Here is a 110672-nt window from a genome sequence, read left to right on the forward strand (position 1 = left end):
CTTTTTGTGCATCAGTGGCCGGGTGCTTGAGCTTGGCCTGCAGCAGGGCGACGGTTTCGTCGCGCAGGCGGTCGGAGGCGAGGACGTGCCAGGCGTAGTCGACTTCGTAGCGTTCGACCGCGTCCTTGAGGCTTTCGCCGTCCAGGCGGGACTCTTGCGCGAAGCCGTTCAGCGGGCGGGTGCTGAGGCTCTTGGCGACGAGCGCCAGCAGTTCGTCGTGCATGGGGGTGTTTCCAGCGGCCATGGGTGGGTCCTTGATAGATCGATCAACCCACGGAAATTGGAACTGTCGAAGGCCCATGGGCGGACCTGCGAACACCGGCAGCAAGCCGGGACTGCACCACCTGAGGCGCAGCCAGACAGCAATGCCGCAAGAGCGAAGGCCACAAAACAAAACCCCTGATTCCGAGGGAGATCAGGGGTCTGCAATCTGGGCTGCCGGGTGGATCGAGCCACCTCACGCGGATTTCAAAGCAGTCTGGTGCGATTGTAGGTGCTGAGCCCTGCGGGCACGTCTGGAGGTAGCTGCAAATCCCTGGCGGGGCGTGAAGGGCTGCAAGGAAGCGGGCCGCGACCGCTACATCAGCGATGACGAGTTCCAGGCCGTGTGGGAGAAGGCCGACCAGACCACGCGCGACGCGATGGACCTGGCGCTGTTGACAGGCCAACGGCCGGCCGAAATCGTGAGATGACCGAGCACTATGTCCGGGCCCGGGTCGGGGAGCGCGTTCAACCGCTTCGCTGATACATGAATGCCGATTTGAGCGCCTATTTGTCGAACTGCTGAAGCCACCGCTCAGGGGTTTGCAGTTCACTGTGCTTCAGCAAGTGCTCGATCTCTGCCTGCCAGCTCTCGATCCAATCCAGCGCTGCCCTCTGGATGTCGTCGGCCACTCGCGGCTCGCTTCTGAGGAGGTTTCGAAGGTCAGGCAACAACGAGGCGCGCGGGCCTCGGTAGAGCGCCTCTACGCGCAGGCGTCCGGACTCACCGAGATCCCGCGCTTGCTGCCTCAGGGTCTCGGCGGCCTGGGTGTCCCCGGCCGCTTGAAATGATCTTGCCTGCTCGTCCATTGCCATGACTACTTGGTGCATGCCTTGGCGCCATGGATTGACCGCCTCACTTGCCCAGTCCCACAACACCATGTCAACCCACGGCTTGAGGCACCCTTTGATGGTGAGGTTGTCAACCTCAAGCGCGCCCAGCTTCTCGCGCGCTTGCATGGCGAACTTGTACTCTTCGCCAAAGGTTGGAGCGCTGTCCCAGCGCCCGGCCAACGCCGACTGCTTGATAAGGTTCGCGAACGCCATGACTGAAAGTTCCCGAAGCTGGTCGACCAACTCACCTGCTTCGCTCAACTGCCGCTTTATCTCGCGTGTCTTCGCTTCAAATCCCAACCCCTTCAAGGTCTCGAACCGGTCGATCGTTCCGGCGAGCAGCAGGACTAATCCGGCACCCAGCAGCGCGGAGACTTCGGTAATGGGCTGCGCGGTGTAGGCGGTCCAAACACCACGACTGAGGATCAGGGCACCAACCAGCACGAGGCAGAAGCTCACGAATCGCGTTACGCTGAACAGGCTGGAGCTCGACGAATCGTCGCGCGATTCGGATTCCATATAAGACCTCCTGGACCTCAAGTTGGTGTCTGTCTTTGGCAATGCTTCGCCAGCAGCCGGCGCAGGCGGTGCCAAGCTACAGCGGCCATCGGGAGAGCTGCCCCGCCCCGTAGGCTACGTCGTGAAATCCATGAGTTCCGCCACAGCCTGATCTGGAACCCAACTCGGTGGGTCTAATGCCCAAGACGCTAGCACCTTTGCCTCTCTGAAAATTTCTACCGGAATATCTGCAGAGGCAAAGCCTGCATCACGCAGGCAAATCACGACTTTGAGGCTCGCAAAAATTGCCCAAGTGGCAGCGGGTCGTTCGACGGACTCGGCCGCATGCGCAACTCGATTGCGGGTGGAATTGAACCAGTTCAGTGCCGACGTGGCACCCGACCACAAAGACTGAATATCGGTTCCTGCAACCACCTTCAGTAATGGCCCTAGGTAGATCGCGAGTCGGTTTTCCTTGATCCCCCGCATCAGGGCAGCACGGTCCGACTTGCTTTCCAGCCCCTTCTTCTCCAGAAGGGCCGACACCGTTTGATTGACGAAGTCGTCTAGCAGGGCGAACGCTACGAGGAAGGCTTCAGTGTAGAAGCCATGCTCAACAAGCTCAAAACATCGGACATAGCGGCGCGCGAGTGGGATGGTGCTCGTGCCTACGTGTGGCAGGGCGAGGCTAGTCGTCTCCTGAGCAGCCTCGGCAGGTTGCCACAACGACATGTTGAGTTCGGCTACCTGGCCGCCATCCACCGTTGAGTAAAAGTAGAGCGTGTCGCCTATTCCGATAGTACGGACACCGCGGCCATCAGCGTGACCTATACACACCAGCTTAAATGCCAGGAGCAATTCAGAGATCGCGCCTAGAGCCTCGTATACAACCAAGTGCCGCTCGAATCCACTGCTCTGCAGTGCGGCGACGCACCGCCCGTCGTCATCCCACTCAACGACAAATTGAGTGCTCCGTCCGCTAGGCAGCGGGAACACCAGCGGCGCGGTTTGTGGGGCACCACGAAGGATGAACTGCTCCGGATACGAGACGGAAACTCGCTTGCTCCCGATCTGGTATGCCCGGGGGGCAATTGGCCCGCGGACGGCGATGCCAACGACAAAAGCAACTCGCGCCATTCGTCTCCCTAAAAAGCCGCCGCGCTTTGTAGATGATCAATCCGATTGTAGAAAAGCCCCGGATAGCAAGCTATGCGGGGCTTTCATTTAAGTGCTTGTCGCACTTGATAATTCTTGGTGGCCTGGGGCGGAATACTCAGCCGCACATCTTCGCCTCCCAGCTAGGGCCAACACCAGCGGCGTTCCGGGACGAGGGCGGAATGCTCGGGATCGGTTGGACCGATCCCTCGGCCTGCGCGCAGAGCGCTCCGGCCCGTGGCCGCAGGCCACGTCCAAGGCAGTCCACTGGACTGCCTTGAGCGAACCACGTGGTGTTCTCATCCGCCCCAGGTGGCCAAATGAAAAACGGCTCCTTGGAGGAGCCGTTTTGCATTTGGTGGCCTGGGGCGGAATCGAACCACCGACACGCGGATTTTCAATCCGCTGCTCTACCAACTGAGCTACCAGGCCTCTGTTCTGATCGCCAAAACGACCGATGGCCGCTCAGCGAAGTCCGCGACTATAGCACAGGGTTTTGGCCTCAGCCCGTGCCGCCGCGCTTGTTGCGGCTGAGGTCGACGCCCAGCTGCTTGAGCTTGCGGTAGAGGTGGGTGCGCTCCAGGCCGGTCTTCTCGGCGACGCGGGTCATGGAGCCGTTTTCCTTGGCGAGGTGGAACTCGAAGTAGCTCTTCTCGAAGGCATCACGCGCCTCGCGCAGCGGACGGTCGAGCTCGAAGCTCTGCTCGGAGGCCAGCGAGTTGCCCGGCATGTGGCTGTTGCCGCCGATGCTGGCGGGCGCCGTCTGCAGCGGGCTCATCTCGGCGCGGGCATAGCTGGGCATGCCGGGGCTGGCGGGCGCAGGGCGCGGCGGGGCCGTCTTGACCAGGGCCTGCTCCACGGCGCGCAGCAGCTTCTGCAGCGTGATGGGCTTTTCGAGGAAGGCGATGGCGCCGAACTTGGTCGCCTCCACCGCCGTGTCGATGGTGCCGTGGCCGCTCATCATGATGACGGGCATGGTGAGCAGGCCGGCGCTGCCCCATTCCTTGAGCAGCGTCACGCCGTCGACGTCGGGCATCCAGATGTCGAGAAGCACGAGGTCGGGGCGCATGCGCTCACGCACCGCGCGCGCCTGGGTGGCGTTCTCGGCAAGCTCAATGGTGTGTCCCTCGTCACTGAGGATTTCGGACAGCAGTGCACGAATGCCCAGCTCGTCGTCGACAACAAGTATCGTGGCCATGAATCCTTAGCTCTTGGCGCCTTGCACACCGGGCTCGGTGGCGGCGACCAGATTCGAAAATGATAGCGAAACTTGAGCCCCGATCACGACAGCCTCCAGACTGCCATCAGGGGGAGAACCCGCATCGGAAGCGGGATGCAGGTTGCGCAAGGAGATGCGGGCACCGTGTTCGTCGGCTATTTTCTTGACGACGGCCAGTCCCAGACCGGTGCCCTTGGCCTTGGTGGTCACATAGGGTTCGAAGGCGCGCTTGAGCACTTTCTCGGCAAAGCCGGGGCCGTTGTCGATGATGTGCAGGCGCACCGAGCGCGGTATGCCGGCCTCCGTCAGCGACAGCGAGGAGCGTACGGTGACATGGCCATCGGCGCGCTCGTGCACGGCATCCAGCGCGTTCTGCACGAGGTTGTGGATGACCTGGCGCAGCTGGCTGGCGTCGCCTCGGATGGCGGGCAGCTGCGGCGCAAGCTCGGCACTCAGCCGTCCCTTGTCCTGGGGCTCGGCATAGAGGCTGAGCACCTCGTGGATGAGGGCATTGAGGTCCAGGGGCTTGAGCTGGGCTGACGGCAGGCGGGCGTAGTCGCGGAACTCGTTGACGAGTTGCTTCATGGCCTGGACCTGGTTGACGATGGTGGCGACGGAGCGCACCAGCATGGCCTGGTCGGCACCTTCGAGCTTGGCCTCGAGCTTGTGCTGCATGCGCTCGGCCGACAGCTGGATGGGCGTCAGCGGGTTCTTGATCTCGTGAGCCAGACGGCGCGCGACCTCGCTCCAGGCAGCGGAGCGCTGGGCCGACACGACCTCGGAGATGTCGTCGAAGACGACCAGGCGGGCGCTATGCGGCAGCGGCGCGCCGCGCACCAGCAGGCTGAGCGGGTCCTGCTTGGGGTCGAGCTGCAGCTCGAAGGACTCCTGCCAGAGCTCGCGGTCCATGTCGCGCTCGGCGGGGTCGGGGCCCAGATGCTGCTCGAAGCGCTGCACCAGGGCCGCGGCGAATTCGGCCAGGCCCGGCACCTCGGCCAGCGAGCGGCCGACATAGGCCGACAGCGGCAGGCGCAGGATGCGGGTCGCGCCGGGATTGACGGTCTCGATGTTGCCCTGGGCGTCGAAGACGAGGACGCCGGCGGTCAGGTTGTCGAGGATGGTCTGCAGGTGGGTGCGGGCGGCGTCCAGCTCGGCCACGGTGCGCGAGACCTGGGCGCGCGCGTCGGCGAGCTGGCCGGTCATGTCGGCAAAGGAGCGCGTCAGGCCGCCGAGTTCGTCGCGCGAGGCCAGCACGGGGCGCACCGAGAGGTCGCCCTGGGCCACCTGGCGCACGCCGTCGGCCAGCATCAGCAGCGGCCGCGCCAGCTGGTTGCCCAGGGCGACGGCCAGCAGCAGCGCCGCGAATACGGCCAGGATGAGGACCAGCGTCAGCGTGCCCAGATACATGCTGCGCAGGCCACCGCGCTCCAGCGAGCGCTGCTGGTATTCGCTGTTGGCCGTCTGAACGGCCAGCGCATTGGTCAGCATGCTGGGCGGGATACGCTGCACCACCATCAGATAGCGCTCGCCCAGGCCCAGGCGCAGTTCGGTGTTGGGCAGCAGGGCCAGGGCGCGGATCTGGGCGCCGCCCTGCAGGGCCGCGGCCTCGTCCTCCAGACCTTCGAGCTGGCTGGCGACGGCGCCGCCGCGGGCCTGGCGCAGCATGGCGCCGCTGGGGCGATCGGGGGTCAGCTGGCGGGTGTCGCCACCGCTCTCCAGCAGGATCTGGCCATTGCCGCCCACCAGGGCGACGGTGCGGGCGCCGAGCTTGTCGCGCACGCGCTCCAGGCCGATCAGCTGGGGGGTGCTGCTCTCGGACAGCTGCTCGGCGGCGTCGCGCGTCTTGACGCCGAGGTCGGCCACCATGGCGTCCAGGGTGCCGCGGCCGAGGTTGAGGCCGGCCTCCAGCGCGCTGGCCAGCTTCACATCGAACCAGGTCTCGATGCTGCGGTTCACGAATTGGTAGGAGACCGCGTAGATCATGACGCCCGGCACCACGCCGACCAGCGCGAAGATGCCGGCCAGCTTCAGCAGCAACCGGCTGCCGAAGCGCCCGCGCCGCACCCGCACGACCAGACGCACGGCGGCGGTCAGGATGACCAGCGTCAGCACGGCGGCCACGCCGACATTGACCCAGTACAGCCAGTGGTAGTGGCGCTCGAAGAAGCGGCGGTCGGAGGTGGTGCCGACGATGAGCACGAAGGCCAGCACGCCGGCCACGCCGGTGAGGGTCACCAGGGTGATGACCCAGCCCCATCGAGCGACTTTGGTCATTTCAGGCTGAAATCGGGCGCGAAATTGCGCTTCTGCTCGATGCTGAGGGCAAAGCCCGACTGCAGGCCGATCTGCATGGGTCGCGGCAGCTGGGTGACATCGAGCTTGTAGCTGAACTCGAGGTAGTAGCTGCCGCTGTCCTCGATGTCCTTGGCATCGGCGATATGCCAGGCGCTTTGGCCGCGCAGCACCGTCATCGCCTCTTCCAGGGTCCCGAAGCTCTGGTGCAGGCCGCCGTTGGAGACGCGGTATTGCCGGGTCAGCGGCTGCCAGGCCAGGCGCCAGGTGCGCTCGGCGCGGGCGACGCGGGCGTCGCGCCAGTACCAGCGGTTGCGCAGCACGGTGGCCTCGACGACGAAATACAGGGGCACGCCCTTGTGCAGCGCGTCCTCGGCGGTGTGTCCGAGCTCGAAATGAGTCGTGAAGCTGAGATCCAGGCCGTCGTCGGCGCGGCGCGTGGCCAGCTGAGCGAGCTCTATGCCTTCGGCCCGCACCGGCCCGGGGAGCAGGGCGAGCAGCGCGGCGAACAGGGCAGCGATGGCGATCCGGGCGAACAAATCAGGAGGGCTTGGTCAGCAGGGCGTAAAAGAAGCCGTCCAGGGACGGCCCGGCGTTTCCTTGCGGACCATTGTCAGCCAGGGGCAGCAGGTGACCCGTGAACCCGGGCACGGCGTGGGAGTTCGCGTCAGCCTGGCGTTGCGAAAACGCGTCGAGCTGGGCCTGACCTTCGGCACGGAAGACGGAACAGGTGGCATAGACCAGCCGCCCGCCCGGCGCCAGCAGCGGCCACAGCGCGTCCAGCAGCTCGGCCTGGATGCGGGCCAGGGCGGTGATGTCGTCGGGCCGGCGCAGCCAGCGCACGTCGGGGTGGCGGCGCACGATGCCGGAGGCGCTGCAGGGGGCGTCGAGCAGGATGGCGTCGAAGGGCAATCCGTCCCACCAGGTGGCGGTCTGGCGGGCGTCGGCGGCCTTCAGCGTCGCCGTCTGGCCCAGGCGGTTGAGGTTGTCCTGGACACGGGTCAGGCGGTTGGCGTCGCTGTCCAGGGCGGTCAAACGCAGATCGGGCTGGAGTTCCAGCAGATGGGCAGTCTTGCCGCCGGGCGCCGAGCAGGCGTCCAGCACCCGGGCGCCGGGCTTCAGGCCGGCCCCAAGGGTCAGGGGCGCAGCAAGCTGGGCGGCGGCGTCCTGCACCGAGACCAGGCCCTCGGCAAAGCCTGGCAGGGCCGACACCGGCACAGGCTTGTCCAGCACCACGGCCTGGGGTGTGGGCGCACCCAGGGCCCGCGCAGCGATGCCGGCGGCGGCCAGGCGCTCGACATACTCGGCGGCGCTGGCGCGCTGGGCGTGCACGCGCAGCGTCATCGGCGGCGGGCGGTTGTTGGCGGCCAGGATGGCCTGCCATTGCTGCGGCCAGTCCTGGCGCAGCTTCTCAATCCACCAAGGCGGGTGGTTGAAGGCCCCCTGGGGGTCGCGCTCGGCGGCCGCGACGATGACGGCGCGCTCGCGCAGGAAGCGCCGCAGCACGGCATTGATGAAGCCGATGCTGGCCGGCGCGCGGTTCTTGGCGGCGGTGACGGCCTGGTCGACCAGGGTGTGGTCAGCGTACATGGGCGATGCCTGGGGCTCGGGATCGGGCCAGAGCAGGGCCAGGGCGACCAGGAGCAGGGAATCGACGCGCGGTGGCGGCGCCTTGGGGGCGAGCTGCTGGCGGGCGGCTTCGGCGGCGCCCAGGCGGCGCAGGGCCGCGAAGGCCAGGGCCTGGGTGCCGGGGCGCAGATCGGCCGGCGTCCTGGCCAGCAGATCGGTCAGCGACTTGCCCTCGCGCACGCCCTGGACGGCGTCGGCGGCCTGGGATAGCAGCCGGTGCAGGGGGGCGCTCAGACCGGCCGGTTGGGGGCTTTGGGACATGCCTTCAGTGTAGGAGGGGGCTTTGGTCAGACAATCCGCGCCCATGAATGCACCCGCCTCCGACGCCCCGGTTTCCGAACGCATCCGCTACCGCCTCGTGTCGGCCGGCTGCCGCCACCATGCCAACGACAACATCGCCGCCTATATCGAGCCCGGCGAGCTGGATGCGCTGCAATCCGAGGTGCAGGCCCGCATGCAGGAGGTGCTGAAGAGCCTGGTCATCGACACCGAGAGTGATCACAACACCCAGGAGACGGCCAAGCGCGTCGCCAAGATGTTTGTCCGCGAAGTCTTTGCCGGCCGTTACGCCCAGGCACCTTCGGTCACCGAATTTCCCAATGTCAGCCGCCTCAACGAGCTGATGATCGTCGGCCCGATCACGGTGCGCAGCGCCTGCTCCCACCACCTCTGCCCCATCATCGGCAGGGTCTGGATCGGCATCATGCCCAACGAGCATTCCAATCTGATCGGCCTGTCCAAGTACGTGCGCCTGACCGACTGGATCATGAGCCGCCCGCAGATCCAGGAAGAGGCCGTCACCATGCTGGCCGACGAGTTGCAGGCCCGCGTCATGCCCGACGGCCTGGCCGTCGTCATGGAGGCCGACCATTTCTGCATGCATTGGCGCGGCGTCAAGGACATCGAGGCGGCCATGACCAACAGCGTCATGCGCGGCGCCTTCCTGACCGACCCCAATCTGCGCCGCGAGTTCCTGTCGCTGATGCCGAAGAAGAACTCCGGCTAAGGCAGCAGCCCCGCCACATCGTCCCAGGCTTCGGGCGCGATGCGCCCGGCATGGCGGGCGACGATGGCACCCTTGGCGTCGATGACCAGGGTCAGCGGCACGGCCGCAGGCGCCGCCAGCGGCGCCGCGAACTTCAGGTCGCCCGCCCACAGGGCCGGCATGGCCGGGCCGTTCTTCTCGATCTGCTTCAAGGTCTGCAGATAGGCCAGGGCCGCCGCGCGTTCGCGGTCGGTGCTGACCAGCACCAGCTCGAAAGGCTTGCCCCGCCAACCCGCCGCATTGGCACGTAGCTCGGGCATCTTCTGGATGCAGGGCGCGCAGTCAGTGTTCCAGAAGAACAGCATGACGACCTTGCCGCGCAGGGCCTCCAGGCTGAAGGGCTGGCCGTCCAGCGTGTTGCCGCTCAGCTTGGCGGGCTGGGCGGCGGCGGTGAGGCTGGCCAGGGACAGCAGGAGGGCGGTGAGCAGGCGCATGCGGCGCAGTCGCGCCGTCGGGCTCAAGCCTTACAGCGAACGAGCTTCGCCGAAGCCGTAGAGGTTGGCCAGCACCCGTGTCGGGAACTGGTGCAGAGCCTCGTTGTACTGGGCCACGGCCTGATTGAAGACCTGGCGGGCAAAGGCGCGCTGGCGCTCGATGAGCTTCAACTCGCTGACCAGGCCGTCGATCTCGGTCTCGCTGCGCAGCTCGGCCTGATGATCCAGCAGCGACAGCAGCCGCGTCAGCGCCGCCGCATGCAGGGCATTGGCCACCGCGAGGCCGCCCACCGGGTCGGGCGACCAGGGCTTGGCGCGCGAGGCCGAAGCGGCGGCCTGGGATTCCGCCTGGGCCGTGGCGAGCGCGTCGAAGGTGGCCTGCTCGCTGGGCAGGCGCGGTGCAACGGCGGCCAGCAGCTTGTCGCAGACCTCGCTGCGGTCCTTCAGATGGGCATCGAGCTGCACGAAGGCCTCGCCGATGAGATTGCGCAGCGACATCAGCCGGTTGTAGGCCCCCACGCCCCAGAAGAACAGCAGCGCCGCCCCGGCGACGCCACCCCAGCCCCAGAACGTCATGCTGCGGCCCTGTACTGGGCGAAGCCCCGCGCGCGCAGCTCGCAGGCCGGACAGTGGCCGCAGCCATGGCCCCAGTCGTGCAGCTCGCCGCGCTCGCCGAGATAGCAGGTGTGGGTCTCCTCGACGATGAGCTTGACCAGGGCCGCGCCGCCCAGGCTCTCGGCCAGGCGCCAGGTGGCGGCCTTGTCGATGAACATCAGCGGCGTGTCCAGCGTCATCGGCGCGTCCAGGCCCAGGCTGAGGGCCACCTGGAGCGCCTTCATGGTGTTGTCGCGGCAGTCGGGGTAGCCGGAGAAATCGGTCTCGCACATGCCGCCCACCAGCACCGACGCGCCGCGGCGATAGGCCAGGGTCGCGGCAAAGGTCAGGAAGAGCAGGTTGCGGCCCGGGACGAAGGTATTGGGCAGGCCATTGGCCTGCAGCTCGATAGCGCGCTCGCTGGTCAGGGCCGTGTCGCTGATCTGGCCGAGCAGGGACAGGTCCAGCAGATGGTCGGCGCCGAGCTTGCCGGCCCAGGCCGGGAACTGGGCCGCAATCTCGGCGCGCACGGTGTTGCGGCAGTCCAGCTCGATGCGGTGGCGCTGGCCATAGTCGAAGGCCAGGGTCTCGACCTCGGCAAAGCGGTCCAGGGCCCAGGCCAGGCAGGTGGTGGAGTCCTGGCCGCCGGAGAAGAGGACGAGGGCTTTGCGGGAGTCGGTCATGGGAGGGATGCTAACGAAGCGGGGTTCGGGTTGGGCCGGGCGCTCTAGGGAGGCGCGTCTTGGTCGGCTTGCCCCTCACTGCATCAGGTCCGGTACCGCATCTTGTATTCGTCCGCCGACTCGCTCTCGACGACAAACCCCAGCCTTTCATACAGCGAGAGCGCCGGATTGGCCTTCAGCACGCTCAGCTTGAGCGCAGCCCCGGCAGCAAGCGCTTCGGCGATGACCTGCTTCAGCACGCTGGCTCCCAAGCCCTGGCCTTGAAGCCGCGACAGCAGCTGGAATTGAATGATCTCCCAGTCGCTCCCATCCCGGGAGAGCTTGAGCAGCCCCACGGCATGGCCATCCTGCAGCAGCACTTCGGCACAGTCGTAGCGATGCCTCAGCCGAGCCAGATGATCGGCCTCGCTCATGCTCAGGCCTGCTGCCATCAGATGCGCCTCCATTGTTTCCCGACGCAGACGCATGAGGAAGGGGACGTCGGAGTCCGTGGCGCGGCGGCGTGAGAGGCAAGCGACGAGTTTGTCGAAGTCGCGCTGATCGCCCATCATCCTCACTCTGCCGAGGAACCGCTTTTGACGAGCGGTCCGATTGCAGCACCGCACTCGACGACGCCGCTGGACAGCACGTCGGCGCGCAAGCCGCCGCGGTGCACAAAGCGCTTCACGACCGCCGCGGCGGTGATGGCGGGCGAGGCCAGCGCGTTGCCCATGCCCAGGCAGGGCTCGCACAGCTCCACGCCGCGCAACCTGACCGCGCCGATGGAGAACTCGACGCCGACGAGTTCGTTGAGCCTCACGCCACGCGTCAGCAGATTGCGATGCGTGATGGAGACGTCGTCGCCGTGCCCCTTTTCGCGCAGAAAGGCCTCGATCTCCTCAATCTCGATCAGGGTCAGGTTCTGGCCGGGCTCGTCATGCCGGCCGAAGTAGCGGTCGCCTTCGATGCCGGAGCCGGCGACGACGCGGACGGACTGCTGCTCCAGCTGCGGACCGCCCGACGTGGGCGAGGTGAAGATGCGTTCGACAGTCATGGCTGGCGCTCCCGTCCAGGCTCGTGGCCGCGATGCTAATCGCGCCTCGCGTTCAGCGCGCCCCATCCACCGGTTCATAGCCGGATTCGCCACCGAATTGCGGGATCGAGGCCAGGTGCTGCTGATGCCAGCCGGGCTTGTGGTGGATGAAGTAGTCGCGCTTGGGAGGCGGCACGACCGCATCGGGAAAGGCGCCTGCGGGGATACCGACGATGTCCGCCAGACGCACGTCTTCGGTGAACACGTGGCTGGCACAGCGCCTGCAGGACCAGCGCGTCAGGTTCTGCGTCGGCTTGAAGCCCGCGACAACGCCCGGGTCCGGCAGCTGGCATTGACTGCGCGGCAGCGACACCCAGGTCGTGAACGCGGCGCCGCTCAGGGCTCGGCACTGTCCGCAATGGCAGTTGATCGGCGCCGACAGCGCCGCGGCGACTGGAATCCGCACCGCGCCGCAGAAGCAGGCGGCCACCGGTCCGCTCATCGGGCTCAGCCCCTCACCTCACCCTGCCCCAACACCACCCACTTCATCGACGTCAGCCCCTCCAGCCCCACCGGGCCCCGCGCATGGAACTTGTCCGTCGAGATGCCGATCTCGGCGCCCAGGCCGTACTCGAAACCGTCGGCAAAGCGCGTGCTGGCGTTGACCATGACGCTGGCTGAATCGACCTCGCGCAGGAAGCGCATCGCGTTCGGGTGATTGGTCGTCAGGATGGCATCGGTGTGGTGCGAGCCATAGCGGTTGATGTGAACGATGGCCTCGTCCAGCGAATCGACGACCTTGATGCTGATGATGGGCGCCAGGTATTCGGTGGACCAGTCCTCTTCCGTCGCCGGCACGGCCGCCGGCAGCAGCGCGCAGGTGCGGCCGCAGCCGCGCATCTCGACGCCCTTGGCGTGGAAGATCTCGGCGATGAGCGGCAGGAAGGCCCTGGCCTGGGCGGCATGCACCAGCAGCGACTCGGTAGCGTTGCAGGGGCTGTACTTTTGCGTCTTGGCGTTGTCGACGACCCTGAGCGCCTGCTCCAGGTCGACCTCGGCGTCGACATAGCTGTGGCAGTTGCCGTCCAGATGCTTGATGACGGGCACCTTGGCCTCGGCGCTGATGCGCTCGATCAGCCCTTTGCCGCCGCGCGGGATGATGACGTCCACCCATTGCGGCGAGCTGATCAGCAGGCCCACGGCGGCGCGGTCGGTCGTGTTGACGAGCTGCACGGCGGTGCGCGGCAGGCCGGCTTCCTCCAACGACGCCGCGACGATCTCGGCCAGGGCCAGGTTGGAATGGATGGCCTCCGAGCCGCCACGCAGGATGCAGGCATTGCCGCTCTTGATGGCCAGGGACGCGGCCTCGATGGTCACGTTGGGGCGGCTCTCGTAGATCATGCCGAACACGCCCAGCGGCACGCGCATCTGGCCGACGCTGATGCCGCTGGGGCGGCGCTTGACGCCGGTGATCTCGCCGACCGGGTCGGGCATGGCGGCGATCTGCTCGCAGCCTTCAGCCACGGTAGCCAGGGTCTTGGCGTCGAGCTTGAGCCGGTCGCGCAGCGGGCCGCTGAGCTCGGCGGCGCCGGCCAGATCGCGGGCATTGGCCTCGGCCAGGGCTGGGCCGGCCTCGCGCAGGCGGCGGGCCAGGGCCAGCAGCGCAATGTTCTTGGCGGCCGTCGAGGCGGCTGCCATAGCGGTGGCGGCGGCGCGGGCGGCGCGGCCGAGGTCGTCCATATAGGCGGGCAGGCTCATGCCGCCATTTTCGTCGAGGCCTCCCGACCTAGAGCTTCGTAAGGTCGGGCCCGCCCTCCGTGCCGAACCAAGCCTTGCTCAACGCCTGGCGAGCGCTCTTCTCGGCCGCCGCGTCGCCGCGCTTCTTGTAGACCTCGGCCAGGGCCGCCAGGGCCCAGCCGTTGTTGCGCACGCGGGCCAGCGAGTCGCGCAGGGCCTTCTCGGCCTCGTCGAGCCGCCCCTGGCGCAGGCGCACCGCCCCCAGGGACTGGCGCACCGGGTAGTACCAGTAGGCCGGCTCGGTATAGGCCAGGCCCTCCTCGATGGCGACGGCCTGCTCGAACGCGGCGGCCGCACCGGCCAAGTCGCCCTGGGCGTCGGCCAGGCGGGCCGTGGCGACGAGGTGGGCCGTCTGCGCGATGGCCTTGGCCGGGATGCCCCAGGCGTCAAATGCGCTGAAGTCGGCCGCCTCCAGCGTCGTCAACGCTGCGATCTCCTGCTTGGCGGCAGCCGCGTCGTGGCGCGCTGCCTGGGCCACGGCCCTGGCGTAGTGGTACATGACGCGCACCAGCACGAGGTCGTCGGACGGCGCAGCCAGCTTCAGGATGACATCGGGCGAGCTGAACTGAGCATGCGTCGTGTAGGGCGCCGCCTTGACGGGCTGCATGATGGGGAAGGCCTTGACGACGTCGACGGGCATGGACGCGTCGAGCTTGCCCGCCGCCTCGATGGCCGTCGAGGCCGCGCCGCCCATCTGGGCCGACACCATCAGGAAGTGGATGTTGTGCGGGTAGTAGGCCGAGCGGTACAGCGGGTCCGACGGCGAGGTCTTGAAATAGGCCTCGTCGACGGCGATGGCCTGGCGGTTGGCCTCCAGCGATTCGCGATACAGCCCGACGCGGTAGTAGATATGGGCCGGCATGTGCACGATGTGGCCGGCACCGGGCATCAGCGCGGCCAGTCGGCGCGCGGGAGCCAGGGCCCGGTCGGGCGTCGTCGAGGCCTCGACGGCGTGGATATAGAGGTGGATGGCGCCGGCATGGTTGGGGTTGCGCTTGAGCACGGCCTCCAGCAGGGCCAGGATGTCGGCCGTGCGGCCCTTGGGCTTGGCGCCGGCGGCCTCCCAGTAGTCCCAGGGCTGGGTGTCCATGGCCGCCTCGGCGGCCAGTACCTGCATCAGGTCCTCGCCGGGGAACTGTTTGGCCACCGCCTTCATCGCATCGGCATAGGCGGCGTCCAGCGGGGCACGGTCGGTGGGCGGCTCGGCGGCGTAGCGCTTTTGCAGGGCCTCGATGAGGAGGCGCTCGCGCGGCGGCAGCTTGTCCTTCAGCGCCACGGCGCGCTGCAGGGCGGCCCAGGCCGGCGCGTTCGCTTCGGCCTGCATGGGCACGTTGATATTGGGGCCGAGGATGAGCGCCTCGCCCCAGAAGCACAGGCCGCAGCCGGGGTCGAGCTTCTGCGCGGCCTGGAAGGCGCGCTGGGCCTCGGCATGGTTGAAGGCAAAGGACAGGCGCAGGCCCTGGTCGAAATAGGCCTGCAGCTTGGGCGAGGCCTTGGCGAGCTTGAAGCTCATGCGGCCCAGATCCTTGTAGACCGGCACGTCGCCCGGCGCCGCCTTCATGGGCGCGGGCTGGAAGGGTGCCGTCTCGGTCTTGGGCTGGACGGCGGCCGAGGCCAGCAGGGCCTGCAGCAGCACGGGCTGGCCGGCGACGGTCGGCGCGCAGACGCCGCCGACGCTGTCCAGCAGCGGATCGAAAGCAGCCGCGCGATCGGCGCTGCCTCCCAAAGCCACGAGGCCGATGGCGGCCAGGGCTTGCAGCAGTCGGGTGGCGGAGAAGGAGCGAGCACGCATTCGACCTCCAGGCCCGGCGGGGGCCAAGCGGGCATGCTCGCACCGGCAGTGCCCGACTGCAATCAGGGCGCATCGGTTTGCGGGCCGAGCGCCGGGCCTGCCATGGGCCAGAGGCCCAAGGCCTGTCGTAGGCACAAGCAGTCCGCAGGGACTGCTTGTGTCCGACTCCAGTTCACCTAGCCGGCCTGCTCTGGCGATGTGCTCGCGTACAGCGATGCGAGGACAGGCGAGGGGCTTTGCTCTAGGGCTGAGGTTTGCCTTCAGCGTCGCGCACCTCGGCCTTGCGGCCGATGGCCTGCAGCTGGGGCAGGACCTTGGCCTTGTCGCCCACGGCCACGACGATGAGCTGGGCCGGGTCGAGGTGGTCGCGCGCGGCCTTCTGCGCCGCGGCGGCCGTGACGGCTGCGAGCTTCCCGGGCTCCTCGGCGATGGCGCTGAGCGGCCGGCCCACGGCCCAGTTGGCCGCGTAGGCGCCGACGACGGCCTGGTTGGTGTCGAAGGAGCCCGGCAGGGACAGCAGCCGGGCATTGCGCACCCGCGTCAGCTCGGCCGCACCCATGGGCTTGCTGCGCATGGCCTGGATCTCCTTCCACATATCACTCAGGGCCGCACCCGTCACGTCGGTGCGCACGCTGCCGCGGATGCCGAACTGGCCGCGCTCGCGACCCATGGCATAGCCCGAGAAGATGCCGTAGGTATAGCCCTTGACCTCGCGCAGCTGGTTGTTGATGCGCGAGGTGAACAGGCCGCCGAGGGCCGCATTCATGACCTCGACGGCCGCCCAGTCGGGCGCGGAGGCCAAGGGGCCCGGTGCGACGACGGCCAGTGCCGTCTGCGGTGCGCCCGGCTTGTCGACGACGACGGTGCGCGCGGCAATCGGCCTGGGCGAGGGCAGGGGCGCCGCAGGCGCGGCCTCGCCCGTGGGCTTCCAGGCGCCGAACAGCGGCTCGATCAGCGCGCGCAGCTCGGCCTCGGTCAGGTCGCCGGCGACGACCAGGGCCGCACGCTCGGGGCGGTAATGGCCCTGCCAGAAGCCGCGCAGCGTCGCCGCGTCGACGGCCTTGATGCTGGCCTCGGTCCCCAGGGCATTGGCGGCCAGCGGATGGGCATCGCCATAGACGACGCGGTTGCCGACGACATTGGCCAGCAGCGACGCTTCCTCGCGCGCCTGGGCCAGGGCGGCCAGGCGCTGGGCCTTCTGGCGCTCGATCTCCGCGCCTTCAAAGGCCGGGTTGAGGGCCACGTCGGCCAGCAGGGCCAGGCCTTCCTTGGCGCTGGCCTTGAGGCCGGAGAACTCGATGCGGGCCTCTTCGCTGCCGGCCTGGGCGTTCAGCGTCGCGCCCAGGCCCGCGAGGCTTTCGGCGATCTGCTGGGCGCTGCGCGTCTTCGTGCCCTCGGGCAGCATGGCCGCCACGAAGCCGGCGAGGCCCGGCTTGTCGGCCGGGTTGGCGCCCTGGCCGGCACGCACCGTGAGGCTGGCGCTGACCAGAGGCAGGCCGGGCTTGGCCGAGTGGATGACGGTCAGGCCATTGGCGAGGGTGAAGCTCTGCGCGGCCGGCAGCGTCAGCGGCTTGGCCTTGGCGGCCGCGGGCGGCTTGCTGCGCCAGGCCTCCAGCGCGTTCAGCGCTTCGCGCTCACCCTTGGCGGCCTTGGTCGGCATGGGCGGCGTGGCCACCTCGGGTGGCAGCACCTGCTCGCCCGGCAGGGCCTGCACGACGACGCGGCTGTCCTTCTTCAGCCACCGGGCCACGGTGGCGCTGACGGCGGCCGGCGTCGTGCCGGCATAGCGCGCCAGGTCCTTGCCCACATAGCCGGGGTCGCCGGCCATCTGGTTGTAGTGGTTGATCAGGTCGGCCAGCGACGTGACCTTCTCCATGCGCTGCAGCAGCTGGGTCTGGATGGTGGCGCGGGCCTGGTTCAGCTCGGCCTCGCTGGGCGGCGTCGCCGCGAGCTTGGCGATCTCGGCGTCGACCAGCTTCTCGATCTCGTCCAGCGATGCGCCCGGGCGGGCAATGAGCTCGATGTTGAAGATCGAGCTCAGCGACTGCGAGTCCTGCGAGACCTGCACGCTTTGGGCGAGCTGCCTGTCGCGCACCAGCAGGCCATAGAGGCGGCTGGCCTTGCCGCCACCGAGCACATGGGCGGCGACGTCGAGCTCGGCGTCCCCCGCCGCGAACATCGGCGGCGTATGCCAGGCCAGGTTGAGGCGGCTCAGCTCGATGCGGTCGGTGACGACGAGGCGACGCTCCTGGGTGATCTCGGGCGTGGCGACCTTGACCTCGGGCAGCTTGGCGCCGGGCTTCAACGAGCCGAAGTATTTCTGCACCAGGGCCTTGGCCTGCCGGGGATCGAAGTCGCCGGCCAGCACCAGGGTCGCGTTGTTGGGCCGGTAATAGGTGCGGGCGAAGTCCTTCACGTCCTTGAGCTGGATGCTCTGGATGTCGGCATGCGAGCCGATGACGGCGGCGCGATAGGGGTGGCCCTCGGGGTACAGGGCCTGGTAGAGCGCCTCCTCGACGATGCCATAGGGCCGGTTCTCGAAGCTCTGGCGGCGTTCGTTGCGCACCACGTCCTGCTGGTTGGCCAGGGCCACGGAATCGACCTCGTCGATCATCCAGCCCAGCATGTCGGACTTCAGCCACAGGCCCTTCTCAAGCTGGTTGGAGGGCAGCGTGAAGAAGTAGTTGGTGCGGTCGAAATTGGTCGAGCCATTGCTGTCGGTGCCGCCGGCGGCGTCGACGAATTTGTCGAACTCGCCGCGCGGCACATGCCGGCTGCCGGCAAACATCAGGTGCTCGAACAGATGGGCAAAGCCGGTCTGGCCCCGGGCTTCGTTGCGCGGGCCGGCATGCACCCACAGGTTGAAGGCCACCAGCGGCAGGCGGTGGTCCTCGACGAGGATGACCTCGAAGCCATTGGCCAGCGTGAACTTCTCCTGCCTGACGGCGAGCTGGCCGGCCTCGGTGCTGACGGCCCCCTGGGCAGACTCGGACCAGGCCGGCAAAGCGGCGGACAGGGCACCGGCCAGGGCCATCAGGGCAACGAGGCGGCGGGGAGAGGGAGCATTCATTCGGGTTGGTCCTCGAAGAGCAGGCAGATGGAAATTGGGCGGCGCGATCAACCGGCGGCAGAAGTGCCGGGAGTCACCATGAGGCTTACCAGGGCGACAACCATGCCAGCAGAGCCAGCCACAGCGGCGCCGTGGCGACGTAAAGAACGGTGGAGATGACGGTGGCCGCGGTGACCTCGGCCTCCAGCGCGCGGTAGCGCTGTGCAAAGATCAGCGCGTTGGAGCCGGTCGGCAGGGCCGCGATCATGACGATGACGGCCAGCGGCATGCCGTTCAGGCCCAGGCCCCAGTGCGCGATACCGAGCACGACGGCCGGCATCAGCAGCAGCTTGGCCACCAGCAGACCGGCCAGGCCATGCCAGGTGCGCGGCCAGCCGTAATAGGCCAGCGACATGCCGATCAGCGTCAGGCACAGCGGCACGACGGCCGTGCCCAGGCTCTGCAGGGCCTCGTCGGCGACGGCCGGCAGGGTCAGGCCGGTGGCGTTCCAGGCCAGGCCGGCCAGCACCGGCAGCACGACGGGATGGATGACGGTGTTGCGCACCGTCTGCAGCAGCGTGCCGGCCAGGTTGCCGCTGCTGCGCTCGCGCGCGAGGTCGAGCTCGACGATGGCCGTCAGCAGCGTGAGTATCGACAGGGCATGCAGGCTCACCACCGCGATGTGGATGGCCAGGCCCTTCTCGCCGAACACGCCGGCTGCCACGGGCAGGCCCACCTGCAGCGTATTGCCAAAGCCCGCCGTGATGGCCCTGACGCTGGGCGCCACGACGCCCTCGCCCGGCTTGCTCCGCCAGCGATACAGCGCATACATCAGCGCGATCAGCGCCAGCACCGGCACGAAGAAGGCGAACAGGAAAGCCCAGGGCAGGGCCGCCGTGTCCAGCCGCGCCGTGGTGCGGAACAGCAGGGCCGGCACGAAGATGTAGAAGGCCGCGTTGGCCAGCACGCGGGCGGGGTCGGTGTCACTGCCCGCCGGGCCACCGCCCAGCCAGCGCATGCGGCCGACGGTCCAGCCGATGGCCACGGCGACCCATATCGCCAACAGCTTGGCCGCGATTGCCCAGGTCATTCAAGCCCCTCGCTTGGTCTCGCCACGCTGAACGCGGGCGCGCCCAAGCGGTCCCCCGAGGGGACGGCGATGCTTGTCGGATTGACCGACAAGCACATCGCCAAAGCGGGCCGGCTCGGGAGCGGCCCAGCGCTCGGCCCGAAAGGCATCAAAGACATCACGCCAACGGGAGCCTGAGCTCAAAAACAAAGGAACTGCCCTGCCCCGCCGTGCTCTGCACCAGGATCTGGCTGCCCATCAGGCGCACCAGCTGCTGGCTGATGGACAGGCCCAGGCCCGTGCCGCCGAGATGACGCGAGGCGTCGGAGACCTGCTCGAAGGCCTGGAAGAGGCGCGCCTGCTGGGCCGGTGTCATGCCGATGCCGCTGTCGGTCACCTCGAAGCGCAGCCGCGTGTGCAGGGCGTCGAGTTCAACGACGCGGGTGGCGAGCTGCACATTGCCGCTGTCGGTGAACTTGACGGCGTTGGACAACAGATTGAGCAGCACCTGGCGCAGGCGCTGGCCGTCGGCGACGACCGTGGCCGGCAGGCGGGCATCGACATCCACCGCGAAGCTCAGGCCCTTCTGCTCGGCGCGCAGGCGCACGCTGTCGCAGGCCATGTCGACGAGAGCACGCAGGTCCACCGGCGCAGACTTCAGCGAGACCTTGCCGGCCTCGATGCTGGCCATGTCCAGCACGTCGTTGATGAGCTCCAGCAGATGCAGGCCGGAGTCGCGCATCAGCTGCAGCTTGGCCTGCTGATTGGCAGGGATGGCCGCGTCCATCTGCATCAGCTGCGTGAAGCCGAGGATGGCGTTCAGCGGCGTGCGGAACTCATGGCTCATGGTGGCCAGGAAGCGGCCCTTGGCCTGGTTGGCGGACTCGGCGCGCAGCTTGGCCTCGCTGAGCTCGGCGGTGCGCTCGTTGACGAGTTCCTCGAGATGGTCGCGGTGGCGGGTCAGCTCGGCCTCGGCCTGGCGGCGCAGCGAGATGTCGCTGACCATGCCCTCGATGCGGCGCTGGCCGCCCTCGCCTTCGACCCAGTGCGCATTCAGCTCCACCCACAGCGGCCGGCCGCCGCAAGCGCGCAGCTGCAGCTGGCATTGCTGGATCTTGCCCTGCTCGTTCATGACGGCGGCCACGCGTCGCAGCTCGTCGCGCTCGATGCCGGTCAGGTCGCGCAGCAGCCGCCCCACCGGGCTTTGCGAGCCCAGGCCCAGCATCTGCGTGAAGGCGCGGTTCATGCTGAGCACGCGGCCATCGGCATCGGCCTGGAAGACGCCTTCGGTGGCGTTCTCGAACAGGCTGCGGTAGCGGGCCTCGCTGACGCGCAGGCCTTCGGAGCTGAGCTGAACCTGGTCGGCGGCGCTGCGCAGCTTCAGGCTCATGGCGTTGAAGCGCATGGTCAGCTCGCCGATCTCGTCGCCGCGCTCGACCGTCTCCTGGGCCCCGAGGTCGCCCTTGGCGACGCGCTGGGCCAGGCCGCCCAGGCGGGCGACAGGCCGACGCACCAGCCAGTGCACCAGCAGGGAGCTGGCGATGACGATGCCGACGACGACGACGGCCAGCAGCTCGACGACGAAGAGGCGGGTGCGCTGGATCTGCTCGTCGATGAGATCACGGGTGAAGACGAGGACGGCCGAGGCGACCTGGGTGCCGGCCGTGTCGGCGGCGGGCTGGTAGGTGATGTTGAACTCGCGCCTGAGCTGTCCGGTGGACGACCCGCTGGCGGACGTGTCCCGGCTGCGCCTGGCTTGGCCGCCGCGCAGGCCCAGGCCCTTGAGCTCGATGGCATGCACCTCAGGGTCGGCCATGACGGCATCGAGCAGGTTCTCGATAGCGACATGGTCGAGGTTCCAGATCGGGCCGGCGAAGCCTCTTTCGATGAGGCCGGCCATGCGTGCCTCGCGCTGGCGCAGCCCGGCCATCAGCTCGGCCTCCTCGTGCGTCGTCCAGTACCAGCCGACGGCCAGCACCAGCAGGCTCGCGACCAGGGCGATGCCCGCCGTCAGGCGCGTCTGTATTCCGAGGTTGATCGGCGTCAACGCCATCCCCCGCTCTCCCGATCCGGCCCGTTCAGGCCCATGGCAGCGAGCATAAGCCGTCGGCCGGGCCGGCCGCCGCCCTGCGCGATGCCGTCAAGCAACGCGCAAGCCGGGGCTCAGGCTTTGGCCGCAGCCTTCTTCGCCGGCGTTTTCTTGGCCGCAGGCGCCTTGGCCGCACGCGGCTCGAACTCGAAGACGACCTTGCCTTCCTTCTTGTCATAGGCCAGGAAGGCCTTGAACTTGCGGCGGGTCTTGTTGGAGACGAAGTTCTCCAGCAGGTCGGTCTTGCCGTCGGCCAGCAGCTTGTGCACCTGGGCCGGTTCGATGGGCTGGGTCAGGATGACCTTGCCGGTCTTGAAGTCGCAGGTCACGTGGGCGCCGACCGAGTGCTCGCAGACGTAGTTGGCGCCATGCTCATAGACATGGCCCTTGCACTTCGGGCAGGCCCCCAACGAGTTCTGGCCCGAGAAGTCCACCGGCTCACCGTCGTTCTCGGCCTTCTTGGCGTCCTCGCCGAAGTCGAACTCCAGCTTCCAGTTCTGGATCTCGTCGTCATAGACCAGGGCCAGCTCGGCCGTGAAGGGCCAGCCCGCCTTGGAGCGGAAGCCCTCCAGCGGGCCGATCTTCTTGTCGCGCAGGAAGGCCTCGACCTCGTGCAGCTCGAAGCTGCGCCCGCCCGGGATCTTGCCGATGGAGAAGCCGCAGGCGTCGCTGCCGTCGCCGCTCTTGCCGGTGCAGGTGAAGCGGCGGTAGTTCTCCTTGACGATGCCGCCGCATTTGGGACAGGGCGTCTTCAGCGTCGCGTAATCGCCGGGGATGGTGTCGCGGTCATAGCCCTTGGCCTTGGCGACCATCTTCTCGGTCATGGCGGCGATCTCGGCCATGAACTGCTCGCGCTTGAGGCGCCCCTTCTCCATCTCGGAGAGCTTGAACTCCCAGTCACCGGTCAGCTCGGGTCGCGTCAGGTCCTCGACATCCAGGCCGCGCAGCAGCGTCATCAGCTGGAAGGCCTTGGCCGTCGGGATCAGCTCGCGGCCTTCGCGCAGCATGTATTTCTCGCTGATCAGGCCTTCGATGGTGGCCGCCCGCGTCGCTGGCGTGCCCAGGCCCTTCTCGGCCATGGCCTCGCGCAACTCGTCGTCGTCAATGAGCTTGCCGGCACCTTCCATGGCGGACAGCAGCGTCGCCTCGGTGTAGCGCGCCGGCGGCTTGGTCTGCAGGGCTTTCACGTCGACGCTCTCGGTGCGCACGACCTCATCGGGCTGAACGGGCACCAGGTTGGCATCCTCGTCGTCGACATCCTTGCCGTAGACGGCCAGCCAGCCCGGCTTGACCAGCACCTTGCCGTTGGTCTGGAAATGGTGCTTGTTGTCGATTTTCGAGATGCGCGTCGTGACCAGGAACTCGGCCGGCGGGAAGAACACCGCCAGGAAGCGCTTGACGACCATGTCGTAGAGCTTGGCCTCGACCTCGGTCAAGGCCTTGGGCGCCTGCAGCGTCGGGATGATGGCGAAGTGGTCCGACACCTTGGCGTTGTCGAAGACCTTCTTGGTCGGCTTGATATAGCCTTCCTTCAAGGACGTCGCCGCATGCTGCGACAGCGCGGCCAGCGGGCCGGGCAGATCCTCGGTCGCCAGCATCTTGGCCGTGTCCTTGGCCACGGCCAGGTAGTCCTCGGGCAGGAAGCGCGAGTCCGTCCGCGGGTAGGTCAGCACCTTGTGCTTCTCGTACAGGGCCTGGGCGATGGACAGCGTCGTCTTGGCCGAGAAGCCGAAGCGCGAGTTGGCCTCGCGCTGCAGCGTCGTCAGGTCATACAGCGCGCCACAGCTGGTCGTGCTGGGCTTGCTTTCCTCGGTGACGACGGCCGGCTTGCCGAGCACGGCCTTGGCGATCTCGTCGGCCTCGGCCTGGGTCCAGAGGCGGTCGGCGCGGCGCTCCAGGTCGTCGTTCTTCTTCCAGGTGGGGTCGAACCACTTGCCTTCGTACTGGCCGGCCTGGGCGTCGAAGTTGGCGCGCAGCTCCCAGTAGTCGCGGGCGACGTGCTTGCGGATCTTCTCCTCGCGCTCGACGACGATGGAGAGCGTGGGCGTCTGCACGCGGCCGACGGTGGTCAGGAAGAAACCGCCGTCGCGCGAATTGAAGGCCGTCATGGCCCGCGTGCCATTGATGCCCACCAGCCAGTCGGCCTCGGAGCGGCAGCGCGCGGCGTCGGCCAGGGGCAGCATCTGCGCGTCGCTGCGCAGCTTCTCGAAGCCCTCGCGGATGGCGGCCGGCGTCATGGACTGCAGCCACAGGCGCTGGATGGGCTTGTTCAGCTTGCCCTTGGCCGGCTGGGCGTATTGCTCGATGAGACGGAAGATCAGCTCGCCCTCGCGGCCCGCGTCGCAGGCGTTGATCAGGGCCGTCACGTCCTTGCGGCGGATCAGCTTGGCCAGGGCGTTGAGCCGGCCCTTGTTCTTGTCGATGGGGTTGAGGTCGAAATGCGGCGGGATGACGGGCAGGTGGGCGAAGCTCCACTTGCCGCGCTTGACGTCGTATTCCTCGGGCGCCGCGATCTCCACCAGGTGGCCCACCGCCGAGCTGACGACGTACTGCTCGTTCTCGAAATGGTCGTCGTGCTTGTCGAACTTGCCAGCCACGGGCGTCAGCGCGCGGACGATGTCCTGCGCGACGGAGGGCTTCTCGGCAATGATCAGAGTCTTGCTCATCGGTCTTTCTCTAGCACCTATGCACATGGCGGGGGCTCCAAATCCCCTGCCTACAATCCGGGCCTCGCGCGCACGCCTACGCACGCGCGCACCCATGAAATCACCGTACCACAGCGCCGATGACGCCTAAAACCCCCCGTCGCAAGATCGAAGTCCGTGATTCCGGCGTGCATGGCCGGGGCGTCTACGCGGTGGCTCCCATCGAGGCGGGCGCCAAGATCATCGAGTACACCGGCGAGCGCATCACCTGGGAGCAGGCCGTCGAGCGCCACCCGCACGACCCGGCCCAGCCCAACCACACCTTCTATTTCCACCTTGATGGCGGCCTCGTCATCGACGCCCTGTACGGCGGCAACAACGCGCGCTGGATCAACCACGCCTGCGAGCCCAACTGCGAGGCCGACGAGGTCGACGGCCGCGTCTTCATCAAGGCCCTGCGCGACCTGGAGCCCGGCGAAGAGCTGTTCTACGACTACGGCCTGGTGCTGGAAGACCGCCACACGGCCAAGGTCAAGAAACAGTTCGCCTGCTGGTGCGGCGCCGCCACCTGCCGCGGCACCATGCTGGCGCCCAAGACCCGACGTTCAGGTCGCTGACACCATGGAGCGGCGCCACCTCGCCGAATGCGGCTCGACCAATACCGAAGCGCTGGCCCACCTGCGCGACGGCGGCGGGCCGCTGATCCTCTGGGCCGACCGCCAGACCGCCGGCCGCGGCCGCCTGGGTCGGGCCTGGCAGAGCGATGACTCGTCGCTGACCTTCTCCATCGCCCGCACTTTCCCTGTGGAGCTGGATCTGTCGGGCCTGTCCCTGGCCGTCGGCTGCACGGTGGCCGATGTGCTGGATCCGGCCGGCGAGCGCATCCGCCTGAAGTGGCCCAACGACCTCTTCCTGGACGACGCCAAGCTGGGTGGCATCCTCATCGAGACCGTGCCTTTGGTCGGTGAGCGGCGCGGCGTGGTCATCGGCATCGGGCTGAATCTGCAGCCTCTGCCTGCCGACGCCGACCGGGCCGCCTTCGCCAGCGGCCACGCCGCCCTGCAGACACTGGACCCTGACGCCACGGCCGCGGCGACACTGGACCGCCTGGCACCGGCCCTGCGAGCCCTGCTGGCCGATTTTGCTTCCCTGGGCTTTGCGCCCTGGCAGGCCGCCTTTGCGCGGCGCGACCTGACGGCCGGCCAGCGCGTGCGGGTCGGCGAGCAAGTCGGCACGGCGCGTGGCGTCAGCCTGCGGGGCGAACTGCTGTTGGAGACCGCCGCCGGCATCGCGCCCTGCAGCGGTGGTGAACTGAGCCTGAGACTGGAGACCCGCCTGTGATGCGCATCGTCGTCGTCGTGCTGCTGGCGGTGAACGCCCTCTTCTTCATCTGGTCGCGCGGCTGGCTGGACGCCGTGACCGGCCTGCCCGCCCAGGGCGGCCGCGAGCCCCAACGCGTGGCCGCCCAGCAGCATCCCGAACGCATCCAGCCCCTGGCCGCCAGCGCGGCCATGGCGGCCGCCCAGCGCAGCTGCCTGGAGCTGGGCCCGCTGGAAGGCGATGCCGCCCTCGCCGCCGCGCAGGCCGCGCTGAAGACGGCCGGCGCCGAGGCCCAGGTGCGCAGCAGCGAACAGGCCGGCGTGTGGGTGGTGGCCACCATCAAGCTCGCCGACCCCGAATTCCGCGCCCGCAAGGAAGCGACCTACACGGGCCTGCATCTGAAATTCGAACCGCTGGAAGGCCTGCCGGCCGAGCAGCCGGCCTTTGTGCTCAGCAAGCATGCCAGCCAGGCCGAAGCGGCGGCCCAGGCCGAGAACTTCGACAAGCGCGGCCTCAAGGGCCTGCGCGTGCTGGCGCTGAAAGCTCCGCTGACGCGCCACACCCTGGTCATCAACCAGGCCGACGGCCTGCTGGCGGCCAAGCTCAAGGCCTCCAAGGACGCTGCCCTGGCGGCCGGCTTCAAGGCCTGCAGCGCAGCGCCCGCCGCCTCAGCGGTCAACAGCTGAGCGGCGCAGCGCCAGCGCTGCCAGCAGCAGCCCGGCCAGCCAGATCGCGCTGGCCGCGCCGCCGCCACCACCACCCGACGAACCGCCCGACGAAGGCGCCGCCGCGACGCTGATGGTTGCCGACTGGCTGTAGACGGCCCCGGCGTTGTCGGTCACGTCGGCGCGCACCGTGAAATTGCCGGCCGCCGTGGGTGTGATCGTCGCCGTGGCCGTGCTGGCGCCGGAGGCAAAGGCGGTCACGATGCCGCCGCCGTCCACCAGCACCCAGGCCGTCGACGCGACCGTGCGACCGCTCGGCAGGCCGGCCGCGGCCGTCAGCGTCAGTGTCTGGCCGGCGGTCAGGCCACTGGCGGGGTTCTGGGAGATGGTGACGACGCCGGCGCCGTTCAGGGCCACCGTCGCGGCGATGGCCGCGGCGGCGTCCACCATGCCGGCGCCGCAGGTGCTGGTCGTGCAATAGCACTCGTCCTGCGCGGTGGAGCTCGGTGCCTTGCACTGCGGCGGATTGCCGTCAGCCGCACTGCCCCCACCCGTCGTCGGGAAGGCCCGCGCCGTGCTCTTGAGGATCTGCGTCGCCTCGGCCGCGGTCAGGTTGGGCCGCACCGAAGCCATCAGGCCGACGATGCCGCTGACGATGGGGGCCGAGAAGCTGGTGCCCACCGAGGCCGCGCTGCCCGTGAAGGAGCCGTCGTTGGCCACCGGCGTCGTCGTGCCGGCATTGGTCGTGCTGACCATGGGATAGAGGCAGGCCTGGCCGACACCGGTGTTGATGCAATTGCCCCCGGGCGCGGCGACGGTCACCTCGGGGCCCAGGCTGGAGAAGCCGACCTTGGTGCCGACATGGCGCAGAGCCGCCACGGTGATGACGCCGGCGCAGTTGCCCGGCGTGCCGACGGCCTGGCCTTCGGAATTGCCGGCCGCCACGACGATGGTGGTGCCGGCGGCGTTGACCTGGGTGACGGTGTCACGGTAGAGCGAAGTGCAGCTGCCGCTGCCGCCCAGGCTCATGTTGATCACCTTGGCCTTGTTGGCGTTGGCGGGCAAGCCGGGCACTGCGATACCGGCCGCCCATTTCATGCCGGCCATGATGTCGCTGTCATAGCCGCCGCACTTCCCCAGTACGCGCACCGGCATGATCTTCAGGCCCCAGCCGACGCCGGCCATGCCCTGGCCGTTGTTGCTCAGCGCGGCAATCAGGCCGGACACGCGGGTGCCATGCCAGGAGCTGTTGCCCACGTCGCTGCTGTCGCAGCCACTGCCCAGGGCACCGCTGGTGATGTCGGCCTGGCTGACCCAGTCGCCGGGGTCTGAAGGGTCGGAGTCGGCACCGCCGCCGTCGTTGGCGATGGCAATCGACGTCGCCTGCTGGCTGGTGCCGGCGCTGCCGAAGCCGATCATGTCGTAGCCGGCAACGAATTGGCCCGCCAGGTCGGGATGGTCCATGCGCACGCCGGTGTCCAGCACCGCGACTATTGTTGTGGACGTGCCGGTCGTGGTGTCCCAGGCGGCCGGCGCGTTGATGCTGGAGACCACCTGGCCCGGCGTGGCGCTGGGCTTTTTCAAGTACCACTGGTCGATGGTGCGGGCCTGGATGCCGCCTACCGTCGTTTCGGGGTTCACGTCGGCACCGCCGAACAGCGGGTCGTTGGGCAGCCTGGCGATCTTGCGGCGCTGGTCCACGGCCACCAGCTCGACCTCGCCGTCCGCCGCCAGCCGCTTGGCCAACTGGGCGCTCGTCATGCCCCGGGCAACCATCACGTGGGTACGCTCGTCCAGGCTGATGCCGGCCGCCAGCCGGTTCCCCGTGCGCATGCCCAGGGCGGTGGCACGCGTCTGGGCGATCTCGCGCGCCTCGCCCCGGGTGGCACGCAGCGCCATCGCCTTGGCCCGCACGCTGTCGGCCTGGGGCTTGAAGCGCACGATGACGCGGGCTTCAGTCTCCGCCGTCTGGGCCAGGGCGGGGAAGGCCATTGCGGCCAGGGTGGCAATCAGCAGCGGACGCAGGGACTTCATGACGGCGGGCTCAAACAGGCGGGCGGCCAGTTTATGTGTCCGTCATGGAGGAAATCGCAAACAAATGTGGGGCGCAAGAAATGAGAAAGGCCCGCTCGCGGCGGGCCTTCTGGCGGTATTCGGGCCGAGCGCTGGGCCGCTCCCGAGCCGGCCCGTCTGGCGATGTGCTTGCCGGTCAATCCGGCAAGCATCGCCGTCCCCTCGGGGGACCGGCCAGGCTGACCGCGTTCAGCGCGGCAGACTGGACGAGGGGTCAACCAGCCACAACACGGACCATTTCCAGGACCTTGTTGGAATAGCCCCACTCGTTGTCATACCAGGACACCAGCTTGACGAAGGTGCCGTCCAGCGCGATGCCGGCATCGGCGTCGAAGATGGAGGTGCGGGCGTCGCCGCGGAAGTCGGTCGCGACGACCTTGTCTTCCGTATAGCCCAGCACGCCCTTCAGCGCACCCTGGCTCTGGGCCTTGAACTCGGCGCAGATGTCGGCATAGCTGGCTTCGTTGTTCAGCTCGACGGTCAGGTCGACGACGGACACATCGCTGGTGGGCACGCGGAAGGCCATGCCGGTCAGCTTCTTGTTCAGCTCGGGGATGACCTTGCCGACGGCCTTGGCGGCGCCGGTGCTGCTGGGGATGATGTTCTCCAGGATGCCGCGGCCGCCGCGCCAGTCCTTGTTGCTCGGGCCGTCGACGGTCTTCTGCGTGGCGGTGGCGGCGTGCACGGTCGTCATCAGGCCGCGCTTGATGCCCCACTTGTCGTTCAGCACCTTGGCCAGCGGGGCCAGGCAGTTGGTCGTGCAGGAGGCGTTGGAGATGATGGCTTCGCCGGCGTACTTGGTGTGGTTGACACCGAAGACGAACATCGGGGTTTCATCCTTGGACGGTGCCGAGAAGATGACCTTCTTGGCGCCCGCGGCCAGGTGCTTCTCGCCGCCGGCCTTGTCCAGGAAGATGCCGGTGGCTTCAACGACGATGTCGGCGCCGACGGCGGCCCATTGCAGCTCGGACGGGTCCTTGACGGCGGTCAGGCGGATCTTCTTGCCATTGACGACCAGGGTGTTGCCGTCCACGGAGACTTCACCGTCGAACTTGCCGTGCACGCTGTCGTACTTGAGCATGTAGGCCAGGTAGTCGGGCTCGAGCAGGTCGTTGATCGCGACGACCTCGATGTCCTTGAAGTTCGCGACGGCGGCGCGGAACACCATGCGTCCGATGCGGCCGAAGCCGTTGATGCCGATCTTGATGGTCATGGGAAAGTCTCCAGTGGAAAAGAAATGGGTTCGCGCGGGTCGCCGATTCTCGGCGATCTGTCAACAAGGGTGGTTTCAGGGCGATTTCAGCCGTGTGGGCAAGGAAGCCGCTGCGCCTGCCTGATAAGCATGCCGCGGCACCACATCGTGGTCGTTGCAGCAGATCAATGAATCGCCACACCGGTCGCCCGGGCGCCATTTTGGCCCGGCAGGCCGCGCCGGGCCGTCTGCGCGTTCAGCTCAAACCCTTCTCGTTCAACTGGGCCAGCACCGCGGCGAGTTCGCGCTCCACGGCCTGCAGCAGTGGTTCCAGGGCCGCCGCTTCGGCATCTGGACTGCAGGCTTGTTCCAGCGCAGCGGCGGCGCGCTGCAGGGCCGGCATCCCCAGGCTGCCCGCGACGCTCTTCAGGTCGTGCGCGCAGCGCAAGGCGGCCTTGCCATCGTCCCGCTCAAGCGCGGCGCGGAAGCGGGCGACGACGTCACTCTCGCGCTGGCGGAACAGCAGCAGCAGGCGCCGATACAGCGCCTCGTCGCCCATCAGCGCGGCCACGCCGGCGCGCATGTCCAGGGCCACGGGCGGCGCCTGCGGCCTGGGAGCGGGCTGCGCCGGACGCACCCAGCGCGCCAGCGTGGCGAACAGGTCATCGACGCGGATAGGCTTGGCCACGTGGTCGCTCATGCCGGCTTCCAGCGCCTTCTGGCGATCGCCGGCCATGGCGTCGGCCGTCATCGCGATCACCGGCAGGTCCTGCAGTTCAGGGCGGCGGCGCAGCGCGCGCGTCGCTTCGTAGCCGTCCATGACGGGCATCTGGCAATCCATCAGCACGGCGTCGAAGCGCTCGCGTGCGAGGGTGTTCAGCGCCTCCTGACCATCGCCGGCGATGTTGACGACGATGCCGGCGCGGTTCAGCAGATCACGCGCGAGCTCCTGGTTGATGGGGTTGTCCTCGACCAACAGGACACGTGCACCGGCCAGCCCCGCCTGGCGCGCCTGCAGCAGTTCCTGGCGCTGCTCGTTGCGGCTGAGCCCGGCTCGCGGACGACCCAGCACATTGGCGCAAGCGTCCAGCAGGCCCGAGGGCGTGACCGGCTTGGCCAGCAGCCCTGCCACCGCCAGCCCGCGGGCGGTGAGCTGGCGCTCGGCCTCGTCGCGGCTGAAGGCGGTCACCATCAGCACCGTCGGCGGGGCGTGCCGGTCGGCCGCCTGCGCCAGCCGTTCCAGGCAGCCGATGCCGTCCAGGCCCGGCATGTGCCAGTCGAGCAGCAGCAGCCTGAACGGCCGGTCCTCGGCGTCGGCCCGCGCCACGGCCTGCAGCGCCGCAGCGCCGTCGGCCGCCGTCTCGACCTGCAGGCCGAAGGCCGCGGCCAGCGTGCGCAGCAGCTCGCGCGCCGCCGGGTGATCGTCGACGACGAGCACGCGCATGCCCTGCAGTTCGGCATCCTGCGGCTCCGGCGCGGCCTCGGGCTGCAGGCCCAGCGGCAGGCTGAAGTGGAAGCAGCTGCCGCGGCCGGGCTCGCTGTCGACCCCGATCTCGCCGCCCATGCGCTCCACCAGGTGGCGGCAGATCGCCAGCCCGAGCCCGGTGCCGCCATAGCGCCGGCTGGTCGACGCGTCGGCCTGCGTGAAGGGCTGGAACAGCCGCGCGCACGCGTCGGGCGCGAGGCCGATGCCGGTGTCGCGCACCTCGAAGCGCAGCGTGACGCGCTCGCCTTCGCGCGCCGTCTCGGCCACCGCCACCGTGACCTCGCCCCGCTCGGTGAACTTGACCGCGTTGTTGCTCAGGTTCAGCAGGATCTGGCCCAGCCGCGAAGGGTCGCCGACAAGCGCGGTCGGCAGCCCGGGCGGCAGCGCAAACAGCAGCTCCAGGCCCTTCTCCTCGGCGCGCATGCCCACCAGCGTGGCGAGCTGGTCGAGCACGTCACCAAGCCGGAACGGGATCTCCTCGATCTCCAGCCGGCCGGCTTCGATCTTCGAGAAGTCGAGGATGTCGTTGATGATGCCGAGCAGCGACTCGGCCGCGCGGTGCACCTTGTCGACGTAGTTGCGCTGGCGCGCATCCAAGCCGGTCTGCAGCGCCAGGTAGGACATGCCGAGGATGGCATTCATCGGCGTGCGGATCTCATGGCTCATGTTGGCCAGGAACTCGCTCTTGGCACGGGTGGAGGCTTCGGCGGCGTGCTGGGCATGGGCCAGCTCTTCGGTGCGCTCGCGCACGCGCTGCTCCAGCCCTTCCTCCACCTCGCGCGCGACGCGGGCCCGCTCGTTGAGCCGCGCCTGAAGCGCGATCTCGAAATGGCGGTGCAATTGGCGCACCCGCAGGCGGTAGGCGATCCAGAGCGCCGCCAGCAGCAGGATGGCGAACCCGGCACGGAAGTACCAGGTCGCATACCACGGCGGCGGCACGTGGATCTTCAGCGGCACCGCGCTCCCGCTCCAGTCGCCACGGGTGCCGCGCGCCTGGACGAGGAAGGTGTAGTCGCCCGGCGGCAGCATCGTGTACGTCGCGCTGCGCCGCGTGCCGTCCGTGTCGTTCCACTTCGTCTCGAAACCCTCGAGCCGGTAGCGGTAGCGCGTGTGCGCCGGATCCACGTAGTTCAGGGCGGCGAAGTCGAAGGACACGATGTTGCGCGGCTCCAGCTCCAGCGAGGATGCGGCCCAGATCGGCTGCTTCAGCGGCCCGTTGCCCGGCAGCACCGGCTCGCCGAACAGGCGGAAGTCAGTCAGCAGCACCGGCAGCGCGGGCTTGCGGTCGACGACCTGGCCGGGGAAGAACGCCACCAGCCCCTTCTGCGAGCCGAAGAACAACTCGCCGCGCGAGCTCCTGGCGGCCACCACGGGCACGGTGAACCGGTCGGTCAACAGGCCGTCGGAGGCGCGGTAGTTCGTGAAGGCCTCGGTGCGCGGATCGAACCGTGACAGCCCGTTCGGCGTGCTGACCCACAGCTGCCCGTCGTCATCCTCCAGGATGCCCACCACGCTGTCCGCGAGGAGGCCGGCGCCCGAGCCGTACGAGGTGAACGTTCCATCGCGCGGGTCGAACTTGACCAGCCCGCGGAAGGTCGCGACCCACAACGTTCCGGCACGGTCGACGTGGACGGCGTTGACGCGGTGATGGCCGGGCGGCTGCGCGGCGCGGAGTTCCTGGTCGAAGACCTTGAAGCTGCCCGTGCGTGGATCAAAACGCTGCAGGCCATGCGACGAGGTCGCCAGCCACAGCATGCCGCTGGCGTCCTCCGAGATGGAGCGGTACTGGACGAGGGTTCCGGGTTGCGGACTGAAGGTCGAGAACTTGTCCGTCGCCGGCTCCCAGCGGCTCAGACCGAAGTCCGTGGCGACCCACAAGGTGTCGCCCCGGTCGACCCACAAGGCCGCGATACGGTCGTGGTTCAGCGAGCGCGGGTCCGACGCGGCGTGGGTGTACGTCGTGTACTGCCCCGACTGCCTGTCCAGGCGGACCAGGCCGTTGCCGAAGGTGCCAAACCAGAGATGGCCTGCGCGGTCCGCCGCGATCGCCCTGACGCCCCGGGCGAAGACCGGCAGCTCGATCTGCGTCACCCGGTCGTTCGTGCGGTCGACGCGGTTCAGGCCTCGGTCGGTGCCGATCCACAGCGTCTGGTCATCTTCGGCGTAGGCCGCCGTCACCGAGCCCTTGCCAAGGCTGTGCGGGTCCGCCTGCTGGTGGCGGTAGGACCGGAAACGCGGACGCTCGGTGTCGAAGCGGTAGACGGCCCCCGAGCGCGTCGTCGACCAGAAGCTGCCGTCACGATCCCGGAACACGCCGGCCACGAGGTCGCCGCGCAAGCCATCGGGGTCGTCCGGGTCACCCTGGTATCCGATCGCCTGCGTGCGGTCCGGCGCCAGCTTCACGAGCCCGAGCTTGTTGGTGCCCAGCCAGAGTGCCCGGTCGTCGCCCTCCTGGATGGACACGACGCCGGAGGACGCGTCCGGCCGCAGCCCGCCCCCCCTGAACGCATAGACCGTGACCTCGCCGCTGGCCACGTCGACCGAGGCGAGGTCCCCGCCGGAGGACAGGCCGAACCACAGCGTTCCGCGGCTGTCGAGAAAGGGCTTGGACGGGAATCCGGTGGCAACGAACTTGCGCCCGGAGCGGGTTTCAAGCTTGATATGGCGCGTGACCTTGCCCGAGCGCCGGTCCAGCACGTGCAGGCCCTCGGTGCTCGTGACCCAGAGCGTGCCGTCGCGCAGCGCCAGCGTCGCGATGACACGCGTCTCGCCGAGACCGGGTGTGTGGCGCGGCCTGTGGCAAGTCGTCTTCGACGTGACCGGGTCCAGGGCCGTCACGCCGTCGTCCGTCGCCAGCCAGACCACGCCGTCCTCATCCTCGCTGATGTCGTGGGTGATCGCGACGGTCCCGCAGGCCTCGTTGGGTGAGCGGTATTGCGTGAAGCTGCCGGTCGCGGGGTCATAGCGACTGAGCGAATCGTCGGCGCCGATCCACAGCCGGCCCGCACGATCCTTGATGAACGACTGGCCGATGATGTAGCCGACGCCGTTCGCCCGCGGGCCCTCGGGGACCTTCATGAAATCGTAGCCGTCGTAGCGCCGCAATCCGTCCGCGGCGCTCAGCCACAGGAAGCCGAACTCGTCCTGCACCACCCGCTGGGCTGCAACGGAAGCGGGCGGCGACGGCAGAGGGTAGAAGGGAATCGGCGGGCCGGCGACAAGCGCCACCTCGACGACGCTGATGTCTTGCGCCTGGGCGGGCCCGCCGCTGGCGATCGAGGCAAGAGCGGCGAACGATGCGACGAAGCTATGGAGCCAACTCGTCATACGCCGGCTGCCTCCGCGCCAGGGCGCGGCCGCCTGGACGCGCGCGCAAGAAGTCTTCAGTCGCCATCATCTGCCCTCCGGACCTCCCAGAAATCAGGACTGATTGGACTTCTTCGCGGGAGTTTTGCCCATCGGCATTCACCCCGCACCGCCGGCTCGTGCCGGTGCCGGGCATTTGGAGGGCGGCCAACGCGTTCGGCACCTCGCGCCGCTGGCTCTCCAGCACCCCACCGCGCCCTGGGCGCGACTGCGCTGGCAGGCCCGCGGCGCCGCCGCAGGCCTTGATGTGCACCGTCAGGCCGTCGCCGCGCGCGGGCCGGGCGCGACGGCTTGCATCACTTCTTCTTCAGCACCGCCTTGACCGTGGCGGCGACGTTTTCCGGCGTGAAGCCGAAGTGCTTGAACAGCACGCCGGCCGGGGCCGATTCGCCGAAGCTGTCGATGCCGACGACGGCGTCCACGCCGTACTTCCACCAGAAGTCGCTGACGCCCATCTCGACGGCCACGCGCGGCAGGCCCTTGGGCAGCACGCTCTTCTTGTAGTCCTTGTCCTGGCGGTCGAAGACATTGGTCGACGGCATGGAGACGACGCGCACCTTGATGCCCTCCTCGGCCAGCAGGGCCTTGGCGGCCATGGCCAGCTGCACTTCCGAGCCGGTGGCGATGATGACGGCCTTGGCCTTGCCCTTGGCCGGCTCGGCCAGCACATAGGCACCCTTGGCGATCTCGTCCACATTCGTCTTGGGCGAGTAGGCCAGGTTCTGGCGGGAGAGCGCCAGCAGGCTGGGGCGCTGGGCATTGCCCAGGGCCATGGTCCAGGCGACCACCGTCTCGGTCGTGTCGGCCGGGCGCCAGACGTCCAGGCCAGGGATCAGGCGCAGCGAAGCGACATGCTCGATGGACTGGTGGGTCGGGCCGTCTTCACCGAGGCCGATGGAGTCGTGGGTCATCACGTGGATGACGCGGGTCTTCATCAGCGCGGCCATGCGGATGGCGTTGCGGCTGTAGTCGCTGAAGGTCAGGAAGGTGCCACCATAGGGGATGAAGCCGCCGTGCAGGGCGATGCCGTTCATGATGGCGGCCATGCCGAACTCGCGCACGCCGTAGTTGATGTGGCGGCCGTTGTTGGGCGTGCCGTCGGCGGCGATGCGCAGGGCCGGCGTGCTGGACGTGTTGGTCAGGTTGGAGCCGGTCAGGTCGGCGCTGCCGCCCAGCATCTCGGGCAGCTTCAGCGTGAAGGCTTCCAGGGCCAGCTGGCTGGCCTTGCGGCTGGCGACGGTCTGGGCCTCGGCATGGGCCTTGACGACGGCATCGACGGCGATCTGGGCAAAGTCGGCGGGCAGCACGCCGGCCATGCGGCGCTGGAATTCGGCGGCCAGCTCGGGGTGGGCTTCGGCATAGGCGTCGAAGCGCACGTCCCATTCGGCCTCGGCGCGGTCGCCGGCCGACTTGGCATCCCACGCCGTGTAGACCTCGGGCGGCACGACGAAGGGCTCGTGGGTCCAGCCGAGAGCCTCGCGGGTCAGCTTGATCTCCTCGGCGCCCAGCGGCTCGCCATGGGCCTTGCTCGTGTTGGCGCGGTTGGGGCTGCCCTTGCCGATGGCCGTCTTGGCGATGATCAGCGTCGGCTTGTCCTTGCTCTTCCTGGCCTTGGCGATGGCCTTGTCGACGGCGTCGATGTCATGGCCGTCCACCGGGCCGACGACATTCCAGCCATAGGCCTCGAAGCGCTTGGCAGTGTCGTCGCCAAACCAGGGGGCGACCTGGCCGTCGATGGAGATGCCGTTGTCGTCGTAGACGGCGATCAGCTTGTTCAGCTTCCACGAAGCAGCCAGGGCGGCCGCTTCGTGCGAGATGCCTTCCATCAGGCAGCCGTCGCCGAGGAAGACATAGGTGTGGTGGTTGACGATCTCATGGCCGTCGCGGTTGAAGTCGCGCGCCATCAGCTTCTCGGCCAGGGCCAGGCCGACGGCGTTGGTCACGCCCTGGCCCAGCGGGCCCGTCGTCGTCTCGATGCCGACGGTGATGCCCACTTCGGGGTGGCCGGGGGTCTTGCTGTGCAGCTGGCGGAAGGCCTTCAGCTCCTCGATGGGCAGCTCATAGCCCGTCAGGTGCAGCAGCGCGTAGATCAGCATGGAGCCGTGGCCGTTGGACAGCACGAAGCGGTCGCGGTCGGCCCAGTGCGGGTTGGCCGGGTTGTGCTTCAGATGACGCGCCCACAGCGCCACGGCGATGTCGGCCATGCCCATCGGGGCGCCGGGGTGGCCGGAGTTGGCCGCCTGCACGGCGTCCATCGCCAGCGCGCGGATCGCATTGGCCATGAGAGTGGGGGAGGCGGTCGTGACGGTCATGGCCGGGGCTTTCTTGGGCTGGAAGGGCAAAGCCCGGGATTTTACGGGGGTGCTTGGCCGCGGCTTGATCCAACGCAATACCAGTTGTCCTTTCCGGCGCGACGCTTGAGGCATGTCTCCCACGCCCATGCCCCTGGCCGTGCGCGTCATCCGCGCCGAGCACGACGCCCTCGCAGCCATGCTGCGCACGCTGCCGCTGCTGCTGGCTGCCCAGCGCCGGGCCGGCACGCCGCCCGACTTCGGCGCGCTGCGGGCCATGCTGTTCTATGTCGACGAATTTCCGGAACGCTTGCATCACAAAAAGGAAAGCAAGCTGCTCTTTCCCAAGCTGCGCGCGCTGGCGCCCGAGCTGCGCGACACGCTGGACGACCTGGAGGTCGACCATGCCCAGGGCGAACGCGCCATCCGCGAGCTGCAGCACAGCCTGCTGGCCTGGGAGCAGATGGGCGCGGCGCGGCGCGACAAGTTCGAGCAGCAGCTGGGCGTGTACTCGGCGCGTTATCTGCGTCACATGAAGCGCGAAGAGACCGAGATCCTGCCGCTGGCGGCGCGGGTGTTCCGCCCCAACGACTGGGCCGAACTGGACGAGGCCTTCGGCAGCCACCAGGATCCGCTGGCGCCACGCGCGGGCCAGCCGGTGGACGAGGCCTATGCGCCGCTGCGCCAGCGCATCCTGGCCGCCCTGCCGGAGCCCTTCGGCTGGGGGCCGCCCCTGGATCAGGCCGGCGGCTGATCCACGCCGGTGCGGGCGCGCACGATGAAGCGAAAGCCCATGTCGTCGCGGTCGGCGTTGCGGCCGACGCGTTCCACGGCGGCGGAACGGGTTTGCTCGATGCGCGTGCGGAAGGACCCGCCCCGCACGGCATGCCAGGTGCTCTCGATGCCCGGTGGCCCTTCGGGGTCGAGCCACGACTCCGCCGTGCGCTGTCCGTCGTCCAGCAGGTCACGGCACAGCTCGGCCACATTGCCATGCATCTGGAAGAAGCCCCAGGCATTGGGTCCCAGGCCCGCCACCGGCAGAGCCGTCGAGCTGGCGGCGTGCACATGCTGAGGCCCCACCTCGTTGCCAAAAGCCCAGGCCGTGCGGCTGCCGGCGCGGCAGGCGGCTTCCCACTCGGCTTCACTGGGCAGGCGGCATTCGCAGCCTGGCAGCGCCTGCCCCAGCCGGGTGAGGAATCCTTCGATGTCCGCGGCGCTGATGCCGGTCATGGGCAGGTTTCCGTCACCCGTCGCCACCGTCCCCATCACGCGCGACCACAGCGCCACCGAGCAGGCCGTGTTGGCCATCCAGAAGCCGCGACTCAGGCTGATGGTGCGCAGTTCGCCCTCCTCCGGCGGCCCCTTGGGCGAGCCCATGGCCGACTTGCCCGCGGGCACCCAGCGCAGGCGTTGCTCCAGGTCGCCGAGGTGGATGGCGGCGTGCACGCCGTAGCGCTCGTCCGAGCCGAAGCTGAGCCCTGGGCGCCCCTCGCCGCTTTCCAGATGGTGGGTCGCGCAGGCCCAGCCGCGCGGGATATGCCACTCGGCCGCCGAATGGCTGCGCACCGTCTCCAGCCAGACCTCCTGGCCCGCGACGAACGCGGGCGCCAGCAGGCCGACGTTGCCGTCGCCAACGCGCACATCCTGGGCCCAGTCGGGCCGCTTGAGGACGCGCTGCACGGGGGCGCCGAAATCGCGCAGCAGGTCGAAGGCCGCCACCTGCGACAGATGGGGCCGCAGCTCCTGCAGCAGGAACTGGGTCGCATCGGCCGGCGCGCCGCGCTGGACCCAGGCATCCACCTGCTCCATCAAACGGCTGGCGCGCAGCTGGCCCCATAGCGCGTACGAGATGACGCGGCCGCTCATGGCCGCACCCTCGCGCGACAGCGCGACGCGCACCAGTTCCAGCTCGCCCGAGTTCACCGCCTCCACCAGCGCCCGCTCGTTCTCCAGGCGGGCCTCCAGCGGTGCCGTCGTCGGCATGGCCGGCTCGACGGGCTCGATGACGCCGCCCGCCTGGGGCTGGGTAGGCGCCGGCGCCGCGGCGGCCGGCGCGATGACGGGGCCTGCGGCGGCCGGCATCTCGGCCGTCACGGGCGGCACGGCCATTTCAGCAGGCACGGCGACAGCCGGGGTGGCCGCCGCCACGGGTGGCACGGCCGCCGCGGCTTCCGCCGCTGCTTCGACTTCGGTGAACACCATGAGCGCCCCGAGCTGGGCTCCCGTCAGCGCCGCCTTCTCGTGCAATTCACCGACGCGCGCCAGCAGCTCCAGCAGGTCGAAGCCCGAGCGGTTGAGCATGACGGCCTCGCACAGATCGGGCAGTCGCATCAGCACGAGGCGGTATTGCAGCTGGGCCGGCGAATCCACGGCCAGCACCTGCTGCTGCAGGGCCTTGCGCAGGCCGGCCACGTCGCGGAACAGCGCGTCGGTGCGCCAGTCGGCCAGCGTGATGAGCAGCCGCGCGCCATGCAGGCGCAGATAGCGATACAGGGCAGGCGCGAACAGCTGCAGCGCGCAGACGATGGCCAGCCACTCGCGGCGGCGCGGCGTCTTGGCGTCGCCGGCCCCGAGGGACTCGGCCAGGGCCAGCAGCGCGGTCATGCGGTGCAGCTTGCGCGGCACGCCGGGCGTGACGGCAGCCACCAGCGTGGCGAGGTCGTTGGCCTGGGCCGAGGCGTCGGCGAACCAGTCCGGCCACTTGCCGGCCAGGAAGTCGCGCGCCGCGGCACCCGTGGGCCGGGGCAGGCGCACCGGCAGATGCACCAGCTTCTCGAGGTACTCGGCGCCGGTGATGGGCGTCATGCCCTCCTTGCCCTGCAGGGAATAGTCGCGGTAGCGATGCGCGATGCCGCGCTCGACCACTTCCTCGTCCAGGGCCAGCACGAAGGCGCAGCCCTCCACCTCGAGGAACAGCTTGATGGCCTCCAGCACCTCGACGGCCTTGTCGGGCAGGCAGCGGTCGAGGTCGTCGACGAGAAAGACGAGGTTGACCTGGAAGTCCTGGTCCTTGGGCGTCTCGCCGGTCCCGAGCCAGATGCCGAGCCGGCGCAGCCCGTAGTTCAGGCGCGGCCACCAGCCCAGGCCGCCGTATTTCAGGCGCTCGCGATGCAAGGCCAGGGCCTTGGGATTGCGGCCCGTCACGGCCTTCAGATGCTCGAGGAAGTCGTAGTAGAGGCTGTTCAGCTGGTTGACCGGCGTCTGCAGCAGGCGCTCGCGCTTGAGGGCCTCGCGGCGCAGGCGCCAACGCTCCCAGAAGGGCGGCTCGGGCTTGTTCGGGTCCTTCTTCAGCTCCGGCAGCTTGAAGACCACGCCCTGGGTCGCCAGCGCCGTCTGCAGCAACTCGCGGCCGCCATGCTGGTAGACGGTCTGGGCCAGTTCGCCGAGCAGGATGAAGCGGTCCGACAGGCGCTCGGCGCGGCGGATGTCCTCGGGGACGCTGGCCTCCAGCGCCTTGCTCAAGCATTGCTGGGCCACGCGCAGCAGCGGCACCAGCAGATGCTCCTCGCGCTCATAGCGCCAGGCGTTGAAGGGCACGACGACATTGAGGGCGGTCTGGCCATCGCCCGGGGACAGCGAGCCGGCCACCGTCTGCAGCAGCCGGCTCTTGCCCGCGCCCCATTCGCCGAAGACGCCGATGACCAGGGCCGGCTCGGTGCTGCTGCCGGCACCGGGCTGCAGGCTGGCCTCCAGCGCGGCGACGAGGCGCCGCGCCACGGCCGCATGGCCGAAGGACAGCGGCGCGGAAGCGGCGGCGGGCGCTTGCATGGCGGCGATGTTAGGAAGCGCCGCCCGCCGAAGCCAGCCCTAGCTGCGGCCCGAGCGCAGCAGCGTCAGCCGGCCGCTGGCGGCCCAGGCCTCCAGGGGCCGGCGGATGTCCTGGCGCAGCTCGTCCTCGCTGCCGGCCGTGGCCTGCAGCAGGCCGACCCAGGCGTTGCGGCCGGTGTCCTTGGCGTCGTAGAGGGCCGCGTCGGCCAGGTCGATGGCGGCATGCCAGTCCAGCGCGCGCGGCAGCCGGGTGCACAAGGGGAAGGCAGAGAAGCCGACCGAGCAGGTCAGGACCAGGTTCAGGCCGCCGCCCAGCTCGAAGGCCTGGGCCGAGACGGCCTGGCGGGCGCGCTCGGCGAGCTCGGCGGCACGCCGGCGCGGCGTGCCGCGGGCGACGATGAGGAACTCCTCGCCGCCCCAGCGCACCAGGTAGTCGGTGGCACGGAAGACCTGCTCCAGGCGCCCGCGCATCTGCTCCAGCACGGCGTCGCCGGCCATATGCCCATGGGCGTCGTTGATGCGCTTGAAGTGGTCGATGTCGATGAGGAAGAACAGCAGGTCCTGCTCGTTGTCGGGGTCCTGGGCCGCCGGGGGTTCGTAATGGCGCAGCGTCATGGCCACGTCGGCTGGCATCTGGCGGTCCAGGAAGCGGCGGTTGCGCAGGCCGGTCAGCGGGTCGGTCAGACTGGCCTCTTCCAGCTCGATGGACTTGCGGTGCAGCTCGGCGGTGGCAGCTTCCAGCGCCTCGGTGCGCTCGTGCACACGCGCCTCCAGCACGCGGCGGTGGCGCAGCAGCAGCCGGGTGCGCATGCGTACGATCAGGGCCACCAGCAGCACGGCGGCGACGACGGCCCCGGCCATGGCCCAGCGCGTCTGCCACCAGGCGGCGCGCACGTCGATGCCGATCTTCAGTTCGTTGACGCTCCAGGCGCCGTCGCGGTTGCTGCCCTGCACCTGCAGCTGGTAGTAACCCGGCGCGAGATTGGTATAGGCCGCCGTGCGGCCCAGCAGGCCGGCGTCTATCCAGGCGGCGTCCAGGCCCTGCAGACGGTAGCGATAGCGGTTGCGGCTGGGCTGGCTGTAGTCCAGCGAAGCGAAAGCCAGGCTCAGGCCGCGTTCGCCGGGGGCCAGCACGATGTCGGCGCCGCCCACGGGCAGGGGACGCTCCGCGCCGTCGACGCGCAATTCCGAGACGACCAGCGGCGGCTTGTAGGTCCAGGGCGAGAAGCGGTCGGGGTCGATGACGAGCAGGCCGCGGGCGCCACCGAACAGCATGCGGCCGTCGTCCAGCTTGGCGTAGGCGCGGAACCAGCCGGTGCCGAGGTCGGCGCCATCCGCCGCGCCGAGTTCGCGGCGCTCGCCGGTGCGCGGGTCGTACATATTGCGCTGCGACCAGATGCGGCCCTGCTTGTCGAACAGCAGGTTGGCGCCAAAGGCGCCACCGATGTCGGAGGCGCCGACGACTTCGAAGCGCGCCTTCTTGCCGTCGCTGTCGATGAGGCGGTGCAGGCCGGTGCCGGTGTCCACCCACAGGCGCCCGGCCAGGTCGACGGCCATGCCCAGCACGGTCTGGCCGGTCAGGCCCTTGGGCTCCACCCATTCGGCCACGGGTTCGTCCGAGCCCGGCTTGGCGACGCGGAACAGGCCGGCCGCCCCGCCCGCCCACAGACTGCCGTCGGGCAGGATCGCGAAGGCATTGACTTCGCCGGTGCCGCCCACCAGCCCGGCCGTCGGGATGGCGCGCATCTGCGGGTGTCCGGGCGTCCAGCGCATCAGGCCGTCCAGCGTGGCGATCCACAGCGCGCCGTCTTCCGTCGCCTGGAAGCGCCGCGGCACGGCATTGCCGCTGCGCAGCGTCTCCTTCCAGCGGCCTTGCGTGTCGAAGCGCAGCAGCTGGGTGTCGATGGCGACCCAGACCGAGCCGTCCTTGCTCTGCCCCAGCGCATTGACCCGGCCCGAAGGCAGGCCGCCGCCGCCTTGGGCCACCAGGCCCAGCGGCATCAGGTCGCGGTCGCGGCGCTCGATGCCACCGGCCAGCGTGCCCAGCCAGATCTCGCCGTTGTCCAGCTGCAGGATGCTGCGCACGTCCAGGCCGCCGGAGACCGAGCCGATGGCCTCGCGCACCATGGACAGGCCCGGCAGCGACGGCACATGGCGCATCAGGCCGCCGCCATAGCTGCCGGCCCAGACGGTGCCGGAAGGGTCACGCATCAGCGCGCGCACATCGCTGCGCGGTGCGGTGCCGGCGCCGGTGGCCGGCAGGCGCTCGATCAGGGCGCCGTCGGTGGCGCGGCGGCGCGACACGCCCGAGGCATCGCCGAACCACAGCTCATCGGCATCGGGCTGGGCCATGGCCATGACGGGCCAGACCCCCGAGGTGGCACCGGGTTGTGCGCCGGGACTGAAGGGCAAGGGCTGGCCCTGGGGCGACAGGGCCCGCAGCCGGCCCTGGGCCGTGCCGATGATGATGCGGCCGTCCAGCGACTCGCTGATCAGGGTGATGAGCTGGTCCGAGAGGCCGACGTCCAGGGTCTCGATGGGGCCGTCGGCGGCCTTGCGCGCCAGGCCCCGCCAGGTGCCTATCCACAGCGTGCCCTGGCGGTCGACCAGCAGGGTCTGTACGCGCGGGTCGGGCAGGCCGTCTTCCTTGCCGCGCTGGTGGGTGAAGCGCTGGGTCTTGATGTCGAAGCGGTCCAGGCCGCCGCTGCCGCCTATCCACAGCGTGCCGTCCTTCTCCAGCGCGAAGGTGCGCACGGTGTTGGCGGCGGGCGCGGTCTCGTCGGCCGACTTGCCGTCGCGGGCCCAGCGGTCCCAACGGCCGCTGGCCACGTCCAGGCGCACCAGGCCGCTGTTGCCGGCGGCCACCCACATCCAGCCGCGCGGGTCGGGCAGCATGGCGCGCACGAACTGCTCGGGCAGCAGCTGGCCGTCGGGGCCGGCCAGCGGATAGCGGCGGAAGGCATAGCCGTCAAAGCGCAGCAGGCCTTCGGGCGACCCGGCCCACAGCAGGCCACGGGCGTCCAGCGCCAGCGCCGAGACGACGTTGTCCCTGACCGCGCCCGGCTCACCGATGGGTTCGAAGCGCGGCACGACGGCTTGCGCCGCGCCGGCCAACCCAACGGCGATCAGAAGGGCTGCACACCCTTTTGTTATCAAGACCCTCATGCCCGGCATTCTCAGCCAGCAAAAGGCCGCAGCCGGCCGGGTCTTGCCCTCAGATCATGTGAATGATTACTGCGCAAGCGGCTTGGTGATGGCGTCGATGCGCTCCAGCACCTCGGGCGTCAGCTTGGACGTGACCGCCAGCGCGCCGAGGTTGTCATGCAGCTGCTCGATGCGGCTGGCGCCCAGGATGACGGTGGACACGCGCGGGTTGCGGTTGATCCAGGCGATGGCCAACTGGGCGGTGTTGCAGCCCAGCTCGGCGGCGATCTCGGACAGCTTGCCGACGGCGTCGTTCTTGGCCTTGTCCTGCAGCTGCTCGCGCATCCAGCTCATGTTCTCCAGCGCGCCACGGCTGCCGGCCGGGATGCCGGCGCGGTATTTGCCGGTCAGCAGGCCCGAGGCCAACGGGCTCCAGGTCGTCAGGCCCAGACCCGTGTCCTCGTACAAGCGGGCGTATTCCTGCTCGACCTTGCGGCGGTGGAAGAGGTGGTACTGCGGCTGCTCGACGACGGGCTTGTGCAGATGGTGGCGCTCGGCGATCTCCCAGGCGGCGCGGATGTCGCTGGCGCTCCATTCGCTGGTGCCCCAGTACAGCGCCTTGCCCTGGCGGATGATGTCGCTCATGGCCCAGACGGTTTCCTCGATGGGCGTGTTCGGGTCGGGGCGGTGGCAGTAGATCAGGTCCAGGTGCTCGAGCTGCATGCGCCTGAGCGAGCCGTCCACCGCCTGCATCAGGTATTTGCGGTTCAGCGTGTCCTTGCGGTTCACGGTCACGCCGTCACGCTGCAGGCCCCAGAAGAACTTGCTGGAGACGATGTAGTCCAGGCGGTTCCAGCCCAGGGCCTTGAAGGCCTGGCCCATGACGACCTCGCTCTCGCCCTGGGCATAGACCTCGGCGTTGTCGAAGAAGTTGATGCCGGCATCGAAGGCGGCGGCCAGCATCTCGGTGGCGGCCTTGGTGCCGACCTGGTTGTGATACGTGACCCAGGAGCCGAGGGAGAGTTCGGAAACCTGGAGGCCGGCGCGGCCGAGACGGCGGTATTGCATGGAGAGTTCCTGGGGCTGAGATGCGCAAAAGCGACAGCTTAAGCCGGCCCGTCCGTCCTTGTCGGCACGTGGCCACAATGGCCCCAGGCGCACCGCAGGCGGGGCGCGGGACGGGAGATCGATGACGCTGCCGGGACGCGTGTCAAGACGCAGCCTGCTGCTGGTCAGCTTGGCCGGCGTCGGCAGCGCGCGCGCCGGCGAGCCGACCCTGCACGTGCTGGTCGACGGCAGCCTCGAGATGCCCCAGGCCCGGTTCAAGGACGGCCGGCCGGTGGACGGCCTGCAATACCTGCTGGCCGTCGAGCTCGGCCAGCGCCTGGGCCGCGCGGTGCGCTTTCGCCTCGTGCCGCGGCGGCGCATCGCCCAATTGCTGGATCAGGGCCAGGAGGCCGACCTGATCTGCAACTACATCCCCGGCTGGCTGCCCGGGCCGCTGCAATGGAGCCGCCCCTATCTGGACGATGCCGACATGCTGGTCAGCGCCACGCGCCGCCCGGCCCCGGCCCAGCTGCAGGACGTCGCCGGCCAGCGCATCGGCACGGTGTCGGGCTTCCTCTATCCCGAGACCGAGACGGCCCTGGGGTCGGGCTTCGTGCGCGACGACGCCCCCAACCTGATCACGAATCTGCGCAAGCTCGCCTCCGGCCGCATCGACCACGCCATCGTCGGCCGCGTCACCTTCGAATACCTGCAGCGGCGCGGTGAGCTGCCGCTGGAGCTGCACCCGCCGCTTGTGATCGCCAGGCTGCGCACCGCCTGCGCGCTGTCGCCGCGCAGCACCCTGCCCCTGCCCCAGCTCGACGCGGCCCTGGCCGCCATGCAGGCGGACGGCAGCCTGGCGCGCATCGTCGAGCGCTTCCGCTGAGGCTGGCCTTGGGGCTGACTCGGCGCCAACTGCTGCTGGCCGCATGCGCGCCGGCCACGGCGGCCGCGGCGGATGCGCCCCTGGTCGTGCTCGTCGACAGCAGCGTGCAGATGCCCCAGGCCCTGATCCACGACGGCCAGGTTGTGGACGGGCTGCAGCACGACATCGCCGTCGAGATCGGCCAGCGCCTGGGCCGCCCGCTGCGCTTTCGCGTCGTGCCGCGCCGCCGCGTCGGCCCCCTGCTGCTGGCCGGCGAGGAGGCCGACCTCATCTGCACCTATCTGCCCGCCTGGCTGCCCGGGCCGCTGCAGTGGAGCCGGCCTTTCCTGGAGGACGGCGAGCTCCTCGTCACGGCGCGCCGCGGCCCGGCACCCCTGCGGCTGCGGGACGTGGCCGGCCAGCGCATCGGCACCATCGCCGGCTTCGAATACACCGAGGTGGCCGCCGCGCTCGGCAAGGGCTTTCTGCGCGACGACGGCCCCAATCTGCAAAGCCTGCTGCGCAAGCTGGCTCTCGGCCGCGTCGACCACGCCCTGGTCGGCCGCGCCAGCTTCGAATACCTGCTGCGCCGCGGCGAGGTGCCGGTGGCCCTGCACCCGCCCCTGGTCGTGGCCCAGTGGCGCACGGCCTGCGCGCTGTCGCCTCATGCGCCCCTCGCCCTCGCCGATCTGGACGCGGCGCTGGCCGCCCTGCAGGCCGATGGCGGGCTGGCCCGTATCGTCGACAGGTATCGTTGAGCCCATGAAGTTAGCTGTCATCGGCGCGGGGCCTGCCGGCCTCGCCCTCGCCCTTCTGGCCGCCGAACGCCTGGCAGGCACGGAAATCCATCTCTTCGACACCCGCGCCGTGGATCGCGACATCAGCGGCGACGCGCGCACGCTGGCGCTGAACCTCGGCAGCATCCGGCTGCTGCAGCGCCTCTCGGCCTGGCGGCCCGAGTCGGCCCAGGCCATCCAGACCGTGCACGTCAGCCAGGCCCCGCCCTCGCCCATCGCCGGCGAGGTGCGCATCAGCGCCGCCGATCAGGGCCTGCCCCAGCTCGGCGCCGTGCTGCCCTATGGCGCCCTGGTCGCGCCATTGCAGCAGCGCTGGCTGGATCTGGCCGACAGCCAGCGAGACCGGCTGTTCACGCGTTTTTCGACGGCCGTGCATGCCATCCGTTCCGATGCCGGTGGCGTCGAGCTGGACTGCGGCGAAGGGCCGGTGGTGGACCGCTTCGACCTGGCCGTCGTCGCCGAGGGCGGCGTGTTCGCCGAGCAGGACCGCAAATCCATCACCAGCGACTACCACCAGAACGCCTGGGTCGGCCAGGTGCGCCTGGGCGCGCCGGGCCTGCGCGGCCTGGCCATCGAGCGCTTCACGCGCAACGGGCCGCTCGCCCTCCTTCCCCTGCCCGACGACTCGCAAGGCCCGCGCGCGGCTCTGGTCTGGTGCCTGCCCCAGGCCGAGGACGACATCGCCTCGCTGAACGACGCCCAGCGCCTGATCGTCATCCAGCAGCAGCTGCCGGCCGTGGCGGGAACGCTGACCGGCATCTCGCCGCTGAAGTGTTTTCCGCTGGGCCTGAACGCCGAGACGCGGCTGCTGCAGGGCCGGGCCCTGCGCATCGGCAATGCCGCCCAGACCCTGCATCCCGTGGCCGGCCAGGGGCTGAACCTCGGGCTGCGCGATGCCCAGGCCCTGGTGGACGCGCTGCGAGAGGCGAGCGAGACGGCGCAGAGCCTGGACGCCGTGCTGGCTCACATCGACTGGCAGCGTGCGCCGGACCGCTGGCCGATGATCGCCGCCACCGATTTCCTGGCCCGCAGCTTTGCCTGGCGCTTGCCGGGACTGCCGGCGCTGCGGGGGCTGGCCCTGGCCGGGCTGGAGCTGGCGCCGCCGCTGAAGCGCGCTCTCGCCCATCGCATGATGTTTGGAGGCTAGGCATGAGGCCCCTCGTCCAACGCGTACGTTGGCCGGTCTTGCAGACCGCGCTGCGGCATGTGTCCGGCCGAAGCCCCCGAGGGGACGGCGATGCTTGCCGGCTCGACCGGCAAGCACATCGCCAGCCGGGCCGGCTCGGGAACTGGAGTCGGACACAAGCAGTCCCTGCGGACTGCTTGTGCCTACGGAAGGACATGGGCCTCTGGCCCATGGCAGGCCCAGCGCTCGGCCCGCAATACACGACGGCCTCGACGCAAGACTCATGAACATCCGTCCCATCCGGCCCGACGAGATCGAGACGGCGCGGCATCTGCTGGCTGCCAACCACTGGGGCAAACGCGTCGCCGATGCCGGCGTCTTTGCAGAACTGATCCAGCGTTCTCAAATCGCCCTCGTTGCCATCGACGAGGGCCAGGTCGTCGGCTTCCTGCGCGCCATCACCGACGGCCTCTTCAACGGCTATATCTCCATGGTCGTCGTCGCCGGCTCCCACCGGGGCCGCGGCATCGGCAGGGCCCTCGTCCAGGCCGCCATGGGCGACCAGGACGACGTGACCTGGGTGCTGCGCGCCGGCCGCGACGGCGTCAGCACCTTCTACGAAAAGCTCGGCTTCCAGGTCTCCCAGGTGGCCATGGAGCGCAAGCGCAAATCCTGAATCGAGACTCGATGCGACACGCCCTCATGCTGGCCCTGCTGCTGGCCGCCGCCCTGCCCGTCCAGGCCCAGCTCATCCCGGCGACCAAGCCCATCGCCGGCGCCTCGCAGGAGGAATGGTCCAAGCGCTGGTGGCACTGGGCCCTGTCCTTCGACGACGAGGACAGCCCGGTGGCGGACGCCGACGGCAGCCTGTGCGCCAACGGCCAGTCCGGGCCGGTGTGGTTCCTGGCCGGCACCTATGGCAGCCAGCGCGCCGTGCGCAGTTGCCGCATCCCGGCCGGCAAGACCCTGTTCTTCCCGCTGGCCAACTTCATTGCCTTCCCGCCTGACGACGAGCGTGAGGCCTGCGCCTCGCTGATGCTGCGCGCCGAGTCGGCCACCGAGACGCCGGCGGCCCTGGTGCTGGACCTCAACGGCAAACGCTTCGCGGGGCTGGAGGCGCACCGCCAGGCCACCAAGGGCTGCTTCCTTGTCGCACCCGACGACGACGCGCCGGCCGCGGCCAACGGTTATTACGTCGCCCTGGGGCCGCTCAAGCGCGGCCGCTACACGCTGAATTTCGGCGCCATCCTGCCCAGCCTGTCGCAGGCCGTGACCTATACCCTTGATGTCCGTTGACTTGGGCGCCTAGACTGGCCCTGCCATGCTGCCCGCTCCCATCCCCGCCAACGACGCCGAGCGTCTGCGTGTGCTGCGCGAGCTGCTCGTCCTGGACACGCCACCCGAGGAGCGCTTCGACCGCATCGTCAGCTTCGCCGCCGAAGAGTTCGACATGCCGATCGCGCTGATCAGCCTCATCGACGAGCGGCGCCAGTGGTTCAAGGCCCGCGTCGGCCTGGATGCTTGCGAGACCTCGCGCGAGATCTCCTTCTGCGGCCACGCCATCCTGCAGAGCGAGCTCTTCGAGGTGCTGGACGCGGCGCTGGATCCGCGCTTCGCCGACAACCCCCTGGTCACCGGCGCGCCCTTCATCCGCTTCTACATCGGCGCACCCCTGGCCCTGCCCGGCGGCGCCATCATCGGCACCCTCTGCCTCATCGACACCAAGCCGCGCCACTTCGACATGCTGGACCGCGCCATCCTCGGCACCCTGCGCGATCTCGTCGTCGCCGAGCTGATCGGTGACGACGAGAAGAAGGAAGGCCAGGCATGAGCACCGTCACGCCCAGAGGACGGCTGCTGCTGGTCGAGCCCCAGTTCGTGCTGCGCCGCACCGTGTCGACGATGGCGCGCGAGATGGGCCTGGCCGACGTGCAGGAAGCCACCAGCCCGGCTCTGGCCGAGAAGCTGCTGCTCGAGCGCCGCTACGACGCGCTGCTGATCGCCATCGACGAGGAGGGCGAGGCGCTGGAATTGCTGCGCCGCCTGCGTGCCGGCGAGGCCTCGCACCCGACCGATATGCCCGTGGCGGCCACGGCCATGGCCTGCGACGTCGAGCTGGCGCTGCGCCTGAAGCAGCTCGACGTCCGCCGCCTGCTGCTCAAGCCCTTCAAGGTGCGCGGCATGCTCGAGGCCATTTCCGCCCTGGGTGCGCCGGAGCCGCTGGCCCAGCATTGAACCTGAAGCCCCTCGTTCAAGGATTACCTTGGCCGATCCCCCGAGGGGATGGCGATGCTTGCGGCCTCGAGCCGCAAGCACATCGCCCAAGGCGGGCCGGCTAGGGAGCGGCCCGGCGCTCGGCCCGCAATACGAGACACCACGGCCGCGAAGCGCGTATCAGAAAAGAACGACCAGGGTGCCGCTTATGGCTTCATCGGTCGCGCCGCTTCGGCCTAGCATGGGCCACCCATGTCACGCCCTGCCCTGCTTCCTGCTGCCTTGCTGGCCCTGCTGCTGGCCGGCTGCGGCACGCCCAGCCAACCTCTGCCCATGACCGTCACGGCGGCCGATGCGCTGCAGATCCGCAGCTGGGTGCCGGACGCCTTGAAGGGCCAGGTCGGCGTCGCCACCGTCACGGGCGGCATGGAGACCGGCCGCTGGTGGGGCTCCAAGGTCAGCGCCATGGCCTTGCAGCAGGCCCTGGAGGAATCCCTGTTCGCGGTCGGCATGAAGCCGCTGTCGCCGGAGCCCGCGCCGCGCTTCGAGCTGCGGGCCGAACTGGAAGCCCTCGACCAACCCATGGTGCCCGCCCTGGGCGTCACCGTCGGCACGGCCGTGCGCTACACCCTGGTCGACAAGGCCAGCGGCAAGACGGTCTATCAACGTCGCATCGCCAACGCCGACGAAGCCCGCTTCAGCGAAGCCATCATCTCGCCCAACGAGAGGCTGCGCATCGCCAACGAGCGCGCGCTGCGGGCCAATATCGATTTGCTGCTGCGGGATCTGGTCACGCTGCGCCCTTGAGCTCGTGCCGGCGCTGGCCGGCCGCCCACCACAGCAGCAGCGCAAAGACGCAGCCCGCCACGCTGGTCAGCCCGAAGAACCACATCATGTCGCTGTAGCCCGCCGGATTGGTGGCGCTGGCGCCGGCGCGGTCGTTGAGCCAGCCGGCGACGAGGTTGGCGCCACTGATGCCGGCGTTCTGCACCACCCACATCAGGCCGATGGCCGTGCCGAAGCGGTTGGGCGCGACCAGGCGGCTGGTCAGCGGCCACATGACGGCCGGCACCAGCGAATAGCTGACGCCGATCAGGGCCGTCGGCACCCACAGGCTCCAGTGCGTCAGCGCCAGCACGGCCAGGGCCACCGGCAGCAGGAAGGCGCCGAAGGCCAGGAAGGGCGCATAGCGGCCCAGGCGGTCGCACATCCAGCCGAAGGCCGGCGTGGCGAAGATGGCCGCCAGGAAGACATAGCTGTTCATCTCCCCGGCCGCGGCCAGGTCCAGCCCATGGGCATGCTGGAAATACTTGATCGAGAAGGTGCTGCGAAAGGCCAGGATGACCGAATACCAGAGCACGCACAGGGCCAGCAGATACCAGTAGGCCTTGCCGAAGTGCAGCAGGTCGCGCCAGGCGAATTTCTCGGCCGACGTGTTGCCGGTGGGCAGCAGGCCGGCGCGGCGCGGGCCGCGGTCCACCCACCAGTAGGCCAGGGCCGCGACGAAGGACGAGAAGGCAATGGCCGCGGCGATGACCAAGGGCGGCTGCCAGCCCTGGGCATAGGCGCCGGCAAACCAGGTCGGCGACATGTCCGCGCCATACGAACCCATGCGGCCGATGGCCAGTTCGGCGCCCATGGCCAGCGCCAGGCTGCGGCCGCCGAAGTAGTCGGCCACGGCGGCCAGCGTCGCGATGTTGAAGGTCTCGGCGCCGATGCCGAACAGCAGCCGGCCGGCGGCCATGCCGGTGAAGCCGGGGCTGAAGGCCGTCAGCGCCGCGCCCAGGGCGCAGATGCCCGCCGTGACCAGCGTCATGCGGGCCGCGCCGAAGCGGTCCACCAGCACGCCGCCCACGAGGATGAGGACGACGTTGGGCAGGCTGTAGATGGCATTGAGCAGCGCCACCTGGGTGTCGCTGAAGCCGCGCTGCTGCTGCAGCAGGTCGGCCACCGGGCCGATGGAGTCGTAGACGTAGAAGTTGCCGAACAGCGAGATCGCCACCAGCACGCCCACGATCCAGGCCACGGTGCGGCCCGGCTGGGCGACGAGCATGCCGGCAGCGGTGCTCACTTGCCCAAGAGCGACTTCACGGCCGCCTCCAGCTGCTGGTCTTCGCCGGCGTCGAGCTTGGCCTTGTCATGCGGCACGACAACGTCCGGCGTGACCAGGGCGCGCTCCATGAAGTCGCCGTTCTGGGCCCGGAAGCCCACCTGCGGGATGCCGAAGACGGTGGCGCCGTCCTGCATGGTTTCCCACCACACGGCCGTGCCGGTGCCGGCCACTGGCATGCCGATGAGTTTGCCGATGCCCAGATGCTTGTAGGTCCACGGGAAGAGATGGGCGTCGGAGTAGTTGCTCTCGCTGATCAGCACGGCCGACGGCTTGACCCATTTGCCGCCCGGCTCCCAGCCCAGGCTCTGGCCGCGCGGCAGGAACTCCAGGTACTTCTTGCCCGACAGCAGCGTGGCCAGTTCGTCGTGCAGATTGCCACCGCCATTGAAGCGGGTGTCGACGATGAGGGCTTCCTTGCCGCTGGCGCGGCCCAGGGCCTCGGAATAGGTCTGGCGATAGCTGCCGTCATCCATGCCGCGCACATGCACATAGCCCAGGCGGCCGCCCGACAGCTTGTCCACCAACGCGCGCTCCTTGCGCACCCAGCGCTTGTAGAGCAGCTCGCGCTCGGCGCCCTGGCTGATGGCCTTGGCCGTCTGCTCGAAGTGCTTGCCCGTGGCCGGGTCCAGCACCTCCAGCACGACCTGCTTGCCGGCTTTGAGGTTGAGCAGGGAGTCGAACTCGGCACCGGCCGCAATCGCTTCTCCGTCGATGGATTCGATGATCATGCCGGCCTTGAGCCTGGCGGCCGCCGTGTCCAGCGGGCCGCCCTCGATGACCTCGCCCACCTTGACGCCGGCGCCCTTGTGGGCCGGGTCGTAGAACAGGCCCAGGGCCGCCGTTGCGTCACCGCGCGACGTGGGGCGGTAGCTGCTACCGGTGTGGGAGACATTGAGCTCGCCCAGCATTTCGCTGAGCAACTCGGCGAAGTCGGCGCCGTCGGCCACGAAGGGCAGCTGGCGCTCGTAGACCTTGCGGTAGCCGGCCCAGTCGACGCCGCCCATGTCGCTGACATAGAGCTTCTCGTAGGTCTGGCGCCAGACATGGTCGAACATCTGGGCCCGCTCGGCGAGATGATCGATGCGCAGCTCGGCCGTGAACTTGACGCCTTCGGTCTTGACGTCGCCCTTGCCGTCGTCACCGGGCACCTTGAACTTCTGCACCTTGCCGCCGGTCATGACGAAGCCGTTGGCCCCCTTGGCATCCAGCACCAGGCTGACGGCCTCGATGCGGCCGCCGGGCAGGGAGGCGACGCGCTTGCCTTCCTTCTCGCGCAGGCGCACCTGCCACAGCTCATGGCCTTCCTCGGCCTTGACGACGTAGAACAGCTGCTCGCCGTCCGGCGTCATCGCATAGTCCTTGATGTCGCCCGACACCGTGGTCACGCGCGCCGTGCGGTTCTCGAGGCCTTCCTGCTCGATGACGACGGGCTTGGGCGGCTCGGGCTTCTTGTCTGCGTCCTTCTTGTCGGCTTCCTTCTTCTCGTCCTTCTTGCCGGCGTCCTTCTTGTCGTCGTCCTTCTTGTCCTTCTTCTCGTCCTCCTCGCGCTTCTTCAGCTGGGCGTATTCGGCCTTGTCGAGCTGGTAGCGGTCATAGGCGGCACGGGTCAGGAACATCGCGTAGACGTCGGCGTCGGTACGCGCGCCGCCGCCATTGCCGTGCAGGCCGTGCCGGTCCGAGGCCCAGATCAGCATCTGGCCCTGGCGCGCGAACATGGGCCGCACGTCCTCGTAGCCGCTGTGCGTCAGGTTGACAAGCCTGCCGCTGCCGTCGGCCGGCACCACGCCGACTTCCTGGCCCCAACGGTTGCGGTCGACGAACTGCACCGCCAGGCTCTTGCCATCGGGCGCCCAGTCGAACCACTGGTCGCCGTCTTCATAGGAGTAGTTGAAGTCGCTGGACAGCACCTGGTGGGTCTTGCCGCTGGCAATGTCCAGCACATGCAAGGCCGCGCGGTCCTGCAGATAGGCCACCTGCTTGCCGTCCGGCGAATAGCGCGGCTGGAAGTTCTGATGGGCGTCCTGCAGCAGCACCTTGGTGGTCACGCGCGGCGCATTGAAGAAGCTGGGCACGGCCTTCTTGTCACCGGCAATCGCCGCTTCGCACAGGCTCCACTGGCCGTTGACCTCGCAGGCATAGAGCAGCCTGCGGCCGTCGGGGCTGAAGCTGACCGAGCGCTTCTGGCCTGGGCCCTCGGTGATGCGGCGGGTGTTGCCGAACTCGGCCGACGCGACGAAGACCTGGCCACGCACAATGACGGCCACCTCGCTGCCGTCGGGGCTGGCGGCCATGTCCGTCGCGCCCTCGGAGAGCTTGAGGTTCTCGACGCGCGGCTGCATGGCATCGGCCGCGACGGCGACGCCGACCTTCCGTGGCGCGGCCTCGTCGCCGGCCAGGGTGTAGAGCTCGCCATCAAAGCCGAAGGACAGCGTGCCGTCGCCCGCGACGCTGAGGAAGCGCACCGGGTTCTTCGTGAAGTTCGTGATCTGGCGTGCCGCGGCGGGGTTGTCCAGCGGCATCTTCCAGACGTTGAGGGAGCCGCTCTTCTCGCTGAGGTAGTAGATCGACTTCTCATCAGCCGACCAGACCGGGTTGCGGTTCTCGCCGCCGCTGCTGGTCAGCTTCTTGTGCTGGCCGGTCTTGGCGTCCCACAACCAGATGTCGCGCGCCACCGGCGAGATGTGGTGCTTGCGGAAGGCGTTCTCATAACCCTTCCAGTCCTCGTACACCAGCTGCGTGCCGGCCTTGTTGTAGCGGCCCGCCATGGCCGGCTCGCTGAAGATCTGCTCGGGGCGGCGGCCACCGTCGATGCCGACCTGGTAGAGCTCGCCCAGGGCCGGCGACGGGAAGGCCATGCTGGTGCGGGCATCCTGGCGCGTGGCCGAGAACAGCACCGCCTTGCCGTCCGGCGTGAAGGCGATGGGCGTCTCGGGCGCGGAATGCGCCGTCAAGCGCCGCGACGGCCCGCCTTCGGCGGCCACCACGAAGACGTCGTTGTTGCCGTAAAGGTCGGCCGCAAAGGCCAGCAGCTTGCCGTCGGGCGACCAGATGGGGGCCGTCACATGGTTGCCATTGGCGACCAGCAGCCGCGCCGTGCCGCCGGAGGCCGGCACCACATAGAGATTGCCCTGGAAGGTGAAGGCGATCTGCCGGCCGTCCGGCGAGATGCTGGACTGGCGCAGCCACAGCGGGTTGCTCACGGGGCCAAGGGGGGCGCTCGGCGCGGCAAGGGCTGAAAGGGCGGTCGACAGCGCCAGAACGGCGCCCGCGATTTGGAAACGCATGGCAGGGCGGGGATGGAGACTGAAGCGGGCCAGTCTAGAAGGCTGGCTTCGCCGAGCGGAAAGTCACCGCCCCAGGATTACCCCAGCTTGCGATGCGCCAGGGCCGGCAACTGCTGGCGCACCTGGGTGAGCCGGGCCGGGTCGACGTCCGCCACGACGACGCCCTCGCCTTCGGCCAGCACGCTGAGCACCTGCCCCCAGGGGTCGATGATCATGCTGTGGCCCCAGGTGCGGCGGCCGTTCTCGTGCTGTCCGCCCTGGGCAGGCGCCACCACATAGCACTGGTTCTCGACCGCACGGGCACGCAGCAGCAGCTCCCAGTGGGCCTGGCCGGTCGTGTAGGTGAAGGCGGCCGGCACGGCCAGCAGGTCGCAGCCGGCGTAGCCGCGGTAGAGCTCGGGGAAGCGCAGGTCGTAGCAGACCGACAGGCCGACCTGGATATCGCCGGCCTGGAAGCGGGTCGGCTCGCAGCCAGGTTCGAGCACGCGGCCCTCGTCATAGGACTCGCGGCCGTTGTCGAAGGCGAACAAGTGGATCTTGTCGTAGCGCGCGACACGCTCGCCGTCGGGCGAGAACACCAGCGTCGTGTTGCGCACGCGCTCGGCCGTCGTCGACTTGATGGGCAGCGTGCCGCCAATGATCCACAGGCCCAGGTCGCGCGCGGCGCTGGCCAGCATGGCCTGGATGGGGCCTTCGCCATCCACCTCGGCCAGGGCCAGCTTGTCGCTGTCGTGCATGCCCATCAGGCAGAAGTACTCCGGCAGGGCCGCCAGCTGAGCGCCGCGCTTGGCAGCGTCCTCCAGCAGATGCCGTGCGGTGGCGAGATTGGCGGCCACATCGGGGCCGGAGACCATCTGGACTGCTGCGATCTTCATAGCGCCGATGCTAGCCGTTCGATGTCCGCTTCATTGTTAAGCCAGGAAAAGGACGCCCGGACGATGCCCTCGAGGCCGCGGTACTGCATGTCCAGCGGGGTGTAGGGCACCCCGTTGGCGCCAACGTGGATGCCCCGTTGGGCCAATCGGGCCCGCGTTGCCGGCGCCGCTTCGCCTTCGACGCTGAAGCTGACCAGGCCGGAGCGCGGGCCATCGCCGAGGTCGTGCAGGCGCACATGAGGCAGCTCGGCGAGGCGTTCGCGCAGCTGGACGGCCAGTGTCTGCACATGCGCGGCGATGTTGCCTATGCCGATCTCCAGCGCTTCCGCAATCGCCACCTGCAAGGCCAGTCGCAGCGCCACCGGCTGCTCGGCCGTCTCGAAGCGGGCGCCCGAAACGTCCACCCAGGGCGGCTCCAACCGATCCTGGAAGCCCTTGCGCACATACAGCAGGGCCGTGCCGCGCGGCCCGCGCAGATGCTTGCGGCCGGCGCCCTTCAGCACGTCGCAGCCAAGGGCCTGCACATCGACCGGCAGCTGCCCCAGGGCCTGGCCGGCGTCGATCAGATAGGGCACGCCGGCCGCACGCGCCACGCGGCCCAGGCCCGCGGCGTCGTTGATGAGACCGCCATTGGCGGGCAGCCAGGTCAGCGAGATCAGACGCACCTTCTCGTCGATCATCTTTGCCGCGGCTTCGACATCGACGCTGCCGTCGGCGCGGCAGGGCAGCACCTCCACCTGGGCGCCGCTGCGCCGATAGGTGGCGAGATTGCCGCCCCATTCCTGGCGACCGACGAGGATGCGGTCGCCGGCGCGCAGCGGCGTCGCATGCACGAAAGCCGCCCAGGCCGCGCCAAAGGCCGCCGAGCCGCTGCCGTGGAAGGCGATTTCGTCGGTACCGGCGTTCAGCAGCCGGGCGGCATCCTCGCGCAGGCGCTGCAAGCGGGGCGCGACCGCCTCGCCCGCCTCCATCGGCCCCAGGCGCGACTCCAGCGCCAGATGGTCCTGCAGGGCCGCCAGCGCCGCGGCCGACAGCGGCGAGGCGCCGGCATGGTTGAGCAGCAGGGGTTGCATCACGACACCAGCTCCACCAGGGCTTCGACCTCCACCGCTGCGCCCGCCGGCAGGCTGGCCACGCCGATGGCGGCCCTGGCATGCCGGCCGATTTCTCCCAGCGCAGCGACGACGAGATTGGACGCACCGTCGGCGACTGCGCTGTGCTCGGTGAAGCCCGGCGCCGCGGCGACGAAGATGCCCAGGCGCAGCACCTGCCGCACGCGACCAAGGTCGCCGCCGATGGCGGCATCCAGCACGGCCAGCAGCTTCAAGGCAGCCACCTCGGCCTCGGCGCGCCCGGCCTGCGCATCGAGTGCGCCCACGCCCGGCGTGCCGATCTGACCGGCAATGACCAGCAGGCCCTTGCCCTCGCGATGGTGGAAGTAGTTGGCAGCCGGAACGCCCACTTCGGGCAGGGTGTGGCCGAGGCTGGCCAGGCGGTCTTTCAAGGTGGTGGTCATGGCTTGAGGAGGAGCTTGCCCTGGGTCGCACGCGACGCCAGCAGTTCATGGGCACCGGCCACGTCGGCCAGCGGAAATTCGGCGTGGATGCGCAGCTGCACGGCGCCGCTCAGCACGGCCTCGAACACCGTGGCTGCCCGCTCGCGGCGCTTGGCCGCATCGGGCAGGAAATGGGGCAGCACGGGCCGCGTCAGCGTCAGGCTCTTCTTCTGCAGCGCCAGCACATCGACGGGCTCCGGCTGGCCGCTGGCCGCGCCGAACAGGACCAGATGGCCGCCGACGCGCAGCGCATCCAGGCTGCCGGCAAAGGTCGAACGGCCGACCGAATCGAAGACGACGGCGACACCGCGGGCGGCCGACACCCAGTCGCTGCTCGTGAGCAGCGGCACCGCGCCGACGCTGCGCAGCCACTCGGCCTTGGCCGCGCTGGACACCGTGCCGAAGACCGGGTGGCCGCGCGCGATCAGCCACTGCACCAACCAGCCGCCGACACCACCGGCCGCGGCATGCACCAGCACCGCCTCGCCCGCCGGCAGGCGTGCGACATCGTCGAGCAGCATGGCCGCCGTCAGGCCGTGCTCCAGCGCCGCAGCGGCGTCGCGCAGCGCCAGCGCATCGGGCACGCGCACCAGATGCTCCGGCGGCACGGCCAGATGGCTGGCATAAGCACCCTGCACGCCGGTCGTGAAGGCGACGCGGTCACCAACCTGGAACTCCGCGCCGGGCGCGATGTCGACGATCTCGCCCGCGCCCTCCAGGCCCAACCGCCAGGGCAGGCTGATATTGGGGTAGCGGCCCTCGCGCTGGTAGAGGTCGACGAAGTTGATGCCGGCATATTCGAGACGCACGACAGCCTGGCCGGCTGCGGCCTGGGGCGTGGGCAGGGATTGCAGCTCCAGCATCTCGGGTCCGCCGAACTGATGGACAAGGATGGCTTGTGTGGGCATGGCTTTGGCCTCCGGCGTTAACGTCACGCCAATGTCGGCCCGCGGTGCTCACAGCACCAGCGAGGCTTTTGCACACCGGCTGTGCCGATTTCTCAACACCATGCGCGACCGCCTGCCCCCGCTGTTCTCCCTGCAAGCCTTTGAGGCCGCCGCCCGCCTGGGCAATTTCAGCCGCGCGGCCGGCGAGCTGCATCTGACGCCGGGCGCCATCAGCCGCCAGGTGCGACAGCTCGAAGACTGGTGCGGCCAGACCCTGTTCGAACGCGTCGGCAACCAGATGCGGCTGACCGTCGAAGGCCGCGAGCTGCTGGCGCGGCTGGGCGGGCCGCTGGCGGCCCTGCACGAGGCCGTCTACCCCGAGCCGGAAGAAGCGCACACGACGCTGCAGATCGCCACCCTCGGCTCGCTGGCGCGCGCCTGGCTGCTGCCGCGACTGCATGGCTTCATCGCCGCGGCGCCCACCGTGCGCCTCATCGTGCAGACCGACTACGCCCTGGTGCGCCCGCCGCCACGCGTGGCCCTGGTGGCGCTGCGCCATGGCCGGCCCGAGGATGGCGGCGAGATCCTGTTCGGCGACCGCCTGCTGGCCGTCGCCGCGCCGGCCCTGGCGAGACAGCTAGGCCGCGACGCCACGCGTTGGCCGGCCGCGCGCATGCTCAGCCATGTCACTGGCGACGCGCCGCTGTGGCTGGCCGCGGCGGGCACGACGACGGCACCCGCAGGCCCGGCCTTCAACGACGCCGCCGTCACGCTGGATGCGGCCGAGGCCGGACTCGGCGTGGCCGTCACGAGGCTGTCCCTGGCCCTGCCGAGGCTGCGCGCCGGCACGCTGGTGCAAGCCCACGAACTACTGATGCCGTCGCCGCGCGCCAACCTGCTCGTCATTCGCGAGGACGCCGCCACCCTGCCCGTCGTGAAGCGCTTCGCGACCTGGCTGCGCGAGGAGGCCAGGCAAACGAGCGCCGACTTGAAAGCCTGGGAGCCGGCCTGAATTGGTCTCGATGCAGTCCGGCCTCTTCGACGATCTCCCGCCCGCCCTGCCGCCGGGCTTGCGCTACCAGGCAGGCTGGCTGTCCGCGGCCGAGGAAGCCGCGCTGATCGCCCTCGTGAAGCAGCTGCCGCTGCGCGAGGCGAAGTACAAGAGCTACACCGCGCGTCGCCGCGTCGTCAGCTTCGGCGGCCAGTTCGACTACGACAGCAACGAGCTGCGCCCTGCAGCGCCACTGATCGAGGACCTGCATCCGCTGCGAGAACGCGTCGCCCGCTGGGCCGGCGTCGACCCGCAGGCCCTCGTGCATGTGCTCGTCGCCGAGTACGCGCCCGGCACACCGCTGGGCTGGCATCGCGACGTGCCCGACTTCGAGGATGTCTTCGGTGTGTCACTGGGCGGTGAGGCCTTGCTGCGCTTCAGACCCTATCCGCCGCAGGCGCCGAAGCGCGAGGACATCGTCAGGCTGGATGTCCAGCAGCGCTCCATCTATGCGCTGCGGGGCGAGGCGCGCTGGGGCTGGCAGCACAGCGTCGCGCCGGTGGACGCGCTGCGCTGGTCCATCACCTTCAGGACAGCGCGGCAGAAGTCACGCCCGCGGGTCTGAAGCTGCGGGGCACCGGGATGAGAATCAGGCGGTCATGCCGCCGCCCTCCCGCCTGCGTCGCCAATTGCTGGCCCTGCCCCTGGTCACCGCCCTGCCGTCGGTCCACGGCGCCGGCACGCCGCTGGTGCTGCGCCTGCCCGACCCCAATGCCTACAGCGCCCATGGCAATTTCTTCATCGAGGCCTTGAAGCTGGCCCTGAGCAAGACGGCCGACGGCGAGCCGCCGCCCACCCTGGTCCACGCGGCACCCGACCTGCCGCGCCCGCGCATGCGCCAGATGCTGCAGGACGGCCTGATGGACCTGATGTGGAGCACCACCACGCCCGAGCGCGAGGCCCAGGCCCTGCCGGTGCGCTTCAACCTGCTCAAGGGCACCAACGAGCTGCGTTTCCTGCTCGTGCGCGCGGCCGACCTTCCCGCCCTGCGCCCGCTGCGCACGCTGGAGGCGCTGCGCAAGCTGCGCGCCGGCGCGGGCACCTACTGGAGCGATGCGCAGATCCTGCGGGCCAATGGCTTCAGCGTCGAAACGGCCACCAAGTCCGAGCTGCTGTTCCGCATGCTCAAGGCCGGACGCTTCGACTTCCTCCCGCGCTCCCGCGAGGAGATCGAGGACGAGCTGGTGCACTACGCCGACCAGGGCTTCGCCGAGCTGCCGGGCGTGGCCCTGCAATACAAGCAGCCGCTGTACTTCTTCGTGGCGCGCGACAAGCCCCAGCTGGCCGAGCGGCTGGCGCGCGGCCTGGCGCTTGCGGCGGCCGATGGCAGCTTCGACGCCCTCTTCCTGGCCGAACCCGGCCTGAAGACCGCGCTGACCCAGCTGCGCGGCTATACGGGGCTGCGCTTGCAGCTGAAGGCGCTGGAGGCGGAGGCCGCGGCCTCCGCCGCTTCCCGTTAAGGCGCGCTGGCCGCGCTCGCCGCCTTGGCCGGCGGGGCCTCGACCTTCTCCACCTTGGGATCGTTCCAGGTCCCCGTGATGTGGAACTCGCGCGTGTTGGCCGCGGCCACCGGTCGGCTCAGGATGAGCTGGGCCAGGAAGGCGCCCAGGGCGATGGCGGGGTTGATGGCGGCATAAGCGAGCGACGCGCCGCCGGCCGACACCTCGGGCACGACGACGACGCGCAGCTTCTGCGTCTCGGCCGCCAGGTCGGTGCTGCCATCCACCAGCACGGCCGCCTGCAGGCCGCGGATGCGGATGTTGTCGCTCCTGGCCACGCCGGCGGCGATCTTCACGTCGCCGGTCACGCCGTCGAAGGTGAAGCCCTCGGCGAAGACGTCGCGGAAGTCCAGCAGCAGGCGGCGCGGCAGCGACTGCAGGCTGAGCACGCCGAGCAGCCGCCCCACGCCGGGCTCGGCCTTCAGGAAGGTGCCGGTGTCGAGCTGGATGTTCAGCGCACCAGCCATGCTGGCGTAGTGCGGCGCCAGCGGCGAACCGTCCCAGCTCACCTGGCCGGCCAGCACGCCCTTGCCGCCGCGCAACACCTGGCCCTGGCCGAGGCGCTCCAGCAGCTTGCCGGCGTCGGCGATGTCCAGCTTCCAGTCCAGCTGGGTGCGGCGCCGGCCGCTCGCGTCGCCGCCCCAGCGGCCCGTGGCCATCAGCGTGGACTCGGGCGACTGGATCTGCAGCTTCTCCAGCTTCCAGTCGCGCGCCGCGGCCGGGGCCTGGGCCAGCACCTCCAGGCGCCCCAGGCGCTTGCCGCGCAGCTCGAAGTCCTCGACCTCGATGTCCAGCGAGGGCAGCGGGCTGCTGTTGGCCTCGGCCTTGTCGGGGGCGATGAGTTCGCTGACCGAATCGGCCTCCTGGCGCGGCAGGGACAGCCGCGACAGCCGTGCCTGCACGGCGTCGATCTGGCTGCCCCTGATCCCCTTCAAATCGATGCGGCCAGCGATCTGCTCGGCGTCGACATTGACGCGCCAGTTGGCGCCGTCGCGCGCCACCACGGCGCTGGCGCGGCCAAGCTGGCGGCCGCCGACCTTCAGCGCCTGGCTGCGCAGGGAGATCTGGCTGGGCAGCAGGCCGACGTCGTCGGCCCCCTCGCCGCCATTGCCGCCGCCGGCCAGGCCGCCCAGGCGCTGCTGCCAGGCGTCCAGGTCCAGGGTCGCCACATTGACCTGCAGCAGCACGCCGCTGACCGGCAGCGCCGGCAGCTTGTCCTGCACGGCCAGGGCGCCGCGCAGCACCTGGGAGCTGGGGCCGGACACATCGCGCTGCAGCTGGGCCTGCAGCAGCGGTGCCGCGGAGGCGCCCACTTCGAGGCGCAGCTCGTCCCGGCCCGCCGCCGTCGGCGTCATCAACAGACGCAGCGGCAGCACCGCATCGGCCTCCTTGCGGCCGGGCGCGGGCAGGTCCAGGGCCAGACCCTGCAGATTGCTGGCGACGCTGAGCTCGCTCTGGCCGTCCTTGGGAATGGCGAGCTGGAAGCGGTAGGCCGCCTGGCCGCTGGCCGCCTGGGCCAGGCGGGCGACGGCGCCCAGCTCGGTGGCGCGGCGCAGGCCCTCGGCCGTGGCCTGGCCTTGCACGGCAAAGCGCAGGCCGCCGTCGCGCTGGCTGCCGCCCTCGATGCCGGCGTCGCCACCCAGCAGCCGGGCCGTCACGCCCACCAGTTGCAGGCCCTTGCGGTCGAAGTCGATGCGGCCGCGCACGCCGTACAGCGGCGGCAGATCGGGGCGCAGCTTGAGGTCGACGCCACCGGGCTGGAGCTGGCCCTTGAGCGTGGTCTGGGCCACGTCGTCCAGCGGGATGCCAATGCCCAGCTTGAGGGCGATGGGGCCCTGGGCCGTCGTGGTGCTCAAGGCATGGCCCAGCCATTCATCCAGCGGCGAGGCGCGCACAAAGCGCAGCAGGTCGGCGCCAGCGCCGCGGCCACTGCCGTCGAGCTGCAGCAGGCGGCCGTGATGCAGGTCCTTGATGCCGCCGTTGACGTCGCTGAGCTCATAGCCCAGCACCTTGGCGCGGCCGTCCTTGATGAACATGCCGGCGCGATCAAACACCAGCTCGGCGTCGACGTTCTCCATGGCCGGCCAGTTGCCGCCGTTGTCGCTGGGCGGCACATAGGCGAGGTTGACGCCCTGGGCCTGGGTCACGACCTTGAAGATGCCGGCGGACTTGGGCGCTTCGAAAGGGAAGTCGGCCAGTTCGCCCTTGAGCCTGACCGTGGTGTTGCGCGCCTCGCCGCCGAGGATGGCGCGCGACACATAGCTGCGCGTGTTCACCAGCCGCGCCGGGATGTAGCGGGCCACGCGCACCGCCTCCACACGCTGCAGCTTGCCGCTCAGGTCCAGGAAGCCGGGCGTGGTGGCGCCGGCGGGGCGCTTCCAGGCCACGTCGAACTCGCCACTGAAATCGGGGGCCTGCAGTTGCAGCTCGCGCAGCTTCAGCTCGACGTCGCCGGGCGTCTTGCCTGCAGCCTGGGGCAACTGCCACAGCATCTGCGTGGACAGCCGCGTGATGGGCAGCACCGGATCCTCGAACAGCCCCGGCAGCTCGACCTCGCCGTCATGCACGGCCAGCCTGGCGGAACCACCGCGCTCGCTGGCGTCCAGCTCCAGGCTGGCGCCGCGCAGGCCGGGACGGCCGATATGGCCTTCCTGCTCGCTGGGCTTGGCGGCAATCGCCAGGCCGTCGATCTGGGCCTTGACGCGGTAGCTGCGCGGCGCGTCCAGCGTGCCCTGCCATTGGCCGGTCAGGGCGGTCAGCACGCCGCGCGGCTCCAGCTCGGCCAGCAGCTTGTGGGCGCGCTCACCCAGCGGCAGGCGCTGGGCGATCTGGGCCATCAGCGCGAAGTCCAGGCGCTGGGCATTGACCTCGCCGCCCAGCACTGTTTCTTCACCATCCTTGCCCTTGCCGACCTGCAGCGTCACGCCCCAGTCCGAACGCGGCCAGGCCACGCCATCGCCACTGACAAAGCCGAGCTGGCGGGCCTGCAGGCTCAAGCGGTCCTTGGCGCGGGCCAGGTCCAGCCGGCCCTCGATATGGTCCAGGTCCAGCTCGGGGGCCGAATCCAGCAGCTTCAGGCGCACCGAGCGCAGGGCCAGGTCCAGCGTGGCGGCCACGGGACTGCCGTCCTTGATGTCGGCCCAGGCGCGTACGGCGCCGTCGCCCTCGCTGAGCTGGAAAGGCAGGTCGACATGGCGCTTGAGCTGGCTCAGGTCGGCGCGCGGCAGTTCGGCATAGGCCTGGCCGCTCCAGTGCTGGAACTCGCCCGGGCGCTTCAGCAGGCTCTGCGTGAACTGGCCGCGCAGCGAGAAGCGCCGGCCCCAGTCGGCCGGCGGTGTCGCGTCCAGGCGCAGCGAGTGGCGGCGCAGGCCGTTGCGCATGACGAAGTTCAGCTCGCTCAGCTCCAGCGGCTTGGCGTCGGCGCGCTTCTCGTCCACCCAGCGCACGCGGCCGTTGACGATGGCGAGTTCGGGCTGGCTGAACAGCCAGTCCATGCCGGCCTCGGTGGTGCCGGCATCGGTCTTCTCGGCCTCGTCCAGGCCCAGGCCGGCAATGAAGATGCGGCCCTGGACGTCACGGCGGATGATGAGTTCGGGCGTGTCAACCAGCAGCTGGGAGAAGCGCGGCTCCAACACCAACATCGATTGGGCCGACAGCACGGCCGCGACGCGGGGCAGGCGCAGGGCCGTGCGGCCGGCCGCGTCGAGCACCTGCACATCGCCCAGTTCCATGCGCGGCATCCAGCCACTGGACTCGACCGTGATGCGGCCGATGCGCAACTCCAACCCCAGAGCCTTTGAGGCTTCCTTTTCCAGCCAGGGGCGCCAGTCATTGGCGTGCGGGAGAATGGCCCAGTGCAATACAGCCCAGGCCGTCACCCCCAAAGCCCACAGCAGGGCCAGGATCAGCAACGCCCAGCGCAAGCCGTGCCAGCACAGGCGCAGAGGCCAGCGCGAGGCGCGGTTGCAGCGATGGAGGGCGGCCGAGAAGAAGTCAGACACGTTGTCTTGGGGCACGTGGAGAACCGGCCGGCAGGCAATCTAGCACAGGGTCATGAGCCAAACGTTTCCCGCATCTGCTGAACACAGCCGCTATGTGCAGCGGGTCAGGCGCCGCTACGCGGCGGAATTGCCGCTATTGCCGCCGGGCCTGCCGGACCGCGCCGTCATTGGCGCGCTGATCGAGCAACTGGCCGCCAGCCGGCCGCTGGCGAGTGCGCTGCGGGTGGCCCGCCACCTGGTGCTGGAGCGGCTGGCGGTGCTGGACATCGAACAGGCCGCCAGCGTGGAGGATGTCACGCTGGCCATGACGCATCTGGCCGAGGTGACCCTTGACAAGGCCCTGGCCTGCGCGCGTGCCGAGCTGGACGCCATCCATGGCGAACCCCGCACGGCGGAAGGCGGCGACATCGCCTTCTGGGTGCTGGGCATGGGCAAGCTCGGCGCCCGCGAGCTCAATGTCTCGTCGGACATCGACCTCATCTACGTTTACGAAGATGACGGCCAGACGCAAGGTTCACGCCCCGTCACAGCCCACGAATACTTCTCCAGCGTCGCCAAGCGCCTTTACGCGCTGATCGGCGACGTCACCGACGACGGCCAGGTCTTTCGCGTCGACCTGGCCCTGCGGCCCAACGGCAAGAGCGGCCCGCCGGTCGTCAGCCTGGCCATGCTGGAGGAATATTTCCTCGTGCAGGGCCGCGAATGGGAGCGCTTCGCCTGGCTGAAGAGCCGCGTCGTCGCGCCACTCAGCGGCATGGGCGCGCCGGGCGATGCGCGCACGCTGCAGCTGCGCAACCTCGTCACGCCCTTCGTCTACCGCCGCTACCTGGACTACGGCGTCTTCGAAGGCCTGCGCCAGCTGCACGGCAAGATCCGCAGCGAAGCCAAGGCCCGCGCCGCCGGCCGGCCCGAGCGCGCCAACGACGTCAAGCTGTCGCGCGGGGGCATCCGCGAGATCGAGTTCATCGTGCAGCTGCTGCAGGTGGTGCGTGGCGGCCAGTTCCCCGAGATCCGCACCCGCTCCACCGTCAAGGCCCTGGCCCAGCTGGCGGCCGGCGGGCTGATGAAGGCCGAGACGGCCAGGAAGCTCAGCGAGGCCTATGTCTTCCTGCGCCGCGTCGAGCACCGCATCCAGTTCCTGGACGACCAGCAAACCCATTGCCTGCCCCAGGGCGACGCCGACCTGGCCTGGATCGCCGCGTCCCTCGGCCTGAAATGTTCGCGCGAGGCCTGTGAACTCTTCGAGCAGCTCGGCGAAGTGCGCGAGCTGGTGGCCACCGAGTTTGATTCCCTGCTGCACGAGGGCGGCAAGCCCCAGGGCGGCTGCAAGGGCGGCCAGTGCGGCGGCCCCAAGCCAGCCGTCGACGGCGAGGACTTCCTCAATGGCCTGCCGCCCGAGCTGGCCACGGCCGTGCGCGCCCTGGCCGACACGCCGCGCGTGCAGGGCCTGCGCGAGGAATCGCGCCAGCGCCTGGCCAAGCTCTTCCACCGCGCCGCGCAAGCCGTGGCAGCCGAGGAATGCTCGCTGGACGCGGCCCTGCGCTTTGTCGACTGGGTCGGCCCGCTGCTGCGCCGCGAGAGTTACCTGGCCTTGCTCGTCGAGCGGCCCGCCGTGCAGCAGCGCCTGCTGCGCCTGCTGGGCCTGGCGCGCTGGCCGATGCGCTACTTGATGCAGCACCCCGGCGTCATCGACGAGCTCGCCGACCCGCTGCTGCTGACCGCCCGCTTCGACCGCGAGGCCTTCATCACCGACCTGATGGAGCGCGAGCAAGGGTGGGAACGCAGCGGCGAGGCCGACGAGGAGGCTTTGCTCGATACGCTGCGCCGCGCCCACCATGCCGAGGTCTTCCGCACGCTGGTGCGCGACGTCGAGGGCCGCATCACCGTCGAGCAGGTGGCCGACGATCTGTCGCTGCTGGCCGACGCCGTGCTGCAGATCGCCATCACCTGGGCCTGGGCGCGCTTTGGCAAGGCCCACCGCGCCGAACCTCGCCTGGCCGTCATCGCCTACGGCAAGCTCGGTGGCAAGGAGCTGGGCTATGGCGGCGACCTGGATGTCGTCTTCGTCTTCGACGACGAAGACGAGAACGCGGCCGAGATCTATGGCGCCTTCGTGCGCCGCCTCATCACCTGGCTGACGCTGCGCACCGCCGCCGGGGAGCTGTTCGACATCGACACCGCGCTGCGGCCCAACGGCAACTCCGGCCTGCTGGTCACGTCCCTGGCCCATTTCGAGGCCTACCAGACCGGCCGCGGCAGCAACACCGCCTGGACCTGGGAACACCAGGCCATCACGCGGGCGCGCTTTTGCGCCGGCAACGCCAGCATGGCCGAGCGCTGCGAGAGCGTGCGCCGCCAGGTGCTGACGGCGCCGCGCGATGCCCAAGCGCTCAAGCGCGAGGTGCAGGCCATGCGCGAGAAGGTGCGTGCGGCGCGGCCCGTGAAGGACGGCCTCTTCGACGTCAAGCACAGCGAGGGCGGCATGATGGATGCCGAGTTCGCCGTGCAATTCCTGGTGCTGGCACATTCGGCGACCCACCCCCTGCTGCAGGACGATCTCGGCAACATCGCGCTGCTGCGCATCGCGGAGTCCGTCGGCCTGCTGCCGGCCGGCGTCGGTGTCCGCGCTGCCGATGCCTATCGCGAATTGCGCCGCGTGCAGCACAAGGCGAGGCTGGACGAGCAGTCCACCGCGCTGGACGAGGCCGCTGCCGCGCCGCTGGCCGCGCACCGAGACGCCGTGCGCGCCCTATGGCAAGCCGTGTTTGGCTGATGCTGTGCGCGGCCCTGGCCGCGCTGTCCCTGCTGGCCTGGCCGCTGCCGCGCGAGGCGCTGGACTGGCAACCGGCCCTGGTCCTGCCGCAGCCCTGGCGCGCCGTCACGGCCGCCTTCGTGCACTGGACGCCCCTGCACCTCGCGGCCAATCTCGCCGGCTGCGCGGTGCTGGCGCTGCTGGGCTGGCGCGCCGGCCTGGGCCCGCGTGAAGCGCTTGCCGGCCTGATCGCCCTGCCCCTGACCCAACTCGGCCTGTTGCTGCGCCCCGAGCTTCAGCACTACGCCGGCCTGTCGGGCGAGCTGCACGCGCTGGCGGCCGTCGCCGCGCTGACGCTGTTCACGCGCCGCAGCCGCGAGCATTTCATCGGCGCGGCCATCGCCGTCGGCCTGGTCATCAAGCTCCTGCTCGAAGATCCACTCGGCCCCGTGCTGCGCAGCACGCCCGGCTTCGACTTCGAAGTCGCGCCCTGGGCCCATCTTTGCGGCGCCGTGGCCGGCACGCTGGCCTGGGGGCTGACAATGCGCCGATCTGAAAAGCCACCGAGGATCCCGCATGGGACGTGAAGCCAGCTGTACCGCCCGCGTCGGGCAAGAGACCGCCGAGGTCACCGCCCTGCTCGAATCGACCACCGTCGTGCTGCGCGGCGCCATCAAGCGCAAATGGGAGATCGCTGCGCTGCAGAACCTGCGCCTGGAGGGCGAGGAGCTGCGCTTCGAGGCCGGCGAGGAGGCCGTCGCTCTGGTGCTGGGCGACAAGGAAGGCGGCAAGTGGCTGAAGAAGCTGCAGACGCCGCCGCCCACGCTGGCCGCCAAGCTGGGTGTCAGCGCCGACAACCCGGCCCTGCTGATCGGCCCCACGGTCGGCACGCTGGACCCGGCCCTGGCCGAGGCCCTGGCCGGCGGCATCACCACCAATCTGCGCGAGGCGCGCATGCTGGTCGCGGTGCTGAGCAAGGCGTCGGAGCTGCCGCGCATGGCCGAGTTCCATGCCGACATGATCTGCAAGACCGTCTGGGTCGTGCATCCCAAGGGCCCCGACGCCGATCCGTCGGACGCCCAGGTGCGCACCGCCATGCGCGGCTGGGGCTATGTGGACAACAAGACCAGCGCCGTGTCGGACGCGCTGACGGCGACGCGCTATGTGAAGAGCGATCCGCCACCGGCCAAGAAGCGGGTGCGCAATCGCTAGATCACATTGGCCTCCAGCAGCGGTCGGCCGTCGAGCAGGCGCTGCGGCGTCAGCGCGGTGATCAGCGGTGCCTCCAGCCCCGCGATCAACCTTGCCATCGAATGGCCGACGGCGGGCGCCTGCTGCATGCCATGGCCCGAGAAGCCGCAGGCGGTGAAGGCGTTCGCATAACCCGGCAACCGGCCGGCCAGGCCGTTGTGGTCAAAGGCATTCATCTCGTAATAGCCGGCCCAGGCCGAGCGCACGCGCAGGGCTTCGAGTGCTGGCACGCGGGCGGCGAGCGTCGGCCACAAAAGCTCGTCGAAGAGACCATGGTCGATGTCGTGCAGCGGCTCCTCGTCGCGGTCCTCACCTCGCGGCGGACCGCCGGCCAGGATCAATGAGCCCTCGGTACGGAACCAGAAGCCGCTGGGGTCGATGACGAGGGGGCAGCCAGGCAGCGAGGCCGGCGTTTCCAGCACAAAGACATCGCGCTTCTTGGCGTGGATGGGCAGGGTGACGCCAAGGGCGGCCCCCAGCGGCGCGCTCCAGGCGCCGGCAGCGATGACAAAGGCATCACCATCGACGCGGGAGCCGCCGGCGCACCGCACGGCGATGACCTGCTCGCCGGAAGCTTCAAATCCCACCGCATCGGCCTCGACAAAGCGAACGCCGCAGGCCTTGGCCTTGCGCCGGAAGGCGCGATGCAGGGCCGGGCCATCGAACCAGCCCTCGCCGCTCAGGCCGAGCGAGCCCAGCGCAAGATCGCCGACCGCCAGCCATGGAAAGCGTGCGGCCAGTTCGGCCGGCCCCAGCAGCGCGACATCGACGCCATGCGCACGCTGCACGGCATGCACCTCGCGCAGCGTCGCCGCACCGGCCTCGGTCGCGAGATAGAGATAGCCGGGCTCGACGAGGCCGATGGCGGGCCTGTCGTCGGGTGTCGCCAGCTCGTCCTCCACGCGGCGCAGGAAGCCGAGGCTCCACCGCGACAAGGCCATATTGACCGGCTGCGAGAACTGCTGGCGGATGGAGCTCAGCGACAGCGAGCTGGACGCCCGCGCATAGGAGGGGTCGCGCTCGATGACGGTCACCGCCGCGCCGTGGTCGCGAGCCAGGAAGCAGGCCGTCGCCGCGCCCATGATTCCCCCGCCGATGATGGTCACCTTGAACATGCTGGCAGCATAGGGGGCATGACCCGCCATACCCATCTCGACCCCCGCGCCATTGCCATCCTGCTGCTGTGCTGCCTGCTCTGGGGCATCAACCAGGTGGCCGCCAAGGCGGCGCTGACGGAGATCGGTCCTCTATGGCAGGCGGGGCTGCGCTCGGTCGTCGCAGGATTCCTGGTGTGGCTGTGGTCGATGTCGCGCGGCATCAAGCTGTTCGAGCGCGACGGCAGCCTGTGGGGCGGCGTGCTGGCCGGCCTGCTGTTCGCGGCCGAGTTCGGCTGCATCTTTGTCGGCCTGCAATACACCAGCGCCTCGCGCATGGTGGTCTTCATCTATCTGGCGCCCTTTGTCGTCGCCCTGGGCATGCCGTGGATCGCCCGCGGCGAGGCGCTGTCGGCGCGGCAATGGGTCGGCCTGGTGCTGGCCTTTGGCGCCATGGCCTTTGCGTTCGCAGAAGGCTTCTCGGCACCGGGTACGCCACTGCAATGGTGGGGCGACGCCCTCGGCGTGGCCGCCGCCGTGCTGTGGGGCGGCACGACGCTGGCCATCCGCGCGACGAAGCTGAGCTCCGCACCGGCCGAGAAGACCCTGCTCTACCAGTTGGGTGTCTCCGCCGTCGCCCTGTGTGCCGCCGCCGTCTTTGCGGGCGAGCCCCTGCCGCTGCATTGGTCGCCCCGGCTTTTCGGCCTGTTCGGCTTCCAGGCCGTCGTCGTGACCTTCGCCAGCTATCTGGCCTGGTTCTGGCTGATCCGCCACTACGCCGCCACCAAGCTGGCCGTCTTCACGCTGAGCACGCCACTGTTCGGCCTGGTGGCCGGCGCCCTGCTGCTGGGCGAGGGCATCAGCGCCCGCCTTATCGCGGCCCTGGCCGCCCTGGCGGTGGGCATCGTGCTGGTGAACCAGCGCTGATGTCGCCACCGCGCTAGAGGCCGGGCGCCGCTCTGCATAGACTGCGGCATTCACCAGGAGACATCCATGATCACGCTCTGCGGCATCCCGCTCTCGAACTACTACAACAAGGCCAAGCTGGTCCTGCTGGAAAAGGGCATCCCCTTCACCGAGGAATACGTGAGGACGCATTCCCATGAAGAGTCCGTGCTGAGCTGCTCGCCGCTGGGCAAGGTGCCCTTCATCAAGACGCCGCATGGCCCGCTGTGCGAGAGCCAGGCCATCGTCGAATACCTGGAGGCCGCCTATCCCGAGACGCCGCGCCTGATCCCCGCCCACCCCTATGAGGCGGCCAAGGTGCGCGAGCTGATCACCTATGTCGAGCTGCACCTGGAGCTGGTGGCGCGCGAGCTGTACCCGGAAGCCTATTTCGGCGGCCAGGTCAGCGACGGCACCAAGAAGCGCGTCGCCCGCGTGCTGCCCGAGCACATCCAGGCCTTCAAGCGCCTGGCCAAGTTCGGCCCCTATCTGGCCGGCGACAGCTTCACGCTGGCCGACTGCGCCGCCTGGGTCAGCCTGCCCCTGGTGGGCATGACGACCAAGATCATCTACGGCGAAGACTTCCTTGCCGCCGCCGGCATCGACTGGAAGCCCTATGCCAAGCTGATCGGCGAGCGTCCGCATGCCCTCAAGGTGGCGGCCGACCGCAAGGCGGACCAGGAGCGCTCGCTGAGTGCGGCCAAGAGCTGAAAACTTGCCCGAACACACCGAGGTCGAGCTCAAGTTCCTCGTCCCAGCCGCCGCACGCACCGCGTTGGTCGCCGAGCTGACGGGGCGCGGAACGCCACGGCGTGTTTCACTGACCGACAGCTATTTCGATACGCCCGACTGGCGCCTGGGGCGAGCAGGCCTGGCCTGGCGCATGCGCCGCGAAGGCCGGCGTTGGGTGCAGGGCCTGAAGGCCGCGGGCGCCGGCGCACTGGAGCGTTTCGAGCACGAGGTCGAGCGCCCCGACGCCAGCCTCGACCCGCAGGCCCATGCGCAGACGTCACCCGGCCAGTTGCTGTTGGAGTTGCATTCCGAGGCTGTGGGCCCGCGCTTCCAGATCCAGCAACGCCGCCTGCTGCGCCGCGTGCGCACGCGTGGCGCCGTCGTCGACATCGCACTGGATGAGGGCCGGCTGACGGCCGGCGCAGCGGTGCAGAAACTGTGTGAGATCGAGTTCGAGCTGGTGTCGGGCTCGCCCGTCGCGATGCTCGCCCTGGTCGAACGCTGGCGCCGCCGCTTCGGTCTGGTCTATGACCCGCGCAACAAGGCCGAGCGCGGCCACGCCCTTGCAACGGGCTCTTCACCACTGCGCAAGGCCAGGACGCCGCGCTACGGCAAGGGCGCCAGCGCTCTCGAGGCCTTCGGCGCGGTGTTCGACGAATGCCTGGCCCATGTCAGCCGCAATGCCATCGGCCTGATCGAGGGCGACCCCGAGCTGCGCGCCGAGCATGTGCACCAGATGCGCGTCGGCATCCGCCGCCTGCGCAGCGCGCTGCGGGCCTTCCGCGGCTGGGTGGCCGAGCCGCCGGCCGAGCTGATGGACGGCCTGCGCGCGCTGTTCGCCGAACTGGGCAAGGCGCGCGACAGCGATGTGCTGGGCAGCGGCGTTGCCGCCGAACTCCAGCGGGCCGGCGCGCCGCCACTGACGCTGCCTGCGGACAACGGCTCGATCGACCTGACTGCCTTGATCCGCAACGATGACACCCAGCAACTGCTGCTCGCCTGGATCACCTGGCGCACCGGCCTGCAGCCGCTGGAAGAGCCGCAGGGCTCGCTGAAACGCCTGGCGCGCCAGCGCCTGCGCCGCTGGCACAAGGGCCTGGTGGACGGCTGCCACCGCTTCGACGAACTCGAGCCCGCGGAACTGCACGCGCTGCGCAAGCACGCCAAGCGCCAGCGCTACGCCCTCGAGTTCTTCACGCCCCTGCTGCCCAGGAAGCGCGCCGCGCGACATCTGCAGGCCCTGGCCGCGGCCCAGCAGGCCCTGGGCAAGATCAACGACCTCGTCGTGGCCCACGACCGCTATCGGGCCCTGGTGGCCAGCGACCCGGCCGCCTGGTTTGCCGTCGGCTGGCTGACCGCCCGCCTGGCCGAGGTGCGCGAGCAGGCCCGCGACGAGCTCAGCCATCTGGCGGCGATCGAGAACCTAGCGCGCTAGCTTGAGCCTGACGATGGGCCGCGCCGGCTGGTGCCGCGCCACCTCTTCAAAGCCCAGTTCATCGAACATCGCCAGCGAGCCGAACCAGGGCGCATCCGGCGCGCCCGCCTCGCTCTTGTCGACCGGATAGGCCTCGATGAGGCGAACGCCGCGTTTGCGCGCATAGGCCACGGCGCCCTGCAGCATCGCTCGCGCGACGCCCTGCTTGCGGTACTCCGAGGGCACGACGAGGCAGACGATGGACCAGACGGCCTGGTCATCCACCGCCTTCATGGCCGGCGAGCGGCGCAGCTTGGCAAAGTCCTCGCGGGGGCCGAGGGACACCCAGCCCACCGGCGTGTCACCCCGATACCCGAGCAGGCCGGGCGGCGGATCCTGGGCCGACAACGCCTTCAGCGCGTCATGCGCGGCCTGGCGCTGTGCCTCGCTCGGCCGCGTATAGGCGCCCTTGCCCGTGACGCGGTAGTACATGCACCAGCAGCCGCGCGCTTCCGAACAACCGCGCGCCTCGAACAGGGCTTCCAGATCGGGCCAGCGCTCGGGCGTCAGGGCATGCACGGCGAGCTTCATGACGACAGCTTCAGCCCGACGATGCCGGCCACGATCAGGGCGACACTGATCAGCCGCGCCGGATTGGCCGGCTCGCCGAGCAGGAAGATGCCCAGCACGACGGTGCCAACGGCGCCGACGCCGACCCAGACGCCGTAGGCCGTGCCCACCGGCAACGACTTCATCGCGATGCCGAGCAGCCACAGGCTGGCGATCATGCAGGCTGCCGTCGCCACGCTGGGCCAGGGCTTGGTGAAGCCCTCGGTGTATTTCAGGCCGATGGCCCAGCCGACCTCGAGCAGGCCGGCTATGAGGAGAACGATCCAGGCCATCCGATTTCCTTCAGCAATACCTCGATGCGATTCTGGCCGGGTCTGCAATCCCGGGGCGCACTGGGGTTGGCTTACGCTTGCGTCCATGAGCCACAAGCCGACGACGGTCAATGAGCTGGGCGAGTTCACCGTCCTCATCGACGCGCGCTCGCCCGCCGAGTACGCCCTCGACCACATCCCCGGCGCCATCAACTGCCCCGTGCTGGACGACGAGGAGCGCCGCATCGTCGGCACCACCTATGTCCAGGTCTCCGCCTTTGAGGCGCGCAAGATCGGCGGCGCCATGGTGGCGCGCAATATCGCCCGCCATCTGGACGGCCTCTTCCATGACAAGCCCAAGGAGTGGCGGCCGCTGGTCTATTGCTGGCGCGGTGGCATGCGCAGCGGCAGCTTCGTCAACTGGCTGCGCCTGGTGGGCTGGGATGCCCAGCAGCTCAAGGGCGGCTACAAGGCCTGGCGCGCCCATGTCATCGAGCAGATCGAGCAGCGCGCGCCGCAGCTGCAGCTGCGCGTGCTGTGCGGCCCCACCGGCAGCGCCAAGACACGGGTGCTGCAGGCCCTGGCAACCGAGGGTGAGCAGGTCCTGGACCTGGAAGAGCTGGCCGCCCATCGCGGCTCGGTGCTGGGCGCCATGCCCGGCCGGCCCCAACCCTCGCAAAAGGGTTTCGAGACCCAGCTGATGCACCGCCTCACCAGCCTGGACCCGGCCCGCCGCGTCTGGGTCGAGGCCGAGAGCCGGCGCATCGGCCGCATCACCGTGCCCGAGCCGCTGCTGCAGCGCCTGCGCGAGAGCCCGGTCGTCGAGATTGCCGCTTCGCCGGCGGCCCGCCTGGACTATCTGCTGCGCGACTACGCCTGGCTGGGCGACGACCCGCAGGGCCTGGCCGACAAGCTGGGCACGCTGCGCGAGCTGCTGCCCAAGGAGGTGCTGGCGCAGTGGCAGGCCTGGGCCCTGGAGGGCGCCCTGCCCCTACTCTTCGAGGCCTTGATGGCCCAGCATTACGACCCCCTTTATGCCCGCTCGCAGGGCCGCCATCTGGCCGGCTTGCCGGCCGCGCAGCGCCTTCAATGCGAGGATCTGTCGGACGCCGGCATCCAGGCCCTGGCCCGGCGCATCGCTTCACTGCCCTAGGTGGCTGTCATGACCCAAAACTCTCCCGCCGTCCCCCGCCTGACCTCGCTGTCCCACGGCGGCGGCTGCGGCTGCAAGATCGCCCCCGGCGTGCTCAGCGAGATCCTGAAGAGCACGCGCAACTTCCCGGCGCCGCCGCAGCTGCTGGTGGGCATAGAGACGGCCGACGACGCCGCCGTCTACCAGCTGACCGACGACATCGCGCTGATCGCGACGACGGACTTCTTCATGCCCATCGTCGACGATCCCTTCGACTTCGGCCGCATCGCCGCGACCAATGCCATCAGCGACGTCTACGCCATGGGTGGCAAGCCCATCATGGCCCTGGCCCTGGTGGGCATGCCCATCAATGTGCTGCCGGTCGACGTCATCGGCAAGATCCTGGCCGGCGGCGAGTCGGTCTGCAGCGCCGCCGGCATCCCGATCGCAGGCGGGCACACCATCGATTCCGTCGAGCCCATCTACGGCCTGGTGGCTCTGGGCGTCGTGCATCCCAAACGCGTCAAGCGCAACGCGGATGCCCGCGTCGGCGACCGACTGGTGCTGGGCAAGCCCCTGGGCGTGGGCGTGCTGTCGGCAGCGCTGAAGAAGGAGGCGCTGTCGGCCGAGGGCTATGCGCAGATGCTCGCGACGACGACACAGCTCAACACGCCCGGGCCGGACCTGGCGGCACTGGACGGCGTCCATGCCATGACCGATGTGACGGGCTTTGGTCTGGCCGGCCATGGGCTGGAGCTGGCGCGCGGCGCCCAGGCCAGCGTCGAGATCGACTGGGCACGCGTTCCTCTGCTGCCCGGAGTGCGCGAACTCGCCGAGCGCGGCATGGTCACCGGCGCCTCGGGGCGCAACTGGGCCGGCTATGGTGCGGAGGTCGTCCTGCCCGACGGTTTCGCGGCCCTCGACCGGGCCCTGCTGACCGACCCCCAGACCAGCGGCGGCCTGCTGGTGTCCTGCGCAGCCGGCGCGGTGGACGACGTGCTCGGCATCTTCCGCCGCCATGGCTTCGGTGCCGCGGCTGAGATCGGCGCGGTGGTGGCCGCGGGGGCGCAAGGCCCGCGGCTGCAACTGCGCTAGCGAAACGGCTCTCGTTCCGTCCTACACACAAAGGCCGGTGGACGGCGAAGACTGGGGGCTCCGTCAGACCAGGAGAGACCATGGAAACCTTGCAGGCAGACCCCTTGCATCCCGGCTGGGTCAAGGGCTGGATGGTGCTGAAGGTCAAGCAGCAGCTGCCCGGCGACTTCGTCAGCTTTCACGCCCATGCCGCCGAGGCGCAGGCCGAAGCGCAGCGGCGCGGCGCGGGGCATCAGGTCTTCCACGGCAGCCATCGCATGGGCAGCGAGGAATTCATCGTCGACTAGGGCTGAGGTGTCGACAGCCGCCTCTGCAGGGCGCGCATCAGCAGGCCCAGCACGGGCAGCTTGGCGTAGAGCTCCTCGGCGGCATCCCAGTAGTCCCGGTGCACGAACACCAGGCCGGCGCTCGAGTAGCGCAGATGGCTGGCGCCGCGGATGGTCATCGGCGCGCCGCGGGCCTGGCGCCGGAAATGCATCTCCCAGCCGAGAAAGGCCTCGTTGCCCTCCGTGGCGGCCGTCTGTACGACGAAGCGCGGCTCATGCAGCTCCTCGAACATCTGGCTGAAGATGCGCTCGATGGCCGGCCGGCCGAGGACGTCGTTGAAGGGGTCCTTGAAGCTGGCTTGCGCGTGATACAGGGACAGCAGGGCGGGCAGGCTCTCGCGGGTCAGGCCGGTGTAGGCCTGCACCAGCCGGTGGGTGCGGGGGTCGGCGGACGTGGCCGGCATGTCAGGCTCCGGTGGCGCGGCGCACGGCCGCGAAATACCAGGCATCCGGCAGGCAGCGCAGCAGGCGCATCCAGGCCGTGAAGCGGCGCGGGAAGTTCATCTCGAAGCGCCCGCGCGCCCAGCCGTCGAGCATGTGCCGCGCCGCCTCTTGCGGCGCGATCAGGGCCGGCATGTGGAAGTGGTTCTGGGCCGTCAGCGGCGTCTCGACGAAGCCCGGGTTGACGATGGACACGCCCAGGCCCAGCGGCTGCAGGTCCAGGTAGAGGTTCTCGGCGAGGTTGTTCAGCGCCGCCTTGGTCGGCCCGTAGGCCAGGGACATCGGCAGGCCGCGATAGCCCGCCACGCTGCCCACCAGGCAGAGATGGCCGCTGCGCGCCGCGATCAGCATCGGCAGCACGGCCTCGAGCAGATGCAGCACGCCGCCGTAGTTGACGGCCAGGTGGCGCTCCATCTCTTGGCGGTCGAAGGACGTTGCCTGCTGGGCCTGGTAGTGGCCCGCGCAGTAGAGCACCAGGGCCGGGGCGCCCAGGGCGTGCCCCTGCACCGCTTTCGCGGCGGCGCCCATCTCGTCGGGCCGGGTCACGTCCAGCGGCAGCGCCACGCTGCCGGGGTGCTCGCGCACGAAGGCCTGCAGGGACTCGGCATGCCGCGCCGACACGATGACGCGGGCACCCCGCTGGCACAGCGCGGCCGCCGTCGCGCGGCCTATGCCCGACGACGCGCCTATCACCCAGACCCAGCGGCCTTGCCAGTCGCGCAGCGGCGGGTTCAGAGGCATGGGCTCATTCCTTGGTGATGACCAGGGTCACGTCGCCGAGGTGCAGGCCGAACTTGCTCATGGCCGAGCGGTTCAGCACGGTGCGCTCGTCGATGAGGAACATCCAGTCGTCGAGGGCGACGTTCCAGACCCGCCCGTCCACCGGCAGGGCCAGCGTGTAGTTCCAGCGCAAGGCATTGCCGGCGCTCTCGCCTTCGGCCGCGCCGATGACGTCATCCGCCGTGCCGCTGTAGCGCCCCTGGCCGAGGGACCGCAACCGCCAGACGCGCCGCTGCGTGCTGCCATCGCTGTACTGGAAACGTTCGTCGAGCACGCCGACATCGCCGTCCCAGCGCCCCACCATCTTGACGGTGAAGCGCTTCACGACGCGGCCGGCGCGGTCGGTGAACATGCCCTTGGCGCTGAGCTCGCCGCTAAGGAAGGCGCGCAGGTCCAGCCGGGGTTCTTCCTTGGCGTAGTCCCGCACCTCGGGGCCGGCGCAGCCGGCCAGCGTGAAAGCCACGCCGGCGCCGAGCAGTGCGCGGCGGATGAGGGGAACGTTCATGCGTGATCCTTCCAGCTCGGGTTCAGGCCCTCCGCCCGCCACAGCGCCGCGGCGGCGGCCAGCTTCAGCAGACAGGGCAGGCCGCCATAGGCCCAGGCCAGGGCCAGCAGGCCGGCCTCGTCGCGGCCGCCACTGCGGTAGCCGGCGGCGGCCAACAGGGGCAGGGCCAGGCCCGCGGCCAGGGCCAGGTTGAGCTTGGTGGCGCAGGTCCACCAGCCAAGGTAGACGCCTTCGTCGCGGCCGCCGGCGCCGTTGCGATGGATGACGCCGGTCAACAGCGCACCCGGCAGGGCCAGGTCGGCGCCCAGGGCCAGGCCGCTGCACAGGCAGACGGCGGCAAAGGCGGCGCCGTCGCCCGCGGCGAGCCAGGGCGTGGCGGCGAAGGCGAGCACGCTGGCGGCCATGCCCAGCCGCCAGGTCGGCGCCAGCCCCCAGCGGGCGGCCATGCGCACCCACAGCGGCAGGCCCAGCACGGCGGCGGCGAAATAGCCCAGCAGCAGCGGCGCCTGCCACTGCGGCAGCTGCAGCCGGTCGGCGATGAAGAAGGGCAGCAGCGTGGCCGGGATCGCGCTGGCGATGCCATTCAGCATGAAGACGGCGAGCAGCTGGCGGAAGGCCGCAAGCCGCCATGGCGAAGGGCCGGGCTGCGGCTGCTGATGCAGGTGCGGACGGGCCCTCGCGGGCAGGCGGCTCAAGCCGAGCAGGCCGGCCGCGAGCAGCAGGGCCAGGGCGAGGCTGGTGGCGTTCCAGCCCGCCCAGACGGGCAGTGCACTGGCCAGCAGCACGCCGGTCAGCGTGCCGGCCTCGCGCCAGCCGGTCACCCGGGCGCGCAGCGCCGGCCCGCCGCCCCAGCGCGTGCCCCAGCTCTGGTGCAGGATGCTGACGCCGCTGTAGGCCAGGGTGCTCGTCAGCAGCGCGGCCACCAGCCAGGCCGTCATGACGGCAGGTGCGGTGGACGGCGGCCGCCACAGCGCGGCGAAGGCCAGGGCCAGCACGAGGCTGCCGAGGCCGGCCGCCCAGCGCGCCGCGGCCGCGCCGCGCCGGAACAGTGCGTCGACGGCGCGCCCCAGGGCCGGATCGATGAAAGCATCGAGCAGGCGCACGGCGAGCATCACCGCGCCCAGCGCTGCCAGCGGCATGCCGAGCACCGAGGCGTAGTGGTAGGGCAGGTTGACGTACAGAGGCAGGGAGACGAAGGCGAGCGGCACGGCCAGGCTCGCGTAGCCCAGGCCACGGCGCCAACCGAGGGTCATGGGCAGGGCGCCGGCGGCCGGTGTCGACATGGCTTCAGGGCGCGAGGCCGAGCAGCGCGGCGCGCAGGGCCGGCGCCGAGGACTGGCGCGCCAGCCAGATGCCGAAGAACAGCCGCGCATAGTCCGCGTCGACCGTCTGCGCGGTGAGCTTGCCGTTGTGGAAGAAGCCGACGCCGCCCTGGCCGTCGTGCAGGCCAAGCAGGCGGTCGCCGGCCGTGACGTCGGGAAAGGCGCGCGTCATCAGCGCCAGCCAGCGCTTGGCCTGGGCCTCATCGAAGCTGCCGACGCGCCGCATCTCGGCCACCGAGCGCTCGGCGATGGCCTGGCCTTCCAGGCGCCGGTCGTAGATCAGCTCGAGCGCAAAGGGATGGCGGGCATACCCTTCGGCGTCAAAGCCCGGCGGCGTCCACAAGCGGGCCTCGTAGACGCGCAGGCCGAAGAAGCGCAGCACGCCCGAGCCCTGCAGGCGCGCCTGCGGCAGGCTGGCGCGCAGCTCAGCGGGGATGGGGGTGTCGGCGATGGCTGGGAGCATGGTGAAGGGCGTGATGGCGGTGGCCGCTGCAAGCCGGCCCAGCAGGCGGCGCCGTTGCAGGGGGCGGGCGCTCATGGGCCGGGCTTTCTCAGCGTGAACTGGATGACGTCGGTGTTGCCGGTGTCGAAGGCGGCTTCACAGTAGGCCAGATAGAAGGCCCAGATGCGCTGGAAGCGCTGGTCGAAGCCCTGGCGCTGCACGGCCTCGATGTTGGCGAGAAAGGCCTCGCGCCAGCGGCGCAGCGTCTCGGCGTAGTCGGCCCCGAAGGCGAGACGGTTCTCGACGATGAAGCCGGCGCGCCGGGCCTCGGCCTCGAAGGCCGAGGGGCTGGGCAACAGGCCGCCCGGGAAGATGTATTGCTGGATGAAGTCCGTCGAGCGCAGATAGCGCGGGAACAGGTCGTCGCGGATGGTGATGGTCTGGATGCAGGCGTGGCCGCCGGGCTTGAGGCAGGCGTTGAGGGTCTGGAAGTAGCCGGCCCAGTATTCGTGGCCCACGGCCTCGAACATCTCGATGGACACGACGGCATCGAAGGGCTCGCCGCCAAAGCGCGCCGGCAGGTCGCGATAGTCCAGGTAGAGCATCTGCGCCTGCTCGTCCAGGCCGGCGTCCTGCAGGCGTTGCTGGGCCCAGCGCAACTGCTCGGCCGACAGCGTGACGCCGGTCACCTCGGCGCCAAAGTCGCGCGCCGCCAGCTCGGCGAGCCCACCCCAGCCGCAGCCGATCTCCAGCACGCGCTGGCCCGCCCCGACCCGCGCCTCGCGCAGCGCGCGGCGGTACTTGGCCTGCTGGGCGGCCAGCAGGTCGGCGCCCCGCGGGTCGCGGCCTTCGAACCAGGCCGCGCTGTAGCTCATGCTGGGGTCCAGCCAGAGCCGGTAGAAATCGTTGCCGAGGTCGTAGTGGGCGTGGATGTTCCTGGCGCTGCCCGCGCGCGAATTGCGCCGCAGCAGATGGCGCAGGCGGTAGCCCAGCCGCCCCCACCAGCTGCCGTAGATCAGGCCTTCGACATGGTCGCGGTTGGCGATGCACAGGCGCAGCAGCGCCGTCAGGTCGGGGCTGTCCCAGTCGCCGTCGATGAAGCTTTCGGCAAAGCCGATGTCGCCCGACTTGAGCGTGCGCTCGAACATCGCCCAGTCCTTCAGCACCAGCACGCCGCGCGGGCCCGTGGCCGCGGCCGGCAGTGGCAGCACGCTGGCGTCGGGCAGGCGCAGCTCCAGCTGGCCCATGGGCAGGCGCTCGAGCAGCCGCAGCAGGCGGCGGGCAGCGGTAGGCGGCTGGGCCGGGCGGGAGGGGGTCGTGAGGAAGGTCTGTGTGCTCATGCTTATCGGCTCACGAAGTTCTGGGGCGCGCCGGGCTTGGTAAAAAATGGCACGCGCTTGATCCACAGGCGGGCGGCCTGCCAGTGGATGCGCAGGATGACGCCCAGTGTCATGAAGGGCATGCCGAAGACGGCACGGCGAACGCTGGCGGCGCTCAGCTTCACCAGGGCACCGCCGACGCTGGTCTGCAGCAGCGGCCCCTGGCTGTCGTGCAGGTCCACGCGCGCGACCGTGTGCGAAGGCAAGCCTTCGGCCGAGTTCAACAGTTCGAAGCGGAAGCCGTATTCGCCGCTGACGCCGCAGAAGGGCGAGACATGGAAGACCTTGCGCGCATGGCTTTGCACGCCCCAAGCGAGCTCCGGGCCGGCCAGCAGATAGGCGTGGCGTTCGCCGAAGGTGTTGTTGACCTCGGCCAGTACCGCGGCCAGTGAGCCGTCGCCGCGGTGGGCATACCAGAAGCTCACCGGCTTGAAGGCATAGCCGAGCACGCGCGGGAAGGTCTGCAGCCAGACTTCGCCGTCCGCATCGGCTATGCCTTCCCGTTCAAGCAACTGCTCGAACCAGGCCAGGGCGTCGTCGCCACCCGCGCCGTGGTCGCGGTCGTGAAAACTCAGCCAGCCCCGGCGGTTGCGGTTCAGCTCGGCGCAGGCCTGGCGGCGCAGGCTGCGCAGCGGCAGCAGCAGGAAATAGGTGCGGTAGCGGAATTCATGCGCGACCGGCCGCAGCCGGCGGTGCCAGATGGCACCGAAGCCGATGCGAGGCGAGGCCGGTGCGCTCACGCGGCGCTCCTCTCGTCCGACAGTGCCCACGCGCCCAGGGCCTGCAGCACCCCATCGGCCGCCTGCAGCCCCGCGCGCAGGCCATCCTCGTGAAAGCCGTAGCCGCACCAGGCGCCGGCAAACCAGGTCCGCTGCCGCCCCTGCAGTTCACCAACCCGCCCCTGGGCCTGCAGGGCGGCAAGGTCGAAGACCGGGTGGCTGTAGTCGATGCGGCGGTGCACGAGGCTCTCGTCGATGGGCCGTGCCGGATTCAGAGACACGATGACGGGCTGCTGCCAGGGCAAGGGCTGCAGACGGTTGATCAGGTAGTGCAGGCAGACCTGGGCCTGCTGCGCGGCCGCCTGGCCCGAGCGCTCGTAGTTCCAGGAGGCCCAGGCCGCGCGGCGCTGCGGCAGCACGCCCACGTCGCGGTGCAGCACCGCGGTGTTGGGCTGGTAGCGGATGGCGCCGAGCACGGTGCGTTCGTCGCCGCTGGCGCCTTCGCCCAGCAGGGCCAGGGCCTGGTCGCTGTGGCAGGCGAGGACGACGGCGTCGAAGGACTCGCTGCCCTGGCGGGTCAGCAGGCGCACCTGGCGTGCGGAGCGCTGCAGGCCCAGCACGGGCGTCTGCAGGCGCGCGTCTGGGATACGAGCCACCATGCGCCGCACATACTCGCGCGAACCGCCGCGCACCGTGTACCACTGCGGCCGGTCGGCCACCTGGATGAGGCCATGGTTGTGGCAGAAGCGGATCAGCGTGCTCAAGGGGAACTTCAGCATCTGCTCGGTCGGGCAGGACCAGATGCAGCCGATCATGGGCAGCAGATAGTGCTCGCGAAAGGTCGGCGTGAAGCCCTGCGCGTCGAGGAAGTCGCCGATGGAACCTTGCAGGGCCTGGTCCGGGGCGGTCTCGGCCAGGGCCGTCGCCAGGCGGTTGAAGCGCAGGATCTCGGCCAGCATGCGCCAGAAGCGCGGCCGCAGCAGGTTGCGGCGCTGGGCGAACACGCCGCGCAGCGAGCTGCCGCTCCACTCCAGGCCGGCACGGCCGTCGGCCCGCGGCAGCTGGACCGAAAAGGACATGTCCGATGCGGCCGTCTCGACGCCGAGGTCGGCGAAGAGCTGGATCAGCAGGGGATAGGTGCGGCGGTTGAAGACCAGGAAGCCGGTGTCCACGCCATGCGTGACGCCCTCCAACTCCAGGTCCACCGTGTGGGCATGGCCACCGAAATGAGGGCCGGCCTCGAACAGCGTGACCCGGTGATCGCCGGGGGCCAGGGCGAGGCGGTGGGCCGCCGCCAGACCTGCGATGCCGGATCCAATCACGGCGATGCGATGCATGGCAATCTCCGAATGAACTGATTAGGTCATGTTGTGAACTCGATAGTTCACACAATAACTCATCAGTCTGAAAATTGCACCATCTGGTTTTTTCGACGACCTTGCCGGTCTAGAATCCGCCCATGGTTGTCGCCCGCCCCTCCATCAAAGACCAGCTGCTGCGCGTGCGCCAGGACGCCATCGTCGGCGCGGTCAATCGCCTGCTGGCCACCAAGGGCTATGACGCGATGACGGTGGACGAAGTGGCGGCCGAGGCGGGCCTGGCCAAGGCCAGCCTCTACAAGCTCTTTCCGTCCAAGGAAGAGCTGGCCGGCGCCGCCATGGTGGGCGCCCTGGACCGGGCTCTGGCCTTCGTCGATGCCCTGCGTGGCCGGGCCGACCAGGTCGCCGAAGGCAGCCCGCCGGTGCGGGCCATCGACCAGCTCAAGGCCGTGGCCCGCTGGGCCATGGCGACGCAGCTGGAAGGCGAGATGCCTTCGCTGCCGGCGCACAACTCCAGCCTCAGCGCGTCATTGCAATCCAACGACGCCTACATGGACCGGCTGATCGCCCTGAGCAATCGCCTCAGCATCTGGATCACCGAGGCCCAGACCAGCGGCCAGCTCAACCCGCTGCTGCCGCCCGAGCTGGTGCTCTACACGCTGTTCGCGCGCGCCTGCGATCCGGTCGTGGCGCTGCTCAAGGAGTCCGGCCAGTACAGCCATGAGCAGATCCTCGACTGGGTCTCGTCCACGACCTTTGACGGCCTGGCCTGTCGCTAGCCCTCAGATGTTGGTGCTCGACGGGATGCGGCTCGGCAGCAGGTATTCGTAGGGCCGCGCGCGTGCCAGGTTGCGCTGCCTGACGGTGCTCTCGACCGCGGCCAGAGCGGCTCGAAAGCGCTCCAGCGGCCCGCCCGGGCTCGTGATCGCCGGATCGAGCAGCACCGGCAGATAGGGAAAGGCACTGTCCCGGTATTCGCCCAGCGTCCGGTAGTAGACGCCGCCGAGGATGTGGAACAGCAGGATCTGCTCCTGCGCCGCCAGGCGGGCCGGCAGCATCTGCGGCCAGCTCGCTTCGGTCTGCCCCGCCACCGCCGTGGGCGCCGGCGTGCCGCCCATGCCGGCATAGAAGGGGGCATAGGTCATCAGCGAGGACTGCGGGAAGTTGACGGCCGCGTGCTGGGCACTGGCATTGAAGATGATGGCCGTCACCACCAGGGCCAGCTGGCTGCGCGTCGTGATGGGCTTGAAGCCCTTGATCCTGCCGCTGGTGGCCAGCTCGCCGGCCCAGGCCCTGAGTTCGTAGTCGCCGGTCACGTCGGCATCGCTGGCGTAGTAGACCGCGAGGTAGTCGCCCACCCACTGGCCGATCGCGGTCCAGACCAGCAGGGCATCGTCGCGATAGGGGTAGTCCGGCAACAGGCTGACGTCGTCCACGCCGCGGGCGCGCAGATCGTTGGGCAGCATGTTGTCGTAGAAGTCATAGGCCAACCGGTCGCGTCCGCACTCGCGCTGCAGCGTCTCTATGGGCGCCGCCAGGATGGTGTCGCCCGTCGTCAGCGGCCCCATGATGAGCAGGGTGGCGGCCTCGTTGATGAACATCGCCCCTTCCAGATGCGGCGCCAGCAGGCGGCTCAAGGGGTGGGCGTTGGCGAGCTGGCGCTGCGTCGCCACCGCGAAGGCCTCGGAGCGAGCGGCCGCCCCTGGGGCGTGCGAACAGCGCAATCGGCGCATAGCCATGGCCCGTGCCCGTCAAGGGCTTGTTCACCGGCCCCGGCGGCGCCATGCCACCCAGGCTTTCATAGTCGAGCAGATAGAGCCGGCCGCTGGCGGCCGCGTCGAGCAGGCTGTCGTTGCCGCCCATGACCTGGAGGTATTGCGCGTCGCCGAGCGGGAACTTGGCCGGCAGCGCGGCCACCCGCCTGATCAGCATGGGGTTGGGCCCGCCCACCCGCATATAGGCAAAGGTTTCATCGTCGTGCAGCAGCTGCGCGATGGCGGGCTTGTCGAGGGTGACGAACAGCGCGTCGTATTGCGCCACCGTCCTGGGCTGGGGGCTCAAGGCGCCCTGGTTGAGCAGTCCATAGTGGATCTGCTTGAGCTGCGTGGCGATGTCGCTCACGGTGGCCGTGAGATTGCTGAGCAGCGACAGCACGGCCGCGGGCAGGCCCAGCAAGCCGGCATTGGCGGCGGCCAGGCTGTCGAAGCTGGCCTGGGCCTGCGCGAGCCGGCTGCGCAGGCCATCCAGCGTCTGCAGGTTGCTCGACGCCAGCGCACTGGGCGCGGACGACGCCGCGAAATTGGTGACCGCCTCGACCGCGAGCGCCGCGGTCTTGAACTGATGTTCGAGCGTGGGCAGCTCCGCTGCCGGCACGACGGCCGCCATCGGCACGCCGGCGAGGTTGAGGTGCGATTCGGTCCACTGATACAGGACCTGCTGCCCGGCGAGCTGCAGCCGCCGCGCCGCCGCGCTGATCAGGTCGGCCTTCTGCGGCAGGGTCGGCCGGGGGACCGGCAGCGCCGCCAACGCCGGCGATGGGCGGCCACCGATCAGGCCCAAACCACCCGCCGAAGCGGACCATTTGACGATGTCTCTGCGTTTCATGGTTTTTCTTCCGTCGGCCGGCAAACCATAAAGCCTAGCCAAGGAATCGGCCGCACACAGTGCGCGTGCCTCATTTCGTGCAACTGCGCGTGACCGTCGATTTACGTTGGAGCGGGCCCCGCAGGCCTACACTCCAGCGCACATCAGCTCTGAACCCTCCGCCATGGACAGCCGAGAGAGCAGCCGGTTTACGGCTCCTCTGGCCCAACGCGTGGCAGAGGACGCCGCCCCCCACCAGATTGCCGACGCGATCGGCGCGATGTGGACGGACATCCAGTTCGCCCTGCAGCCTGTGCTCGGGCAGCGCGGCGTTGCAGCCCTGTTCCGGCGCACGCTGCATCTGACGGCCACGCGCCACCCCTGCCTGGCGCCGCTCAAGACAGGCAATACCACCGCGGCGATCGAACTGGGCGAACTGATCCGGCTCATCGCCGCACAGCAGCCGGCCATCGCCATGGAGGCGGGCAGCGCGCTGTTCATGAACTTCCGCGAGCTGCTGACAACCTTGATCGGCGCTCCGTTGACCGAGCGGCTGCTGAAAGCCGCCTGGTCGACTCCTTCGAGCGCTCCGCTGGCGCAGGACCCCAAGCCATGACATCCAAAGTGACGATCAACAGCCTGGCGACCGGCGTCCCGGGGCTGGATGACTTGCTGGGCGGGGGCCTGCCGGAGTTCTCGTTCAATCTCATCGCCGGCCAGCCCGGCTGCGGCAAGACGACGCTGGCGCACCAGATCATGTTCGCGCTGGCCACCGAGGACAGGCCGGCGCTGTACTTCACCGTGCTGGGCGAGCCGCCGCTGAAGATGCTGCGCTACCAGCAGCAGTTCGCCTTCTTCGATCCCGCCGCCATCAACCGCAGCGTGCGCTTCGTCAACCTCTGCGAAGAGGCGATGGCCGGCAACCTGGACCAGGTGCTGGCGCGCATCACCGAAGAAGTCGCGGCGCACGAACCGGCCCTCGTCTTCGTCGATTCCTTCCGTTCCGTCGTGCTGGCCACCGATGCCAGCGGCCACGCGCACAACCACCTGCAGCGCTTCATGCAGCAGCTCGGCATGCTGATGACGAGCTGGCAGGCCACCACCTTCCTGATCGGCGAGTACTTCACCGACACCGACGCCAACCCGGTGTTCACCGTGGCGGACGGGTTGATCTGGATGCGCCAGAGCGTGCAGCGCAACGCCATGGTGCGCAAGATGGAGATCATGAAGATGCGCGGCCAGCCTTCGCTGCCCGGCCTGCACTCGTTTCGCATCAGCGGCGACGGCGTGCAGGTCTTCGTGCCGGCACCGGCCGCGCCGCGCCTCGCAGCGGATGTCGGCACCGTCCAACGCGCCTCCATGGGCGTGCCCGGGCTGGACGAGATGATGGACGGTGGCCTGCCGCGCGGCTACTCGCTGTTGCTCGCCGGCCCGTCCGGATCGGGCAAGAGCATCCTGGCCGCGGCCTTCCTGGACGCCGGCGTGCGCAACGGCGAGACCGGCGTCATCGCGGCCTTCGAGCGGCGTCCCCATCGCCTGCACAACAAGGCGCTGGCGCAGTACATCGAGGATGGCCGCATCGGCCTGGTCGAAAGCCACGCCACCGACATCTCCATCGAGGAGGTCATGCAGATGCTCGCCACCGAGATCCGCCGGCGGGGTGCCAGCCGCGTCGTCATCGACTCGCTGTCGGGTTTCGAGCTGGCGCTGGGGCCCTCGTTCAAGGAGGACTTCCGCGAATCGCTGCTGCGCCTGGTGACGTCGCTGACCGGCCTCGGGGTGACGGTGCTGATGACGTCGGAGCTGGAGGACCGCTACACCGACCTGCGCTTCAGCCCCTATGGCACGGCCTTCATGACCGACGCCATCATCGTGCAGCGCTATATCGAGGTCGAAAGCCGGCTGCGGCGCGTGCTGGCCGTCGTCAAAGTGCGCGACAGCGGCCATTCGGACCAGCTGCGCGAATACAGCATCGGCGACGCCGGCATCGAGATCGGCACGATGCTTGCTGAGCAAGAGGGCCTGCTGGGCGGTCGTCCAGCGACCCGGCCCCGCGGCGTCGCTGCCGGCGAGGCCTAGCCACCGCACTGCCGCTCGGCAGCGCGACTCCTGGGGGCGTCGGCATGGTCAGAGTTCCCGACAGCGCGGACACATTGCGTGCGGAGCTTGCCGCATTGCAGGCGCAGACGTCGGACGCGCGGGCGGAACTCGCTCGCGTCCGGGCCGACCTTGCCCAGGCCCAGGCGCAACTGGACGCAGACGCGATGCAGCGCCTGCTGGAGGCCAATGAGCAGCTGGTGATAGACGCCCTGCGCTCGCGCGACATGGCCGAGTCCACGGCGCTGCTGATGGCCGAGCTGTCGCGCAACAGCGAACTCGACTCGCTGACCCAGCTGCCCAACCGCCTGTTGCTGGTGGACCGCTTCTCGCAGGGGCTGACGCACGCCAGGCGCCATGACGGGCGGCTGGCGCTGCTCTTCCTGGATCTGGACGGTTTCAAGGAGATCAACGACAAGCTGGGCCACCGGGTCGGCGACGAGGTGCTGCGCGCGGTCAGCCTGTGCCTGGTGAGCTGCGTGCGTCAGATCGACACGGTCTGCCGCCTGGGCGGCGACGAGTTCGTCGTGCTGTTGCCGGAGATTGCCGATGCCACCGACCCCGGTCTGGTGGCGCAGAAATTGATGGAAGCTCTGGAAGCGCTGACGCATGAGGGCCGCCTTCCGATCCGCGTGTCCGCGAGCATCGGCATCAGCGTGTATCCCGATGACGCGCAGGACATCGAGGCGCTGGTCGACTGCGCGGACCAGGCGATGTATCGCAGCAAACGGGCCGGTGGCCGCCGCTACAGCTTCTTCGCGACACGCGACGCGGGGCCTGGCCAGCCTTGACCGCGCTTGCCGATCATCGGTAATCGCAGACAGCGGCGCGACGAAATCGGTCTCCGTTACCGGGTGCTACCCGGCGCGTGCGTGCCATGACGGGCGGCTTCTCATTGCTTGGGCGTTTTCCAGGCCCGGTACACCGTCTTTACATGCCATGGCGTTGAAGCGGGCCTTAGGCTTGCCTTTTCAGCTCACCGGAGCTTCCGGCATACAAGGGTCTGAAATGAACCGCAATCCGTCGCAAGGCCAGAGCCAGCCGCCACCGTCCGATGAAGGCAGAGCCCCGTCGCAGGGCCAGCAGGGATCCGGCGAAAGCAGCACCATCCCAACGACACCTCCCGAAGGTGGCGAAGGCCGATCGCAGGATCGTGGCGACAGCAACCGCTCGCCGCGACAGCAGCAGCAGGCGCCTGGCCGACCGCCACAACGGCAGCAAGGCGGCAGCCAATGGAACCGCTCGATCAATGAGGATCCGGATGACGAGGGCGACACCAGGCCGAACACCAGCGTCGACGACAACTCCGCGAGCCGCAATTGAGAGCGCCAGGGAAACTCGTGTCAGCAGCCAGCCGCAGATCCAGAGCGCCGGCCGATGCCATCCAGCTCCTGACCGCCGATCACAAGGAGGTCAGGACGCTGTTCAAGGCCTACAGCCAGCTCATCCATGCCGAGGGCGGAGACGACGAGAAACAGATGCTGGCGCTGGAGATCTGCACCCAGTTGACCGTGCATGCCACGATCGAGGAAGAGTTCTTCTATGCCGCCGCGCGCCAGATGCTGGCCGGTGACGAAGACCTCGTCGACGTGGCCGACGTCAAGCATGCCTGCGCCAAGGAGCTGATCATGCAGATCGTGCGGTCGGCGCCGGCCGACCCGCTCTACGACGCCAGGCTGAGGGTGTTGAGCGAACACGTCGATCATCACGTCAAGGAAGAGGAAGACGAGCTGTTCCCCAAGCTGCGCAGCAGCGGTCTCGACGTCCACGCGCTCGGCCAGGCGATGGCCGCGCGCAGGGACGATCTGCTGGCAGAGATGGCCGGCGCCGAATAGGGCGCCGGGAGGGCTTCAGCCTGCGCCGCCCACCTGCGCCGCGTGGCCGTCACCGTAGCTGCGCGGCAGCAGGATCCGAAACACCGTCCCGACGCCGATCTCTGATTCGAGTTCGGTGGTGGCGTTCAACAGGTCGCACAGGCGCTTGACGATGGACAACCCGATGCCCTCGCCGACCTGCTGACCCACCGGGCGCGAATCCTTGGGTGATGGATAGTTTTCCGTGAGGTCCACGCTCATGTGCGTCACCACGCCTGTGGCATGGTCGGTTGCCACTTGCCGGGCCTGGTCGGTGGCCTCCTCGATCGCACCGGCCAGTTCCGACCCCGGACCCGCATGGAAGCCCGGCCCCGTGTCCCGGACCTCGAAGAACCAGCGATCGAGATCGCTGGATGCGCCATCTCCACAGCTGACCGTCACGCCACCCGTGCGGGTGTACTTGATCGCATTGATGATCAGGTTCTGCGCGATGCGCCTCGTCTTGACGGCGTCCCCCTCGACGGCAAGGGTTGGCGGACCGTCGAAGCGGAGGTAGAGGCCACGCTCCTGCGCATGGGGTTGCAGGTCCTCACACAACGCAGCGAGCAACGCGACGGCATCGATGCTCTGCATCTGCAAGTGCTCCAGCCCGCCCTGCAGACGCGCCAGGCTCGTCACGTCATTCAGCAAATGGCTCAGCGAGCCGACGTTGCGGTCCAGCAGGCGCAGAAATCTCCCGCGCATGAGCTCGGAGGCCTGCGGTGAGGCCAGGCCTGCTGTCGCCGTGGCCACGACCCCGAGGTTGCCGCGCAGGTCGTGTGCCGCTTCCTGCCACAAGCGCGCCCGCTCCAACTCCAGCTCGCGCAAGGATTGCAGGGCCTGCTCCAGATCACGGATATGGCTGCTCGCCTCGATCTGCTGCAGCTGGAAATACTGTGACACGCTGGCACTGATGGCCTCCCCACACTGCTGCGCCCAGATCCTGCGCGCGTCAGCCATGGCCGGCGGGCTGAAGCCAGGATTCTCGACCGCGTAGGCCTCCAGCTCCACCACGACGCATTCGTTCAAGCGCCCGAGTTCGCGGGTCACTTCGGCCAGATCGAAACCCTGCTGCCAGCGATGCAGGCCATGGGCCGCCGCATCCCCCTGGGTGCGCTGCGGCGCCTCGGCGGCGGTGCTTGCTCCACTGGCGAGCTTGCGCTCGAAGTCGACGAGCAGCGCCGGGATATGGTCATGCAGCTGTGCGCGGGGCAATGCAGCGCCGGTGGTGAGCGACGGGTCGGCCGTCACCGCGGTGCGCCATGCCTGCAGGATGACGCCACGCCTGCGCTTCAGGTATGCGCTCAGTGCCAAATGCTCGACGGCCTGCATCGGCGCATCCTTGTTCAGGGAGATCAGGGGGTCGATTCTGGGCTCAAAACCAGTTCACGCCAAAGCCCGGGTTTGCGATGGTCGCGTGCGCGACCGCACCGACGCACGCGCAATGCCTGGTCACGATAACCCCGTATCCCAGGAGTCTGAATGTTCAACAGCGCCAGCCGCGTCACCGCAGCCCATGTGAGGGCCGTGGATGGCGACATCGGCCCGGTCGAGGACCTGCTGTTCGACGACCGCAACTGGGTCATCCGCTACCTCGTCGTGGACGCCGGCACCTGGCTGGCCGAGCGCGACGTGCTGATCTCGCCCTATTCCATCAAGCAACCCGTGGGTCACGACGGCGTGATCGACGTTGCGTTGACGCGCCGGCTCATACGCAGCAGCCCGCCCCTGGACATCGAACGACCGGTCTCGCGCCAGCAGGAGCTGGCATTCGAACGCCACTATCACTACCCGGCCTACTGGGACGGCGGCGGGCGCTGGGCGCTGGGCGCCATGCCCTATCCGTCCATCGCGCCGCGGCCACAGGCCGATCGCGAGCAGGCCAGCATCTATCCGGCAGACATGCAGTTGCGCAGCGCCGAGCAGGTTTTCGGCTTCGAGATACAGGCCTCGGACCTCGGCATCGGCCAGGTGCAGGACTTTGTCTTCGACGACGAGAGCTGGCAGGTCCGCTATCTGGTGGTGGACACCCGCAGCTGGTGGCCGGCCGGGCGCGAGGTGCTGATCGCCCTGCCCTGGGTGGACCGCATCGACTGGGCCGGGCAGCAGATCCATGTGTCGCTGACGCGCGAGCAGGTCAGGTGCAGCCCGGCCTACCAGGACGTCGCCTGCATCCATCGCGACTACGAGATCCAGCTGCATGCGAACTATCAACGCCCGGGCTATTGGGCCTGAGCCTTCAGCGCCATCGAAAGGAATGACCATGACCGCACGCGAGACCTATATCGAGAACATCAAGCTCGAGCTCGATGGGCTGAACGAGCAGCTCAGCTCCTTCGAAACCAAGGTGACCCATGCCAGGCGGGACGCGCGCGAGCGCTACACGGCCGAGCTGGCCCGGCTGCGCGAGCATTCACGGGACGCGCTGGTGAAGTGGGAGGCCTTGCAAACATCCGGCGAGGCCTCATGGCATCAGTGGGTGTCCGAGATGGACCGCACGCGCGATGTCTTCATCCACGCCTTTCACGATTTCAAGGCGCGTCTTTGAGGCGGGCGCCTGCAGGGCACGCAGGGCGCAGCGTGATGTCGTTGCTGACACCGACCAGGCCCGGGAGATAGCGCATGCACTCGGCGGCATCCCGGCGCTGGTAGTTCCACAGCACCTCGCCCGACAAGGTCAACCAGCCGGCCGCGGCGCTGGCCCTGACCCCGCTTGGGAAGAGCTCACAGTTCCAGGTCAGCGCACTCTGGGCCAGATGGGTGAGTTCCGAGTCGCTGAGCGCGGGCGAGGCGGGGTGCCGGCGTGAAAGGACGTTCATGGTGAGCCTCGGCTGCAAATGGAAGTGCGCTCAGACTGCGCGCCCGGGCCGCACGCGTCTGTGCGGCAGCACACCGCGCACGCGACGCGGCTGTGCGCTGCCGCACCGTCAAGAACCGGGCGGGCGGACGCTGATCCAGCTCAAGCGCTGAACCGGTAGCGCAGCTTGTTCAGGCGGCCATGCCAATAGGTGCGGCGCCCGTCCAGCAGCAGCCAGGCCCTCTCGCCGGCCAGCGGTACGCGCATGCCGTCGCGTAGGGCCCAGTCCTTCCAGCGCCCCTCCCAGCGCGTCATCACCAGGGCCTTGCCCACGCTGCGCCCGCGCGCCTCGGACCGCACGGCCTCCACCAGGCCTGCGTCGCCGAAGCTGAAGCGCAGCGTGACCGATACCGGGCCATCCGTCAGCGTGGCATCGGCACGCCGCGCGTCCACCGCGCCCCAGCGCACGCCCTGGCTGGGCAGCAGCGCCGTGGGATACCAGGGCGCCTCGGCCAGGAAATGCATCAGCTCCGCGCGCGCCAGTTCGCCCTCGTCTTGCGGGTGGCCCTTGTCGATGAACCCGAGCAGCATCGCGTGCAACAGGCCCTTGCCGGCCAGATAGCCGTCGTGCAGGCGCACGCTAAGCCCTGCGAATCCCTGCGCGCGGGCATTCCACAGGAAGCCCGGTCCGCGCGTCGCCACATGCTGCTCCGCCGTGAAGGGCCGCGAGCGCCCGCTGCCGGACGCCAGCCTGAGGAAGCCGCTCTGCGTCAGCTGCACGCCGCTCACCAGCGGCTGGCCGGCGGTCAGCGCAGCGCGCAGATAGCGCTGCACGGGCGCCGGCAGGCCGTCCAGTTCGGCGGGGTCGAAATGCGTCACGCCTGCCGGCCCGGGTTCGGCGCCGAGCTTGGCCGCCAAAGCGCCGGACCGCGCGCACCAAAGCCGACGGCCTCGCGCACGCAGCAGGGTGATCGCGGCCGCCAGGGTCGCCACGAGAAGCACAGCGGCGAGCAACCAGAGCATGCGGGTGGCCGGTTTCGTCAAGTGAAGGGTCGCACAGGCTCGCCGACCTGCAGCCCGGCGTCTGTGCGCTGGCGAACGCAGGCACCGCACAGACCGCGATGGGCTTGCGGTGCTGCATCGGCAAAGGCCCCTCTACGAAAGCTCTCATGACCTCCGCCACGACCACCGCCACCGCCTCCGTCATCCCGAGCCTGGCGCCCCTCAGACCGAGCCCGCCTGCGCCGCTGGAGAACCTGATGGACACGTTGCACAGGACCGGGCATTTCAAGTACCTGATCGCGGCCATCAAGGCCAGCGGCCTGAGCAGCCCTTTCAACGCATCGGGGCCCTACACCGTGTTCGCCCCCAACGACACCGCGTTCGGCAAGCTCGCCAAGGAAGCGCTGGTCGAGCTGTTCAAGCCCGAAAGCAAGGCGCGGCTGACCGCCATCCTGCGCCTGCACCTGGTGCCCCGGCGCGTGATGACGGTCTTGTCCACGCCGATGAAGTCGCTGCAAGGCGAGGACCTCGTCGTGACCTCGGCCCGGGGCCTGAGAGTGAACGAGGCCGCCATCGTCGAGCGCGATCTCGAGGCCTCCAACGGCGTGATCCACGTGATCGATACGGTGCTGATGCCTGCCGCAGACTGAATCCCGCAGCTGTCGCCGAAGTCAACGCGCCGTTGCCGCGATGGCGCCATCCGGCGCGAACTTCATGCCCAGGCGGTAGCTCGCACTGTCCTGCGCATAGCAGACACAGGCGGCGCTCTCCAGGCCGGCACGGTCGGAGATGGTGATCCAGCCTCGGTGGTAGTGGATCAGCCCGGCCGCCTGCAGGCGGCCGGCCGCCACGGTGACGCCGACGCGGCGCGCGCCCAGCAACTGGGCCATGCCTTCCTGCGTGGCCGCGAAACCCTCGCCCCGGGACCGGTCCTGCCCCATCAGCAACCAGCGCGCCAGCCGCGCCTGCAGCGCATGGCGGTGCAGGCAGGCCGCAGCCGTGGCCGATTGCCGCAATTGCACCTGCAGATAGCACATCAGCAGCCGCCGCAGACCCGGGCTGGCCGGCAGCTCGTGACGCAGGACCGCGGCGGGCATGCCCCAGGCGTGCCCTTCCTGCTGCACGAGCACGGTGACCGGGCTGGCAGCCACGCCCAGCAGCAATTGGGCACCCAGCACGCCCTCGCTGCCCACCATGCCCACCTGCAGCCAGGAATGGGCGCTCAGCGGGGTGACGAGGGACATGCAGCCCTGCACCGGGAACAGCAGCGACTGCGCCGGCATGTCCTGCACAGCGAGCTGCTGGCCGCCGCGCAGAGGCACCTGGATGCCCTGCTTCAACAGTCGTTTCTGCTCGGCGGCGGGCAGGTGGTCGAGCAGCTGGTTGGTGGCCATGCGCCAGTCTGGGCTCGGGCCGCCCGCGGCGCTGTGCGCCAACGCACGCTGGCTAGGGGATAGGCAGCGGCCGGTTCAGCAAGCGGTCATATTCATCCTTGACGACGCCATAGCACTCACAGCTTCGCTTCTCCAGGCCCGGGCGGTCGATCACGGTGATGCGCCCGCGGGCATATTCGATCAGGCCGAGCTTCTGCAGCTTCAGTGCCGCCTCGGTGACACCCTCGCGGCGCACGCCCAGCATGTTGGCGATCAGCTCCTGCGTCATCACCAGCTCGTCACCGGCGATGCGGTCCAGGCTCAACAACAGCCAGCGGCAGAGCTGCTGCTCCAGCAGATGGTGACGGTTGCAGACGGCCGTTTGCGCCATCTGCGTCAGCAGCGCCTGGGTGTAGCGCAGCAGCAGGTGCATGCCCACGCCATAGCGGTTGAACTCGGCCTTGATGGTCGCGGCGCTGAGCCGGAAACATCCACCCGCACTCTGCACGACGGCGCGGCTGGGCGTGGTTTCACCCCCCATGAAGAGCGAAACGCCAACCACGCCTTCATAGCCCACCACCGCGATCTCGGCCGAGCCGCCGTCCTCCAGCACGTAGAGCAGCGACACGATGGCCGTCGTCGGGAAATACACATGGCTCTGCGGCCGGCCGGACTCGTACAGCACCTGGCCAAGCTGCAGCGGCGCGCACTCCAGCTGGCCCGACCAGCGCGCCCACTCTTCTTGGGGCAGCGCCGCCAGCAGGCGATTGCTGCGCGGCGACAGAGCATCAGGCGGTGCAGGCATCGATCCCTTGTACTGGTCACGGAAACCACCAACTCTAGCCACAGTGCAGGCGTGCGCGTGTTCGGTAGCGCACATAAGGGAATCAAGATTCAAGCACGCTCATGGGGTGAGCGCCGACGAGGGCCGTCCCGACGGCGGGACTGGCTGAAGGGCATGTGCCGGACCCCAAGAAAAAGGGACGGCAGTGCCGTCCCCGTCCGACGAGAGCGTTGCGATCAGCGATAGACGTGCTGGCCGTTGGCGCTCGTCCACTGCTGCTGGAAGTGGTTGGCGTCCTCCTCCGTCTTGGCGCGCACGCCCATCAGGATGCCACCCTTCTTGATCCCTTCCTCATAGTGCTTGACGCGCTCTTCCGGCATGTTCCATCCGATCAGCGCGCCCAGGAGGCCGCCGCTGGCGGCTCCGGCGCCAGCGCCGGCAACCGCCGCGGCGAGCGGACCCGCGATCACCAGGCCCAGGCCAGGGATCGCGACACTGGTGCCGACCGCGACGACCGCTGCGGCAATGGCGCCCAGCGTGCCGCCAATGGCGCCGCCGATGCCGGCGCCCTCGGCGGCCTTGTTGCCCAGTTCCGTCTCGGCACCGGCCGACGCGAAGTGGTGGTCACGCGTTTCATCGGACATGATGACATCGACGTCGTCATTGCCGTAACCGCGCTCGCTGGCGGAGTTGTAGGCGGCTTCGGCGCTCGCGCGATCGGGAAACAGGCCCGTCACGAGGCGGTTGTCATTACTGGTGGTCATGGAATCTCCTGGATATCGATCAGCGTTCGGCAGCTCAATGACGATCCGCGCGGGCGGGACGGTTGGCGTTGCCGGCGGTGTTGTTGGCGGTCATGGTGGTGCCATCGGCGGCCGGCGTGTTGGTTGCGGTGGACCGCGTGTCAGGCCTGGCTTCACGGGCTTGGTCGGCGACAGTCGGCCCGGTGCGAACCACGGTAGCGACGTCAGAGCGCTGTACAGCCTTGTCGTTGGCGGCCCTCGCAGTTTCCGGGGTCACGGCGACGGCTGCCGGTTGTGACGCCGGCGCCATCGGCGCAGTCTGGGAGTAAGCCGCTGCGCACAGAGCAGCAAGGGCAAAGCTGGCTGCAAATCGAGAGGTGGTGTTCATGGCGTTTCTATGAGGGGAGACGATGCATGGGCGAATTGCCAAGGCGGCTGTAGGCCGGTCACCGAACGCCACTGCTCAGGGACCCATGCATCCTGAGGCGTGCCCCGTCCGCGAAACGTGAGGCTTCACGAGGTCCCCGTGTAGGAGGTGTCGGCTGCACTGAATCCAGATGGCAGCCGATCGGCGCTATCTCACCCCATGCTGAACCGTCGGGTTCCCGTCGCGCTCAACCTCGGACTTTCGGCGCAGGCGCCGCATCGACCCGTTGGCCATTGACATAGACCACGCCGTCACGCGCCTCGATGAGCATGTCGCCCCACTCGCTGCACCACACATAGCGCAACACGCCTTCGGTCGCGAGGTCCAGGTCGGTTTGCGGGGAGCGGTCCTGGCGAAGCAGGATCTGGGGCAACAGCGGGGCGTTCATGGCGCAGGTTCGGATCAGGGTCTCAGGATACGTCGCGGGCCAGATGGAGCTTGTGTCGATTGCTCAGCAGTGCTTGGGGCGGCTTTGGCGGAGATTCAAGCCGGAGTGACGTGTTCGGCGTGGCGGCAGAGCCAGGAGACATAGGAGATCTTGCCTTTGGGCCGGCTGTAACGCTGCTTCCTGAACGTCAGGCGCACCCGGCCCGCCCACGCGGCGTCGATCTCGACGCACATTTCGTCGTCGAGCGCACAGGCCGGGTCCGGCAGGGATTTGCTGGCCTGCGCGATGTACTGGCCGGGCACTCCGGCCAGGATGCCGATATCAGCGCAGCCGGATCGCGGCGCCGCCTTGGTGTCGAGGTCTTCAGTCATGACCTCATGCTGCCTTGGCGCACGCTCACCAGATGAGCCAGCCGCGGCAGAGCCAGGAGACAGACAGTGCGGCTCATCCCCCCGAATCTGCAGTCTGTCGCGCCCCGCTAGGTCCGCCCCGGGTCAGGAGATATGGTGTGCTACATCAGCAACACACCTCGGAGCTCCCATGACTCCCACCTGGACAGACCAGGCGCCGATCTACCAGCAGCTGGCCGACCGCCTGGCCGTGCAACTGCTCGATGGCAGCCCCCCGGAAGGCGAGGCCCTGCCCTCGGTGCGCGCACTCGCCAGCCAGTACGTCATCAACCCGCTGACCGTCACGCGAGCCCTGCAGGCGCTCAGCGACCACGGCCTGATCGAATCGCGCCGCGGCCTGGGCATGTATGTGATGGCCGGGGCCCGCGAGCGGCTGCTGCGTCATGAGCGCGAACAATTCCTGCAAAAGGACTGGCCCGCCCTGCGCGCCAAGCTCAAGCGGCTGGGGCTGACCGCCAAGGATCTGAACTGGGAGTCGACATGATGAACCTCATCGAAGCCAAGAACATCACGCTGCGCTACGGCAAGAAGACCGCGCTCAACGATGTCTCCGTCGCCGTGCCCAAGGGCCGCGTCGTCGGCCTGCTGGGCCACAACGGCGCCGGCAAGACCTCGCTGATGAAGGCCCTGGTCGGCCTGCTGCCCGTGCAGGGCGAGCTGAATGTGCTGGGCCTGGAGCCCACCAGGAACCGCCAGCAGCTGCTGACCGAGCTGAGCTACATCCCCGACGTGGCCGTGCTGCCGCGCTGGGCCCGGGTGCATGAGCTGATCACGCTGATGAGCCGGCTGCAGCCCAAGTTCTCCGCCGAGCGCGCCCGCGCCCTGCTCAAGCGCACCAGCGTCAGCGAGACGGACAAGATCAAGAGCCTGTCCAAGGGCATGGTGGCCCAGACCCACTTGGCGCTGATCGCCGCCATCGACGCCAAGCTGATGATCCTGGACGAGCCGACGCTGGGCCTGGACGTCGTGTCGCGCAAGAGCTTCTACGAGATGCTGATCGACGAGTGGTGCGACGGCGAGCGCAGCGTGCTGATCTCGACCCACCAGGTCGAGGAGGTCGAGGCCCTGCTGTCCGACGTCATCATGCTGGACGAAGGCCGCGTGGCCCTGTCCATCAGCCTGGAGGACATCGACCGCCGCTTCGTGGCCCTGAACCACGACCCGGCCGCTGCCGATGCCATGGCCGCCGCCCATCCGCTGCTGCGCTACCGCGAGCAGGGCCGCACGACCGCGCTGTTCGACGGTGCGCCGCCCGAGCACATCACCAGCCTGGGCCAGCGCGTGCGCCCCAGCCTGGTGGACCTCTTCATGGCACTGACCCGCAACCCGGCGCTGAATGGCAAGCAAGCCTGAAGGACACATGATGAACAACCACATCCCCACCCTGCTGCTGCGTGAATGGATGCAACACAAGCGCGGCTGGCTGATCGCCGCCTTCGCGCCGCCCATCCTCTTCCTGGCCATGCTGCCCTTCGGCCAGGTCAAGGGCCTGCCGACGGAATATGCCGAGCAGATCGCACTGGCCATCCTGATGATCAGCACCTGCGCCGTCTTCGGCATCTGCCTGCTGGTTGCCCTCTTCCAGCTGCCGGGTCTGGCACGACGCGATGCCCAGGACCGCTCCATCGAGTTCTGGCTGTCCCTGCCGGGCCGGCCCAGTGAGAGCGTGGCCGCCACGGTGCTGGCTCACGCCTGGCTGGCGCCGCTGGGCGGCGCCGTCGTCGGCATCCTTTTCGGCCTGCCGATCGCGGCCAGCGTGCTGGCCGCCAAGGGCGGCCTCGACCTGGCCACCTCGGTGCACTGGGGGAATGTGATCGCCGGCGCAGCGCCGCTGCTGCTGCGCGGACTCGTCGGGACGGTGCCGATGCTGCTGTGGCTGGCGCCGGTCATCTTCACGCTGATGGCGGCTTCGGCCTGGCTCAAGCGCCTGGGCGTGCCCGTCGTGCTGGTGGGCGGCGGCGTGGCGGTGGCGGTGATGCACAAGGCCTATGACATCGACTGGCCGCTGCGCGCCCTTGCCAGCCTGAGCGAGCACATCAACCGCTCCCTGTTCAACGATCCCGAGACGCTGGCCCATACGCTGAAGACGGCCTACACGCAGGCTGCCGACGTCGACCTGTGGTCCCTGGCGATCCAGGATCTGGGCCAGACGCTGGCCGGGCTGGCGTCGCTGGAATTCCTGGGCTGGACCGCCGTGGCCGCCGCAGGCTTCGCCCTGGTGGTGATGAAGCGCTCACGCGGCGGCTGACGACGCCGCGCAAAAGCAAACCGGGGCCATTGGGCCCCGGCTTTTCATGGGCGCAAGCGCTGCGTCGTCAGGCCGGTGCCAGGCCCTCGCCCGCGGACGGGCTGACGATGCGGGCAGCCATTTCCTTGCGGAAGCGGTTGAGTTCCTGCACGGTCGCGAAGCTGCGGTCCATCAGCAGGCTCATGTTGTGCAGGATGCGCTCGACGACCTTGTTCTCCCACACGCTGTCGAACTGGATCTGCGTGTCCAGCCAGCGCTCCAGCCACTCGGGATCGGGCAGGCGGCTCTGGATGGTGTCGCGGGGGAAGAGCTTGGCGTTGACGTGCAGATTGGTGGGGTGCAGGGCCTGGGCCGTGCGGCGGGCGCTGGCCATCAGCACACCGACCTTGGCGAAAGCCGCGCGCGCCTCGTCGCCAAACTTGGCCATGGCGCGCTTCATGTAGCGCAGATAGGCGCCGCCATGGCGGGCCTCGTCGCGCGACAGGGTCTCGTAGATGGCCTTGATGACGGGCTCGTTGTGCCACTCGGAAGCACGGCGGTACCAGTGGTTGAGGCGGATCTCGCCGCAGAAATGCATCATCAGCGTCTCGAGCGCCGGGGCGGGGTCGAAGTCGAAGCGCACCTCGTGCAGCTCGGCCTCGGTGGGCACGAGGTCGGGGCGGAAGCGCTTGAGGTATTCGATCAGCACCAGGCTGTGCTTCTGCTCCTCGAAGAACCAGACCGACATGAAGGCCGAGAAATCGCTGTCTTCGCGGTTGTCACGCAGGAACATCTCGGTGGCGGGCAGGGCCGACCACTCGGTGATGGCGTTCATCTTGATGGTCTGGGCCTGTTCGTCGCTCAGCTTCGTGGCGTCGAACTTGTCCCACGGGATGTCGCGGTCCATGTTCCAACGCACGGCTTCGAGTTGCTTGAACAGTTCGGGGTAAAGCATGGGAATTCCTCGTCTAGACGCGGGATTCTAAAAGTTCGCGCCAACGTGTCATTTCTGGAGCGATGGCGGCGAGTCCGTCGAGGCAGCGGATGCCCTCAGGCACTCCCGGCAAACGGAGTGCCCGGCTGCTGCCGCCGGCCCAGATTTCGATGGCCGGCGGGAGCTGTTCGCGCAGGGCGACCAGCCCTTCCAGCACGGCGCGCTGAGGCAATTGCCCGCTGAAGCTCAGCGCGACGACGTCGGCCTGGCAGGCCTGGGCGGCGGCCGGCAATTGGGCCAGGGGCGTCTGCGCGCCCAGCGACAGGCAGAGGGCACCTTCCAGGCTCAGCAGGGCCTCGGCCATCAGCAGGCCCAGTGCATGGCTTTCACCGGGCAGGGTGGTCAGCAGCACCTTGGGGCTGCGGCCCGGCGCCGGCGGCAGCGCCTGGATGGCCTGGCGCAGCACCAGTTGCAAGGACTCGCTGTAGATGTGCTCCTCGAAGACCTGCAGCGCCCCGCCCATCCACAACTCGCCAATGCGCGTCGTCAGCGGTGCCAAGACCTCGGCAATGCCATGGGCCAAGCCGCGCCGCATCAGCACCTGAGACAGGACGCGGCGCAAGCCGTCGACGTCATGGCCTTGCAGCAGGGCGATGCAGGCAGCGATCTCGGCGGCTTCCAGCGTGGCGCCATTGCCCGACAGGGCTGCGGTGGGCTGCAGCAACGCCGACAGCTCCTGCACCGAGGCGGCAACGACACGGCCCGGCCGATGACCGGCATCCAGCAAGCGTTTCACGAGGCGCAGGCGCTGCACCTGCTCCGGCGGGTAGAGGCGCTCGCCGCAGGCGTCGCGCGCGGGCGATGGAAAGCCATAGCGGCGCTCCCAGACGCGCAGCGTCTCCTTGCTGATGCCGGTGTCGCGCTCCACGGCGGCGATGCCGATGCCGCCGATGAGGTCAGTCAATTCATCCATGGCGTGACGGCGGCCGCCTTGGACAAAGCTGCGTCAAGGCGCAAGCGCCGGGCCTGAAATGAGCTGAGGGCCGCATCTGCACAAGACAAAACATTGACAGGCCTGGAAATTCTGCCAGCCACTGCCTAGGCTTTCGCAACTGTTTGCAATCCCGGCCAGGGGGTGAAGCGGAGACCGGAACAAGGAATGCTGGCGACAACAATCGTCACAGGAACCCGGTACAGACCCTTGGAATTCCGCGCCCCGCACCCACTTCTCAAGCTACACACACGGTGAAAACCCGAGCCTCGCTCGATATCGCACTGTCACCTCAACCAGGAATTTAGGTCGTGCAACCTCTCTGAGTTCAGAGCAGCAATCTCGCAAGCCGTTCTCCTCCTCCTCCCTCCCTCCCTCGTTGGCTTCGAGGCGTTGCAGCGACCGCTTTTATGACCAAGGCCCGCGTCCTCACGACGCGGGCCTTTTTCATGACCGGTCCAGAGGGACTACTTCAGCCATCCCTTGCGGCGGAAGTAGATGAAGGGAGCGGCAACCGACAGCAGCATCAGCACCAGCGCGAAGGGATAGCCCCAGGGCGCCTCCAGCTCGGGCATGTTCTTGAAGTTCATGCCGTAGATGGACGCGATCAGCGTCGGCGGCAGCAGGGCGACGCTGGCCACCGAGAAGATCTTGATGATCTTGTTCTGGTTGATGTTGATGAAGCCGACGGTGGCGTCCATCAGGAAGTTGATCTTGTCGAACAGGAAGGCCGTGTGCGAGTCGAGCGAGTCGATGTCGCGCAGGATCTGGCGCGACTCCTCGAACTGCTCGGCGTTCAGCATGCGGCTGCGCATCATGAAACTGACGGCGCGGCGCGTGTCCATGACGTTGCGGCGGATGCGGCCGTTCAAGTCTTCCTCGCGGGCGATGGCCGACAGCACTTCGCCGGCCTCGGCGTCGGTCACGTCGCTCTTCAGCACGCGGGCGCTGACGGCCTCGAGCTTGTCGTAGATGCCTTCCAGCACGTCGGCCGAGTATTCGGCGTCGGCGTCGTAGAGCTTGAGCAGCACGTCCTTGGCATCCTCGATCAGGGCCGGGATGCGCCGCGCGCGCAGGCGCAGCAGGCGGAACACCGGCAGGTCCTCGTTGTGGATGGAGAACAGCACGTTGTTGAAGAGGATGAAGGCCACGCGCACATTGCGCGCCGGCTTGCCATCCGGGCCCTCGTCGCCTTCGATGAGGAAGTCGGAGCGGATGTGCAGCTCGCCGTTGTCTTCCTCATAGAAGCGCGCCGATTCCTCCAGGTCCTCGTCGACGATGTCCTCGGGGATGGTCAGGCCGAAGCGGTCGCGGATCCAGCCCTTTTCCTCGGCGCTCGGGCTCTCCAGGTCCACCCAGACCGGACGCGACTGGGCCAGGTCCTCGGCGGTTTCGATTTCTTCCTGGAACAGGCCGCCCTTGAGGCGCCCATTGTCCAGCGTGAACACATTCAGCATGCATCGTCTCCTGGCAGCGCTGGCCAGACTGGCATCAGGGACGACGGCTGGCGCCGTCCGGGGTGGCGGGATTCAGTCAACCGTCTCACTCCGGGCGGGCGCGGCCTTGCAAAACGGCCGGGCGGGAGTGGACGGTCACCGAGGGTGATCGCTGTCCAAGAAGCTCTCCGTAGGGGGAATAGCCGAGGATTATTGCACCCGTGCAAGGCGTGAAAGAAGCCGCGAAAACGAGGCCCTTCAGCCGACAAACGGTCACCGTCATCCCCTTGTCACGCCGCGGCTTCGCGAGCAAACTGGACTCGTCGATTTCCCCACTCCCACCCACCTCCGCTACCCGAAAGACCCCTCCTCCCTCCTCCCCCTTTCGTCTCAGTTTTCTGGTTTGTTTTCCGTCCCATCCCTCTGAAAGGAGGCTTTATGAATCTGACGATCAGTGGCCATCATCTCGAAGTCACCCCGGCTCTGCGCGAGTACGTGCTAACCAAGCTGGACCGTGTGACCCGCCACTTCGACCAGGTTGTTGATATCAACGTCCTGTTGACCGTAGAGAAGCAAAAGGAGAAGGAACGCCGCCAGCGCGCCGAAGTCACGCTGCACGTGAAGGGCCGCGACATCTTTGTCGAGCAGTCCCACGAAGACCTGTACGCCGCCATTGATCAACTGATGGACAAGCTGGATCGCCAGGTCTGCCGCCACAAGGACAAGGTGCAGGATCACCACCACGCCTCGGCCAAGCGCCTCGAGGTGCCCGCACGCTGAAGCACCTGGCTCATCTCACGGCGGCCTTCGGGCCGCTTTTGTTTTTGCCATGTGCAATCCGTGGCAGTCAGCGGCAATCGGTTGTTGCTGCAGTGCCGCAAAAACCCGCATTCATGGGTGTGCAGAGGCGTTTTCCACGGGTCTAGGGTCTGCCGCCCACCCCAAAACCGCCCGGGGTTCCATAATCTGGTGCTCTGATTGACCCACACGCCCGGTAGCGGCCGCGCTCAAGAAGCGCCCCCGACGCTTGGCCTCAACCCATGAACCGTCTCGCCGCCATCCTGCCCGCCGACAACGTGTTGGTGAATGTGGATGCGTCTAGCAAGAAGCGCGCCTTTGAACACGCAGGTCTGCTGTTCGAAAACCATCATCAGATGGGCCGCGCCCTGGTCACCGACAACCTGTTTGCCCGCGAGCGCCTGGGCTCGACCGGCCTGGGTCATGGCGTCGCCATCCCGCATGGCCGCGTCAAAGGCCTGAAGAACCCGCTGGCCGCCGTGCTGCGCCTGGCCCAGCCCATCGGCTTCGATGCACCGGACGACGAGCCCGTCGGCCTGCTGATCTTCCTGCTGGTGCCGGAAGCCGCCACCCAGCGGCATCTGGAAATCCTGTCCGAGATTGCCGAGATGCTGTCCGACCGCGAACTGCGCGAGCAGCTCAAGGCCGAACCGGACGCCGCCACCCTGCACAAGCTGATCGCGGCCTGGGAGCCGCTGAAGTCCGTCGCTTGAGCCGCCAATCGCCGCTTCGCGTTTACCCTGAGACGACTTGAAACCCACCTCGATCAGCGCCGAGCGGCTGTTTGAAGAGCACCGCGAAGCCCTGCGCTGGGAGTGGATCGCCGGCCACGCCCATCCCGAGCGCCGCTTCGACGAAGCCGCCGTGCGCGACGCCCAGAGCGCGGCCGACCTGGTCGGCTACCTGAACTACATCCACCCCTACCGGGTGCAGATCGTCGGCCGCCGCGAGGTGGCCTATCTGAGCCAGGAAGGCACTGAGGTCCAGGATCGGCGCATCTCGCGCATCGTCACACTGGAGCCGCCGGTCATCATCGTGGCCGACGACACCGTGCCGCCGCCGCGCCTGGTCGCCATGTGCGACCGCGCCGAGATCCCGCTGTTCCGCACCAACGAGTCCGCCGGCCATGTCATCGACCTGGTGCGTGGGTATCTGTCCCAGCTGTTCGCCAACCGCACTACCCGCCACGGCGTCTTCATGGACATCCTGGGCCTGGGCGTGCTGCTGACCGGCGAATCGGGCCTGGGCAAGAGCGAACTCGGCCTGGAGCTGATCTCGCGCGGCCACGGCCTGGTGGCCGACGACGCCGTCGACTTCTTCCGCATCGCCCAGACCGCCATCGAGGGCCGCTGCCCCGAGCTGCTGCTGAATCTGCTCGAAGTGCGGGGCATCGGCCTGCTGGACATCAAGTCCATCTTTGGCGAGACCGCCGTGCGCCGCAAGATGCGCTTGAAGCTCATCGTGCATCTGGTGCGCAAGGAGACGATGGAGCGCGACTTCGAGCGCCTGCCCTACGAGCCCCTGTACGAGGACGTGCTGGGCATGCCGGTGCGCAAGGTCGTCATTGCGGTGGATGCCGGCCGCAACCTCGCCGTGCTGGTGGAAGCCGCCGTGCGCAACACCATCCTGCAGCTGCGCGGTATCGACACCTACAAGGAATTCGTCGAGCGCCACCAGCGCGCCATCGACAACGGCTCGCTGGATTGAAGCCCCTCGCCCAGCCTCGCGTCGCTGAACGCGAGCGCGTCTGGTCGGTCCCCCGAGGGGACGACGATGCTTGCGGCATCAAGCTGCAAGCACATCGCCCAAGGCGGGCCGGCTAGGGAGCGGCCCGGCGCTCGGCCCGCGGGAGCTGTCGTCAGCTCTTGTTGGGGCAGTCTGTCTTGGTGCAGGTGGCATAGAGCGCCAGCGAGTGCTCCTGCAACTGGAAGCCGCGCTGGCTCGCAATGGCGTGCTGGCGCTCCTCGATGCCGGGATCGAAGAACTCCTCGACCTTGCCGCAGTTCAGGCAGACGAGGTGGTCGTGGTGATGCCCCTCGTTGAGCTCGTAGACGGCCTTGCCGGTCTCGAAATGGTTGCGACTCAACAGGCCCGCCTGTTCGAACTGCTGCAGCACCCGGTAGACCGTCGCCAGGCCGATGTCGGCGCCTTCGCCGAGCAAAGCCTTGTAAACATCTTCGGCGGTCATGTGTCGCTGCTGCGCGCGCTGGAAGATCTCCAGGATCTTGATGCGCGGCAGCGTCGCCTTGAGGCCGCTGTTCTTGATGTCGCTGGTCTGGTTCTTGGGGGAGGTGCTGGGCATGGCGGGCAGGCAGGGAGGCCGGAAAGGGCCCCGCTAGAATCCGCCCGATCATAGCCAGCCGAGCTTTCGGCCGGCGCTTCCCGTCCCCTTGCCGCCCTCCAGCCAGCCGCCCGATGCGTCCCCTGCTTGCCTCTCTCCCGCTGCTTGCGCTGCTCGGCGGCTGCTCCTATCTCCCCACCTGGGATTCCCTGCCCACTGTCACCGGTGAAAAGGTGCTGGGCTTCGTGACGCCCTACCGCGTCGAAGTCGTGCAAGGCAATGTGCTGACCAAGGAGATGGTCGCCCGCGTCAAGCCTGGCATGCCCAAGGCCCAGGTGCGCGACCTGCTCGGCTCGCCGCTGCTGACCGACGTCTTCCACGAGTCGCGCTGGGACTATGTCTTCACCATCCGCCGCCAGGGTACGGCCTACCAGCAGCGCCTCGTCGTCGCCACCTTCGACGGCGACAAGCTGAAAGAGCTGACGGTACCGGACGACCTGCCGGCCGAGAACGACTTCGTCGCCGCCATCAACACCTTCAAGCCCGACCGCAAGCAACCCAAGCTGGAGCTGAGCGAGGCCGAGCGTGGCGCCCTGCCGCCGCCCAAGAAAAGCGCCGAGGCCGCCCCGACGGCCGCCGCCGAAGGCCCGGCGCCGGGCCGCACCTATCCGCCGCTGGACGCCAAGACGGGGACCGGCTCGTGATCAAGGTCGCCGTCATGGGCGCCTCCGGGCGCATGGGCAAGATGCTCATCGAAGCGGTCGAGGCCGCTGACGACTGCACCCTGCACGTCACGCTGGACAAGGGCGACGACGTCCGCGCGGGCCTGGCCGGCGCCGACGTCATGATCGACTTCACCCGCCCCGAGGCGACGCTGGCCCATCTGGCCGTCTGCGCCGACCTGGGCGTCAAGGCCGTCGTCGGCACCACCGGCTTCGAGGAAGCCCAGAAGGCCGAAATCGCCAGGTTCGCCGAGCGCACGGCCATCGTCTTCGCGCCCAATATGAGCGTCGGCGTCAATGTCGTGCTCAAGCTGCTGGACATGGCCGCCCGCGCGCTGAACGAGGGCTATGACATCGAGATCGTCGAGGCCCACCACCGCATGAAGGTGGATGCGCCCAGCGGCACCGCCCTGCAGATGGGCCAGGTCGTCGCCCAGGCCGTCGGCCGCGATCTCAAGGAATGCGCCGTCTATGGCCGCGAAGGCGTGACCGGCGCGCGTGACCCGTCCACCATCGGTTTCGCCACCGTGCGCGGTGGCGACATCATCGGCGACCACACCGTGCTGTTCGCCGGCATCGGCGAGCGCATCGAGGTCAGCCACAAGGCGACCAACCGCACCATCTACGCCCAGGGCAGCCTGCGTTGCGCGCGCTTCCTGGCGGGCGGCAAGAAGAAAGCCGGCCTGTTCGGCATGAACGACGTGCTGGGTTTCGCCTGAGATGGGCGGCTTCGCGGACTTCTGGGCCCAAAGCGACCTGGTCGGCCGCGCGGTGGCACTGCTGTTGCTGGCCATGTCGGTCAGCGCCTGGGCGCTGATCCTGTGGAAGACCTGGTTGCTGCGCCGCGCCCGCCGCGGCTTGGTGCGCGCCGTGCCGGCCTTCTGGAGCGCCGCCGGCGTGCCCGAGGGCCGCAACGCCCTGCAGAGCTTCGACGCCGAAGGCCTGCTGCTGCCGCTGCTGGACGCCGCCACGGCCGAAACCCGCGGTGCGACGCTGGACGCCTCGGCCAAGCGCGACTCCCGCCTGACCCGCCGCCTGCGCGACGCCCTGCACGCCGTGCTGGCCAAGCTGCAGTTCGGCCAGGTGCTGCTGGCCTCGATTGGCGCGACGGCCCCCTTCGTGGGCTTGTTCGGCACCGTCTGGGGCATTTACCACGCGCTGGCCAGCATCTCGGCGGCCGGCAACATCACCATTGAGAAGATCTCCGGCCCGGTCGGCGAGGCGCTGATCATGACGGCCGCCGGCCTCGCGGTCGCCATCCCCGCCGTGCTGGCCTACAACGTCTTCGGCAAGATGGTGGCGGCCTGCGAGGCCGATCTGGAAGGTTTCGCGCACGATCTGCGCGAGTTGCTGGACCACGACTGATGGCGTTCGGCCGCCTCGAAAAGCCCGAGGGCTCGCGGCCCATGAGCGACATCAACATGACGCCGCTGATCGACGTCATGCTGGTGCTGTTGGTCATCTTCATGATCACCGCACCGCTGATGACGGCCTCGCTGCGCCTGGACCTGCCCAAGACGGATGCCGCGACGCCCAGCGACGCTCCCAGCTTCATCGCCGTGGCCATCACGCCGGACGGCAAGCTGCACCTGGGCGAGCAGGAACTGGCGCCCGAAGCCTTCCAGAAACGCATTTCGGAACTCGGCCGCGCCAACGCGCAGATGGAAGTGCAACTGCGCGCCGACCGCAGCGTGCCCTACGGCCAGGTGGCCGAGCTGATCGGCTGGGTGCAGGCCGCCGGGCTCAATCGCATCGCCTTCGTCGCGCAGGCGGCCGCTTCGGCGCCTTGACCGAAAGGGCGTCACAAGAAATCGACGGGCCGCCCCTAGATTTCTTACCCCCCTCGGGGGGCCTGGCGCGCAGCGACAGGTTCGGGGGCACTGCGACCCGGCACCTACAATTTGGCGTATGAACGCCAAGACCGAAGCGCCCAGCTACAACCCCAACGAGATCGAAGCCGCCGCCCGTGCCTACTGGACGGAGCGCGACGCCTACCGCGTCACTGAAGACGCCAGCAAGCCGCACTTCTACGCCTGCTCCATGCTGCCCTACCCCTCGGGCAAGCTGCACATGGGCCATGTGCGCAACTACACGATCAACGACATGCTGGCCCGCCAGCTGCGCATGAAGGGCTTCAACGTCCTCATGCCCATGGGCTGGGACGCCTTCGGCCTGCCGGCCGAAAACGCCGCGATGAAGGGCAAGGTGCCGCCGGCGCAGTGGACCTACTCCAACATCGCCCACATGAAGGGCCAGATGCAGGCCATGGGCCTGGCCATCGACTGGAGCCGCGAGGTCGCGACCTGCCAGCCCAGTTACTACAAGTGGAACCAGTGGCTGTTCCTGAAGATGCTGGAAAAGGGCATCGCCGAGCGCCGCACCCAGGTCGTCAACTGGGACCCGGTGGACCAGACCGTGCTGGCCAACGAACAGGTCATCGACGGCCGCGGCTGGCGCTCCGGCGCCCTGGTCGAGAAGCGCGAGATCCCGGGCTACTACCTCAAGATCACGCAGTACGCCGAGGAGCTGCTGTCGGCCGTCGCGAATCCCGAAGACCCGAACTACCTGTCCGGCTGGCCCGAGCGCGTGCGCCTGATGCAGGAGAACTGGATCGGCAAGAGCCAGGGCGTGCGCTTCGCCTTCCCGCATTCCATCGAAGGCGGCGGCGGGCGCCTGTGGGTGTTCACGACCCGCGCCGACACCATCATGGGCGTGACCTTCTGCGCCGTCGCGCCCGAGCACCCGCTCGCCACCGTTGCAGCCAAGACCAAGCCCGAAGTGGCCGCCTTCATCGAGGAATGCAAGGCCGGCGGCACGACCGAGGCCGAGCTGGCCACACAGGACAAGAAGGGCGTGCCGACCGGGCTGTTCGTGACCCACCCCATCACGGGTGCCCAGGTCGAAGTCTGGGTCGGCAACTATGTGCTGATGAGCTATGGCGACGGCGCCGTCATGGGCGTGCCGGCGCATGACGAGCGCGACTTCGCCTTCGCGCTGAAGTACGGCCTGCCCATCAAGCAGGTCATCGACGTCGACGGCCAGGCCTACGACGACAAGAAGTGGGCAGAGTGGTACGGCGACAAGTCCAAGGCCCGCTGCATCAACTCCGGCGTGCTCGACGGCCTCGGCCATGTCGACGCCGTCAACAAGGTCGCCGAGCTGATGGCCGAGAAGGGCCTGGGCGAGAAGAAGACCACCTGGCGCCTGCGCGACTGGGGCGTCAGCCGCCAGCGCTACTGGGGCACGCCCATCCCCATCATCCATTGCGATGACTGCGGCGTCGTGCCGGTGCCCGAGAAGGACCTGCCCGTCGTGCTGCCCGAGGACCTGATCCCCGACGGCAGCGGCAACCCGCTGAACAAGCATGCCGGCTTCCTGAACGTCGGCTGCCCCAAGTGCGGCAAGCCGGCGCGCCGCGAGACGGACACGATGGACACCTTCGTCGATTCGTCCTGGTACTTCATGCGCTACTGCGATCCGACCAACGACCAGGCCATGGTCGCGGACGGCACGAAGTACTGGATGCCGATGAACCAGTACATCGGCGGCATCGAGCACGCCATCCTGCACCTGCTGTATGC

The 110672-nt window shown here is 69.0% G+C and carries 104 protein-coding genes and 1 tRNA gene (2 of these 105 cut by a window edge); 46 read left to right on the top strand and 59 right to left on the bottom strand.

Going from position 1 to position 110672, the window contains the following annotated elements; genetic code table 11:
* Positions 1-223, bottom strand: partial view of a hypothetical protein gene (locus tag J2X20_RS11575; RefSeq protein WP_310264627.1) — the 5' portion only. The gene continues 152 nt to the left of window position 1, outside the view; 223 of the gene's 375 nt are visible here — the first part of the coding sequence; its start codon is at positions 221-223; the stop codon falls past the left edge of the window.
* Between the two features lie 322 nt (positions 224-545).
* Between J2X20_RS11575 and J2X20_RS11580 the strand changes: the two genes are divergently transcribed.
* Positions 546-692 (top strand): hypothetical protein, encoded by a 147-nt coding sequence (locus J2X20_RS11580; protein ID WP_310264629.1) that lies wholly within the window; start codon positions 546-548, stop codon positions 690-692.
* Between the two features lie 76 nt (positions 693-768).
* Here the strand turns inward: J2X20_RS11580 and J2X20_RS11585 are convergent, their stop codons facing one another.
* From J2X20_RS11585 to rsmB, 7 genes are all read right to left on the bottom strand, one after another.
* Entirely contained in the window at positions 769-1614 is an 846-nt protein-coding gene (locus J2X20_RS11585; RefSeq protein ID WP_310264631.1) for a hypothetical protein, read from the bottom strand.
* A 114-nt stretch (positions 1615-1728) separates the two neighbouring features.
* Positions 1729-2730, bottom strand: a complete 1002-nt coding sequence (locus J2X20_RS11590; protein WP_310264634.1) for a hypothetical protein — start codon at positions 2728-2730, stop codon at positions 1729-1731.
* 374 nt (positions 2731-3104) lie between these two features.
* A tRNA-Phe gene (locus J2X20_RS11595) sits at positions 3105-3180 on the bottom strand.
* Between the two features lie 70 nt (positions 3181-3250).
* Positions 3251-3946, bottom strand: coding sequence for a response regulator (locus tag J2X20_RS11600; RefSeq protein ID WP_310264636.1), 696 nt, complete (start codon positions 3944-3946; stop codon positions 3251-3253).
* 6 nt (positions 3947-3952) lie between these two features.
* Positions 3953-6241, bottom strand: coding sequence for a sensor histidine kinase (locus tag J2X20_RS11605; RefSeq protein ID WP_310264637.1), 2289 nt, complete (start codon positions 6239-6241; stop codon positions 3953-3955).
* A complete protein-coding gene (locus J2X20_RS11610) occupies positions 6238-6798 on the bottom strand; it encodes a DUF4390 domain-containing protein (protein ID WP_310264639.1) in 561 nt (186 codons plus the stop codon). Before J2X20_RS11610 ends, J2X20_RS11605 begins: the two co-directional genes overlap by 4 nt.
* A gap of 1 nt (position 6799) precedes the next feature.
* Positions 6800-8149 (bottom strand): 16S rRNA (cytosine(967)-C(5))-methyltransferase RsmB, encoded by a 1350-nt coding sequence (rsmB, locus tag J2X20_RS11615; RefSeq protein WP_310264641.1) that lies wholly within the window; start codon positions 8147-8149, stop codon positions 6800-6802.
* 43 nt (positions 8150-8192) lie between these two features.
* Here rsmB and folE point away from each other — a divergent pair, with 43 nt between their 5' ends.
* On the top strand, positions 8193-8894 hold the full coding sequence (gene folE, locus J2X20_RS11620) for a GTP cyclohydrolase I (protein ID WP_310264644.1): 702 nt from the start codon (positions 8193-8195) through the stop codon (positions 8892-8894).
* Here the strand turns inward: folE and J2X20_RS11625 are convergent.
* From J2X20_RS11625 to J2X20_RS11680, 12 genes are all read right to left on the bottom strand, one after another.
* Positions 8891-9367 carry a TlpA disulfide reductase family protein gene (locus J2X20_RS11625; protein ID WP_310264647.1) on the bottom strand — a complete coding sequence of 159 codons (477 nt, stop codon included), beginning with the start codon at positions 9365-9367 and terminating at the stop codon, positions 8891-8893. The genes folE and J2X20_RS11625 overlap by 4 nt on opposite strands.
* Positions 9368-9397: 30 nt before the next feature.
* Positions 9398-9943: a LemA family protein gene (locus J2X20_RS11630; RefSeq protein ID WP_310264649.1), complete on the bottom strand. Its 546-nt coding sequence runs from the start codon at positions 9941-9943 to the stop codon at positions 9398-9400.
* Positions 9940-10644 carry a 7-cyano-7-deazaguanine synthase QueC gene (gene queC / locus J2X20_RS11635; protein WP_310264651.1) on the bottom strand — a complete coding sequence of 235 codons (705 nt, stop codon included), beginning with the start codon at positions 10642-10644 and terminating at the stop codon, positions 9940-9942. Before queC ends, J2X20_RS11630 begins: the two co-directional genes overlap by 4 nt.
* 83 nt (positions 10645-10727) lie before the next feature.
* The gene (locus J2X20_RS11640) at positions 10728-11195 is read right to left on the bottom strand and encodes a GNAT family N-acetyltransferase (protein WP_310264654.1); all 468 of its coding nucleotides are present in this window, start codon (positions 11193-11195) and stop codon (positions 10728-10730) included.
* A gap of 2 nt (positions 11196-11197) precedes the next feature.
* Positions 11198-11677, bottom strand: coding sequence for an MOSC domain-containing protein (locus J2X20_RS11645; RefSeq protein ID WP_310264656.1), 480 nt, complete (start codon positions 11675-11677; stop codon positions 11198-11200).
* A 52-nt stretch (positions 11678-11729) separates the two neighbouring features.
* Positions 11730-12158 carry a GFA family protein gene (locus J2X20_RS11650; RefSeq protein WP_310264658.1) on the bottom strand — a complete coding sequence of 143 codons (429 nt, stop codon included), beginning with the start codon at positions 12156-12158 and terminating at the stop codon, positions 11730-11732.
* A 5-nt stretch (positions 12159-12163) separates the two neighbouring features.
* Complete coding sequence (locus tag J2X20_RS11655; RefSeq protein ID WP_310264660.1) at positions 12164-13414, bottom strand: glutamate-5-semialdehyde dehydrogenase; 1251 nt, start codon at positions 13412-13414, stop codon at positions 12164-12166.
* A 28-nt stretch (positions 13415-13442) separates the two neighbouring features.
* Positions 13443-15245, bottom strand: a complete 1803-nt coding sequence (locus J2X20_RS11660) for a tetratricopeptide repeat protein (protein WP_310264662.1) — start codon at positions 15243-15245, stop codon at positions 13443-13445.
* Positions 15246-15486: 241 nt separating this feature from the next.
* Positions 15487-18315, bottom strand: coding sequence for a M16 family metallopeptidase (locus tag J2X20_RS11665; protein ID WP_310264665.1), 2829 nt, complete (start codon positions 18313-18315; stop codon positions 15487-15489).
* Positions 18316-18400: 85 nt separating this feature from the next.
* Positions 18401-19384, bottom strand: coding sequence for an AEC family transporter (locus tag J2X20_RS11670; RefSeq protein ID WP_310264667.1), 984 nt, complete (start codon positions 19382-19384; stop codon positions 18401-18403).
* A 157-nt stretch (positions 19385-19541) separates the two neighbouring features.
* The gene (locus tag J2X20_RS11675) at positions 19542-21416 is read right to left on the bottom strand and encodes an ATP-binding protein (RefSeq protein ID WP_310264669.1); all 1875 of its coding nucleotides are present in this window, start codon (positions 21414-21416) and stop codon (positions 19542-19544) included.
* 110 nt (positions 21417-21526) lie between these two features.
* Positions 21527-24118 (bottom strand): DNA topoisomerase III, encoded by a 2592-nt coding sequence (locus J2X20_RS11680; protein ID WP_310264671.1) that lies wholly within the window; start codon positions 24116-24118, stop codon positions 21527-21529.
* A 119-nt stretch (positions 24119-24237) separates the two neighbouring features.
* Here J2X20_RS11680 and J2X20_RS11685 point away from each other — a divergent pair, with 119 nt between their 5' ends.
* Genes J2X20_RS11685 through J2X20_RS11695 form a run of 3 tightly spaced genes read left to right on the top strand, consistent with a single transcriptional unit; the run spans position 24238 to position 26103 of the window.
* Positions 24238-24714, top strand: a complete 477-nt coding sequence (locus tag J2X20_RS11685) for an SET domain-containing protein (protein WP_310264675.1) — start codon at positions 24238-24240, stop codon at positions 24712-24714.
* Between the two features lie 4 nt (positions 24715-24718).
* Positions 24719-25438 carry a biotin--[acetyl-CoA-carboxylase] ligase gene (locus J2X20_RS11690; RefSeq protein WP_310264678.1) on the top strand — a complete coding sequence of 240 codons (720 nt, stop codon included), beginning with the start codon at positions 24719-24721 and terminating at the stop codon, positions 25436-25438.
* Positions 25435-26103, top strand: coding sequence for a hypothetical protein (locus J2X20_RS11695; RefSeq protein ID WP_310264680.1), 669 nt, complete (start codon positions 25435-25437; stop codon positions 26101-26103). Before J2X20_RS11690 ends, J2X20_RS11695 begins: the two co-directional genes overlap by 4 nt.
* Here J2X20_RS11695 and J2X20_RS11700 read toward each other — a convergent pair.
* The 4 genes from J2X20_RS11700 to tkt form a co-directional block, all read right to left on the bottom strand.
* Positions 26086-28116: a S8 family peptidase gene (locus J2X20_RS11700; RefSeq protein WP_310264682.1), complete on the bottom strand. Its 2031-nt coding sequence runs from the start codon at positions 28114-28116 to the stop codon at positions 26086-26088. The two genes, J2X20_RS11695 and J2X20_RS11700, sit on opposite strands and share 18 nt — an antisense overlap.
* Positions 28117-28369: 253 nt before the next feature.
* A complete protein-coding gene (gap, locus tag J2X20_RS11705) occupies positions 28370-29368 on the bottom strand; it encodes a type I glyceraldehyde-3-phosphate dehydrogenase (protein ID WP_310264685.1) in 999 nt (332 codons plus the stop codon).
* 235 nt (positions 29369-29603) lie between these two features.
* Positions 29604-34160, bottom strand: a complete 4557-nt coding sequence (locus J2X20_RS11710; RefSeq protein ID WP_310264687.1) for a hybrid sensor histidine kinase/response regulator — start codon at positions 34158-34160, stop codon at positions 29604-29606.
* A gap of 335 nt (positions 34161-34495) precedes the next feature.
* Positions 34496-36511 carry a transketolase gene (gene tkt, locus J2X20_RS11715; protein WP_310264690.1) on the bottom strand — a complete coding sequence of 672 codons (2016 nt, stop codon included), beginning with the start codon at positions 36509-36511 and terminating at the stop codon, positions 34496-34498.
* Between the two features lie 112 nt (positions 36512-36623).
* Between tkt and J2X20_RS11720 the strand changes: the two genes are divergently transcribed.
* Complete coding sequence (locus tag J2X20_RS11720; RefSeq protein WP_310264692.1) at positions 36624-37244, top strand: hemerythrin domain-containing protein; 621 nt, start codon at positions 36624-36626, stop codon at positions 37242-37244.
* Here J2X20_RS11720 and J2X20_RS11725 read toward each other — a convergent pair.
* The 3 genes from J2X20_RS11725 to J2X20_RS11735 form a co-directional block, all read right to left on the bottom strand.
* Positions 37229-40258, bottom strand: coding sequence for a P-loop NTPase fold protein (locus J2X20_RS11725; protein ID WP_310264694.1), 3030 nt, complete (start codon positions 40256-40258; stop codon positions 37229-37231). The genes J2X20_RS11720 and J2X20_RS11725 overlap by 16 nt on opposite strands.
* Before the next feature lie 39 nt (positions 40259-40297).
* The gene (locus J2X20_RS11730; RefSeq protein ID WP_310264696.1) at positions 40298-43423 is read right to left on the bottom strand and encodes a diguanylate cyclase; all 3126 of its coding nucleotides are present in this window, start codon (positions 43421-43423) and stop codon (positions 40298-40300) included.
* A gap of 66 nt (positions 43424-43489) precedes the next feature.
* Positions 43490-44470: a potassium channel beta subunit family protein gene (locus J2X20_RS11735; RefSeq protein WP_310264699.1), complete on the bottom strand. Its 981-nt coding sequence runs from the start codon at positions 44468-44470 to the stop codon at positions 43490-43492.
* 121 nt (positions 44471-44591) lie between these two features.
* On the opposite strand from J2X20_RS11735, the gene J2X20_RS11740 reads away from it, so the two are divergent.
* From J2X20_RS11740 to J2X20_RS11775, 8 genes are all read left to right on the top strand, one after another.
* Positions 44592-45335: a substrate-binding periplasmic protein gene (locus J2X20_RS11740; protein WP_310264701.1), complete on the top strand. Its 744-nt coding sequence runs from the start codon at positions 44592-44594 to the stop codon at positions 45333-45335.
* Between the two features lie 8 nt (positions 45336-45343).
* Positions 45344-46072: a transporter substrate-binding domain-containing protein gene (locus tag J2X20_RS11745; RefSeq protein WP_310264704.1), complete on the top strand. Its 729-nt coding sequence runs from the start codon at positions 45344-45346 to the stop codon at positions 46070-46072.
* A gap of 4 nt (positions 46073-46076) precedes the next feature.
* Positions 46077-47258: an FAD-dependent monooxygenase gene (locus J2X20_RS11750; protein ID WP_310264706.1), complete on the top strand. Its 1182-nt coding sequence runs from the start codon at positions 46077-46079 to the stop codon at positions 47256-47258.
* 262 nt (positions 47259-47520) lie between these two features.
* Entirely contained in the window at positions 47521-47913 is a 393-nt protein-coding gene (locus tag J2X20_RS11755; RefSeq protein WP_310264708.1) for a GNAT family N-acetyltransferase, read from the top strand.
* An 11-nt stretch (positions 47914-47924) separates the two neighbouring features.
* Entirely contained in the window at positions 47925-48533 is a 609-nt protein-coding gene (locus tag J2X20_RS11760) for a hypothetical protein (RefSeq protein WP_310264711.1), read from the top strand.
* Between the two features lie 25 nt (positions 48534-48558).
* Positions 48559-49068 carry a GAF domain-containing protein gene (locus J2X20_RS11765; RefSeq protein ID WP_310264713.1) on the top strand — a complete coding sequence of 170 codons (510 nt, stop codon included), beginning with the start codon at positions 48559-48561 and terminating at the stop codon, positions 49066-49068.
* Positions 49065-49472: a response regulator gene (locus J2X20_RS11770; RefSeq protein WP_310264716.1), complete on the top strand. Its 408-nt coding sequence runs from the start codon at positions 49065-49067 to the stop codon at positions 49470-49472. The genes J2X20_RS11765 and J2X20_RS11770 overlap by 4 nt, the downstream gene beginning before the upstream one ends.
* A 231-nt stretch (positions 49473-49703) precedes the next feature.
* Positions 49704-50258 carry a hypothetical protein gene (locus J2X20_RS11775; protein WP_310264720.1) on the top strand — a complete coding sequence of 185 codons (555 nt, stop codon included), beginning with the start codon at positions 49704-49706 and terminating at the stop codon, positions 50256-50258.
* On the opposite strand, the gene J2X20_RS11780 is transcribed toward J2X20_RS11775, so the two are convergent.
* The 6 genes from J2X20_RS11780 to J2X20_RS11805 form a co-directional block, all read right to left on the bottom strand.
* Positions 50242-51522, bottom strand: coding sequence for an MFS transporter (locus J2X20_RS11780; protein WP_310264722.1), 1281 nt, complete (start codon positions 51520-51522; stop codon positions 50242-50244). The genes J2X20_RS11775 and J2X20_RS11780 overlap by 17 nt on opposite strands.
* Positions 51519-54764, bottom strand: a complete 3246-nt coding sequence (locus J2X20_RS11785; protein WP_310264724.1) for a S41 family peptidase — start codon at positions 54762-54764, stop codon at positions 51519-51521. Before J2X20_RS11785 ends, J2X20_RS11780 begins: the two co-directional genes overlap by 4 nt.
* Positions 54765-54925: 161 nt before the next feature.
* A complete protein-coding gene (locus J2X20_RS11790) occupies positions 54926-55723 on the bottom strand; it encodes a carbon-nitrogen hydrolase family protein (protein ID WP_310264726.1) in 798 nt (265 codons plus the stop codon).
* Complete coding sequence (locus tag J2X20_RS11795) at positions 55720-56796, bottom strand: aminotransferase class V-fold PLP-dependent enzyme (RefSeq protein ID WP_310265158.1); 1077 nt, start codon at positions 56794-56796, stop codon at positions 55720-55722. The genes J2X20_RS11790 and J2X20_RS11795 overlap by 4 nt, the downstream gene beginning before the upstream one ends.
* Positions 56796-57239, bottom strand: a complete 444-nt coding sequence (locus tag J2X20_RS11800) for a RidA family protein (RefSeq protein ID WP_310264729.1) — start codon at positions 57237-57239, stop codon at positions 56796-56798. The genes J2X20_RS11795 and J2X20_RS11800 overlap by 1 nt, the downstream gene beginning before the upstream one ends.
* The gene (locus J2X20_RS11805) at positions 57236-58186 is read right to left on the bottom strand and encodes a quinone oxidoreductase family protein (protein ID WP_310264732.1); all 951 of its coding nucleotides are present in this window, start codon (positions 58184-58186) and stop codon (positions 57236-57238) included. The genes J2X20_RS11800 and J2X20_RS11805 overlap by 4 nt, the downstream gene beginning before the upstream one ends.
* A gap of 100 nt (positions 58187-58286) precedes the next feature.
* On the opposite strand from J2X20_RS11805, the gene J2X20_RS11810 reads away from it, so the two are divergent.
* Genes J2X20_RS11810 through J2X20_RS11820 form a run of 3 tightly spaced genes read left to right on the top strand, consistent with a single transcriptional unit; the run spans position 58287 to position 60676 of the window.
* Positions 58287-59177: a LysR family transcriptional regulator gene (locus J2X20_RS11810; protein ID WP_310264736.1), complete on the top strand. Its 891-nt coding sequence runs from the start codon at positions 58287-58289 to the stop codon at positions 59175-59177.
* A gap of 10 nt (positions 59178-59187) precedes the next feature.
* Entirely contained in the window at positions 59188-59781 is a 594-nt protein-coding gene (locus tag J2X20_RS11815) for an alpha-ketoglutarate-dependent dioxygenase AlkB (protein WP_310264737.1), read from the top strand.
* Positions 59782-59815: 34 nt separating this feature from the next.
* A complete protein-coding gene (locus J2X20_RS11820) occupies positions 59816-60676 on the top strand; it encodes a transporter substrate-binding domain-containing protein (protein WP_310264740.1) in 861 nt (286 codons plus the stop codon).
* Here the strand turns inward: J2X20_RS11820 and J2X20_RS11825 are convergent.
* The gene (locus tag J2X20_RS11825; protein WP_310264743.1) at positions 60673-64716 is read right to left on the bottom strand and encodes a YhdP family protein; all 4044 of its coding nucleotides are present in this window, start codon (positions 64714-64716) and stop codon (positions 60673-60675) included. The genes J2X20_RS11820 and J2X20_RS11825 overlap by 4 nt on opposite strands.
* A 52-nt stretch (positions 64717-64768) precedes the next feature.
* Here J2X20_RS11825 and glnE point away from each other — a divergent pair, with 52 nt between their 5' ends.
* From glnE to J2X20_RS11840, 3 genes are read left to right on the top strand one after another with little or no spacing between them, the layout of a single operon-like run.
* The gene (glnE, locus tag J2X20_RS11830; protein WP_310264746.1) at positions 64769-67489 is read left to right on the top strand and encodes a bifunctional [glutamate--ammonia ligase]-adenylyl-L-tyrosine phosphorylase/[glutamate--ammonia-ligase] adenylyltransferase; all 2721 of its coding nucleotides are present in this window, start codon (positions 64769-64771) and stop codon (positions 67487-67489) included.
* Positions 67468-68055, top strand: a complete 588-nt coding sequence (gene rrtA, locus J2X20_RS11835; protein WP_310264748.1) for a rhombosortase — start codon at positions 67468-67470, stop codon at positions 68053-68055. The genes glnE and rrtA overlap by 22 nt, the downstream gene beginning before the upstream one ends.
* Positions 68045-68680 (top strand): hypothetical protein, encoded by a 636-nt coding sequence (locus J2X20_RS11840; RefSeq protein ID WP_310264750.1) that lies wholly within the window; start codon positions 68045-68047, stop codon positions 68678-68680. Before rrtA ends, J2X20_RS11840 begins: the two co-directional genes overlap by 11 nt.
* On the opposite strand, the gene J2X20_RS11845 is transcribed toward J2X20_RS11840, so the two are convergent.
* Positions 68677-69834, bottom strand: coding sequence for an NAD(P)/FAD-dependent oxidoreductase (locus J2X20_RS11845; protein WP_310264752.1), 1158 nt, complete (start codon positions 69832-69834; stop codon positions 68677-68679). The genes J2X20_RS11840 and J2X20_RS11845 overlap by 4 nt on opposite strands.
* Before the next feature lie 18 nt (positions 69835-69852).
* Here J2X20_RS11845 and J2X20_RS11850 point away from each other — a divergent pair, with 18 nt between their 5' ends.
* The 3 genes from J2X20_RS11850 (at position 69853) to J2X20_RS11860 (ending at position 72925) form a co-directional block, all read left to right on the top strand.
* The gene (locus J2X20_RS11850) at positions 69853-70740 is read left to right on the top strand and encodes a DMT family transporter (RefSeq protein WP_310264753.1); all 888 of its coding nucleotides are present in this window, start codon (positions 69853-69855) and stop codon (positions 70738-70740) included.
* 66 nt (positions 70741-70806) lie between these two features.
* Positions 70807-71469, top strand: a complete 663-nt coding sequence (locus J2X20_RS11855; protein WP_310264756.1) for a glutathione S-transferase family protein — start codon at positions 70807-70809, stop codon at positions 71467-71469.
* 4 nt (positions 71470-71473) lie between these two features.
* Complete coding sequence (locus J2X20_RS11860) at positions 71474-72925, top strand: CYTH and CHAD domain-containing protein (RefSeq protein WP_310264757.1); 1452 nt, start codon at positions 71474-71476, stop codon at positions 72923-72925.
* Here J2X20_RS11860 and J2X20_RS11865 read toward each other — a convergent pair.
* Together J2X20_RS11865 and sugE are read right to left on the bottom strand one after the other, a co-directional pair.
* On the bottom strand, positions 72914-73495 hold the full coding sequence (locus tag J2X20_RS11865; RefSeq protein WP_310264759.1) for a GNAT family N-acetyltransferase: 582 nt from the start codon (positions 73493-73495) through the stop codon (positions 72914-72916). The two genes, J2X20_RS11860 and J2X20_RS11865, sit on opposite strands and share 12 nt — an antisense overlap.
* The gene (sugE, locus tag J2X20_RS11870; RefSeq protein ID WP_310264762.1) at positions 73492-73806 is read right to left on the bottom strand and encodes a quaternary ammonium compound efflux SMR transporter SugE; all 315 of its coding nucleotides are present in this window, start codon (positions 73804-73806) and stop codon (positions 73492-73494) included. Before sugE ends, J2X20_RS11865 begins: the two co-directional genes overlap by 4 nt.
* 85 nt (positions 73807-73891) lie before the next feature.
* Between sugE and mnmH the strand changes: the two genes are divergently transcribed.
* The 3 genes from mnmH to J2X20_RS11885 all read left to right on the top strand — a co-directional run bounded on the left by mnmH (position 73892) and on the right by J2X20_RS11885 (position 76299).
* Complete coding sequence (gene mnmH / locus J2X20_RS11875; protein WP_310264764.1) at positions 73892-74938, top strand: tRNA 2-selenouridine(34) synthase MnmH; 1047 nt, start codon at positions 73892-73894, stop codon at positions 74936-74938.
* 9 nt (positions 74939-74947) lie between these two features.
* Positions 74948-76012: a selenide, water dikinase SelD gene (gene selD / locus J2X20_RS11880; protein WP_310264768.1), complete on the top strand. Its 1065-nt coding sequence runs from the start codon at positions 74948-74950 to the stop codon at positions 76010-76012.
* Positions 76013-76092: 80 nt separating this feature from the next.
* Positions 76093-76299 carry a hypothetical protein gene (locus tag J2X20_RS11885; RefSeq protein WP_310264769.1) on the top strand — a complete coding sequence of 69 codons (207 nt, stop codon included), beginning with the start codon at positions 76093-76095 and terminating at the stop codon, positions 76297-76299.
* Here the strand turns inward: J2X20_RS11885 and J2X20_RS11890 are convergent.
* The 8 genes from J2X20_RS11890 to J2X20_RS11925 are packed head-to-tail and all read right to left on the bottom strand — an operon-like array spanning position 76296 to position 83263.
* A complete protein-coding gene (locus tag J2X20_RS11890; RefSeq protein ID WP_310264772.1) occupies positions 76296-76742 on the bottom strand; it encodes a nuclear transport factor 2 family protein in 447 nt (148 codons plus the stop codon). The two genes, J2X20_RS11885 and J2X20_RS11890, sit on opposite strands and share 4 nt — an antisense overlap.
* 1 nt (position 76743) lies before the next feature.
* Positions 76744-77520 (bottom strand): SDR family NAD(P)-dependent oxidoreductase, encoded by a 777-nt coding sequence (locus J2X20_RS11895; RefSeq protein ID WP_310264774.1) that lies wholly within the window; start codon positions 77518-77520, stop codon positions 76744-76746.
* 4 nt (positions 77521-77524) lie between these two features.
* The gene (locus tag J2X20_RS11900; protein ID WP_310264776.1) at positions 77525-78064 is read right to left on the bottom strand and encodes a DUF3833 domain-containing protein; all 540 of its coding nucleotides are present in this window, start codon (positions 78062-78064) and stop codon (positions 77525-77527) included.
* A complete protein-coding gene (locus tag J2X20_RS11905; RefSeq protein WP_310264778.1) occupies positions 78061-79347 on the bottom strand; it encodes an MFS transporter in 1287 nt (428 codons plus the stop codon). The genes J2X20_RS11900 and J2X20_RS11905 overlap by 4 nt, the downstream gene beginning before the upstream one ends.
* Positions 79348-79351: 4 nt before the next feature.
* Positions 79352-79924 (bottom strand): chalcone isomerase family protein, encoded by a 573-nt coding sequence (locus J2X20_RS11910; RefSeq protein ID WP_409034147.1) that lies wholly within the window; start codon positions 79922-79924, stop codon positions 79352-79354.
* Positions 79921-81168 carry a class I SAM-dependent methyltransferase gene (locus J2X20_RS11915; RefSeq protein WP_310264781.1) on the bottom strand — a complete coding sequence of 416 codons (1248 nt, stop codon included), beginning with the start codon at positions 81166-81168 and terminating at the stop codon, positions 79921-79923. Before J2X20_RS11915 ends, J2X20_RS11910 begins: the two co-directional genes overlap by 4 nt.
* A 2-nt stretch (positions 81169-81170) precedes the next feature.
* Positions 81171-81947, bottom strand: a complete 777-nt coding sequence (locus tag J2X20_RS11920) for a DUF1365 domain-containing protein (protein WP_310264783.1) — start codon at positions 81945-81947, stop codon at positions 81171-81173.
* Positions 81944-83263: an NAD(P)/FAD-dependent oxidoreductase gene (locus J2X20_RS11925; protein WP_310264785.1), complete on the bottom strand. Its 1320-nt coding sequence runs from the start codon at positions 83261-83263 to the stop codon at positions 81944-81946. Before J2X20_RS11925 ends, J2X20_RS11920 begins: the two co-directional genes overlap by 4 nt.
* Positions 83264-83385: 122 nt before the next feature.
* Between J2X20_RS11925 and J2X20_RS11930 the strand changes: the two genes are divergently transcribed.
* Positions 83386-84024: a TetR/AcrR family transcriptional regulator gene (locus tag J2X20_RS11930; RefSeq protein ID WP_310264786.1), complete on the top strand. Its 639-nt coding sequence runs from the start codon at positions 83386-83388 to the stop codon at positions 84022-84024.
* A gap of 3 nt (positions 84025-84027) precedes the next feature.
* On the opposite strand, the gene J2X20_RS11935 is transcribed toward J2X20_RS11930, so the two are convergent.
* On the bottom strand, positions 84028-84984 hold the full coding sequence (locus J2X20_RS11935) for a lipoxygenase family protein (protein WP_310264787.1): 957 nt from the start codon (positions 84982-84984) through the stop codon (positions 84028-84030).
* 1028 nt (positions 84985-86012) lie between these two features.
* Between J2X20_RS11935 and J2X20_RS11940 the strand changes: the two genes are divergently transcribed.
* From J2X20_RS11940 to J2X20_RS11960, 5 genes are all read left to right on the top strand, one after another.
* Positions 86013-86444 (top strand): hypothetical protein, encoded by a 432-nt coding sequence (locus tag J2X20_RS11940; protein ID WP_310264789.1) that lies wholly within the window; start codon positions 86013-86015, stop codon positions 86442-86444.
* Positions 86441-87907 carry an ATPase domain-containing protein gene (locus J2X20_RS11945; protein ID WP_310264790.1) on the top strand — a complete coding sequence of 489 codons (1467 nt, stop codon included), beginning with the start codon at positions 86441-86443 and terminating at the stop codon, positions 87905-87907. Before J2X20_RS11940 ends, J2X20_RS11945 begins: the two co-directional genes overlap by 4 nt.
* A gap of 185 nt (positions 87908-88092) precedes the next feature.
* A complete protein-coding gene (locus J2X20_RS11950) occupies positions 88093-88716 on the top strand; it encodes a diguanylate cyclase domain-containing protein (RefSeq protein ID WP_310264791.1) in 624 nt (207 codons plus the stop codon).
* 217 nt (positions 88717-88933) lie between these two features.
* A complete protein-coding gene (locus tag J2X20_RS11955; RefSeq protein WP_310264792.1) occupies positions 88934-89248 on the top strand; it encodes a hypothetical protein in 315 nt (104 codons plus the stop codon).
* A 17-nt stretch (positions 89249-89265) separates the two neighbouring features.
* Positions 89266-89760, top strand: coding sequence for a hemerythrin domain-containing protein (locus J2X20_RS11960; RefSeq protein WP_310264794.1), 495 nt, complete (start codon positions 89266-89268; stop codon positions 89758-89760).
* Between the two features lie 15 nt (positions 89761-89775).
* Here J2X20_RS11960 and J2X20_RS11965 read toward each other — a convergent pair whose 3' ends face one another.
* Positions 89776-91110, bottom strand: a complete 1335-nt coding sequence (locus J2X20_RS11965; protein ID WP_310264795.1) for a sensor histidine kinase — start codon at positions 91108-91110, stop codon at positions 89776-89778.
* 150 nt (positions 91111-91260) lie between these two features.
* Between J2X20_RS11965 and J2X20_RS11970 the strand changes: the two genes are divergently transcribed.
* Together J2X20_RS11970 and J2X20_RS11975 are read left to right on the top strand one after the other, a co-directional pair.
* Positions 91261-92013, top strand: a complete 753-nt coding sequence (locus tag J2X20_RS11970; RefSeq protein WP_310264797.1) for a PRC-barrel domain-containing protein — start codon at positions 91261-91263, stop codon at positions 92011-92013.
* Between the two features lie 28 nt (positions 92014-92041).
* Positions 92042-92326 (top strand): sll1863 family stress response protein, encoded by a 285-nt coding sequence (locus J2X20_RS11975; RefSeq protein WP_310264799.1) that lies wholly within the window; start codon positions 92042-92044, stop codon positions 92324-92326.
* Here J2X20_RS11975 and J2X20_RS11980 read toward each other — a convergent pair.
* Entirely contained in the window at positions 92310-92597 is a 288-nt protein-coding gene (locus tag J2X20_RS11980) for a BON domain-containing protein (protein ID WP_310264800.1), read from the bottom strand. The two genes, J2X20_RS11975 and J2X20_RS11980, sit on opposite strands and share 17 nt — an antisense overlap.
* A 140-nt stretch (positions 92598-92737) precedes the next feature.
* Positions 92738-93598: a DUF6920 family protein gene (locus J2X20_RS11985; RefSeq protein WP_310264803.1), complete on the bottom strand. Its 861-nt coding sequence runs from the start codon at positions 93596-93598 to the stop codon at positions 92738-92740.
* 146 nt (positions 93599-93744) lie between these two features.
* On the opposite strand from J2X20_RS11985, the gene J2X20_RS11990 reads away from it, so the two are divergent.
* A complete protein-coding gene (locus J2X20_RS11990; RefSeq protein ID WP_310264804.1) occupies positions 93745-94227 on the top strand; it encodes a fasciclin domain-containing protein in 483 nt (160 codons plus the stop codon).
* 21 nt (positions 94228-94248) lie between these two features.
* On the opposite strand, the gene J2X20_RS11995 is transcribed toward J2X20_RS11990, so the two are convergent.
* The 6 genes from J2X20_RS11995 to J2X20_RS12020 all read right to left on the bottom strand — a co-directional run bounded on the left by J2X20_RS11995 (position 94249) and on the right by J2X20_RS12020 (position 97663).
* Complete coding sequence (locus J2X20_RS11995; RefSeq protein ID WP_310264806.1) at positions 94249-94971, bottom strand: Crp/Fnr family transcriptional regulator; 723 nt, start codon at positions 94969-94971, stop codon at positions 94249-94251.
* Between the two features lie 52 nt (positions 94972-95023).
* Positions 95024-95755 carry a Crp/Fnr family transcriptional regulator gene (locus J2X20_RS12000; RefSeq protein ID WP_310264810.1) on the bottom strand — a complete coding sequence of 244 codons (732 nt, stop codon included), beginning with the start codon at positions 95753-95755 and terminating at the stop codon, positions 95024-95026.
* Between the two features lie 215 nt (positions 95756-95970).
* Positions 95971-96498 (bottom strand): hypothetical protein, encoded by a 528-nt coding sequence (locus tag J2X20_RS12005; RefSeq protein WP_310264812.1) that lies wholly within the window; start codon positions 96496-96498, stop codon positions 95971-95973.
* Positions 96499-96532: 34 nt separating this feature from the next.
* Positions 96533-96865 (bottom strand): hypothetical protein, encoded by a 333-nt coding sequence (locus J2X20_RS12010; RefSeq protein WP_310264814.1) that lies wholly within the window; start codon positions 96863-96865, stop codon positions 96533-96535.
* 226 nt (positions 96866-97091) lie between these two features.
* Positions 97092-97292, bottom strand: coding sequence for a hypothetical protein (locus J2X20_RS12015; protein ID WP_310264817.1), 201 nt, complete (start codon positions 97290-97292; stop codon positions 97092-97094).
* A gap of 95 nt (positions 97293-97387) precedes the next feature.
* A complete protein-coding gene (locus tag J2X20_RS12020; RefSeq protein WP_310264819.1) occupies positions 97388-97663 on the bottom strand; it encodes a hypothetical protein in 276 nt (91 codons plus the stop codon).
* A gap of 169 nt (positions 97664-97832) precedes the next feature.
* Here J2X20_RS12020 and J2X20_RS12025 point away from each other — a divergent pair, with 169 nt between their 5' ends.
* From J2X20_RS12025 to J2X20_RS12035, 3 genes are read left to right on the top strand one after another with little or no spacing between them, the layout of a single operon-like run.
* The gene (locus J2X20_RS12025) at positions 97833-98186 is read left to right on the top strand and encodes a GntR family transcriptional regulator (protein WP_310264822.1); all 354 of its coding nucleotides are present in this window, start codon (positions 97833-97835) and stop codon (positions 98184-98186) included.
* Positions 98186-99055 carry an ABC transporter ATP-binding protein gene (locus J2X20_RS12030; protein ID WP_310264824.1) on the top strand — a complete coding sequence of 290 codons (870 nt, stop codon included), beginning with the start codon at positions 98186-98188 and terminating at the stop codon, positions 99053-99055. The genes J2X20_RS12025 and J2X20_RS12030 overlap by 1 nt, the downstream gene beginning before the upstream one ends.
* 10 nt (positions 99056-99065) lie before the next feature.
* Positions 99066-99950, top strand: a complete 885-nt coding sequence (locus J2X20_RS12035) for a hypothetical protein (protein ID WP_310264826.1) — start codon at positions 99066-99068, stop codon at positions 99948-99950.
* A gap of 67 nt (positions 99951-100017) precedes the next feature.
* Here J2X20_RS12035 and J2X20_RS12040 read toward each other — a convergent pair whose 3' ends face one another.
* From J2X20_RS12040 to corA, 3 genes are all read right to left on the bottom strand, one after another.
* The gene (locus J2X20_RS12040; protein WP_310264828.1) at positions 100018-100884 is read right to left on the bottom strand and encodes a ferritin family protein; all 867 of its coding nucleotides are present in this window, start codon (positions 100882-100884) and stop codon (positions 100018-100020) included.
* A gap of 13 nt (positions 100885-100897) precedes the next feature.
* Positions 100898-101836, bottom strand: coding sequence for a MerR family transcriptional regulator (locus tag J2X20_RS12045; protein ID WP_310264830.1), 939 nt, complete (start codon positions 101834-101836; stop codon positions 100898-100900).
* Positions 101837-102321: 485 nt separating this feature from the next.
* Positions 102322-103311 (bottom strand): magnesium/cobalt transporter CorA, encoded by a 990-nt coding sequence (gene corA, locus J2X20_RS12050; protein WP_310264832.1) that lies wholly within the window; start codon positions 103309-103311, stop codon positions 102322-102324.
* Positions 103312-103728: 417 nt separating this feature from the next.
* Here corA and hpf point away from each other — a divergent pair, with 417 nt between their 5' ends.
* The 3 genes from hpf to hprK all read left to right on the top strand — a co-directional run bounded on the left by hpf (position 103729) and on the right by hprK (position 105795).
* Positions 103729-104070 (top strand): ribosome hibernation-promoting factor, HPF/YfiA family, encoded by a 342-nt coding sequence (hpf, locus tag J2X20_RS12055; protein ID WP_056200061.1) that lies wholly within the window; start codon positions 103729-103731, stop codon positions 104068-104070.
* Positions 104071-104330: 260 nt separating this feature from the next.
* Positions 104331-104801, top strand: coding sequence for a PTS sugar transporter subunit IIA (locus J2X20_RS12060; protein WP_056200063.1), 471 nt, complete (start codon positions 104331-104333; stop codon positions 104799-104801).
* Positions 104802-104838: 37 nt separating this feature from the next.
* A complete protein-coding gene (gene hprK, locus J2X20_RS12065) occupies positions 104839-105795 on the top strand; it encodes an HPr(Ser) kinase/phosphatase (protein ID WP_310264839.1) in 957 nt (318 codons plus the stop codon).
* A 151-nt stretch (positions 105796-105946) separates the two neighbouring features.
* On the opposite strand, the gene fur is transcribed toward hprK, so the two are convergent.
* Complete coding sequence (gene fur, locus J2X20_RS12070) at positions 105947-106390, bottom strand: ferric iron uptake transcriptional regulator (protein WP_310264842.1); 444 nt, start codon at positions 106388-106390, stop codon at positions 105947-105949.
* A 113-nt stretch (positions 106391-106503) separates the two neighbouring features.
* Here fur and J2X20_RS12075 point away from each other — a divergent pair, with 113 nt between their 5' ends.
* From J2X20_RS12075 to leuS, 5 genes are all read left to right on the top strand, one after another.
* Positions 106504-107073, top strand: a complete 570-nt coding sequence (locus J2X20_RS12075) for an outer membrane protein assembly factor BamE (protein ID WP_310264844.1) — start codon at positions 106504-106506, stop codon at positions 107071-107073.
* Positions 107070-107810 carry a 4-hydroxy-tetrahydrodipicolinate reductase gene (gene dapB, locus J2X20_RS12080; protein WP_310264846.1) on the top strand — a complete coding sequence of 247 codons (741 nt, stop codon included), beginning with the start codon at positions 107070-107072 and terminating at the stop codon, positions 107808-107810. Before J2X20_RS12075 ends, dapB begins: the two co-directional genes overlap by 4 nt.
* A 1-nt stretch (position 107811) precedes the next feature.
* Positions 107812-108456, top strand: a complete 645-nt coding sequence (locus J2X20_RS12085) for a MotA/TolQ/ExbB proton channel family protein (protein ID WP_310264848.1) — start codon at positions 107812-107814, stop codon at positions 108454-108456.
* On the top strand, positions 108456-108881 hold the full coding sequence (locus tag J2X20_RS12090; RefSeq protein WP_310264851.1) for an ExbD/TolR family protein: 426 nt from the start codon (positions 108456-108458) through the stop codon (positions 108879-108881). Before J2X20_RS12085 ends, J2X20_RS12090 begins: the two co-directional genes overlap by 1 nt.
* Positions 108882-108999: 118 nt before the next feature.
* On the top strand, positions 109000-110672 hold the 5' portion of the coding sequence (leuS, locus tag J2X20_RS12095; RefSeq protein WP_310264854.1) for a leucine--tRNA ligase. Its footprint extends 958 nt past the window's final position; 1673 of the gene's 2631 nt are visible here — the first part of the coding sequence; the start codon lies at positions 109000-109002; its stop codon lies off the right edge, out of view.

This window comes from Roseateles saccharophilus, from assembly GCF_031458095.1.
Classification (GTDB): Bacteria; Pseudomonadota; Gammaproteobacteria; order Burkholderiales; family Burkholderiaceae_C; genus Pelomonas; species Pelomonas saccharophila_A.

What these genes read in the sequence shown, in the direction of transcription:
- J2X20_RS11585 (WP_310264631.1), bottom strand. Translation starts at nt 1,614, where the DNA reads ATGGAATCCGAATCGCGCGACGATTCGTCGAGCTCCAGCCTGTTCAGC.
- J2X20_RS11590 (WP_310264634.1), bottom strand. Translation starts at nt 2,730, where the DNA reads ATGGCGCGAGTTGCTTTTGTCGTTGGCATCGCCGTCCGCGGGCCAATT.
- J2X20_RS11600 (WP_310264636.1), bottom strand. Translation starts at nt 3,946, where the DNA reads ATGGCCACGATACTTGTTGTCGACGACGAGCTGGGCATTCGTGCACTG.
- J2X20_RS11605 (WP_310264637.1), bottom strand. Translation starts at nt 6,241, where the DNA reads ATGACCAAAGTCGCTCGATGGGGCTGGGTCATCACCCTGGTGACCCTC.
- rsmB (WP_310264641.1), bottom strand. Translation starts at nt 8,149, where the DNA reads ATGTCCCAAAGCCCCCAACCGGCCGGTCTGAGCGCCCCCCTGCACCGG.
- folE (WP_310264644.1), top strand. Translation starts at nt 8,193, where the DNA reads ATGAATGCACCCGCCTCCGACGCCCCGGTTTCCGAACGCATCCGCTAC.
- J2X20_RS11625 (WP_310264647.1), bottom strand. Translation starts at nt 9,367, where the DNA reads ATGCGCCTGCTCACCGCCCTCCTGCTGTCCCTGGCCAGCCTCACCGCC.
- J2X20_RS11630 (WP_310264649.1), bottom strand. Translation starts at nt 9,943, where the DNA reads ATGACGTTCTGGGGCTGGGGTGGCGTCGCCGGGGCGGCGCTGCTGTTC.
- queC (WP_310264651.1), bottom strand. Translation starts at nt 10,644, where the DNA reads ATGACCGACTCCCGCAAAGCCCTCGTCCTCTTCTCCGGCGGCCAGGAC.
- J2X20_RS11640 (WP_310264654.1), bottom strand. Translation starts at nt 11,195, where the DNA reads ATGATGGGCGATCAGCGCGACTTCGACAAACTCGTCGCTTGCCTCTCA.
- J2X20_RS11645 (WP_310264656.1), bottom strand. Translation starts at nt 11,677, where the DNA reads ATGACTGTCGAACGCATCTTCACCTCGCCCACGTCGGGCGGTCCGCAG.
- J2X20_RS11650 (WP_310264658.1), bottom strand. Translation starts at nt 12,158, where the DNA reads ATGAGCGGACCGGTGGCCGCCTGCTTCTGCGGCGCGGTGCGGATTCCA.
- J2X20_RS11655 (WP_310264660.1), bottom strand. Translation starts at nt 13,414, where the DNA reads ATGAGCCTGCCCGCCTATATGGACGACCTCGGCCGCGCCGCCCGCGCC.
- J2X20_RS11660 (WP_310264662.1), bottom strand. Translation starts at nt 15,245, where the DNA reads ATGCGTGCTCGCTCCTTCTCCGCCACCCGACTGCTGCAAGCCCTGGCC.
- J2X20_RS11665 (WP_310264665.1), bottom strand. Translation starts at nt 18,315, where the DNA reads ATGAATGCTCCCTCTCCCCGCCGCCTCGTTGCCCTGATGGCCCTGGCC.
- J2X20_RS11670 (WP_310264667.1), bottom strand. Translation starts at nt 19,384, where the DNA reads ATGACCTGGGCAATCGCGGCCAAGCTGTTGGCGATATGGGTCGCCGTG.
- J2X20_RS11675 (WP_310264669.1), bottom strand. Translation starts at nt 21,416, where the DNA reads ATGGCGTTGACGCCGATCAACCTCGGAATACAGACGCGCCTGACGGCG.
- J2X20_RS11680 (WP_310264671.1), bottom strand. Translation starts at nt 24,118, where the DNA reads ATGAGCAAGACTCTGATCATTGCCGAGAAGCCCTCCGTCGCGCAGGAC.
- J2X20_RS11685 (WP_310264675.1), top strand. Translation starts at nt 24,238, where the DNA reads ATGACGCCTAAAACCCCCCGTCGCAAGATCGAAGTCCGTGATTCCGGC.
- J2X20_RS11690 (WP_310264678.1), top strand. Translation starts at nt 24,719, where the DNA reads ATGGAGCGGCGCCACCTCGCCGAATGCGGCTCGACCAATACCGAAGCG.
- J2X20_RS11700 (WP_310264682.1), bottom strand. Translation starts at nt 28,116, where the DNA reads ATGAAGTCCCTGCGTCCGCTGCTGATTGCCACCCTGGCCGCAATGGCC.
- gap (WP_310264685.1), bottom strand. Translation starts at nt 29,368, where the DNA reads ATGACCATCAAGATCGGCATCAACGGCTTCGGCCGCATCGGACGCATG.
- J2X20_RS11710 (WP_310264687.1), bottom strand. Translation starts at nt 34,160, where the DNA reads ATGACGAGTTGGCTCCATAGCTTCGTCGCATCGTTCGCCGCTCTTGCC.
- tkt (WP_310264690.1), bottom strand. Translation starts at nt 36,511, where the DNA reads ATGACCGTCACGACCGCCTCCCCCACTCTCATGGCCAATGCGATCCGC.
- J2X20_RS11720 (WP_310264692.1), top strand. Translation starts at nt 36,624, where the DNA reads ATGTCTCCCACGCCCATGCCCCTGGCCGTGCGCGTCATCCGCGCCGAG.
- J2X20_RS11725 (WP_310264694.1), bottom strand. Translation starts at nt 40,258, where the DNA reads ATGCAAGCGCCCGCCGCCGCTTCCGCGCCGCTGTCCTTCGGCCATGCG.
- J2X20_RS11730 (WP_310264696.1), bottom strand. Translation starts at nt 43,423, where the DNA reads ATGAGGGTCTTGATAACAAAAGGGTGTGCAGCCCTTCTGATCGCCGTT.
- J2X20_RS11735 (WP_310264699.1), bottom strand. Translation starts at nt 44,470, where the DNA reads ATGCAATACCGCCGTCTCGGCCGCGCCGGCCTCCAGGTTTCCGAACTC.
- J2X20_RS11740 (WP_310264701.1), top strand. Translation starts at nt 44,592, where the DNA reads ATGACGCTGCCGGGACGCGTGTCAAGACGCAGCCTGCTGCTGGTCAGC.
- J2X20_RS11750 (WP_310264706.1), top strand. Translation starts at nt 46,077, where the DNA reads ATGAAGTTAGCTGTCATCGGCGCGGGGCCTGCCGGCCTCGCCCTCGCC.
- J2X20_RS11755 (WP_310264708.1), top strand. Translation starts at nt 47,521, where the DNA reads ATGAACATCCGTCCCATCCGGCCCGACGAGATCGAGACGGCGCGGCAT.
- J2X20_RS11760 (WP_310264711.1), top strand. Translation starts at nt 47,925, where the DNA reads ATGCGACACGCCCTCATGCTGGCCCTGCTGCTGGCCGCCGCCCTGCCC.
- J2X20_RS11765 (WP_310264713.1), top strand. Translation starts at nt 48,559, where the DNA reads ATGCTGCCCGCTCCCATCCCCGCCAACGACGCCGAGCGTCTGCGTGTG.
- J2X20_RS11770 (WP_310264716.1), top strand. Translation starts at nt 49,065, where the DNA reads ATGAGCACCGTCACGCCCAGAGGACGGCTGCTGCTGGTCGAGCCCCAG.
- J2X20_RS11775 (WP_310264720.1), top strand. Translation starts at nt 49,704, where the DNA reads ATGTCACGCCCTGCCCTGCTTCCTGCTGCCTTGCTGGCCCTGCTGCTG.
- J2X20_RS11790 (WP_310264726.1), bottom strand. Translation starts at nt 55,723, where the DNA reads ATGAAGATCGCAGCAGTCCAGATGGTCTCCGGCCCCGATGTGGCCGCC.
- J2X20_RS11795 (WP_310265158.1), bottom strand. Translation starts at nt 56,796, where the DNA reads ATGCAACCCCTGCTGCTCAACCATGCCGGCGCCTCGCCGCTGTCGGCC.
- J2X20_RS11800 (WP_310264729.1), bottom strand. Translation starts at nt 57,239, where the DNA reads ATGACCACCACCTTGAAAGACCGCCTGGCCAGCCTCGGCCACACCCTG.
- J2X20_RS11805 (WP_310264732.1), bottom strand. Translation starts at nt 58,186, where the DNA reads ATGCCCACACAAGCCATCCTTGTCCATCAGTTCGGCGGACCCGAGATG.
- J2X20_RS11810 (WP_310264736.1), top strand. Translation starts at nt 58,287, where the DNA reads ATGCGCGACCGCCTGCCCCCGCTGTTCTCCCTGCAAGCCTTTGAGGCC.
- J2X20_RS11815 (WP_310264737.1), top strand. Translation starts at nt 59,188, where the DNA reads ATGCAGTCCGGCCTCTTCGACGATCTCCCGCCCGCCCTGCCGCCGGGC.
- J2X20_RS11820 (WP_310264740.1), top strand. Translation starts at nt 59,816, where the DNA reads ATGCCGCCGCCCTCCCGCCTGCGTCGCCAATTGCTGGCCCTGCCCCTG.
- glnE (WP_310264746.1), top strand. Translation starts at nt 64,769, where the DNA reads ATGAGCCAAACGTTTCCCGCATCTGCTGAACACAGCCGCTATGTGCAG.
- rrtA (WP_310264748.1), top strand. Translation starts at nt 67,468, where the DNA reads ATGGCAAGCCGTGTTTGGCTGATGCTGTGCGCGGCCCTGGCCGCGCTG.
- J2X20_RS11840 (WP_310264750.1), top strand. Translation starts at nt 68,045, where the DNA reads ATGGGACGTGAAGCCAGCTGTACCGCCCGCGTCGGGCAAGAGACCGCC.
- J2X20_RS11845 (WP_310264752.1), bottom strand. Translation starts at nt 69,834, where the DNA reads ATGTTCAAGGTGACCATCATCGGCGGGGGAATCATGGGCGCGGCGACG.
- J2X20_RS11850 (WP_310264753.1), top strand. Translation starts at nt 69,853, where the DNA reads ATGACCCGCCATACCCATCTCGACCCCCGCGCCATTGCCATCCTGCTG.
- J2X20_RS11855 (WP_310264756.1), top strand. Translation starts at nt 70,807, where the DNA reads ATGATCACGCTCTGCGGCATCCCGCTCTCGAACTACTACAACAAGGCC.
- J2X20_RS11865 (WP_310264759.1), bottom strand. Translation starts at nt 73,495, where the DNA reads ATGAAGCTCGCCGTGCATGCCCTGACGCCCGAGCGCTGGCCCGATCTG.
- sugE (WP_310264762.1), bottom strand. Translation starts at nt 73,806, where the DNA reads ATGGCCTGGATCGTTCTCCTCATAGCCGGCCTGCTCGAGGTCGGCTGG.
- mnmH (WP_310264764.1), top strand. Translation starts at nt 73,892, where the DNA reads ATGAGCCACAAGCCGACGACGGTCAATGAGCTGGGCGAGTTCACCGTC.
- selD (WP_310264768.1), top strand. Translation starts at nt 74,948, where the DNA reads ATGACCCAAAACTCTCCCGCCGTCCCCCGCCTGACCTCGCTGTCCCAC.
- J2X20_RS11885 (WP_310264769.1), top strand. Translation starts at nt 76,093, where the DNA reads ATGGAAACCTTGCAGGCAGACCCCTTGCATCCCGGCTGGGTCAAGGGC.
- J2X20_RS11890 (WP_310264772.1), bottom strand. Translation starts at nt 76,742, where the DNA reads ATGCCGGCCACGTCCGCCGACCCCCGCACCCACCGGCTGGTGCAGGCC.
- J2X20_RS11895 (WP_310264774.1), bottom strand. Translation starts at nt 77,520, where the DNA reads ATGCCTCTGAACCCGCCGCTGCGCGACTGGCAAGGCCGCTGGGTCTGG.
- J2X20_RS11900 (WP_310264776.1), bottom strand. Translation starts at nt 78,064, where the DNA reads ATGAACGTTCCCCTCATCCGCCGCGCACTGCTCGGCGCCGGCGTGGCT.
- J2X20_RS11905 (WP_310264778.1), bottom strand. Translation starts at nt 79,347, where the DNA reads ATGTCGACACCGGCCGCCGGCGCCCTGCCCATGACCCTCGGTTGGCGC.
- J2X20_RS11910 (WP_409034147.1), bottom strand. Translation starts at nt 79,924, where the DNA reads ATGAGCGCCCGCCCCCTGCAACGGCGCCGCCTGCTGGGCCGGCTTGCA.
- J2X20_RS11915 (WP_310264781.1), bottom strand. Translation starts at nt 81,168, where the DNA reads ATGAGCACACAGACCTTCCTCACGACCCCCTCCCGCCCGGCCCAGCCG.
- J2X20_RS11925 (WP_310264785.1), bottom strand. Translation starts at nt 83,263, where the DNA reads ATGCATCGCATCGCCGTGATTGGATCCGGCATCGCAGGTCTGGCGGCG.
- J2X20_RS11930 (WP_310264786.1), top strand. Translation starts at nt 83,386, where the DNA reads ATGGTTGTCGCCCGCCCCTCCATCAAAGACCAGCTGCTGCGCGTGCGC.
- J2X20_RS11935 (WP_310264787.1), bottom strand. Translation starts at nt 84,984, where the DNA reads ATGGCTATGCGCCGATTGCGCTGTTCGCACGCCCCAGGGGCGGCCGCT.
- J2X20_RS11940 (WP_310264789.1), top strand. Translation starts at nt 86,013, where the DNA reads ATGGACAGCCGAGAGAGCAGCCGGTTTACGGCTCCTCTGGCCCAACGC.
- J2X20_RS11945 (WP_310264790.1), top strand. Translation starts at nt 86,441, where the DNA reads ATGACATCCAAAGTGACGATCAACAGCCTGGCGACCGGCGTCCCGGGG.
- J2X20_RS11950 (WP_310264791.1), top strand. Translation starts at nt 88,093, where the DNA reads ATGCAGCGCCTGCTGGAGGCCAATGAGCAGCTGGTGATAGACGCCCTG.
- J2X20_RS11955 (WP_310264792.1), top strand. Translation starts at nt 88,934, where the DNA reads ATGAACCGCAATCCGTCGCAAGGCCAGAGCCAGCCGCCACCGTCCGAT.
- J2X20_RS11965 (WP_310264795.1), bottom strand. Translation starts at nt 91,110, where the DNA reads ATGCAGGCCGTCGAGCATTTGGCACTGAGCGCATACCTGAAGCGCAGG.
- J2X20_RS11970 (WP_310264797.1), top strand. Translation starts at nt 91,261, where the DNA reads ATGTTCAACAGCGCCAGCCGCGTCACCGCAGCCCATGTGAGGGCCGTG.
- J2X20_RS11975 (WP_310264799.1), top strand. Translation starts at nt 92,042, where the DNA reads ATGACCGCACGCGAGACCTATATCGAGAACATCAAGCTCGAGCTCGAT.
- J2X20_RS11980 (WP_310264800.1), bottom strand. Translation starts at nt 92,597, where the DNA reads ATGAACGTCCTTTCACGCCGGCACCCCGCCTCGCCCGCGCTCAGCGAC.
- J2X20_RS11985 (WP_310264803.1), bottom strand. Translation starts at nt 93,598, where the DNA reads ATGCTCTGGTTGCTCGCCGCTGTGCTTCTCGTGGCGACCCTGGCGGCC.
- J2X20_RS11990 (WP_310264804.1), top strand. Translation starts at nt 93,745, where the DNA reads ATGACCTCCGCCACGACCACCGCCACCGCCTCCGTCATCCCGAGCCTG.
- J2X20_RS11995 (WP_310264806.1), bottom strand. Translation starts at nt 94,971, where the DNA reads ATGGCCACCAACCAGCTGCTCGACCACCTGCCCGCCGCCGAGCAGAAA.
- J2X20_RS12000 (WP_310264810.1), bottom strand. Translation starts at nt 95,755, where the DNA reads ATGCCTGCACCGCCTGATGCTCTGTCGCCGCGCAGCAATCGCCTGCTG.
- J2X20_RS12005 (WP_310264812.1), bottom strand. Translation starts at nt 96,498, where the DNA reads ATGACCACCAGTAATGACAACCGCCTCGTGACGGGCCTGTTTCCCGAT.
- J2X20_RS12010 (WP_310264814.1), bottom strand. Translation starts at nt 96,865, where the DNA reads ATGAACACCACCTCTCGATTTGCAGCCAGCTTTGCCCTTGCTGCTCTG.
- J2X20_RS12015 (WP_310264817.1), bottom strand. Translation starts at nt 97,292, where the DNA reads ATGAACGCCCCGCTGTTGCCCCAGATCCTGCTTCGCCAGGACCGCTCC.
- J2X20_RS12020 (WP_310264819.1), bottom strand. Translation starts at nt 97,663, where the DNA reads ATGACTGAAGACCTCGACACCAAGGCGGCGCCGCGATCCGGCTGCGCT.
- J2X20_RS12025 (WP_310264822.1), top strand. Translation starts at nt 97,833, where the DNA reads ATGACTCCCACCTGGACAGACCAGGCGCCGATCTACCAGCAGCTGGCC.
- J2X20_RS12030 (WP_310264824.1), top strand. Translation starts at nt 98,186, where the DNA reads ATGAACCTCATCGAAGCCAAGAACATCACGCTGCGCTACGGCAAGAAG.
- J2X20_RS12035 (WP_310264826.1), top strand. Translation starts at nt 99,066, where the DNA reads ATGAACAACCACATCCCCACCCTGCTGCTGCGTGAATGGATGCAACAC.
- J2X20_RS12040 (WP_310264828.1), bottom strand. Translation starts at nt 100,884, where the DNA reads ATGCTTTACCCCGAACTGTTCAAGCAACTCGAAGCCGTGCGTTGGAAC.
- J2X20_RS12045 (WP_310264830.1), bottom strand. Translation starts at nt 101,836, where the DNA reads ATGGATGAATTGACTGACCTCATCGGCGGCATCGGCATCGCCGCCGTG.
- corA (WP_310264832.1), bottom strand. Translation starts at nt 103,311, where the DNA reads ATGCTGAATGTGTTCACGCTGGACAATGGGCGCCTCAAGGGCGGCCTG.
- hpf (WP_056200061.1), top strand. Translation starts at nt 103,729, where the DNA reads ATGAATCTGACGATCAGTGGCCATCATCTCGAAGTCACCCCGGCTCTG.
- J2X20_RS12060 (WP_056200063.1), top strand. Translation starts at nt 104,331, where the DNA reads ATGAACCGTCTCGCCGCCATCCTGCCCGCCGACAACGTGTTGGTGAAT.
- fur (WP_310264842.1), bottom strand. Translation starts at nt 106,390, where the DNA reads ATGCCCAGCACCTCCCCCAAGAACCAGACCAGCGACATCAAGAACAGC.
- J2X20_RS12075 (WP_310264844.1), top strand. Translation starts at nt 106,504, where the DNA reads ATGCGTCCCCTGCTTGCCTCTCTCCCGCTGCTTGCGCTGCTCGGCGGC.
- J2X20_RS12085 (WP_310264848.1), top strand. Translation starts at nt 107,812, where the DNA reads ATGGGCGGCTTCGCGGACTTCTGGGCCCAAAGCGACCTGGTCGGCCGC.
- J2X20_RS12090 (WP_310264851.1), top strand. Translation starts at nt 108,456, where the DNA reads ATGGCGTTCGGCCGCCTCGAAAAGCCCGAGGGCTCGCGGCCCATGAGC.